This is a genomic window from Brevundimonas albigilva (assembly GCF_023503965.1).
GTDB lineage: Bacteria > Pseudomonadota > Alphaproteobacteria > Caulobacterales > Caulobacteraceae > Brevundimonas > Brevundimonas albigilva.
Genome location: NZ_CP097298.1, coordinates 1 through 112183, shown reverse-complemented (window position 1 = coordinate 112183; position 112183 = coordinate 1). Strand labels below are relative to the sequence as shown.

General features: G+C 69.3%; 104 protein-coding genes, 3 tRNA genes and 14 pseudogenes (1 of these 121 cut by a window edge). 63 read left to right on the top strand and 58 right to left on the bottom strand.

Annotation, left to right across the window (positions count from 1 at the left end; genetic code table 11):
* The 20 genes and pseudogenes from dnaE to MU852_RS00480 form a co-directional block, all read left to right on the top strand.
* Positions 1–396 (top strand): annotated as a pseudogene (dnaE, locus tag MU852_RS00570) (DNA polymerase III subunit alpha); it begins 3069 nt to the left of the window's first position.
* A gap of 110 nt (positions 397–506) precedes the next feature.
* Positions 507–1109, top strand: a complete 603-nt coding sequence (locus MU852_RS00565; RefSeq protein ID WP_249750626.1) for a DUF4142 domain-containing protein — start codon at positions 507–509, stop codon at positions 1107–1109.
* A gap of 215 nt (positions 1110–1324) precedes the next feature.
* Positions 1325–2212, top strand: a complete 888-nt coding sequence (rpsB, locus tag MU852_RS00560) for a 30S ribosomal protein S2 (protein ID WP_249750625.1) — start codon at positions 1325–1327, stop codon at positions 2210–2212.
* A gap of 143 nt (positions 2213–2355) precedes the next feature.
* A complete protein-coding gene (gene tsf / locus MU852_RS00555; RefSeq protein ID WP_249750624.1) occupies positions 2356–3297 on the top strand; it encodes a translation elongation factor Ts in 942 nt (313 codons plus the stop codon).
* 129 nt (positions 3298–3426) lie between these two features.
* Positions 3427–4161: a UMP kinase gene (gene pyrH / locus MU852_RS00550; RefSeq protein ID WP_249750623.1), complete on the top strand. Its 735-nt coding sequence runs from the start codon at positions 3427–3429 to the stop codon at positions 4159–4161.
* Between the two features lie 38 nt (positions 4162–4199).
* The gene (gene frr / locus MU852_RS00545) at positions 4200–4757 is read left to right on the top strand and encodes a ribosome recycling factor (RefSeq protein WP_249750622.1); all 558 of its coding nucleotides are present in this window, start codon (positions 4200–4202) and stop codon (positions 4755–4757) included.
* Positions 4758–4790: 33 nt separating this feature from the next.
* Positions 4791–5552 (top strand): polyprenyl diphosphate synthase, encoded by a 762-nt coding sequence (gene uppS / locus MU852_RS00540; protein WP_249750621.1) that lies wholly within the window; start codon positions 4791–4793, stop codon positions 5550–5552.
* Complete coding sequence (locus tag MU852_RS00535; RefSeq protein WP_283843712.1) at positions 5552–6226, top strand: phosphatidate cytidylyltransferase; 675 nt, start codon at positions 5552–5554, stop codon at positions 6224–6226. Before uppS ends, MU852_RS00535 begins: the two co-directional genes overlap by 1 nt.
* Complete coding sequence (locus MU852_RS17135) at positions 6196–6369, top strand: phosphatidate cytidylyltransferase (protein ID WP_283843711.1); 174 nt, start codon at positions 6196–6198, stop codon at positions 6367–6369. Before MU852_RS00535 ends, MU852_RS17135 begins: the two co-directional genes overlap by 31 nt.
* Positions 6366–7562 carry a 1-deoxy-D-xylulose-5-phosphate reductoisomerase gene (gene dxr, locus MU852_RS00530; protein ID WP_249750620.1) on the top strand — a complete coding sequence of 399 codons (1197 nt, stop codon included), beginning with the start codon at positions 6366–6368 and terminating at the stop codon, positions 7560–7562. Before MU852_RS17135 ends, dxr begins: the two co-directional genes overlap by 4 nt.
* A pseudogene (locus MU852_RS00525) lies at positions 7504–8109 on the top strand (M50 family metallopeptidase); the annotation flags it as partial. The gene dxr and the pseudogene MU852_RS00525, both read left to right, overlap by 59 nt.
* A gap of 37 nt (positions 8110–8146) precedes the next feature.
* The gene (locus MU852_RS00520; protein WP_249750619.1) at positions 8147–8803 is read left to right on the top strand and encodes a site-2 protease family protein; all 657 of its coding nucleotides are present in this window, start codon (positions 8147–8149) and stop codon (positions 8801–8803) included.
* Between the two features lie 29 nt (positions 8804–8832).
* Positions 8833–11247 carry an outer membrane protein assembly factor BamA gene (gene bamA / locus MU852_RS00515; protein WP_249750618.1) on the top strand — a complete coding sequence of 805 codons (2415 nt, stop codon included), beginning with the start codon at positions 8833–8835 and terminating at the stop codon, positions 11245–11247.
* A 33-nt stretch (positions 11248–11280) separates the two neighbouring features.
* Positions 11281–11886 carry an OmpH/Skp family outer membrane protein gene (locus MU852_RS00510; protein ID WP_249750617.1) on the top strand — a complete coding sequence of 202 codons (606 nt, stop codon included), beginning with the start codon at positions 11281–11283 and terminating at the stop codon, positions 11884–11886.
* 5 nt (positions 11887–11891) lie between these two features.
* Positions 11892–12905, top strand: a complete 1014-nt coding sequence (gene lpxD / locus MU852_RS00505; RefSeq protein ID WP_249750616.1) for a UDP-3-O-(3-hydroxymyristoyl)glucosamine N-acyltransferase — start codon at positions 11892–11894, stop codon at positions 12903–12905.
* Positions 12902–13366, top strand: coding sequence for a 3-hydroxyacyl-ACP dehydratase FabZ (fabZ, locus tag MU852_RS00500; protein WP_249750615.1), 465 nt, complete (start codon positions 12902–12904; stop codon positions 13364–13366). The genes lpxD and fabZ overlap by 4 nt, the downstream gene beginning before the upstream one ends.
* The gene (lpxA, locus tag MU852_RS00495) at positions 13366–14154 is read left to right on the top strand and encodes an acyl-ACP--UDP-N-acetylglucosamine O-acyltransferase (RefSeq protein ID WP_249750614.1); all 789 of its coding nucleotides are present in this window, start codon (positions 13366–13368) and stop codon (positions 14152–14154) included. The genes fabZ and lpxA overlap by 1 nt, the downstream gene beginning before the upstream one ends.
* Positions 14151–14987, top strand: coding sequence for a UDP-2,3-diacylglucosamine diphosphatase (gene lpxI, locus MU852_RS00490; RefSeq protein ID WP_249750613.1), 837 nt, complete (start codon positions 14151–14153; stop codon positions 14985–14987). Before lpxA ends, lpxI begins: the two co-directional genes overlap by 4 nt.
* Positions 14984–16152: pseudogene (gene lpxB, locus MU852_RS00485) on the top strand (lipid-A-disaccharide synthase). Before lpxI ends, lpxB begins: the two are co-directional and overlap by 4 nt.
* A 76-nt stretch (positions 16153–16228) precedes the next feature.
* Complete coding sequence (locus MU852_RS00480) at positions 16229–17218, top strand: FUSC family protein (protein WP_249750612.1); 990 nt, start codon at positions 16229–16231, stop codon at positions 17216–17218.
* Positions 17219–17282: 64 nt separating this feature from the next.
* On the opposite strand, the gene gltA is transcribed toward MU852_RS00480, so the two are convergent.
* Both gltA and gltX read right to left on the bottom strand, forming a co-directional pair.
* On the bottom strand, positions 17283–18575 hold the full coding sequence (gltA, locus tag MU852_RS00475) for a citrate synthase (protein ID WP_249750611.1): 1293 nt from the start codon (positions 18573–18575) through the stop codon (positions 17283–17285).
* 66 nt (positions 18576–18641) lie between these two features.
* Positions 18642–20055 (bottom strand): annotated as a pseudogene (gene gltX / locus MU852_RS00470) (glutamate--tRNA ligase).
* Positions 20056–20121: 66 nt separating this feature from the next.
* Here gltX and MU852_RS00465 point away from each other — a divergent pair.
* Positions 20122–22230, top strand: coding sequence for a ComEC/Rec2 family competence protein (locus MU852_RS00465; RefSeq protein ID WP_249750610.1), 2109 nt, complete (start codon positions 20122–20124; stop codon positions 22228–22230).
* On the opposite strand, the gene lexA is transcribed toward MU852_RS00465, so the two are convergent.
* The 4 genes and pseudogenes from lexA to MU852_RS00445 all read right to left on the bottom strand — a co-directional run bounded on the left by lexA (position 22211) and on the right by MU852_RS00445 (position 25438).
* Positions 22211–22906: a transcriptional repressor LexA gene (lexA, locus tag MU852_RS00460; protein ID WP_249750609.1), complete on the bottom strand. Its 696-nt coding sequence runs from the start codon at positions 22904–22906 to the stop codon at positions 22211–22213. The two genes, MU852_RS00465 and lexA, sit on opposite strands and share 20 nt — an antisense overlap.
* Before the next feature lie 112 nt (positions 22907–23018).
* Entirely contained in the window at positions 23019–23813 is a 795-nt protein-coding gene (trpC, locus tag MU852_RS00455; protein WP_249750608.1) for an indole-3-glycerol phosphate synthase TrpC, read from the bottom strand.
* Positions 23810–24846: pseudogene (trpD, locus tag MU852_RS00450) on the bottom strand (anthranilate phosphoribosyltransferase). The gene trpC and the pseudogene trpD overlap by 4 nt, the downstream one beginning before the upstream one ends.
* 1 nt (position 24847) lies before the next feature.
* Complete coding sequence (locus MU852_RS00445; protein ID WP_249750607.1) at positions 24848–25438, bottom strand: anthranilate synthase component II; 591 nt, start codon at positions 25436–25438, stop codon at positions 24848–24850.
* Between the two features lie 107 nt (positions 25439–25545).
* Here MU852_RS00445 and MU852_RS00440 point away from each other — a divergent pair, with 107 nt between their 5' ends.
* Positions 25546–25737: a peptidoglycan-binding protein gene (locus MU852_RS00440; protein WP_249750606.1), complete on the top strand. Its 192-nt coding sequence runs from the start codon at positions 25546–25548 to the stop codon at positions 25735–25737.
* On the opposite strand, the gene trpE is transcribed toward MU852_RS00440, so the two are convergent.
* Together trpE and MU852_RS00430 are read right to left on the bottom strand one after the other, a co-directional pair.
* Positions 25734–27257, bottom strand: a complete 1524-nt coding sequence (trpE, locus tag MU852_RS00435; protein WP_249750605.1) for an anthranilate synthase component I — start codon at positions 27255–27257, stop codon at positions 25734–25736. The genes MU852_RS00440 and trpE overlap by 4 nt on opposite strands.
* Complete coding sequence (locus MU852_RS00430) at positions 27254–29161, bottom strand: peptidylprolyl isomerase (protein WP_249750604.1); 1908 nt, start codon at positions 29159–29161, stop codon at positions 27254–27256. The genes trpE and MU852_RS00430 overlap by 4 nt, the downstream gene beginning before the upstream one ends.
* A 139-nt stretch (positions 29162–29300) precedes the next feature.
* Here MU852_RS00430 and tpiA point away from each other — a divergent pair, with 139 nt between their 5' ends.
* From tpiA to MU852_RS17130, 4 genes are all read left to right on the top strand, one after another.
* A complete protein-coding gene (gene tpiA, locus MU852_RS00425; protein WP_249750603.1) occupies positions 29301–30050 on the top strand; it encodes a triose-phosphate isomerase in 750 nt (249 codons plus the stop codon).
* A 64-nt stretch (positions 30051–30114) separates the two neighbouring features.
* The gene (gene secG / locus MU852_RS00420; RefSeq protein ID WP_249750602.1) at positions 30115–30534 is read left to right on the top strand and encodes a preprotein translocase subunit SecG; all 420 of its coding nucleotides are present in this window, start codon (positions 30115–30117) and stop codon (positions 30532–30534) included.
* Positions 30535–30655: 121 nt separating this feature from the next.
* Positions 30656–32308, top strand: a complete 1653-nt coding sequence (gene pyrG / locus MU852_RS00415) for a CTP synthase (RefSeq protein ID WP_249750601.1) — start codon at positions 30656–30658, stop codon at positions 32306–32308.
* Positions 32309–32409: 101 nt separating this feature from the next.
* Positions 32410–32538: a hypothetical protein gene (locus MU852_RS17130; protein ID WP_283843709.1), complete on the top strand. Its 129-nt coding sequence runs from the start codon at positions 32410–32412 to the stop codon at positions 32536–32538.
* Positions 32539–32568: 30 nt separating this feature from the next.
* On the opposite strand, the gene MU852_RS00410 is transcribed toward MU852_RS17130, so the two are convergent.
* The 4 genes from MU852_RS00410 to MU852_RS00395 all read right to left on the bottom strand — a co-directional run bounded on the left by MU852_RS00410 (position 32569) and on the right by MU852_RS00395 (position 37108).
* On the bottom strand, positions 32569–33921 hold the full coding sequence (locus MU852_RS00410; RefSeq protein WP_249750600.1) for a hypothetical protein: 1353 nt from the start codon (positions 33919–33921) through the stop codon (positions 32569–32571).
* Between the two features lie 87 nt (positions 33922–34008).
* Entirely contained in the window at positions 34009–34287 is a 279-nt protein-coding gene (locus tag MU852_RS00405) for a hypothetical protein (protein ID WP_249750599.1), read from the bottom strand.
* Positions 34288–34328: 41 nt separating this feature from the next.
* Positions 34329–34892 (bottom strand): GNAT family N-acetyltransferase, encoded by a 564-nt coding sequence (locus MU852_RS00400; protein WP_249750598.1) that lies wholly within the window; start codon positions 34890–34892, stop codon positions 34329–34331.
* Positions 34889–37108, bottom strand: coding sequence for a S9 family peptidase (locus MU852_RS00395; RefSeq protein ID WP_249750597.1), 2220 nt, complete (start codon positions 37106–37108; stop codon positions 34889–34891). The genes MU852_RS00400 and MU852_RS00395 overlap by 4 nt, the downstream gene beginning before the upstream one ends.
* A 72-nt stretch (positions 37109–37180) precedes the next feature.
* Between MU852_RS00395 and MU852_RS00390 the strand changes: the two genes are divergently transcribed.
* A complete protein-coding gene (locus MU852_RS00390; protein ID WP_249750596.1) occupies positions 37181–37987 on the top strand; it encodes a S1 family peptidase in 807 nt (268 codons plus the stop codon).
* Here MU852_RS00390 and MU852_RS00385 read toward each other — a convergent pair whose 3' ends face one another.
* The gene (locus tag MU852_RS00385; RefSeq protein WP_249750595.1) at positions 37988–39772 is read right to left on the bottom strand and encodes an acyl-CoA dehydrogenase; all 1785 of its coding nucleotides are present in this window, start codon (positions 39770–39772) and stop codon (positions 37988–37990) included. It abuts the gene before it with no gap.
* 117 nt (positions 39773–39889) lie between these two features.
* Here MU852_RS00385 and MU852_RS00380 point away from each other — a divergent pair, with 117 nt between their 5' ends.
* Positions 39890–40441, top strand: a complete 552-nt coding sequence (locus MU852_RS00380) for a cytochrome b (protein ID WP_249750594.1) — start codon at positions 39890–39892, stop codon at positions 40439–40441.
* On the top strand, positions 40438–41355 hold the full coding sequence (locus tag MU852_RS00375) for an L-threonylcarbamoyladenylate synthase (protein WP_249750593.1): 918 nt from the start codon (positions 40438–40440) through the stop codon (positions 41353–41355). Before MU852_RS00380 ends, MU852_RS00375 begins: the two co-directional genes overlap by 4 nt.
* Here MU852_RS00375 and MU852_RS00370 read toward each other — a convergent pair.
* From MU852_RS00370 to phaC, 8 genes are all read right to left on the bottom strand, one after another.
* Positions 41352–42419, bottom strand: a complete 1068-nt coding sequence (locus MU852_RS00370) for a patatin-like phospholipase family protein (protein WP_249750592.1) — start codon at positions 42417–42419, stop codon at positions 41352–41354. The two genes, MU852_RS00375 and MU852_RS00370, sit on opposite strands and share 4 nt — an antisense overlap.
* Positions 42420–42451: 32 nt before the next feature.
* Positions 42452–43309, bottom strand: coding sequence for a 3-hydroxybutyrate dehydrogenase (locus MU852_RS00365; protein ID WP_249750591.1), 858 nt, complete (start codon positions 43307–43309; stop codon positions 42452–42454).
* 53 nt (positions 43310–43362) lie between these two features.
* The gene (gene yaaA, locus MU852_RS00360) at positions 43363–44133 is read right to left on the bottom strand and encodes a peroxide stress protein YaaA (protein WP_249750590.1); all 771 of its coding nucleotides are present in this window, start codon (positions 44131–44133) and stop codon (positions 43363–43365) included.
* A 92-nt stretch (positions 44134–44225) separates the two neighbouring features.
* Positions 44226–45638: an FAD-binding oxidoreductase gene (locus MU852_RS00355; protein ID WP_430641170.1), complete on the bottom strand. Its 1413-nt coding sequence runs from the start codon at positions 45636–45638 to the stop codon at positions 44226–44228.
* Positions 45639–45687: 49 nt separating this feature from the next.
* Positions 45688–47781, bottom strand: coding sequence for a DNA topoisomerase IV subunit B (locus MU852_RS00350; protein WP_249750589.1), 2094 nt, complete (start codon positions 47779–47781; stop codon positions 45688–45690).
* On the bottom strand, positions 47747–49111 hold the full coding sequence (locus MU852_RS00345; RefSeq protein ID WP_249750588.1) for an O-antigen ligase family protein: 1365 nt from the start codon (positions 49109–49111) through the stop codon (positions 47747–47749). The genes MU852_RS00350 and MU852_RS00345 overlap by 35 nt, the downstream gene beginning before the upstream one ends.
* 42 nt (positions 49112–49153) lie before the next feature.
* The gene (locus tag MU852_RS00340; protein WP_249750587.1) at positions 49154–49534 is read right to left on the bottom strand and encodes a hypothetical protein; all 381 of its coding nucleotides are present in this window, start codon (positions 49532–49534) and stop codon (positions 49154–49156) included.
* Positions 49531–51474 (bottom strand): class I poly(R)-hydroxyalkanoic acid synthase, encoded by a 1944-nt coding sequence (phaC, locus tag MU852_RS00335; RefSeq protein WP_249750586.1) that lies wholly within the window; start codon positions 51472–51474, stop codon positions 49531–49533. Before phaC ends, MU852_RS00340 begins: the two co-directional genes overlap by 4 nt.
* An 83-nt stretch (positions 51475–51557) precedes the next feature.
* On the opposite strand from phaC, the gene MU852_RS00330 reads away from it, so the two are divergent.
* The 9 genes from MU852_RS00330 to MU852_RS00290 all read left to right on the top strand — a co-directional run bounded on the left by MU852_RS00330 (position 51558) and on the right by MU852_RS00290 (position 57652).
* Positions 51558–52019, top strand: a complete 462-nt coding sequence (locus MU852_RS00330) for a hypothetical protein (protein WP_249750585.1) — start codon at positions 51558–51560, stop codon at positions 52017–52019.
* Between the two features lie 40 nt (positions 52020–52059).
* The gene (gene recJ / locus MU852_RS00325) at positions 52060–53877 is read left to right on the top strand and encodes a single-stranded-DNA-specific exonuclease RecJ (RefSeq protein ID WP_249750584.1); all 1818 of its coding nucleotides are present in this window, start codon (positions 52060–52062) and stop codon (positions 53875–53877) included.
* Between the two features lie 90 nt (positions 53878–53967).
* A tRNA-Glu gene (locus tag MU852_RS00320) sits at positions 53968–54042 on the top strand.
* Between the two features lie 242 nt (positions 54043–54284).
* Positions 54285–54824 carry a cold-shock protein gene (locus MU852_RS00315; RefSeq protein ID WP_249750583.1) on the top strand — a complete coding sequence of 180 codons (540 nt, stop codon included), beginning with the start codon at positions 54285–54287 and terminating at the stop codon, positions 54822–54824.
* Between the two features lie 23 nt (positions 54825–54847).
* Positions 54848–55345, top strand: coding sequence for a DUF192 domain-containing protein (locus tag MU852_RS00310; protein WP_249750582.1), 498 nt, complete (start codon positions 54848–54850; stop codon positions 55343–55345).
* A gap of 45 nt (positions 55346–55390) precedes the next feature.
* A tRNA-Pro gene (locus MU852_RS00305) sits at positions 55391–55467 on the top strand.
* Positions 55468–55546: 79 nt separating this feature from the next.
* Positions 55547–55852 carry an ETC complex I subunit gene (locus MU852_RS00300; protein ID WP_249750581.1) on the top strand — a complete coding sequence of 102 codons (306 nt, stop codon included), beginning with the start codon at positions 55547–55549 and terminating at the stop codon, positions 55850–55852.
* A 16-nt stretch (positions 55853–55868) separates the two neighbouring features.
* A tRNA-Arg gene (locus MU852_RS00295) sits at positions 55869–55945 on the top strand.
* Between the two features lie 87 nt (positions 55946–56032).
* Positions 56033–57652, top strand: a complete 1620-nt coding sequence (locus tag MU852_RS00290) for an acyl-CoA dehydrogenase family protein (RefSeq protein ID WP_249750580.1) — start codon at positions 56033–56035, stop codon at positions 57650–57652.
* Here MU852_RS00290 and metC read toward each other — a convergent pair whose 3' ends face one another.
* Positions 57653–58816 carry a cystathionine beta-lyase gene (gene metC, locus MU852_RS00285; protein WP_249750579.1) on the bottom strand — a complete coding sequence of 388 codons (1164 nt, stop codon included), beginning with the start codon at positions 58814–58816 and terminating at the stop codon, positions 57653–57655.
* A gap of 79 nt (positions 58817–58895) precedes the next feature.
* Here metC and MU852_RS00280 point away from each other — a divergent pair, with 79 nt between their 5' ends.
* Genes MU852_RS00280 through MU852_RS00275 form a run of 3 tightly spaced genes read left to right on the top strand, consistent with a single transcriptional unit; the run spans position 58896 to position 61352 of the window.
* Positions 58896–59987, top strand: coding sequence for an amino acid ABC transporter substrate-binding protein (locus MU852_RS00280; protein WP_249750578.1), 1092 nt, complete (start codon positions 58896–58898; stop codon positions 59985–59987).
* Positions 59988–60021: 34 nt separating this feature from the next.
* The gene (locus MU852_RS17125; RefSeq protein ID WP_283843707.1) at positions 60022–60537 is read left to right on the top strand and encodes a dicarboxylate/amino acid:cation symporter; all 516 of its coding nucleotides are present in this window, start codon (positions 60022–60024) and stop codon (positions 60535–60537) included.
* Complete coding sequence (locus MU852_RS00275; RefSeq protein WP_283843877.1) at positions 60432–61352, top strand: dicarboxylate/amino acid:cation symporter; 921 nt, start codon at positions 60432–60434, stop codon at positions 61350–61352. The genes MU852_RS17125 and MU852_RS00275 overlap by 106 nt, the downstream gene beginning before the upstream one ends.
* Before the next feature lie 7 nt (positions 61353–61359).
* Here MU852_RS00275 and sseA read toward each other — a convergent pair whose 3' ends face one another.
* From sseA to MU852_RS00260, 3 genes are read right to left on the bottom strand one after another with little or no spacing between them, the layout of a single operon-like run.
* A complete protein-coding gene (gene sseA, locus MU852_RS00270; RefSeq protein ID WP_347342408.1) occupies positions 61360–62172 on the bottom strand; it encodes a 3-mercaptopyruvate sulfurtransferase in 813 nt (270 codons plus the stop codon).
* 18 nt (positions 62173–62190) lie between these two features.
* Positions 62191–63411 (bottom strand): SAM-dependent methyltransferase, encoded by a 1221-nt coding sequence (locus MU852_RS00265; RefSeq protein WP_249750577.1) that lies wholly within the window; start codon positions 63409–63411, stop codon positions 62191–62193.
* A 33-nt stretch (positions 63412–63444) separates the two neighbouring features.
* Positions 63445–64896, bottom strand: a complete 1452-nt coding sequence (locus MU852_RS00260) for a cryptochrome/photolyase family protein (RefSeq protein ID WP_249750576.1) — start codon at positions 64894–64896, stop codon at positions 63445–63447.
* A gap of 58 nt (positions 64897–64954) precedes the next feature.
* On the opposite strand from MU852_RS00260, the gene kdsA reads away from it, so the two are divergent.
* The 7 genes and pseudogenes from kdsA (at position 64955) to MU852_RS00225 (ending at position 72507) form a co-directional block, all read left to right on the top strand.
* Positions 64955–65881, top strand: coding sequence for a 3-deoxy-8-phosphooctulonate synthase (gene kdsA, locus MU852_RS00255; protein WP_430641169.1), 927 nt, complete (start codon positions 64955–64957; stop codon positions 65879–65881).
* A 19-nt stretch (positions 65882–65900) separates the two neighbouring features.
* Positions 65901–67354, top strand: a pseudogene (rfaE2, locus tag MU852_RS00250) (D-glycero-beta-D-manno-heptose 1-phosphate adenylyltransferase).
* Positions 67351–68350, top strand: a pseudogene (gene rfaD / locus MU852_RS00245) (ADP-glyceromanno-heptose 6-epimerase). Before rfaE2 ends, rfaD begins: the two co-directional pseudogenes overlap by 4 nt.
* Entirely contained in the window at positions 68350–69456 is a 1107-nt protein-coding gene (locus MU852_RS00240; RefSeq protein ID WP_249750575.1) for a DUF3089 domain-containing protein, read from the top strand. Before rfaD ends, MU852_RS00240 begins: the two are co-directional and overlap by 1 nt.
* 74 nt (positions 69457–69530) lie before the next feature.
* Positions 69531–70532, top strand: a complete 1002-nt coding sequence (locus tag MU852_RS00235) for an SPFH domain-containing protein (RefSeq protein WP_249750574.1) — start codon at positions 69531–69533, stop codon at positions 70530–70532.
* 12 nt (positions 70533–70544) lie between these two features.
* Entirely contained in the window at positions 70545–71003 is a 459-nt protein-coding gene (locus tag MU852_RS00230) for an NfeD family protein (RefSeq protein ID WP_249750573.1), read from the top strand.
* A gap of 94 nt (positions 71004–71097) precedes the next feature.
* Positions 71098–72507 carry an MFS transporter gene (locus tag MU852_RS00225; RefSeq protein WP_249750572.1) on the top strand — a complete coding sequence of 470 codons (1410 nt, stop codon included), beginning with the start codon at positions 71098–71100 and terminating at the stop codon, positions 72505–72507.
* Here the strand turns inward: MU852_RS00225 and rnhA are convergent.
* Entirely contained in the window at positions 72504–72956 is a 453-nt protein-coding gene (gene rnhA / locus MU852_RS00220) for a ribonuclease HI (protein ID WP_249750571.1), read from the bottom strand. The two genes, MU852_RS00225 and rnhA, sit on opposite strands and share 4 nt — an antisense overlap.
* A 110-nt stretch (positions 72957–73066) precedes the next feature.
* Between rnhA and MU852_RS00215 the strand changes: the two genes are divergently transcribed.
* Genes MU852_RS00215 through MU852_RS00200 form a run of 4 tightly spaced genes read left to right on the top strand, consistent with a single transcriptional unit; the run spans position 73067 to position 75868 of the window.
* Positions 73067–73285: a twin-arginine translocase TatA/TatE family subunit gene (locus tag MU852_RS00215; protein WP_249750570.1), complete on the top strand. Its 219-nt coding sequence runs from the start codon at positions 73067–73069 to the stop codon at positions 73283–73285.
* 23 nt (positions 73286–73308) lie between these two features.
* On the top strand, positions 73309–73884 hold the full coding sequence (gene tatB / locus MU852_RS00210; protein WP_249750569.1) for a Sec-independent protein translocase protein TatB: 576 nt from the start codon (positions 73309–73311) through the stop codon (positions 73882–73884).
* 44 nt (positions 73885–73928) lie between these two features.
* On the top strand, positions 73929–74762 hold the full coding sequence (gene tatC, locus MU852_RS00205) for a twin-arginine translocase subunit TatC (RefSeq protein WP_249751992.1): 834 nt from the start codon (positions 73929–73931) through the stop codon (positions 74760–74762).
* Positions 74763–74815: 53 nt separating this feature from the next.
* Complete coding sequence (locus tag MU852_RS00200; RefSeq protein ID WP_249750568.1) at positions 74816–75868, top strand: serine hydrolase domain-containing protein; 1053 nt, start codon at positions 74816–74818, stop codon at positions 75866–75868.
* A gap of 57 nt (positions 75869–75925) precedes the next feature.
* On the opposite strand, the gene glnA is transcribed toward MU852_RS00200, so the two are convergent.
* Both glnA and MU852_RS00190 read right to left on the bottom strand, forming a co-directional pair.
* A complete protein-coding gene (gene glnA / locus MU852_RS00195; protein WP_249750567.1) occupies positions 75926–77332 on the bottom strand; it encodes a type I glutamate--ammonia ligase in 1407 nt (468 codons plus the stop codon).
* An 82-nt stretch (positions 77333–77414) separates the two neighbouring features.
* Positions 77415–77753 (bottom strand): P-II family nitrogen regulator, encoded by a 339-nt coding sequence (locus MU852_RS00190; RefSeq protein WP_054765773.1) that lies wholly within the window; start codon positions 77751–77753, stop codon positions 77415–77417.
* Positions 77754–77777: 24 nt separating this feature from the next.
* Between MU852_RS00190 and MU852_RS17120 the strand changes: the two are divergent.
* Positions 77778–78110 (top strand): annotated as a pseudogene (locus MU852_RS17120) (NAD(P)H-hydrate dehydratase); the annotation flags it as partial.
* A gap of 79 nt (positions 78111–78189) precedes the next feature.
* A complete protein-coding gene (locus tag MU852_RS17115) occupies positions 78190–78696 on the top strand; it encodes an NAD(P)H-hydrate dehydratase (RefSeq protein ID WP_283843705.1) in 507 nt (168 codons plus the stop codon).
* 88 nt (positions 78697–78784) lie between these two features.
* Here MU852_RS17115 and msrB read toward each other — a convergent pair whose 3' ends face one another.
* From msrB to rplM, 4 genes are all read right to left on the bottom strand, one after another.
* On the bottom strand, positions 78785–79111 hold the full coding sequence (msrB, locus tag MU852_RS00180) for a peptide-methionine (R)-S-oxide reductase MsrB (protein WP_249750566.1): 327 nt from the start codon (positions 79109–79111) through the stop codon (positions 78785–78787).
* Positions 79112–79328: 217 nt separating this feature from the next.
* Positions 79329–80264 carry an N-acetyl-gamma-glutamyl-phosphate reductase gene (gene argC / locus MU852_RS00175; protein ID WP_249750565.1) on the bottom strand — a complete coding sequence of 312 codons (936 nt, stop codon included), beginning with the start codon at positions 80262–80264 and terminating at the stop codon, positions 79329–79331.
* Between the two features lie 128 nt (positions 80265–80392).
* Positions 80393–80887 (bottom strand): 30S ribosomal protein S9, encoded by a 495-nt coding sequence (rpsI, locus tag MU852_RS00170; protein ID WP_249750564.1) that lies wholly within the window; start codon positions 80885–80887, stop codon positions 80393–80395.
* Positions 80888–80889: 2 nt separating this feature from the next.
* Entirely contained in the window at positions 80890–81363 is a 474-nt protein-coding gene (gene rplM / locus MU852_RS00165) for a 50S ribosomal protein L13 (protein ID WP_249751991.1), read from the bottom strand.
* A 312-nt stretch (positions 81364–81675) separates the two neighbouring features.
* Here rplM and MU852_RS00160 point away from each other — a divergent pair, with 312 nt between their 5' ends.
* The gene (locus MU852_RS00160; protein ID WP_430641230.1) at positions 81676–83013 is read left to right on the top strand and encodes an alkaline phosphatase PhoX; all 1338 of its coding nucleotides are present in this window, start codon (positions 81676–81678) and stop codon (positions 83011–83013) included.
* Here MU852_RS00160 and MU852_RS00155 read toward each other — a convergent pair.
* Positions 82982–84081: pseudogene (locus MU852_RS00155) on the bottom strand (COX15/CtaA family protein). The gene MU852_RS00160 and the pseudogene MU852_RS00155 sit on opposite strands and share 32 nt — an antisense overlap.
* 130 nt (positions 84082–84211) lie before the next feature.
* Between MU852_RS00155 and MU852_RS00150 the strand changes: the two are divergent.
* The 3 genes from MU852_RS00150 (at position 84212) to MU852_RS00140 (ending at position 87924) form a co-directional block, all read left to right on the top strand.
* A complete protein-coding gene (locus MU852_RS00150; protein ID WP_249750563.1) occupies positions 84212–84463 on the top strand; it encodes a transglycosylase in 252 nt (83 codons plus the stop codon).
* Complete coding sequence (locus tag MU852_RS00145; RefSeq protein WP_249750562.1) at positions 84463–84660, top strand: DUF2842 domain-containing protein; 198 nt, start codon at positions 84463–84465, stop codon at positions 84658–84660. Before MU852_RS00150 ends, MU852_RS00145 begins: the two co-directional genes overlap by 1 nt.
* A gap of 261 nt (positions 84661–84921) precedes the next feature.
* A complete protein-coding gene (locus MU852_RS00140) occupies positions 84922–87924 on the top strand; it encodes a tyrosine-type recombinase/integrase (RefSeq protein ID WP_249750561.1) in 3003 nt (1000 codons plus the stop codon).
* Positions 87925–87971: 47 nt separating this feature from the next.
* Here the strand turns inward: MU852_RS00140 and MU852_RS00135 are convergent, their stop codons facing one another.
* The 3 genes from MU852_RS00135 to MU852_RS00125 are packed head-to-tail and all read right to left on the bottom strand — an operon-like array spanning position 87972 to position 90632.
* A complete protein-coding gene (locus MU852_RS00135) occupies positions 87972–88490 on the bottom strand; it encodes a hypothetical protein (RefSeq protein ID WP_249750560.1) in 519 nt (172 codons plus the stop codon).
* Positions 88468–90432, bottom strand: a complete 1965-nt coding sequence (locus MU852_RS00130; protein WP_249750559.1) for an ATP-binding protein — start codon at positions 90430–90432, stop codon at positions 88468–88470. The genes MU852_RS00135 and MU852_RS00130 overlap by 23 nt, the downstream gene beginning before the upstream one ends.
* Positions 90429–90632, bottom strand: a complete 204-nt coding sequence (locus MU852_RS00125) for a hypothetical protein (protein WP_156146849.1) — start codon at positions 90630–90632, stop codon at positions 90429–90431. Before MU852_RS00125 ends, MU852_RS00130 begins: the two co-directional genes overlap by 4 nt.
* 250 nt (positions 90633–90882) lie before the next feature.
* Between MU852_RS00125 and MU852_RS00120 the strand changes: the two genes are divergently transcribed.
* Complete coding sequence (locus tag MU852_RS00120; protein ID WP_249750558.1) at positions 90883–91569, top strand: Fic family protein; 687 nt, start codon at positions 90883–90885, stop codon at positions 91567–91569.
* A gap of 407 nt (positions 91570–91976) precedes the next feature.
* On the opposite strand, the gene MU852_RS00115 is transcribed toward MU852_RS00120, so the two are convergent.
* The 13 genes and pseudogenes from MU852_RS00115 to MU852_RS00060 all read right to left on the bottom strand — a co-directional run bounded on the left by MU852_RS00115 (position 91977) and on the right by MU852_RS00060 (position 104032).
* Positions 91977–93101 (bottom strand): acyltransferase family protein, encoded by a 1125-nt coding sequence (locus MU852_RS00115; protein WP_191558646.1) that lies wholly within the window; start codon positions 93099–93101, stop codon positions 91977–91979.
* On the bottom strand, positions 93098–93376 hold the full coding sequence (locus MU852_RS00110; RefSeq protein ID WP_249750557.1) for a hypothetical protein: 279 nt from the start codon (positions 93374–93376) through the stop codon (positions 93098–93100). Before MU852_RS00110 ends, MU852_RS00115 begins: the two co-directional genes overlap by 4 nt.
* Before the next feature lie 151 nt (positions 93377–93527).
* Entirely contained in the window at positions 93528–93953 is a 426-nt protein-coding gene (gene copM, locus MU852_RS00105) for a CopM family metallochaperone (protein ID WP_191558644.1), read from the bottom strand.
* 31 nt (positions 93954–93984) lie between these two features.
* Positions 93985–94665, bottom strand: a complete 681-nt coding sequence (locus tag MU852_RS18040; protein ID WP_430641167.1) for an HAD-IC family P-type ATPase — start codon at positions 94663–94665, stop codon at positions 93985–93987.
* A gap of 152 nt (positions 94666–94817) precedes the next feature.
* A pseudogene (locus MU852_RS18035) lies at positions 94818–95525 on the bottom strand (HAD-IC family P-type ATPase); the annotation flags it as partial.
* On the bottom strand, positions 95453–96499 hold the full coding sequence (locus MU852_RS18030) for a hypothetical protein (RefSeq protein ID WP_249750556.1): 1047 nt from the start codon (positions 96497–96499) through the stop codon (positions 95453–95455). The gene MU852_RS18030 and the pseudogene MU852_RS18035, both read right to left, overlap by 73 nt.
* A gap of 78 nt (positions 96500–96577) precedes the next feature.
* The gene (locus MU852_RS17110; protein WP_263596078.1) at positions 96578–96709 is read right to left on the bottom strand and encodes a hypothetical protein; all 132 of its coding nucleotides are present in this window, start codon (positions 96707–96709) and stop codon (positions 96578–96580) included.
* Between the two features lie 11 nt (positions 96710–96720).
* On the bottom strand, positions 96721–97332 hold the full coding sequence (locus tag MU852_RS00085) for a methyltransferase (protein WP_191558642.1): 612 nt from the start codon (positions 97330–97332) through the stop codon (positions 96721–96723).
* Entirely contained in the window at positions 97329–97934 is a 606-nt protein-coding gene (locus MU852_RS00080; RefSeq protein ID WP_191558641.1) for a cation efflux transmembrane domain-containing protein, read from the bottom strand. Before MU852_RS00080 ends, MU852_RS00085 begins: the two co-directional genes overlap by 4 nt.
* Complete coding sequence (locus MU852_RS00075) at positions 97931–101152, bottom strand: efflux RND transporter permease subunit (protein ID WP_191558640.1); 3222 nt, start codon at positions 101150–101152, stop codon at positions 97931–97933. The genes MU852_RS00080 and MU852_RS00075 overlap by 4 nt, the downstream gene beginning before the upstream one ends.
* Before the next feature lie 12 nt (positions 101153–101164).
* Positions 101165–102377, bottom strand: a pseudogene (locus MU852_RS00070) (efflux RND transporter periplasmic adaptor subunit).
* Positions 102377–103630, bottom strand: a complete 1254-nt coding sequence (locus MU852_RS00065; RefSeq protein WP_191558638.1) for a TolC family protein — start codon at positions 103628–103630, stop codon at positions 102377–102379. Before MU852_RS00065 ends, MU852_RS00070 begins: the two are co-directional and overlap by 1 nt.
* A 57-nt stretch (positions 103631–103687) precedes the next feature.
* A complete protein-coding gene (locus MU852_RS00060) occupies positions 103688–104032 on the bottom strand; it encodes a hypothetical protein (RefSeq protein ID WP_191558637.1) in 345 nt (114 codons plus the stop codon).
* 151 nt (positions 104033–104183) lie between these two features.
* Between MU852_RS00060 and MU852_RS17105 the strand changes: the two genes are divergently transcribed.
* Together MU852_RS17105 and MU852_RS00055 are read left to right on the top strand one after the other, a co-directional pair.
* Complete coding sequence (locus tag MU852_RS17105) at positions 104184–104306, top strand: hypothetical protein (protein ID WP_283843703.1); 123 nt, start codon at positions 104184–104186, stop codon at positions 104304–104306.
* 39 nt (positions 104307–104345) lie between these two features.
* Positions 104346–104660, top strand: coding sequence for a DUF411 domain-containing protein (locus MU852_RS00055; protein ID WP_249750554.1), 315 nt, complete (start codon positions 104346–104348; stop codon positions 104658–104660).
* Positions 104661–104703: 43 nt separating this feature from the next.
* Here MU852_RS00055 and MU852_RS00050 read toward each other — a convergent pair whose 3' ends face one another.
* Positions 104704–105498, bottom strand: coding sequence for a MerR family transcriptional regulator (locus MU852_RS00050; protein ID WP_249750553.1), 795 nt, complete (start codon positions 105496–105498; stop codon positions 104704–104706).
* Here MU852_RS00050 and MU852_RS00045 point away from each other — a divergent pair.
* On the top strand, positions 105473–106048 hold the full coding sequence (locus tag MU852_RS00045) for a cation efflux transmembrane domain-containing protein (RefSeq protein ID WP_191558654.1): 576 nt from the start codon (positions 105473–105475) through the stop codon (positions 106046–106048). The genes MU852_RS00050 and MU852_RS00045 overlap by 26 nt on opposite strands.
* Positions 106049–106122: 74 nt before the next feature.
* Here MU852_RS00045 and MU852_RS00040 read toward each other — a convergent pair whose 3' ends face one another.
* Both MU852_RS00040 and MU852_RS18025 read right to left on the bottom strand, forming a co-directional pair.
* A complete protein-coding gene (locus MU852_RS00040; RefSeq protein ID WP_249750552.1) occupies positions 106123–107634 on the bottom strand; it encodes a hypothetical protein in 1512 nt (503 codons plus the stop codon).
* 123 nt (positions 107635–107757) lie between these two features.
* A pseudogene (locus tag MU852_RS18025) lies at positions 107758–107943 on the bottom strand (hypothetical protein); the annotation flags it as partial.
* Here MU852_RS18025 and MU852_RS00035 point away from each other — a divergent pair.
* Positions 107863–108150, top strand: coding sequence for a hypothetical protein (locus MU852_RS00035; protein ID WP_249750551.1), 288 nt, complete (start codon positions 107863–107865; stop codon positions 108148–108150). The pseudogene MU852_RS18025 and the gene MU852_RS00035 sit on opposite strands and share 81 nt — an antisense overlap.
* Here the strand turns inward: MU852_RS00035 and darG are convergent.
* The 6 genes and pseudogenes from darG to MU852_RS00005 all read right to left on the bottom strand — a co-directional run.
* On the bottom strand, positions 108096–109151 hold the full coding sequence (gene darG, locus MU852_RS00030) for a type II toxin-antitoxin system antitoxin DNA ADP-ribosyl glycohydrolase DarG (protein ID WP_249750550.1): 1056 nt from the start codon (positions 109149–109151) through the stop codon (positions 108096–108098). The genes MU852_RS00035 and darG overlap by 55 nt on opposite strands.
* An 8-nt stretch (positions 109152–109159) precedes the next feature.
* Positions 109160–109903 (bottom strand): type II toxin-antitoxin system toxin DNA ADP-ribosyl transferase DarT, encoded by a 744-nt coding sequence (gene darT, locus MU852_RS00025; RefSeq protein ID WP_224762213.1) that lies wholly within the window; start codon positions 109901–109903, stop codon positions 109160–109162.
* A gap of 340 nt (positions 109904–110243) precedes the next feature.
* Positions 110244–110387 (bottom strand): annotated as a pseudogene (locus tag MU852_RS00020) (helix-turn-helix transcriptional regulator); the annotation flags it as partial.
* A gap of 448 nt (positions 110388–110835) precedes the next feature.
* Positions 110836–111423, bottom strand: a complete 588-nt coding sequence (locus tag MU852_RS00015; RefSeq protein ID WP_249750549.1) for a lytic transglycosylase domain-containing protein — start codon at positions 111421–111423, stop codon at positions 110836–110838.
* A gap of 10 nt (positions 111424–111433) precedes the next feature.
* On the bottom strand, positions 111434–111943 hold the full coding sequence (locus MU852_RS00010; protein WP_191558630.1) for a S26 family signal peptidase: 510 nt from the start codon (positions 111941–111943) through the stop codon (positions 111434–111436).
* Positions 111940–112183: pseudogene (locus MU852_RS00005) on the bottom strand (TraB/TrbI/VirB10 family type IV secretion system protein); the annotation flags it as partial. The gene MU852_RS00010 and the pseudogene MU852_RS00005, both read right to left, overlap by 4 nt.

Genomic DNA, 112183 nt, shown 5'->3' with positions numbered 1-112183 from the left:
AATGCCTCTTCCCGCCCGAGCAGCTGCGCCGCTGCCGCGAGGTGCTGGAGCCGGGCGCCTCGGTGATGGTGCGGGTCCGCGCCAAGGCGTCCGACGGCGAGGTGCGCTTCTTCGGCGACGACGCCTCGCAGATGGACAATCTGCTGGACGACGCCAACATGGCCCTTGCGCGTCCATGTTTCGGCCCGCACCGCGGACGCGGAGGCGCTGAAGGCGCGGCTGGAACGGGCGCGGTCCGGCGCCATCGGCAAGGGCGGCGAAATCTGGCTGATGATCGCCGGTCTGGACCAGGGGCGGGAGGCCGAGATCCGGCTTCCGGGCCGCTATCGCCTGGACGGGGCGCTGCGCGGCGCGCTGAAGTCCGCGCCTGGCGTGGTCATGCTGGAGGACGCCTGACGGCCCGCCCGTGACCCTGAGGCGCGACGGCGTAACGGCTAAGCTTCTGAAATATCGGAACCTCACGTGCGCGTGAGCGGTTTTAGGGTCTCACCAGGGAGACTGTTCCAATGATGAAGATCACCGCCATCGCCAGCATCGCCTCCGCCGCCGCGCTCCTCGCCGCCTGCGGCCAGGGCGGCGACAGCGCGCAACAGAACGCCGAAGAGACGGTCAACGCCACCCAGGACATGACCTCGGGCGTCGTCGGCCAGACCTCGGCCGCCACCATGGGCACCAACACCGTCGAAGGATTCGTCACCAACCTGGCGGTCGGCAACATGTATGAGCTGCAGGCCGCCGAGATCGCCCAGGCGAAATCGACCAACGCCGACGTCAAGGCGCTGGCCGCCATGATCCGGACCGACCACACCCGCGCCGGCGAGAAGCTGTCGGCGACCGCCCCGACCGCCGCGCCGAACGTCGCGGTGCCGACTACGCTTGACCAACGTCGCCAGGGCCTGATCGACAATCTGAACGCGGCTTCGGCCGGCGATTTCGACAAGGTCTATCTGGAGCAGCAGGTCGCCGCCCACAACGAGACCCTGACGCTGCTAAACGGCTTCTCCGACAACGCCGACGCGCCGACCCTGGCCGCCCTGGCGCGCGAACTGGTCCCGACCGTCACCCAGCATCGTGACCGGGCCCAGCAACTGCTCGACGCCATGGGCTGACCGGCGCGACGAGAGACGGCAGGAGAGGGCGGTCCCGCGGGGCCGCCCTTTTCGCGCCACTTGCCTTTTGGTCCGATCCCGCCTACATGGCCCGCGCATTTCGCAACGCGGGCGAGGCGCGTTTCGGGGAGACATCCCGATCCGCTCCATTCCGAGGGGCCGGCTGGTCCTTTTATCGCCCGCGCCACGTTGATCGGAAAAAGGACTGAACGATCATGGCTCTGCCTGAATTCTCGATGCGCACCCTGCTGGAAGCGGGCGCCCACTTCGGCCACCAGACCCACCGCTGGAACCCGAAGATGGACCGCTACATCTTCGGCTCGCGCTCGAACATCCACATCATCGACCTGTCGCAGACGATGCCGCTGATGCACCAGGCGCTGGTCGCCGTGCGCGACGTCGCCGCCAAGGGCGGTCGCGTCCTGTTCGTCGGCACCAAGCGCCAGGCCGCCGAGCCGGTCGCCGAAGCCGCCAAGCGCTGCGCCCAATACTACATGAACAACCGCTGGCTGGGCGGCACCCTGACCAACTGGCGCACCGTTTCGGGCTCCATCGCCCGCCTGCGCGAGCTGGAAGGCATCGTGGAAACGGGCGGCGAGGGCCGCAACAAGAAGGAGCTGCTGACCCTGCAGCGCGAGAAGGACAAGCTGGAGCTCTCGCTGGGCGGCATCAAGGACATGGGTTCGATCCCGGACATCATGTTCGTGATCGACACCAACAAGGAAGCGATCGCGATCCAGGAAGCGCGCAAGCTGAACATCCCGATCATCGCCATCCTGGACACCAACTCGGACCCCGACGGCATCACCTATCCGGTGCCGGGCAACGACGACGCCGCGCGCGCCATCCAGACCTACTGCGACCTGATCGCGGACGCGGTTCTGGACGGCCTGGCCGCCGGCGCCTCGGCCTCGGGCGTCGACCTGGGCGCTTCGGAAGCTCCGGTCGAGCCGATGCTGCGCGAAGCCTCGGCCCCCAAGGCTGAAGCCGAAGCGGCTCCGGCCGGTGCGGAAGGCGCGGCCGAGGAGCTGCTGGCTTCGGACGACGCGTCGGCCAACACCGAGGCGCTGGACGCCGTCGAGACCGAGAAGGCCACGGGCTGATCGCCCGACGGTCTTTCTGGCGCGCTACGCTTGCCGCGCGGCGGCTCGCGACTTGAGCGCCACCGAGGCCGTGCGTTGAACTGACACACGGCCGGGCTAAGTCAGTCCGGCCGTTCCCGCATACGATCCCATAGGAGAAGAACATGGCCGAGATCACTGCCGCCCTCGTGAAGGAGCTTCGCGAGCGTTCGGGCGTCGGCATGATGGACTGCAAGAAGGCGCTGCAGGAGAACGACGGCGACATCAACGCCGCGATCGACTGGCTGCGCGCCAAGGGCCTGTCCAAGGCCGCCAAGAAGGCCGACCGCGTCGCCGCCGAGGGCCTGGTCGCCGTCGCCTCGAAGGAAGACGGCAAGGGTGAAGTCGCCGCCGCCATCGAGTTCAACGCGGAAACCGACTTCGTCGCCCGCAACGAGCTGTTCCAGAACGCCGCCAAGCGCTTCGCCGAGCTGGGCCTGGAGCACCACACCGTAGAGGCGCTGCACGGCGCCGAACTGGAAGCCGGCAAGACCGTCCAGGACGAAGTGACCAACATGATCGCCACCATCGGCGAGAACATGCAGCTGCGCCGCGCCGCCCGCCTGTCGGTCGAGGAAGGCGTCGTCGCCACCTACGTCCACAACGCAGTGTCGCCGGGCGTCGGCCGCATCGGCGTGCTGGTCGCCCTGCACGGCGAGGGCGACAAGACGGCCCTGCGCGAGCTGGGCCGCAAGATCGCCATGCACGTCGCGGCCACCTCGCCGCTGTCGCTGAACACCGACGATCTGGACCCCGCCGCGATCGAGAAGGAACGTCAGGTCCTGACCGAGAAGGCCAAGGAAGAAGGCCGTCCGGAGAACATGATCGCCAAGATCGTGGAAGGCCAGATCAACAAGTTCCAGAAGGACGTGGTGCTGTCCAAGCAGCCGTTCGTCATGGATCCGGACGTGACCGTCGAACAGCTGGTCGCCAACTCGGCCAAGGAACTGGGCTCCTCGAACCTGCACCTGGCCGGCTTCGTCCGCCTGGCGCTGGGCGAAGGCGTCGAGAAGGTCGAAGGCCCGGACTTCGCTTCGGAAGTCGCCTCGATGATGGGCGGCCAGTAAGCCGCCATCGCCCTCATTCGTGAGGGTTTTGTTCAAGAAGGGCGCGTTCGGCTTTGATGGCCGGCGCGCCCTTCGTCTATAAGGGGCCGCCCGATTCAGCGGCGCCGCAGTACACGGACCTTTTCCCGCATGCCCGACGCCCCTTCCGAGTTTCGTTACAAACGCGTCCTGCTCAAGGTCTCGGGCGAGGTGCTGATGGGCGACCAGCCCTATGGCGTCGACATGAAGACCGTCGACACGATCGCCCAGGCGGTGGCCGAGGTGGTGCGCGAAGGCGTGGAGATCTGCCTGGTCATCGGCGGCGGCAACATCTTCCGCGGCCTGTCCAAGGCGGCCGCCGGCATGGAACGGGCCCAGGCGGACTACATGGGCATGCTGGCCACCGTGATGAACGCCCTGGCCATGCAGTCGGCGCTGGAGAAGATCGGCGTCTCGACCCGCGTGCAGAGCGCCATTCCGATGGCCGCGATCGCCGAGCCCTATATCCGTCGCCGCGCGCTGCGGCATCTGGAGAAGGGCCGCGTGGTGATCTTCGCCGCCGGGGTGGGCGCGCCCTTCTTCACGACCGATTCCGGGGCGGCTCTCCGCGCGGCGGAGATGGGCTGCGACGCCCTGCTCAAGGGCACCAGCGTCGACGGCGTCTATACCGCCGATCCCAAGAAGGACCCGTCCGCGACCCGCTACGACACCCTGACCTATCAGGACGTGTTGGCGAAGGATCTGCGCGTGATGGACGCCTCCGCCATCGCCATGATGCGCGACACGGGCATTCCGATCGTGGTCTTCTCGATCCGGGAGGACAAGTCGCTGCGGCGGACGCTGACCGGCGAGGGCACCTTCACGGTCATCAACGCCGCCGCCTGAGCGTCCGACACGAACCAGGAACGACGAGAGAGAACGACATGGCCAAGCCAGACCTGAAAAGCTATCGCGACCGCATGGACAAGTCCGTGGCGGCCCTGAAGGAAGAGTTCAGCGGACTGCGCACCGGCCGCGCCAACGCCGGCCTGCTGGAGCCCGTCCGCGTGGAGGCCTATGGCTCGACCTCGCCGCTGAACGCCGTGGCGGCCATCAGCGTGCCCGAGCCGCGCATGATCACCGTCAACGTCTGGGACAAGGGCATGGTGGTGTCGGTCGAGAAGGCCATCCGTCAGGCCGACCTGGGCCTGAACCCCATCGTCGACGGCCAGACCCTGCGCATCCCCGTGCCGCCCCTGACCGAGGAACGCCGAAAGGACCTGGTCAAGCTGGCCGGCAAGTATGCGGAACAGCAGAAGATCGCCGTGCGCAACGTGCGCCGCGACGCCAACGACGACCTGAAGAAGGCCGAGAAGGCGGGCGAGATCAGCCAGGACGATCAGAAGCGCATGGAAACCGAGGTCCAGAAGGACACCGACGCGGCCATCAAGCGCATCGACGAGGCCTTGAAGACCAAGGAACAAGAGATCATGCAGGTCTGAGGCGGCCGTGGACCTGAAGGGATCGACAATCGCATGACGGCCGCGCCTTCAGGTCCGGAAAGCCTCACGGGCGCGGACGGCCCGCGCCATGTCGCCATCATCATGGACGGCAACGGCCGCTGGGCCAAGCGCCGCGGCCTGCCGCGCGCCGTGGGCCATCGCGAAGGCGTCCAGGCGCTGAAACGCACCATCGAGGCCGCTCCCGGTCTGGGGATCGGCTGCCTGACGGTGTTCGGCTTCTCGACCGAGAACTGGAGCCGGCCCGAGGACGAGGTGTCCGACCTGATGGGCCTGGTGCGGACCTATGTGGCTAGCGACCTGAAGCGGCTGGAGAAGGCCGGCGTGCGGCTGCGCGTGCTGGGGCGCCGCGACGGCCTGCCGGCCGACATCGCCGAGATCATCGTCCGCGCCGAGGCGCAGACGGCGCACAACGACCGCTTCCTGCTGCAGGTCGCCTTCAACTACGGCGGGCGGGCCGATCTGGTCGACGCCGCGCGCCGCCACGCCGAACGACTGCTGGCCGGCGAGACGGTCGAGCCCTTCAGCGAAAAGGTCATCGAGGCGGGGCTGGCAACGGCCGGATCGCCGCCGCTGGACCTGATCGTGCGGACTTCTGGCGAACAGAGGCTGTCCAACTTCCTGCTGTGGGAAGCCGCCTACGCCGAATTGGTGTTCCAGGACATCCTGTGGCCCGACTACGGCCCCAAGGCTCTGGCCGAGGCCGTGGACGCCTATCGACGGCGGGACCGTCGCTTCGGCGGGCGCGAGGTCCCGGCCGAACGCGTGACGGCCTGATGGCGGTCCGGGGACGCGATATCGGCCTGCGCGCCGCCTCGGCCGTGGTTCTGGCGCCGGCCGCCGTGGCCGCGACCTGGGCCGGAGGCGTGTGGTTCCTGGCCCTGATGGTGGCCGCTTGCGTGGTCCTGGCCTTCGAATGGGCGGCGATGAGCGCGCCGCACGCCCGGCGTCTGATGGGCGGCGCGGTCACCTTCGGCCTGGTCGCCTCGGTCGTCAGCGCGCATTTCGGGGCGATGGCGGTGGCCTTCATCATGCTGGTCTTCGGCGCCGCCGCCGCCGGCGTCTATGCGCGAAGCCGGGGGCAGCAGGCGCTCGACGCCGCCTATGGGGTGCTCTACCTCGGCTGGCCGGCGGTGCTGCTGATCTGGCTGCGCGACGTGGACAGCACCGTGGGCCTGCACTGGACCGTGCTGGTGTTCGCCGTGGCCTGGTCGGCCGACATCCTGGCCTATCTGGTCGGATCGACCGTGGGCGGCCCCAAGCTGTGGCCGCGTTTTTCGCCCAACAAGACCTGGTCCGGCTTCGTCGGCGGCATCGTGGCCGGCGCCGTCGCGGGCGCGGTCATGGCGGCCTGGGTCGACATGGGCCGCCTGACCGTCTTCTGGGCGCGATCCTGGGCCTGGCCGCCGCCCTGGCCACGATGGGGGGCGATCTGTGGGAGTCGGCGCTGAAGCGTCGGTTCGGGGTCAAGGACGCCGGCAACACCATCCCCGGGCACGGGGGGCTGCTGGACCGGGTCGACGGCCTGATGTTCGCCGTCGTCGTGGTGGCGGTGGGCCGGTTGGCGGTGCTGATGCTGGAGCGCGGCGGATGATCCGGCGGCGCGTGACGGTGCTGGGCTCGACCGGCTCGGTCGGCTCCTCGACGCTGGACCTGATGGCGCGCGCCGAGGAGACGGGCGCCGGCGCCTTCGAGGTCGAGGCCCTGACCGGCGGGGCCAATATCGCGCGGCTGGCCGAGCAGGCCCGGCGCTGGCGGCCCAAGATCGCCGTGACGGCGGACGAGACGCGGCTGGACGCCCTGAAGGACGCCTTGAGGGGAACGGGCGTGGCCGCCGCGGCCGGGGAGGGGGCCGTGATCGAGGCGGCCCTGCGTCCGGCCGACTGGATCATGGCCTCCATCGTCGGCGCGGCGGGCCTGAAGTCGGCCTGGGCGGCGGCGGGGACCGGCGCCGTCCTGGCCCTGGCGAACAAGGAGAGCCTGGTCTGCTGCGGTCCGGCGCTGATCCAGCGGGTGCGCGCCGCCGGCGGTCGCCTGATTCCGGTCGATTCGGAGCATTCGGCGATCTTCCAGGTGTTCCCGGCCGAGGCGCCCGACCGCGTGTCCAGGCTGGTCCTCACCGCGTCGGGCGGTCCGTTCCGTGAAACCCCCGCCGCGAGGATGTCGGCCATCACGCCGGAACAGGCCGTGGCCCATCCGAACTGGAGCATGGGCGCCAAGATTTCCGTCGACAGCGCCACCATGGCCAACAAGGGCCTGGAGATGATCGAGGCGGCCTACCTGTTCGACATGCCGCAGGACCGCATCGACGTCGTGGTGCATCCCGAATCCATCATCCACAGCCTTGTGGAATATGTGGACGGATCGACCCTGGCGCAGATGGGGCCGCCGGACATGCGCACCCCGATCGCCTGCGCGCTGGCCTGGCCCGGCCGGATCGCCTGGCCGGCCCCGCGGCTGGACCTGGCCGCCCTGGGGCGGCTGACGTTCCAGGCGCCCGATCTAGACCGGTTTCCGGCGCTTGCTCTGGCGCGCGAGGCGTTGCGCACGGGCGGTGCGGCGCCGGCGGTATTCAACGCCGCCAACGAAATCGCCGCCCTGGCGTTTCTTGACCGGAAGCTGGGCTTTCTCAATATTGCCGCAGTCGTCGCTGAAACCCTTGAGCGAGCGACGAAGTCGGGGATGACCTTCGGTTCCGGCGACGCCTGCGCGGCGGCCCTTGCGGTCGATGCGCAAGCCCGCGGACTGGCCCGGTCCATCATCACCGACCTCGCCAAGGCGGCGTGAAGGCTTCCGGGGAGACCATTTGTCTATGCTAGGCGTCCTTGGACAGGTCCTGACGTACATCGTGCCGTTTCTGCTGGTGCTGACGTTCATCGTCACCATCCACGAACTGGGCCATTTCCTGGTGGCGCGGGCGTTCGGGGTGAAGGTGGATCGCTTCGCCATCGGCTTCGGCCGCCCCCTGTTCAGCCGCACCGACCGTCACGGCATCGAATGGCGACTGGGTTGGATCCCGGCGGGCGGCTATGTGAAGTTTTCCGGCGACCTGGACGCCTCCAGCGTTCCGGATCAGGCGGGTCTGGCCGAACTGCGCCAGCGGGTCGTGGCCCAGCATGGACCGGCGGCCGTGCGCGACTACTACCATTTCAAGCCGGTGTGGCAGCGCGCGCTGATCGTGGCGGCCGGGCCGCTGGCCAACTTCGCCCTGGCCATCACGATCTTCGCCATCCTGTTCATGACGCTGGGCACGCAGATGACGCCCGCGCGGGTGGGCCAGGTGCAGCCCGGATCGCCGGCGGCCGCGGCGGGATTTCAACCGGGCGACCTGATCACCGCCGTCGACGGCCGCCGCATCGAGGACTCCGGAAGTGACGCGCGCCGTCATGCTGAGCAGCGGCGACCCGCTGCGGTTCACCGTGGAGCGCAACGGCGCGCCGGTCGAACTGGTCGCCACGCCCCAGCGTCGGATGGAGAACGACCCGATCGCCGGACGCATCCAGATCGGCCGGATCGGCGTGCTTCTGGAAGCGCGGCGCCAAGACATCCGCCATGTGCGATACGACCCGATCTCGGCCATCGGCGCGGGCGCGCAACAGACCGCCGACGTCATCGGATCGACCGTCACCTACCTCGGGCGTTTGCTGACCGGCCGCGAATCCGGCGACCAGCTGAGCGGTCCCATCGGCATCGCCAAGGCCAGCGGCTCGCTGACCAACATGGCGGTTCAGGCCAATCCCGATCCCCGGGCGACGGCGTTGAACCTGGGGCTGACGCTGATCAATCTGGCCGCCATACTTTCGATCGGAATCGGCTTTCTAAACCTGTTGCCCATTCCTGTGCTGGACGGGGGCCACCTCGTCTTCTACGCCTATGAAGCGGTAGCGAGACGCCCGGTCGCGGCCCGGTTCCAGGAGGCGGGCTATCGGGTCGGGCTTGCTTTGCTGGCGGGATTCATGCTGTTCGCGACGTGGAACGACCTGCAGAAGCTCAACCTCTTCCAATTCCTCGGCGGGCTCGTCAGTTGAGCCGACGCCAGCCCCCGATGGTTTCCCGAATGATCGACATGAAGACCCGCGCCGCCGCTCGACTGAGCGCCCGTTCCAGCCTGATGGCGCTGTTCGTCGCCGCGGGCCTGGGCGCACCCGCGATGGCCCAGACGGCGCCGGCGACCGCTCCGGCCCAGCCGGCCGCCGAACAGCCGCCGCGCGTCGAGATCGCCGCGCCGGAATCGCTGGTGGTCAACCGCATCGTGGTGCAGGGCGCCCAGCGGATCGACCAGACCACGGTCCTGTCCTATCTGCCGATCCGGCCGGGCGACACGGTGGACGCCGCGACGCTGGACGTGGCGGTGCGGACCCTGTCGCGCACCGGCCTGTTCGCCAACGTTCAACTGGGCGTCCAGAACGGCGACTTGATCGTGCAGATCGTCGAGAACCCGATCATCAATCAGGTGGTGTTCGAGGGCAACAGCGCCGTGTCGCAGGACAAGCTGACCGAGGAGGTGACGCTGAAGCCGCGCGGCATCTACACGCGCGCCAAGGTTCAGGAAGACGTCGGCGCCATCGTCGAACTGTATCGCCTGCAGGGCCGCATCTCGGCCACGGTCACGCCCAAGCTGGTCCAGCTGGAGCAGAACCGCGTCGACGTGATCTTCGAGATCAACGAAGGCCGCCAGACCGGCATCAGCGCGATCAACATCCTGGGCAACGAGGCCTATTCGGATCGCGACATCCGCGGCGTGATGGTGACCGAGAAGTCCACGTGGTGGAAGTTCTTCTCCAACAACGACAACTACGATCCTAATCGTCTCGAATACGATCAGGAGCAGTTGCGCAAGTTCTACACCAACCGCGGCTATTACGACTTCCGCATCGTGTCGTCGGTGGCCGAGCTGCAGCCTGACGACCAGGCCTTCCAGATCTCCCTGACGATGGACGAGGGCGACCGCTACAACTTCGGCGAGGTGAACGTTGTCACCGAGAACGACCGCCTGAACGCCGACTTCCTCAAGGCGCTGGTGCCGATCCGCAGCGGCGACCTGTACGAAAGCGACAAGATCGAGAGCGCCGTCGACGCCCTGACGTTCGCCGCGGGTTCGGCGGGCTACGCCTTCGTCGAGATCAATCCGACCTATCGGGCCAATCCCGACACGGACACGGTGGACGTCACCTTCAACGTGTCCGAAGGCCAGCGCGTCTATGTCGACCGCATCAATGTGGTGGGCAACACCCGCACGATCGACCCGGTCATCCGGCGCGAACTGATGCTGACCGAAGGCGACGCCTTCAACCGCGCGCTGATGGAGCGGTCGCGCAACAACCTGCGCGCCCTGGGCTTCTTCAAGGACGTCACCGTCCAGGAAGAGCGCGGCAGCGCGCCCGACCGATCGGTCATCAACGTCAACGTTCAGGAACAGCCGACCGGCGAACTGTCCGTCGGCGCCGGCTTCAGCTCGGTCGACTCCTTCACCGTGAACCTGGGCATCTCGGAACGGAACTTCCGCGGACGCGGCCAGAACGTCGTGGCGCGCCTGGAATGGGGATCGCTGCGCCAGCAGGTCGACTTCCGCTTCACCGAGCCCAAGTTCCTGGGCCGCGACCTGCGCGCCGGGTTCGACCTGTTCCACTCGCGCTACGATCTCAGCGAATATTCGTCCTACGACTACCGCTCGACCGGCGGCGGCCTGCGTCTCAGCTATCCGCTGAACGGCTATACCCTGTTCAGCACCCGCTACTTCCTCAAGAGCGACGAGATCATCGTGCCCAGCGGCTATTGCACCAGCGGCGGCTTCGGCTCCTCGGCGCTGTGCGACCAGGTGGGCAGCTATCTGAACTCGTCGGTGGGCTACACCCTGCAGGTGAACCGGACCAACGATCCGGTGCGCCCGACACGCGGCTGGGCCGGATCCCTGCGCCAGGATTTCGCCGGCCTGGGCGGCGACGTGAACTACATCCGCACCGAGGCGGACGCCAGCTACTACTACGGCATCACGCCGAACTGGATCGTCAGCCTCCAGGGCTCGACCGGCTATGTCAGCGGCTGGAACGGCGACCCGATCCGCATCAACGATCGCTTCTTCAAGGGCGGCAACAGCTTCCGCGGCTTCGAGACCGCCGGCATGGGTCCGCGCGACCTGGACACGACCGACGCCCTGGGCGGCAACTTCTACGCCATCGGCACGGTCGAGCTGACCCTGCCGAACTATCTGCCCGAGCAATACGGCATCAAGACCTCTCTGTTCGCCGACTTCGGCACGCTGGGCGTTCTGGACGATCGCTACAAGCTGACCTCGACCGGGACGGTGGACCCCACGATCGCCGACGAGCTGTCCCTGCGGGCGTCCGCGGGTCTCAGCATCCACTGGCGTTCGCCGATGGGGCCGATCCGCTTCGACATCTCCAAGGTTCTCGCCAAGGAAGACTACGACAAGACGGAATCCTTCCGCTTCTCGACCTCCACCCAGTTCTAATCGCGGCGCCTGTCAGACCGCACGAGGAAGACCATGAAGACCATCGCCATCGCCGCTGCCGCGGCTGCTTCCCTCATCGCCACGGCCGCTTCGGCCCAGCAGGCGACCACGCCCCAGAACCCGGGACCGCAGATCCCCGGCGTCTGCGTCTATCACAACGCCCGCCTGTTCGCGCAGTCGTCGGTCGGCCAGGCCGTGGAAACGCGGATGCAGCAGCTGGCCCAGGAAGTGCAGACCGAACTGCAGCCTTACGCCACCGCGCTTCAGACCGAGGCCCAGCAGCTCCAGACCTCGGGCTCCACCCTGCAGCCCGATGAACTGAACCGCCGCCGCCAGGCCCTGCAACAGCGCGCCCAGGAGGCCCAGCAGCTGGAAGCCACCCGCGAGAACGAACTGCGCTACACCCTGGCCATGCAGCGCCAGGCGATCACCGAGGCGGTCTCGCCGATCCTGGTGCAGGTCTATCAAGAGCGCGGCTGCGGCCTGATGCTGGACCGCGAAAGCGTCTTCATGATGAACCCGGCCCATGACGTGACGGACCTGGTCATCCAGCGCCTGAACACCGCCCTGCCGACGCTGAGCTTCAACCGCATGGCCGTTCCGGCCCAGCAGCAGCAACAGCCGGCCGCGGCCAACTAAGGCCGATGCCCGATCCCCGCTTCTTCGAGACCCTGTCGCCGCTGAGCGTCGCCGACCTGGCGGCGAGGGTGGGCGGAACGGTCGAAAGGGGCGGGGAGCGGATGGTGCGTTCCGTCGCGCCCTTGTCCTCCGCGGGCGAGGGCGCGATCGCGTTTCTCGGCGACCGCAAGTTCGCCAAGGCCTTGGCCGAGACCCGCGCCGACTGCGTGATCACGCCGGCCGAGGCGGTCGCCGCCGCGCCGTCGGGATCGGCGGTCATTTCGCACCGCACGCCCCAGGCCGCCTGGGCCCAGGCGTCCGCGATGCTTCATCGAACCATCGCGCTGGATCGCGCAGCGTCGGCGTCGGAGGCCGCGGAAGACGACACCTTGGTGATCGAGCCGGGCGTCATCCTGGGCCAGGGCGTCCGCATCGGTCGCGGATCGCGCATCGGGGCCAATACGGTCATCGGTCCGGGCGTGCAGATCGGCCGCGACTGCGTCATCGGCTCGAACGTCAGCGTGGGCTTCGCCCTGATCGGAGACCGGGTGAAGCTGTACGCCGGCGCCCGCATCGGCGAGGCGGGCTTCGGCGCCACCGGGACCGCCACTGGCGTGATGGACATTCCCCAGCTCGGTCGCGTGATCCTGCAGGACGGCGTGACCGTCGGCGCCAACAGCTGCATCGACCGGGGCGCCTACGACGACACGGTGATCGGCGAGAACACCAAGATCGACAACCTGGTGATGGTCGGCCACAACTGCGTCATCGGACGCAACTGCCTGCTGGTCGCAAACACCGGCATTTCGGGCTCTGTCACGGTGGGCGACAATGTCATCTTCGGCGGCAAGGCGGGCATCGGCGACCACATCACCATCGGCGAAGGCGCGCGCGTCGCGGCTGGCGCCGGCGTTCTGGCCGACATTCCGGCGGGCGAGACCTGGTCGGGCTATCCCGCGCGCCCGATCCGTCAGTTCTTGCGCGAGACGGTCTGGCTCGCCAAACAGGCCGCTTCCAGGAAGGGGCCGAGGGAATCATGAGCGAGACCGTCAATATCGACTACGCCGAGGTGATGCGGCGGCTGCCGCACCGCTACCCGTTCCTGCTGGTCGACAAGGCCGAGGCCTTCGTGCCGGCGACGTCGATCGTCGGCATCAAGAACGTCAGCCATAACGAGCCCTTCTTTCCCGGCCATTTCCCGATCGATCCCGTCATGCCGGGCGTCCTGATCGTGGAAGCCATGGCCCAGACCGGGGCGCTGCTGATGTCCAAGACGCTGGATGTCGCCGTGGCGGACAAGGTCATCATGTTCATGTCGATCGACGGCGTGCGGTTCCGCAAGCCCGCGCGGCCGGGCGACCAGCTGCGCATGGAGGTCAAGGTCATCAAGGCGCGCGGCGACGCCTACAAGTTCCGCGGCGAGACCTTCATCGACGGCAAGCTGGCGGCCGAGGCCGAGTTCATGGCCATGGTCGTGACGGTGGCGGAGCCCGCCGCCTGATGACCATCCACCCGACCGCCCTGATCGACGCCTCCGCGACCCTGGCCGACGGGGTCGAGGTCGGGCCGTGGTGCACGGTCGGGCCGAACGTGACGCTGCGCGAGGGCGTCCGACTGGTCAGCCACGTGGTGATCCAGCAGGATACGACGGTCGGGGCCGGAACGGTCATCCATCCGTTCGCCGCCGTCGGCGGCGACCCGCAGCACAACGGATACAAGGGCGAGCCGGTCCGCCTCGAGATCGGCCAGAACAACCTGATCCGCGAGCACTGCACCTTCAATCGCGGCACGCCGCAAGGGACGGGCGTGACGCGCGTCGGCTCCCACAACCTGTTCATGACCGGCGCTCACGTCGGGCACGACTGCGTGGTCGGCGACAATGTCGTCATGGCCAACAACGCCACCCTGGGCGGTCACGCCCAGGTCGGGGACAAGGTCTTCCTGGGCGGGCTGTGCGCAGTGCACCAGAACGGCCGCGTGGGGCAGGGCGCCATCATCGGCGGCCTGGCGGCGGTGACGCGCGACGTCATCCCCTATGGTTCGGCGTGGGGCAACCATGCGCGGCTGCGCGGCCTGAACCTGATCGGTCTGAAGCGCAAGGGCTATGGCAAGGACCAGATCCGCCGTCTGCTGGCCGCCTATCGCGAACTGTTCGAGGGCGAGGGCGAGTTCGCCGGACGCATCGACGGCGTGGCCGAGCGCTATGCCGACCTGCCCGAGATCGTCGAGATCGTCACCTTCATCCGCGAGGGCGGGCGGCGACCGCTGTGCCTGCCGAACGCCGAATGACCCGGCCGAAGCTGGGCCTGATCGCCGGCGGCGGCGACCTGCCCCAGGCCGTGGCCCAGCGCTGCGATGCGGAAGGGCGCGACCTGTATGTCGTGCGGTTGGAAGGGTTCGCCGATCCGCACCTGACGCGTTGGCCGGGCGACGACTTCGGCATGGCCCAGATCGGCGCGATCCTGAAGGCGCTGAAAAGAAGCGGCTGCGCCGCGGTCTGTCTGGCGGGGATCGTGAACCGCCCCGATTTCAAGACCTTGAAGCCGGACCTTAAGGGCGCGTCCCTGCTTCCCGGCATCGTGGCGGCGGCGGCCAAGGGCGACGACGCCCTGCTGAGGAAGATCCTCTCGGTGTTCGAGGCGGAAGGTTTCGCCGTCGAGGGCGCCGACGACATCCTGGGGGGCGAGACCCTGCCTGCGGGCGCGCTGGGCGCCGTGACGCCGACGGCCGAACAGATGTCGGACCTGAAGAAGGCGCTTCATATCGCGGAAAAATCAGGAGAATTTGATATCGGCCAAGGCGCAGTCGTTTGCGACGGCCTGGTCCTGGCGGTCGAGGCGCAGGAAGGCACCGATGCGATGCTGGACCGCGTGGCGGCTCTGCCGGCCGACCTGCGCGGCAGGCCCGGCCAGGCCAGGGGCGCGCTGGGAAAGGCGCCCAAGCCGATCCAGGACCTGCGCGTCGACATGCCCGTCATCGGCCCGCGCACCCTCGAGAACGCCGCCCGCGCGGGGCTGGCCGGCGTCGGCGGCGTTTCGGGGCGCCTGATCCTGATCGACCGTCCCGCCGTCATTGAGACCGCCGACCGCCTGGGCCTGTTCGTCTGGGGCGAGACGCGATGAGCCGGCCGCTGAAGATCATGCTGGTCGCAGCCGAGGCGTCGGGCGACGCCCTGGGCGCCGGCCTGGCCAAGGCGCTGAAGGCGCGGCTGGGGGACGACGTGACCTTCGTCGGCGTCGGCGGTCCGCGCATGGCGGCGGAAGGCGTCGACAGCCCCTTCGACATCGCCGAACTGTCCATCCTGGGCTGGGTCGAGGGCCTGCGCGCCTATGGCAAGGTCAAGCGCCGGGTCGAGCAGACGGCCGCCCTGGCGGCGCGCGAAAAGCCCGACGCCGTGGTGCTGATCGACAGCTGGGGTTTCACCGTGCGGGTCGCCAAGGCGATCCGCGCCGCCCAGCCGCATATTCCTCTGATCAAATATGTCGGGCCGCAGGTCTGGGCGTCCCGCCCGGGCCGCGCCCGGACCCTGGCCGGCGCCGTGGACCACCTGCTGGCGCTCTACGCCTTCGACGCGCCCTGGTTCGAGCGGGAAGGCCTGGCGACGACCGTGGTGGGCTCATCGGCCCTTCACGTCGACATGGGCGGGGCGGACGGCGCGGCGTTCAGGGCCCGGCACGGCGTTGCGGCGAATGCGCCCCTGCTTCTGGTGCTGCCGGGGAGCCGTCCCAGCGAGGTGCGGCGCATGACGCCGGTCTACGAGGCGACGGTGCGGACGCTGAAGGCGGGCTTGCCCGATCTCGAGGTCGCCGTAGTGGCGGCGGGGACGGTGGCCGACGACGTCTCGGGTCGGGTGTCGGCCTGGCCGATGCGCGTGCATCTGGTCCGCGAGGACGAGAAATACGATGCGATGAAGGCCGCCACGGCCGCCTTGGCCACCAGCGGCACCGTCTCCACCGAACTGGCCCTGGCCGGCGCGCCCATGGTCATCGCCTATCGGATCGACGGCCTGAGCTACGCCTTGATGAAGCGGCTGGTGACGGCCAGGCACATCACCCTGTTCAATATCGCCGCGGACCAGCGGATCGCCCCAGAGTTCATTCAAGGCGACGCCGACCCCCGACGCTGGCCCAGGCCGTGGGGCGGCTGCTTCGCGACCCCCAGGCCGCCGCCGAACAGGCCCGCCGCCAGACCGAGGCGCTGAACCTGATGGGCCGGGGCCGCGCCGATCCGTCGCAACTGGCTGCCGACGCCGTGCTGCGCGTGGTGGCGGACAAGGCGCGCGCCTGAGCCGTTCGGTGGCCTTTCGGCGCGACAGGCTGCATCTTGCACGGATGACGATCGACGACGACAGGAGGACGGCGCCATGCGGGGGCTGAGTCCGCGCAGGGCGGCGGAGGCGCGGGCGGCCCTGCAGATGGCGGCCGGCGCGGGCGCGGCGCTTTATCTGGCGACGGCGCTGGGTCTGCCGCACCCCTACTGGAGCGTGATCTCGGCCATCGTGGTGATCCAGGCCAGCGTCGGCGGCGGCGTGCTGACGGTGGCGCGGGACCGGGCGATCGGAACCGCAACCGGCGCCGTGCTCGGCGCGGCCGTGGCCTTTATCCGGCCGGAAGGCATGGCGGGCCTGGCGGGAGCGATCGCGCTGGCCACGGCGATCCTGGCGTTCTTCGGCGCGGGCCGGCCCTGGCTGAAGGTCGCGCCGGTCACGGCCGCGATCGTCATCGCCGGCGGGGCGGGGCCGGACGGTCCGGCCTCCCTGGCCCTGGACCGGATGCTGGAGATCCTGGTCGGCAGCGGCGTCGGGGTGGTCTCCATCCTGCTGCTGTTTCCTCGCCACGCGCGCCAGACGTTTCGACTGCAGGCGCGCGACGCGGCGGCCGAGGCGGCGGCCCTGCTGGGACTGGTGCTGGATAGCGACCCCGCGAACGCCGCCGAGATCGCGCGGCGGCACACCGATCTGAAGCGGCGGCTGGATACGCTGGGGCAGGCGGCCAAGAACGTGATCGACCTTCCCGGCCCGCAGCGCGAGACGGCGGATCGCGCCGCCCTGGTGCGGGCGTTCTGGCGGGTTCGCAGCGACATCGTCATCCTGGGGCGCGGGTTCCAGACGGAGGACGCGGGGCCGCGGCTGGGGCCGTGGAAGACCGCCGCCGAAAGGGCCGTGGCGCGTCTGGAGGCGTTGTCGCGCGGCCATCCTGGCGACGCGCTGGGCCAGCCTGACGTCGCCCTGGCGCTGGGGCCGGCCGAGGACGCCGGCGACATCGCGCGCGGAGCGGCGGCCATCGGCCTGGCCCACATGTTCCGCGACCTGGATGACCTGAGCGAGCGGTTCGTCGATCTGCATCTGGCCTGAGGCCAAACAAAAAGGACGCCGGGGCGAACCCGGCGTCCTTTCAATCCATAGACCGGCGAGAGGATCAGCCGCGCTGGTCGATCGGCAGGTAATCGCGCTCGGTCGGGCCGGTGTACAGCTGACGCGGGCGACCGATCTTCTGCGACGGATCGGCCATCATTTCCTGCCACTGGGCGATCCAGCCCACGGTGCGGGCCAGGGCGAAGAGGACGGTGAACATGGTGGTCGGGAAGCCCATCGCCGACAGGGTGATGCCGGAATAGAAGTCGACGTTCGGGAACAGCTTGCGCGAGGTGAAATACTCGTCCTGCAGCGCGACCTTTTCCAGCTCCTTGGCGACCTGGAACAGCGGATCGTTCTCGCGGCCCGTCGCGGCCAGGACCTCATAGGCCGACTGCTGCATGACCTTCGCCCGCGGGTCGTAGTTCTTGTACACGCGGTGGCCGAAGCCCATCAGCTTGAACTTGCGGTCCTTCACGCCCTGGATGAACTCCGGGATCTTGTCCGGCGTGCCGATCTCCTTGAGCATGGTCAGCGCCTCTTCGTTGGCGCCGCCGTGCGAGGGGCCCCACAGGCAGGCGATGCCGGCGGCGATGCAGGCGAACGGATTGGCGCCCGACGAACCGGCCAGGCGGACGGTCGAGGTCGAGGCGTTCTGCTCGTGGTCGGCGTGCAGGATGAAGATTCGGTCCATGGCGCGCACCAGGGCCGGATCGACGTGATAGTCCTCGGCCGGCACGGCGAAGCACATCCGCAGGAAGTTCTCGGCGTAGGACAGGTCGTTGCGCGGCGACGCGAACGGCTGGCCGATGTGGTACTTGTAGGCGCGGGCCGCGATGGTCGGCATTTTGGCGATCAGGCGGATGGCCGAGATGTCGCGCTGGACCGGATCGTGGATGTCCAGGCTGTCGTGATAGAAGGCCGACAGGGCGCCGACGGTGCCCACCATGATGGCCATCGGGTGGGCGTCGCGGCGGAAGCCCTCGAAGAAGCGGTCGAACTGGCTGTGCAGCATCGTGTGCACGGTGATGCTGTTTTCGAACTTCTCGTACTGCGCCGCGGTCGGCAGCTCGCCGTGCAGCAGCAGGTGGCAGACCTCGACGAAGTTCGATTTCGACGCCAGTTGGTCGATCGGGTAGCCGCGGTGAAGCAGGACGCCCGCGTCGCCGTCGATGTAGGTCAGACCCGACTCGCACGAGGCGGTCGAGGTGAAGCCGGGATCGAAGGTGAAGGCGCCCGTGCCGCCGTAGAGCTTCCTGATATCGATCACGTCCGGACCGGTCGAACCCGACAGGATCGGCAGATCGACGCTCTTGCCCTCGAATTCGAGGGTGGCGGTTTTGGCTTGGTCAGTCATCAATGCCCCTTTGCAATATGACGTCCGGGCGCGGGGAGGCGTCGGGCGCTCTTTGGTTTGTGGGTGTCACTTAGTCTGTTGCAACGCATCATCCAAGCGCCCGAGACTTTCGTCGCGCCCAAGGGCGGCCAAAGTTCTGGCGATGTCGGGCGAAGTTGACCCGGCGGTAAGCGCGGCGCGCATCGGCGGGCCGATCTTGCCGAAGCCGACGCCCTCGTCCTCGGCGAAGGCCTTGAGTTCGGCCTCCAGGGCGAACACGTCCCAGGACTGGAACAGGGCGAGCCGGTGGCGCAATCGTCCCAGGCGGTCCAGCGTCTCGCCGCTAAGCAGCGCCTGACCCTTTTCGTCGGGCGCCAGAGGCCGCGACTTCAGGACGAACGCCGTCTGGTCGGCCAGGTCCAGGACCGTCTTGGCGCGATCCTTGACGAAGGGCAGGGCGCGCTGAAGGCGGCCTTCGTCGTCCTCGCGCAGGGCGTGGCCGCGCGCCAGGTGCACGTCCAGCGCCAGCTTGGCCAGACGTTCGTCCTCGGCCAGCCGCAGCCAGTGGGCGTTGACGTGCGCCAGCTTGTCGAAGTCCAGCCGGGCGGGCCTTGCCGACGCCCTTGAAATCGAACCAGGCGATGGCCTGTTCGTCGCTGAACAGTTCGTCGTCGCCGTGCGACCAGCCCAGGCGGGCCAGGTAGTTGCGCATCGCCTCGGGCAGATAGCCCATCTCGGCGTACTCATGGACCGCCTGGGCCCCGTGCCGCTTGCTCAGCTTGGCGCCGTCCGGGCCGTGGATCAGGGGGATGTGGGCGAAGGTCGGCCGCGTCCAGCCCAGGGCGTCGTAGATCAGGCTCTGGCGGGCGGCGTTGTTCAGGTGGTCGTCGCCGCGAATGACGTGCGTGACGCCCATGTCGTGATCGTCCACGACGACGGCCAGGTTGTAGGTCGGCGCGCCGTCGGAGCGCAGCAGGACAAGGTCGTCCAGATCCTCGGTCGACCAGCTGACGTCGCCCTGGACCTGGTCGGCCACGGTGACGGTCGTCGCCAGCGGGCGCCGGAAACGCACGACGTGGGGCAGGGCCAGATCATCGACCGTCGGCTCCCGGTCGCGCCAGGGCGACTCGAAGGCGCGCTTTTCGGCCTTGGCGGCGTCGCGCAGACGCCCGGTCTCCTCGGCCGAGGTGAAGTCGCGGTAGGCGTGGCCCGACTCCAGCAGCTGATCGACCACCTCGCGATGCCGATCGGCGCGGGCGAACTGGAAGACGGGTTCCTCGTCGCCGAACAGTTCCAGCCAACTCAGACCGTCGAAGATCGCCTTCACGGCGGCCTCGGTCGAGCGTTCCCGGTCGGTGTCCTCGACGCGGATCAGGAAACGTCCGCCGTGTGCGCGCGCATACAGCCAGTTGAAAAGCGCCGTGCGAGCGCCTCCTATGTGGAGGTAGCCGGTCGGCGAGGGGGCGAAGCGCGTGACGACGGTGGAGGAGGGGGAGGTCATGGGGGAGGGGTCCGTAAGCGAGGCCCTTATAAACCCCGTCGCGGCAAAGCCTACCCCCTGGCCCGATTGCGGGCGTGGCTGAAGCAAGAGGTCGACGCCCAGACGCTGCGCTGGCGGTTGTGGACGCCGGTCGCCTTCGGCGGCGGGTGCGCCGCCTACTTCGCGCTTCGGGTCGAGCCTCCGCTGTGGCCGCTGCTGGTCGCCGGCGGCGCCGCGTTCGCGCTGCGGCTGACCGCGCGACGAGCCGGCCTGTCGCGCCGCTGGACGCTGCCCATCCTGTTGGCCGCCTATTTCGCCCTTGGGCTGTGCGCCGCCAAGGCGCGCACGCTCGTCGTCGCGGCCCCTGTCGCGCCGGCGATGACGGAACCGACAACCATCGAAGGCTGGGTCGTCGATGTCGACAGCCCCGGCGAGAACGGTCATCGGGTCGTCATCGCCCCCGTCCGCATACGCGGCCTGGCGCCCGAGGCGACGCCGGTGCGGTTGCGTGCGACCGTCAAGGGCGAACCGCCGCCGCCCGGTGCGCCGATCCGTCTGTTCGCCGTCCTGAACCCGCCGCCCGCGCCGGCCAGCCCGGGCGCCTACGATTTCGCGCGCAACGCCTTCTTCCAGGGCATGGGCGGCGTCGCCTTCGCGCTGTTGCCCACCCGCCCGGCCCAGCTTGAGGAACCGCCCTGGCGGCTTCGACTGGCGATGCGGATCAACGCCGCCCGCTACGCCCTGGCCCAACGGATCGTGGAGCGGCTGGGCCAGCGCACCGGCGGGGTCGCGGCGGCCATGGTCACCAGTCACGAAACCTGGATCAGCCGCGCCGACCTGGACGTGATGCGCGATTCCGGCCTGGCGCACATTCTGTCGGTCTCGGGCCTCCACATGGCCATCGTGGGCGGCTTCGTCTTCTTCGCCGTGCGGCTGGGCGTGGCGGCTTGGCCCTGGCTGGCCCTGCGGGCGCCGGGCAAGAAGATCGCCGCCGCGGCGGGCCTGGCCGCGGTGGGCGCCTATCTGGTCGTGTCCGGCGCGCCCGCCCCGGCCGAACGGGCCGCCATCACCGCCTCCATCGCATTCCTGGCCATTCTGCTGGATCGGCAGGCCGTGACCATGCACGGTCTGGCGGTCGCCGCCTTCGTGGTCCTGCTCATCCAGCCCGAGGCGGTGATGACGCCGGGCTTCCAGATGTCCTTCGCCGCCACCGCCGCCCTGATCGCCCTGGTGGAGGCCTGGCCGAAGCGCACGCGAGAGATTTCCGCGCCCCTGCCCATCGTCGCGATGCAGCGGTTCGCGACCTGGATCACGGCGGCGGTGGCGGCCAGCCTGGTCGCGGGCATGGCGACCGGCCCCTTCGCCATGCAGCACTTCAATCGGACCGCCATGTACGGGCTGATCGCCAATCTGGGCACGTCGCCGGTCGCGGACTTCGTGCTGATGCCGGCGCTGGCGCTGGGGGCCGCGCTGGAGCCCCTGGGCCTGGGCGGGCCCTTCCTCGCCGTGGCGGGCTGGGGCGTCGATACGATGCTGGCGATCGGGGAATGGACCGCCGGCCTGCCTGGGGCGGTCAAATCCGTCTCCAGCGCGCCGGACTTCGTCCTGCCCATCGCGTTCGTCGGCGTCCTGTTCATGTGCCTGTGGACCGGACGACTGCGGTGGGCCGGCCTGCCCATGGCGGCGGCCGTCCTGATCTGGCCTCGACCGCCAGCGCCAGACCTGTGGATCGGAGAAGGCGGGACCAACGCCGCCTACCGGGTCGACCGACAGGCCGTCATCGTGCGGCCGGGCGTTCGGACCTATGCGGTCGACCTGTGGTCGCGTCGCCGCGGACTGAGCCCGATCGAGCGACCGTCGGACTGGATCTGCGCGCGGTTCTCCTGCGCCCCGCCGACGGCGGACGCCGCCCCGGTCGCTCTGTGGTGGGGACGTCGAACGCCGGATGCGACGCAACTGGAGAAGCTGTGTCGTTCGGCCCCCGTGATCGCCCTGCGCGCTGAGGCTCCGGGTCTGCCGCCGGCCTGCCGCGATCGATTGGTGCTGGATGGCGTCGATCTGGCGAAGGGCGGGGCCGTCGAACTGTGGCGAGACCGCTCGGCGCCAGGCTGGCGGGCGGTGTGGACGGCCGATGTGCGGGACGACCGACCGTGGACGCGCACGGTCGGCGATCCCGTCAGTGGTAGCGACGGATAAGGCCGACCAGCTTGCCTTGAACCTCGACCTGGTCGGGCCCGAAGATGCGCGTCTCGTAGTTCCGGTTCGCCGGCTCCAGCGCGATGGAGGCGCCCTTGCGGCGAAGACGCTTCAGGGTCGCCTCCTCGCCCTCGACCAGGGCCACGACGATCTCGCCGTTGTGGGCGGTGTCGCCCTTTCTGATGACCACCAGGTCGCCGTTCAGGATGCCGGCCTCGATCATGGAATCGCCCTCGATCTCGAGCACATAGTGATCGCCCCGGCCCAGCATGGATTCCGGCACCGGCAGGCGGTCTCGCTCGTGCTGGATCGCAGCGATGGGCGTGCCGGCGGCGATCTTGCCCAGCAGCGGCAGTTCGCGAACGTCGTTGGCCGGTTCGGGCGCCGGGGCGCGAAAACCGCCGCCCTCGATCACGTCCGGCTTGAACCCGGCCCGCCCGCGCGGGGCGCCGGCGGTGGCCTGCTCCGGCAGCTTCATCACTTCCAGCGCGCGGGCGCGATGCGCCAGGCGGCGGATGAAGCCTCGCTCCTCCAGGGCGGTGATCAGACGGTGGATGCCCGACTTGGAGGCCAGATCCAGCGCTTCCTTCATCTCGTCGAACGAGGGAGACACGCCCGTCTCCTGGATCCGTTCATGAATGAACATCAGCAGTTCGTGCTGCTTGCGCGTGAGCATCGCCTGGCCCTCATACGCTCTTTCCGTCGAATCGGAACGAGCCGTGAACATGTGGCGATGTTCTGTAAGTGTTCCTTCCTAATGTCAACTTAACGGCGTTCGCCGCCGGACATCAGGCGGCCAGCAGGCTGCGGGTGGCGGCCTCCACATCGGCCTGCCGCATCAGGCTTTCGCCCACCAGAACGGCCTGGGCGTGGGCGGCCGAGACGCGCTGAACGTCTTCGGGTGTGAAGATGCCGCTTTCGGCCACCAGCAGGGCCTTGACCGGGCTGAGCATCGAGAGCCGCTCGGTCGTTTCGAGATCAACCTCGAAGGTGCGAAGGGAACGGTTGTTGACGCCCACTAGATCGCCGCCCAGAGCGCAGGCGCGCGCCATTTCGATCTCGTCGTGGGTTTCGATCAGGGCGTCCATGCCGAACCGCTCGGCCTCCGCCAGCAGCTCGGCGGCCAGGGCGTCGTCCACCATCGCCAGGATGATCAGGATGCAGTCCGCCCCCAGCGCGCGGCTTTCGGCCACCTGCCAGGGGTCGACCAGGAAGTCCTTGCGAAGACAGGGCAGGGAGACGGCGGCGCGCGCCTGGGCCAGGAAGGCGTCGTCGCCCTGGAAGCTGGGGCCGTCGGTCAGAACCGACAGACAGGCCGCGCCCCCGGCCTCATAGGCGCGGGCCAAGGCCGGCGGATCGAAGTCGGCGCGGATCAGGCCCTTGGACGGGCTGGCCTTCTTGATCTCGGCGATCAGGGCGGGACGACCGGTTTCCTCGACCTTGCGATCCAGGGCGTCGCGAAAGCCGCGCGGAGCCGAGGCGGCCAAGGCCAGCGCCTCGATCGCATCTTGGGAACGGGCGGCCTTGCGCGCGGCGACGTCCTCGCGCTTGTAGGCGGCGATGCGTTCCAGAACGTCGGTCATTGGTCCTCGTCCGTTTCCGGGGGCGTGGAGGTGATGCGGGCCAGGCGCTCCAGCGCCTGCGCGGCCCGGCCGTCGTCGATGGCCGCCGCCGCGAGCCCCGCCCCTTCGGCCAGGTCGGCGGCCCGATCGGATACCACAAGCGCGGCGGCCGCGTTCAGCAGCACAATGTCGCGGTAGGCGCCGGCCCGCCCCTCGAGCAAGGCGCGCAAGGCGGCGGCGTTCGCCTCGCCGTCCCCGCCGCGAATGGCGTCCAGCGGCGCGCGGGGCAGGCCGGCCGCCTCGGGCGTCACCTGGAAGCGGCGAACCGCGCCGTCCTTCCATTCCGCCACCTCCGTGGGACCGGATGTGGCCAGTTCGTCCAGGCCCTGGCCGTGGACGGTCCAGGCCCGGATCGCCCCGAGGCGACCCAGCACCTCGGCCAGCGGCTCCAGCAGGCGCGGATCATAGACGCCCATGACCTGGCGCTTCGCCGACGCGGGGTTCGAAAGCGGTCCCAACAGATTGAACACCGTGCGAAATCCGATTTCCGCCCTGACCGGTCCGACGTGGCGCATGGCCCCGTGGTAGGCCGGGGCGAACAGGAAGCAGATGCCGGCCTCGTCCAGCGCCCGCCGCTGCTGTGCGGGCGACGCCGTCAGGTTCACGCCCAGGATCGACAAGACGTCGGATGATCCTGATTTCGAAGAGATCGCGCGGTTACCATGCTTGGCGACCTTCAGCCCCGCGCCAGCGAGCACAAGCGCCGCGGCGGTCGAGATGTTGTAGGTGTGCTGGCCGTCCCCGCCTGTGCCGCAGGTGTCGATCACCTCATACGGATGGTCCAGCGTCAGGGCGGCGTCGCGCAGGCGCCGGCGAAGGCGGCGATCTCGTCGACGGTCTCGCCCCGGATGCGCAGGGCGGTGACGGCGGCGGCGACCTGGGCGGGCGTCGGTTCGCCGCGCAGGCAGGCGGCGAAGAAGTCGTGCGCCTGTTCGGACGTCAGCGGCTGGCCCTCGACCAGGCGGGCCAGGATCGGCTTGAACCCGTCGGCCACGTCAGGCGGCCGCGAGGCGCTTGACGCCAGCGATGTCCAGGAAGTTCGCCAGCATGGCGTGGCCGTGCTCGGTGGCGATGGATTCGGGATGGAACTGCACCCCGTGAATCGGCCGGCTGCGGTGCTGCAGACCCATGATCTCGCCGTCCTCGGTCCAGGCGGTGACCTCCAGGCAGTCCGGCAGGGTTTCGCGCCGCACGGCGAGCGAATGATAGCGCGTGGCCGTAAACGGCGACGGCAGGCCGGCGAACAGGCTGCGCCCGTCGTGAAGGATGGGCGAGGTCTTGCCGTGCATCAGGGTCTTGGCGCGCACCACGTCGCCGCCGAAGGCCTGGCCGATCGATTGGTGGCCCAGGCAAACGCCCAGGATCGGCATGTCGATCGGCGCGCGCTCGATCAGGGGCAGGCAGATTCCGGCCTGGTCCGGCGCGCACGGTCCGGGCGACAGCAGCACGGCCTGGGGGTTCAGAGCCCAGGCCTCGTCGACGCTCAGGTCGTCGTTGCGCACGACATGGGTCGGCGCGCCCAACTCCGCGAGGTAGTGGACGAGGTTGTAGGTGAAGCTGTCGTAGTTATCGACGACGAGGATCATGTCCCGGCTTCTAGGCCCGCGCGCCGCCCGCGCCAAGCCGGCGCGGCGGTAAAGCGCACGTTAACCGTCACGGTCGCCCAATGACACGACAGGAAAGGGCCGACGGCATGATCGATCTGTCCGCACACATCGCCGCGGCCAAGGCGCTGCTGGCCTCTCCCAAGGTCGATCCGCCCAGCGGCCTGGCGGCGCTTGGCGCGGCGACCCTGGCCGCCGCGGCCGCCATCGCGATGGCCGGGGTCGTGGTCCTGGGACCGGGCGTGGTCATCGACGACCCCTCGATCGTTCTGTCTCGCTAGACGGCGTCGATCCGAAAGCGCCAGGCGTCCTCGGCGGCCCGCATGGGCGCGCGCGCCTTGTGGCGGGTCTCGGCGTATTCGGCGGCCGGATCGCTGTCGGCGACGACGCCCGCGCCCGCCTGGACGAAGATGCGCTGGTCGGCGAACAGGGCGGTGCGCAGAGTGATGCAGATGTCCGCCTCGCCGATGGCGGAAATGTAGCCGACGCCGCCGCCATAGCCGACGCCGCGCTTCTCGCCTTCCAGCTCGTCGATGATCTCCATCGCGCGGACCTTGGGCGCTCCCGACAGGGTTCCGGCGGGCAGGGCGGCCAGCAGGGTGTCGACCGCATCCAGCTTCGGATCCGCCTTGCCGCGCACGTTGGAGACGATGTGCATCACCTGGCTGTAGCGCTCGACGACGAAGCTTTCCGTCACCTCGACGGTGCCGGGCGCGGCCACGCGGCCGACGTCGTTGCGGCCCAGGTCCAGCAGCATCAGGTGTTCGGCGCGTTCCTTGGGATCCGCCAGAAGCTCGGCCTCCAGCGCCTTGTCGAGCTCGGGCGTCGCGCCCCGCGCGCGCGTTCCGGCCAGCGGGCGGATCGTCACCTCGCCGTCCTTCAGACGGACCAGGATTTCAGGGCTGGAACCGGCCAACTGGAAGCCGTCGAAGTTCAGGTAGAACAGATAGGGCGAGGGGTTCTGCCGCCGCAGCGACCGGTAGAAGGCGAAGGGATCGTCGCCCCACGGCGCCGAGAAGCGGTGACTGAGCACCACCTGGAAGATGTCGCCCGCCCCGATGTAGTCCTTTGCGCGCGCGACCATCGCGCCGAACGCGGCCTCGTCCACCGCGGAGGCGAAGAGGGGCGGCGGCGTCTCCTGCACCGGCGCGCGCGGGGGCAAGGGTTGACGCAGGGCCGCCTCGAAGGCGTCAAGGCGGCCCTGGGCCTGCTCCAGCGCCCGGGCCGGATCGGCGCCGGCATCTGGATAGGCGGCCGCCACCAGCACGATCTCGTGCTTCACGGAATCGAAGATCGCCACCAGCGAGGGGCGGGTCAGGACGGCGTCGGGCAGGTCCAGAGGATCGGGATTGGCGGCGCCCAGCGGCTCCAGCAACCGGACCACGTCGTAACCGAACACGCCGAACAGGCCGGCCGCCATCGGCGGCAGATCCTGAGGAAGGTCGAAGCGCGAAGCGGTGATCAGAGCCCGCAGCGAGTCCAGAGCGGGCGCCGGCTCGGCCTCGAACTTGGCCGAGGCGATGGCGTCCGCGCCCCGGGCGATCTCCGCGCGATCGCCGCGGCATCGCCAGACGACGTCGGGGTCTAGGGTCAGGATCGAATAGCGCCCCTTGACGGCCCCGCCTTCGACCGACTCCAGGAGGCAGGCGTAAGGTCGGTCGCGGCCCAGCTTCAGGAAGGCCGAAACCGGCGTCTCCAGGTCGTCGATGACCCGTCGGACCAGCACCTGGGGCCGGCTGGCCGTCAGGCCGGCCAGGAATTCCAGAGCCTCGACGTCGCCCCCGGTCGACCGCGTCGTCATTGCGCCGGAGCGGGCGTCGCGGGCTGATCCGGCAGGCCGAGCGCCTGACGCGCCAGCACGGGATCGTTCTTGGCCTTGGACCGGGCGGCCCCGGCGGTGAAGGCGCTTTCGGTCAGGCCCTGCGCCAGGTCCTGCGCGATGCGCGAGCGGGCGGCCTCGGCGGCGGGGCCGGCGACGGACGGCTCGGCGGCATGGACCTGATCCACGCGACCGACCACATAGCCGGTGTCGGAGGGCTGGGCGAAGACCTGGCCCTTGGCCTGGCCGAACAGCCCCTGCAGCGCGCCCTGGCCGACGGCTTCCTGGGTGGCGCGGTCGCGGCCGACCCGCTGGCGAGACACCAGGGCGGCGCCGGCCGAGCGCGCGACGGCGGCGATGTCCTGACCGCCGCGCACCTGGCCGGCCAGTTCCTCGGCCTTGGCCGAGACGCGGCGCAGGACCTCGCGGCGGGTCCACTCCTGGGTCAGGGGCGCGCGCACCTCGTCCAGCTTGGGCAGGGCGGCCGGGCGGATGTCGTTCACGCGCACGGCGAAATACTGGCCCTGACCGGCGTCTATGACGTCGCTCTCTCCGCCCTTGGTCAGGCCCCAGGCGGTCGAGAAGACCTGTTCGGGGGCGTTCAGGGGCTGCCCGTTGGGCAGACGGCCGTCCTGGGTGACGGGCGGCAGGTCGACGATGCGGGCGCCGGCCTCACGCGCGGCGTCGGCCAGGGTCTTGCCGTCCTGACGCGCCTTTTCGAACTTCTGGACGCTCTCATAGGTCGCGCCCTTGGCGTCTTCCTCGCGCAACTCCTGAACGATCTGCTCGCGCGCGCTGTCCAGCGTGGCCGGTTGCGGCGCCTGGATGTCGGTCACCTTGGCCACCGCGAAGCCCACGCCGGCCTGGATCGGATCGGACACCTGGTCCTTCTGCAGGCCGAAGACGGCGGCGGCGACGGCGGGGTCGCCCACGGCGGTGCGGGGCGAGCCGGCGAATTCGGCCGGACGCACATTGTTGGCGCGGCCCGCATCGGCCGGCGACTGGCCGGCGCGCAGGGCGGCGGCGATCCTCTGCGCCGTCTCGCGATTCGGCGCGGTCAGGGTCACGAAGGTGCGGGTCTCGGGACGGCCCAGGCTGTCCTTCTTGAACTCGAAGCGTTCGCGAATGCGGTCTTCGGAGATCGCCGCGGTGCGGGTGGCGGCGTCCGGGCTGAACAGCACGACCGAAACCATCCGGAACTCGGGGCTGCGCAGCCGCGCCGCGTTCTCCTGGATGAAGGCGTTCAACTGGGCGTCGGTGGGGGCCGCCGGGCGCTCGATCATCGAGTCCGTGACCTGGAACCAGCGGCCGTCGCGCGTCTCGAAGGCCTGGCCCGCGAGAACGGCGCCATAGATGCGCGGGGCGCGGACGCCCGCCTGCAGGGCCGCGCCGAAATGTTCGGTCGCATACTGGTCGCGCAGGTCCTGCTCCAGCATGGCGGGGGTCAGGTTCTGCTGCGCCAGCGCGCTCTCATAGGCCTGCTGGTCGAACTGGCCCGTGACCTGGTTGAAGAAGGCCGGGATCTGGCGGATCTGCTTGACGATCAGTTCCTTGCCGGGACGGATGCCCGCCTCCCAGGCCCAGTTCAGGAAACCCAGCTGCTGGGTCTGGCTTTCCAGGAAGCGCCCGGGGATGTTCTCGGCCACCAGGTCCTCGTTGGTCACGGGACGGCCGGCCTGCTCCTGGATATTCGCGCGCACCCGGTCGAACGCGGCCCGGAACTCCGCTTCGTTCATCGAGCGGGAGCCCGCGTCGATCACATGCTTCGGCCCCAGGTTCGAGAACACGTCCATGCGCGCGCCCACGATCACGAAACTGATGGCGATCAGGACGAGCAGGGCCGCGGCCCACTTGGAACGGGAGAAGGCGCGGAAGGCGGTGATCATTCGAGAATCCCGGGACTGGCCGAGGTTGGCGTCACTGCGGCGTATAGGCGGGCGAGGGGCCTGCCCGCAAGGACGGCATGATGGCGGCAATGCGGCGCGCCCCCTTGGCTTGTCGTTCCGGGGCGCCTAGACAGGCGGCATGAAACAATCCGTGAAGTTGGTGGTCGGCAATTGGAAGATGCACGGCCTGTCAGGCGCGCTGGATCAGGCGTCCAGCCTCTCGCGGGCGCTGGTCATCGACGCCGGCGCGATCCGCGTGGGCCTCTGTCCGCCCGCGACGCTGATCGACCGCATGCGCGGCGTGCTGAAGGGCGGCCCCGTGGAACTGGGTGGGCAGGATTGCCATGCCCAGCCGCAGGGCGCGTTCACGGGGTCCGTGTCCGCGGAAATGCTGGCCGACGCCGGCGCGCGCCTGGTGATCCTGGGCCATTCCGAGCGCCGCACCGCCTTTGGCGAAACGGACCGCGATGTCGCGGAGAAGGTCGAGGCCGCCGTGGCCGCCGGACTGGAGCCCATCGTCTGCGTCGGCGAAAGCCTGGCTCAGCGCGAGCGGGGCGACGCCGTCGCGATCGTGACGGCCCAGGTCGCCGCCTCCCTGCCGGACAGTCTGACTGAACAGCCCTTCGCCGTGGCCTATGAGCCGATCTGGGCCATCGGCACGGGCCTGACGCCGACCCTGGAGCAGATCGCCGAAATGCACGCGGCGATCCGATCGGCCGTCGTCGAACGCCTGGGACAGGGCGCGGGCCGCGCGCCGATCCTGTACGGCGGCTCCGTCAAGCCGGACAACGCGCGGGCGATCCTGTCCACGCCGGAGGTGGGCGGCGCCCTGGTCGGCGGGGCCTCCCTTCAAGCCGAGGATTTCCTGGCCGTCATTCGCGCCGCGTGAGGTTTGCCCCCGACAGTCTTCGGTGATAGAGGCCGCCGCTTGATCGGCGCGCGCTCGCGCCCACATGAACGAAGCCATGCTCCAGACCATCCTGCTCGCCGCCATCATCCTGGTCGCCATCGCCCTGACCGGCGTGGTGCTGTTGCAGCGCTCCGAAGGCGGCGCGCTGGGCATGGGCGGGGGGCCGTCGGGCTTCATGACCGCGCGGGGCGCGGGCAATCTTCTGACCATGACCACCTGGTGGCTGGCGGCGGCGCTGTTCGCCCTGACCATCGTGCTGACGGTCGTGGGCAACATGGACCGGGCCTCGCAGTCGGTGATCGACGCCGATGCGGTCGGCGCCCTGGCCACCACGCCCCAGACCCAATCCCAACAGCCCGCCCAGCAACAGCCGGCGACGCCGGCCCAGCCCGCCGCGCCTTCGCTGGACGACCTCGAGGCCAGCCTGCCGTCCGCGGCGCCGGCCCAACCGCCCGCCCAGTAACGGCGGCGACCCGACCGACTTCCCGAAAGCGCGCCGCAGGGCGCGCTTTCTTCTTTGATCAACAGTTCGATTCGCGACGGCCGATGCCGCCCGCGCGAATCATGGAGTAAGGTGTCCGCCCATGGCTCGCTATGTGTTCATCACCGGCGGCGTGGTTTCCTCGCTTGGAAAAGGCCTCGCCTCCGCCGCTCTCGGAGCGCTTCTTCAGGCGCGCGGATACAAGGTCCGCCTGCGCAAGCTGGACCCCTATCTGAACGTCGATCCGGGCACGATGAGCCCGTATCAGCACGGCGAGGTCTTCGTCACCGACGACGGGGCCGAGACCGACCTGGACCTGGGTCACTACGAGCGGTTCACGGGGGTGTCGGCCGCCAAGTCCGACAACATCACCACGGGCCGCATCTATTCGACCATCCTGGAGAAGGAACGGCGCGGCGATTACCTGGGCGCGACGGTCCAGGTCATTCCGCACGTCACCGACCAGATCAAGTCCTTCTGCCTGACGCCGGCCCTGACCGACGACGGCGAGGACGTCGATTTCGTCCTGGTGGAGATCGGGGGCACGGTCGGCGACATCGAGGGCCTGCCGTTCTTCGAGGCGATCCGCCAGTTGGGCCAGGATCTGCCGCGCGGCCAGTCCTGTTTCGTCCACCTGACCCTGCTGCCCTTCATCAAGACCGCCGGCGAGATGAAGACCAAGCCGACGCAGCACTCGGTCAAGGAGCTGCGCTCGATCGGCATCCAGCCCGACATCCTGCTGTGCCGCTGCGAACAGCCGATCCCGGCCGACGAGAAGCGCAAGATCGGCCTGTTCTGCAACGTGCGCGAAAGCGGCGTCATCCAGGCGATGGACTCCGCCGACATCTACGCTGTCCCGCTGGACTATCATCGCGAGGGGCTGGACCGCGAGGTCCTGGCGCACTTCGGCATCACCGACGCGCCGGAACCCGACCTGTCCGGCTGGCAGGAGATCGCCCGCCGTCGCCTGCATCCCGACGGCGAGGTCACCGTCGCGGTCGTGGGCAAGTACACGGTGCTGAAGGACGCCTACAAGTCGCTGATCGAGGCGCTGCATCACGGCGGCGTGGCCAACAACGTGAAGGTCAATATCGACTGGGTCGAGGCCGACACCTTCGAAGGCGATCCCGAAGCCTGCGAGGAGCGGCTTCAGGGCGCCCATGCGGTCCTGGTGCCGGGCGGCTTCGGCGAGCGCGGGTCGGAAGGCAAGATCGAGGCGGCGCGCTTCGCCCGTGAGCGGAACATTCCCTATTTCGGCATCTGTTTCGGCATGCAGATGGCGGTGATCGAGGCGGCGCGGAATCTGGCGGGCTATCCGAAGGCGTCATCGACCGAGTTCGGTCCGACCGACGAGCCTGTCGTCGGCCTGATGACGGAATGGACGCAGGGAAATCAACGCGTGTTGCGCCAGCAGGGCGGCGACCTGGGCGGAACCATGCGCCTGGGGGCCTATGAGTCGACGCTCAAGCCCGGCTCCAAGATCGCCGAGATCTACGGCTCGACCGACATCAGCGAGCGGCATCGCCACCGCTACGAGGTCAACATCAACTACCGCGAGGCCATCGAGGAGAAGGCGGGACTGATGTTCGCGGGCCTGTCGCCCGACGGCGTCCTTCCCGAAACGGTCGAGCGCACCGACCATCCGTGGTTCATCGGCGTGCAGTACCATCCGGAACTCAAGAGCCGCCCGTTCAAGCCGCACCCCCTGTTCGCCAGCTATATCGCCGCCGCGCTCGTGCAGAGCCGCCTGGTCTAGGGCGCAAAACCGCGTTCACGGAGCCGCGATTCCACCCGGCCCGCATCTTGCTGTATCCTTGGCCGTGGGATCGGAATGATCCATCGGCTGTGGGATCGTCGATGATCGGCGAATTGCTCTATCAGTTGCACCGCCATTTCCGGGTGGTGATGGCCATCGGCGCGGTGGCCAGCCTCGCGGCCTTCGGGGTGCTGGGATACGCCACCCTGTCGTGGCTGACGGCGGCATAGGGGCCCGCCGTCGGACGGGCCCCGTTCGGCCTATTCGATCTTCAGCCGCACAAACACCATCGCGCCGTCGGGATCGCCGCCGTAGAGCGGCTCCAGCGGCCCGGGAACCTGATTGACGGCGTACAGCCCGCCCAGGCCCAGGCGGACGCGCGGCGCGACGCGCCAGTCGCGAACCAGCCCCAGCGACGCCTTCGACACCGTATAGAGCGGGCCGTGGCCCCCGTGGAGGCCAGGAACCAACTCGTCGGTCTCGATACGCTCGGCCCGGCCGAAGACGGTCCAGCGGTCGTTCGGGTGAACCGCCGTTTCCACCAGCCATCCGTCCTTGGACTCGCCGTGGTCGTTGGTCTTGCGTCCCCACGCCAGGGTGGAGGACCACCAGCCGTCGGCGGCCAGCCGACGCGTGTGCAGGACGCTGGCCGACCATTTCGTCTCGTCCTCGTCGGGCTCCAGTTGTTCGGGCGCCGAGACGTCGGCGTAGGACAGCTGCGCGGCCCAGTCGGCCGCCGGGTTCCAGGACGCGCGCACCGACCAGCTGTCCAGCCGGGGACTGTCGACGCCCCATCGTTCCTCGTCCGGCTCCCGCCCCTTGAAGGCCGATGTCTCGATCTTGAACCGGTCGTGCGCCCAGCCCAGCGTGGTCACGCCGAAGACGATATGGGTGGAATCCAGCCAGTGGTGGGTGATCGGCGCCTCGGGGCTGTCCATCGCGCTCATGCGGTGCATGAAGGCCGGCGGCCCGAAGGCCGGCTCGCCGGGCAGGCCGACGTAGGCGTAGATGCTGTCCTTGTCCGACAGCCGCCGGGAATAGCTGGCCGACAGCTCCATGAAGAAGTCGTGCGGATGCTGGCGATCCACCAGCGGGCTGACGCCGTCCGCGGTTTCGCCGGCCGCCAGCAGCAGGGGATAGCCGTTCTTGCCCATGAGCGGGTCGGGGCTGAGCATGGCCCGCAGGTTCAGCGTGGATCGGTCGTCGAGGTCGCGTCGCGCCGAGGTCATCAGCATCCCGGAAACGAAGGTCTTGTCCCCGCCGCGCGGGCCGGACTGGGTGTCGTACACGAGGTTCAGCACGGCGTGGCTCATCACGGTCCAGTCGCCGGCGGCGGCATGGACGCCGCCGTGCTCGCCCAGGTCGGGCTGCCAGCTGGTGCCCGAGGCGTCGCGCGTGATGGGCCAGGGACCGTAAGGGCTGGTCATCGGCATGTCGTGACCGACGTGGGTCGCCGATGGCTTCGTGTCGTGGTCCTGATGATCCGCGTGCTGAGCGTCGCTGGGGACCGGCGTAGGATGGTGGTGCGAAGGGTCCTGCGCCGCGACTGCATTGGCGAGCGCGAGCAGGGATGCGCCGGCGGACAGGCCGGCGAGGGTGCGGATAGCCGTCATGGCTTCCTCCGTATGATCGTGAAAGGAGCGCGTCCGACGGACGCGGGCTTCAGACGATCGGGAGGCGGGGCGGTCCGTGGTCCGGCGTCAGAAGACGGCCGGGGGCAGGGCGGCGGCGACGGGCTGACGGCGCGGCGTCAGGCCGGGCGAAGGCGCGTCGGCGGGTTCGAGGTCCAGCGGCGCGACGCAGGCGACGCAGCAGATCATCGCCTTCATCGCCATCGGCGCCTTGTCCGGCGCTCGTTCGCGATGTTCCTGCTGATGGCAGGGTGCGACCTCGCTCGGCGCCGCGATCGCGCCGAAGGCGCCAAGCGACAGCACCGCCAGGGCGCCGCAGACGGCCAGCAGGATCTGGATCGCTTTCACGCCCGAAGCATAGGCCGCGCGCCTCGGCGCCGCAATGACGCTTAGGACGCGGATTTGTCGATCAGGGGCAGGCCGGGCGCGTCCGGCGCGGTCCGCTCGCCCCGGCCCAACGCGCGCTGCATGAAGACGACGTCGCGCCAGTCGTCATGCTTCCAGCCCGCCGCGCGGAACAGTCCCGCTTCGGCGAAGCCGCGCGAGCGGTGCAGGGCGATGGAGCCCAGGTTCTCGGAATCGCCGATGACGGCGACCATCTGCCTCAGCCCCATCCGTTCGCAGCTGTCGATCAGCGCATCGAGCAGCCGTCCGGCCACGCCGCGCCCCCGCGCCTCGGGCGCCACATAGATCGAATCCTCGACCATGTAGCGATAGGCCTGCCGCGCCCTGAACGGTCCGGCGTAGGCATAGCCGACCACCACGCCGTCCAGTTCCGCGACCAGGGGCGGCAGGCCGAACGCGGCCACGGCGGCCAGGCGCCGCGCCATCTCGGCCTCGTCGGGCGGCTCCAGTTCGAACGTGCCCCGGCCGTTGGCCACGCTCTCGGCGTAGATGGCGGTGACGGCGGGCAGATCGCCCGCCGTCAGTTCACGCACGACAGGGTCGCTCAAGCCTGCTCCCAGCCCTTGTCGACGGCCCAGACGGCGAAGGCGTAGTCGTGGGCGACCTCCTTCAGATAGTCGAACCGCCCGGCCGCGCCGCCATGGCCGGCCTCCATGTTGATCTTAAGCAGCACCGGCTTGCCCGAGGTGGTCGCCGGACGCAGCTTGGCGACCCACTTCTCGGGCTCCCAGTAGGTGACGCGCGGATCGGACAGGCCGCCGGTGGCCAGCACCGCCGGATAGGCCTGCGGCTTCACCTGGTCATAGGGGCTGTAGCTCATCATGTAGTCGTAGGCCTCGGCGTCCTCGATCGGATTGCCCCATTCGGGCCATTCGGGCGGGGTGAGCGGCAGGGAGGTGTCGCTCATGGTGTTGATCACGTCGACGAAGGGCACCTGGCCGATCACGCCGGCCCACAGGTCGGGGCGCATGTTGTTTACCGCGCCCATCAGCATGCCGCCGGCCGACCCGCCCTGGGCGACGATGGCGCCGGCCGTCGCATACTTCCGCCCGATCAGGTGTTCAGCGGCGGCGATGAAGTCGGTGAAGGTGTTCTTCTTGGTCATCCGCCGCGCCGCCAGGAACCAGCCCCAGCCCTTGTCGGAGCCGCCCCGGATGTGGGCGATGGCGTAGATCCAGCCCCGGTCCACCAGCGACAGGCGGTTGGTCGAAAAGCTGGCCGGCATCGGAATGCCGTAGGAGCCGTAGCCATAGAGCAGCAGCGGCGCGGATCCGTCGACCGGCGTGGACTTTCGGCGCAGCACCGTCACGGGGACCAGTTCGCCGTCCGCGGCCGGGGCGTTCAGCCGCTCGACCACATAGTCGGCCGGGTCATGACCACTGGGCACCTCCTGCGTCTTGCGCAGGGTCCGCTCGCGGCTGGCCATGTCGTAGTCGAAGGTCTGGGTCGGCGTGGACGGCGAGTTGTAGGCGTAGCGGGTGATCGTGGTGTCGAACTCCGACGCCCCGGCCAGCGACAGGGCGAAGGCGGGCTCGTCCACGGCGATTTCGTGCTCGGCGCCGGCGCGGTCGCGGATGATGATGCGAGTGTTGGCGTCGGCCCGCTCCTGACGGGCCAGATGGCCCTTTGTCAGGTCCAGCCCCTCGATGAAGCGGCCCGGCGTATGGGGCACCAGATCCTTCCAGTTCGCCTTGCCCGGCGCCTCGGTCGGCGCCTCGACGATCTTGAAGTCGATGGCGTCGTCGGCGTTGGTGCGGATCACCCAGCGGTCGTCCCAGTGGTCGACGTCGTAGCGGGTGGCGACGACGCGGGGCTCCAGGATCACGGGCTCGGCTGTCGGCGTCGCCGCAGGGATGTAGCGCGCCTCGCTGGTTTCCTGGTTCTGGATGCCGATGACGATGAACTTGTCGTCGGCCGTGCGGCCCACGCCGATGAACATGCCGTCGTCGGCTTCCTCATAGACCAGTGTGGTCTCGCCGCCGCGCGCCGGGCGGCGGAAGATCTTGTCCGGGCGGCCGTTGTCGTCGCGGTTGGTCCAGAAGATCCACTGGCTGTCGGGCGAGAAGGCGAAGTCGCCCGTCGCGCTCTCGATCACGGCGGGCAGCACCTCGCCCGTCGCCAGGTCCTTGACGTAGATCTTGTGGACCTCGGACCCCTGCGCGTCCTCGGCGTAGGCGAACAGGGCGTGGTCGGGGCTGTGAGACGCGGCCGAGACTTCCGAATAGGCCTTGCCCTCGGCCAGCTCGTTGGCGTCGAGCAGAAGCTGGGGCGTGGGCGCCGCCACGAAATTCTTGGTCACCGGTCGGCCATCCGCCATCCACGCGCCCTGGCGTTCGACGCGCATGTAGCGGGGATGCTGGTCGCCGGTCCGGTACTCGACGTAATAGAGCCAGGGGCCGTCGCCCGACGGCACGGAGGAGTCGTCCTCCTTGATGCGGCCCCGCATCTCGGCGAACATCGTCTCCTGCAGCGGCAGGGTGGAGGCCATCATGGCCTCGCGATAGGCGTTCTCGGCGGTCAGATGCTCCTTGACCTCGGCCTTGATCAGGGTGGGGTCGCGTAGGACCGCCTGCCAATTGTCGTCCTTCATCCACTGGTAGTCGTCGGTGCGGGTGCGGCCCAGCTGCTCGATGACGACGGGGATTTTCTTGGCGACGGGCGGCTGAGGCATCGAGGCTCCGGACGATTGGCTGAGGGCGGCGCGGGGAAGGCCCGCGACCGCGGCTGCGGCGGCGGTCGAGGCGATCAGTTGACGGCGGTTCATGAGGCTCCCCCTGATTTGGTCGCGGACCTTGTGCGCGGGCGGCCCTCGGCGTCAAATGAAGAAACGCCCATCATGTTCGAGCCGCTGTTCCACGATCCGAGCCCTGACCCGACCGCCCTTGCCGGTTGGGACCTGTCGGTCGCCCTGATCAACGCCACCGTGCAGATCGACCAGCCGTCCGGCGAGGGGGTCAGGACGGTCGGCACCGGTTTCCTGCTGGACGCGCCCCGGACGGACGGGTCGCCCCGGACGGTGCTGGTCACCGCCGGCCACGTGCTGGACCGGATGCCCGCGAGCGAGGTGCGGATCGGCTGGCGCGTGCAGGCGCTGGAGGGCGACTGGCGGTTCGCGCCCCAGCCGCTCCAGGTCAGGGGCCCCGAAGACACGCCCCTGTGGACCACCCATCCGACCCAGGACATCGCCGTGATGGAGGTCGTGGCGCCGCGCATGTTCGCGCGCGCCGCCATACCGCTTGCCTGGCTGGCCGATGAGGACACGTTCGAGGAGGCCCGGGTCGGCGCCGGCGACGAACTGCTGTCGCTGGGCTATCCGCGCGGCCTGTCCGCCAATCGCGCCGGCTTTCCGATCCTGCGGGCCGGGCGGATCGCGTCGTGGCCGCTGACGCCGATCGCGGCGTTTCCCACCTTCCTTCTGGACTTCGCGGTCTTTCCGGGAAACTCGGGCGGGCCGGTGTTCTGGACGCCGACCGCGCGCCGCGCCGCCGGGGTCGACGCGCCCGATCACCCGTATGTCGCAGGCATCCTGGTCCAGGAGGTCGTGGTGGGCCAGGAACGGCTGGGGCTGGGCGTGGTGGCTCACGCCGCCTACATCCGCGAGGCCGTGGCCCTGCTGGACGCGCCGCCCCGCCCGGAGCCCTGATCAGCCGGCCAGGGCGTCCACCGACATCCGTTGCAGCACCTCGCCGCCCTGACCGACGGCGGCCAGCCGGCTGGAGACGTGCCCCAGAACATTGGCCGCGTAGATCTCATACAGGTCCAGCTTGCCCTGCAGCCAGGCGGGATCGCCGTCGCCGGCGTCCAGCCGCGCCTTGGCCGCCAGGGCGCCCTTGGCGACCATCCAGCCGCCGATGACGTCGCCCATCAGCTTCAGATAGGCGTCGGCGGCGGCCAGGACGTCGGCGACGGCGTCGGGGTCGGCCTTGCGGTCCAGCAGCCACAGGGTGGCGTCCTCCACCGCCTCGATGGCGGCGGCGAACCGCTCGACCGGCTTGCCGGCGTACAGGCGCGGCAACTGGGCCAGGGTGTCCTTCATCTCCGCGATGACGGCGCGCGCCGCCTCGCCGCCGTCCATCGACAGCTTGCGGCCGACCAAGTCCATCGCCTGGATGCCGTTGGTGCCCTCGTAGATCGGCGCGATGCGGGCGTCGCGATAGTGCTGGGCCGCGCCCGTCTCCTCGATGAAGCCCATGCCGCCGTGGACCTGAACGCCCAGGGAGGCGACCTCGCAGCCGACGTCGGTGGACCAGGCCTTGGCGATCGGCGTCAGCAGGTCCTCGCGCGCCTTCCAGCGCTTGCGGTCCTCGGCGTCGGCCGCGACGCGGGCCATGTCGGCGGCGACGGCGGTGGACAGGCAGATGCCGCGCGCGGCCGTGATCTTGGCCTTCATTACGGCCAGCATCCGGCGCACGTCGGGATGATCGAAGATCGGCGCGCCGGCTTCCCCGGTCCAGACCGAGCGCCCCTGGCGGCGGTCCAGCGCATAGGCCAGGGCCTGCTGATAGGCGCGCTCGGCGATGCCGACGCCTTCCACGCCGACGGCCAGGCGGGCGGCGTTCATCATGACGAACATGTGCGCCAGGCCCTGGTTCGGCTGGCCGACCAGTTCGGCGCGCGCGCCTTCGTAGGCCATGACGCAGGTGGGCGAGGCGTGGATGCCCAGCTTGTGCTCGACGCCCACCGGACGGAAGCTGTTGCGGTCGCCCAGCGCGCCGTCGTCGGCGACCTCGAACTTGGGCGCCAGGAACAGGCTGATGCCCTTGGGGCCGGCCGGGGCGTCGGGCAGGCGCGCCAGCACCAGATGCAGGATGTTGTCGACCGCGTCGTGGTCGCCCCAGGTGATGAAGATCTTCTGGCCGTTCAGCGCATAGGTCCCGTCGCCGTTCGGGGTGGCGGTGGCGGTCAGAGCGCCCAGGTCCGAGCCCGCGCCCGGCTCGGTCAGCACCATGGCGCCGGTCCATTCCCCGCTGACCAGCTTGCCGAGGTACTTCGCCTTCTGCGCCTCGGTCCCGACCTGCTCCAGCGCCTCGATGGCGGCCTGGGACAGCATGGGGCACAGGCCGAAGGCCATGTTGGCGGCGTGGACGGTCTCGAAGGCGGCCAGTTCCAGCGCCTTGGGCAGGCCCTGTCCGCCCGCATGGGCCGGCGCGGCCAGTCCGGTCCAGCCGCCGGCGGCGAACTGGCGATAGGCGTCGGCGAAGCCGGGGGCGGCGGTGACGGCGCCGTTGGCGTAGGTCGCGCCCTTCTGGTCGCCGATGCGGTTCAGCGGCGCCAGAACCTCCTCGGAAAACTGGCCCGCCGCCTCCAGAACCGCGCCCGCCACCTCGGCGTCGTAGTCGGGATAGGCGCCGGTCGCCTCCAGTTGCGGCATGTCGGCGACCGCTTGCAGGGTGAAGGCCAGGTCACGGACGGGGGCGCGATAGGTCATGGATTCCTCTGGATCTGTCCCGCACTAGGTGCCTCTCGTCGCCGGTTGTCGCAAGGCGCTTGGCGGGTCTGGTGCAGTCGGGGCACACTGGCGCCCTGCCGCCACGGAAGGGAAGTCATGGCCGAACCCCGGAACCGCTATTCCACCGTCTCGCTGATCCTGCACTGGGGGATCGCGGCCGCGGTGCTGGCTCAGATCCTGCTGGTGACGGCGCACGAGGCGACCGAGGGGCCGATCTCGCGGGAACTGATGAATCTGCACAAGTCGGTGGGCCTGACGATCCTGGTCCTGACGCTGGCGCGAATCGGCTGGCGGCTGGCCAATCCCGCCATCCCCCTGCCGTCCGCCGTGCCGCGTTGGCAGAAGGCGTTCGCCCGGGTCACCCATGTGTTGTTCTACGCCGCGCTGATCGTCATGCCTCTAACCGGCTGGCTGGCCTCATCCGCCGCCGGGCGCGACATCGTCTGGTTCGGCCTGTTCGACTGGCCGCTGCTGCCGGTGTCGGGCGGTCGGCAGGCGGCGCGCGGGTTCATGGAGGTTCACGGGCTGGTGGTGAAGGGCCTCTATGTGCTGATCGCCCTGCATGTCCTTGGCGCCCTGAAGCATCAGTTCGTCGATCGCGACAATGTGCTGCACCGGATGATCCCGCTGATCCCGCGACGGCCATGAGCGAGACGCCGGAACAGGCCGCCGAGGCCCTGAAGCGGGGCGCGCTGATCCTGCTGCCGACCGAAACCGTCTATGGGCTGGGGGCCGACGCTTCCGACCCCCGGGCCGTGGCGGCGATCTTCGAGGCCAAGGGAAGGCCGCGCTTCAACCCGCTGATCGCCCATGTCGCGGACGCCGCCGCCGCCGAGGCCGTCGGCGTGTTCGACGCGCGGGCGCGTCGGCTGGCCGACGCCTTCTGGCCCGGCCCGTTGACCCTGGTGACGCCGGTCAGGGACGCGCGCCGGGTCTGCGACCTGGCGCGGGCGGGCCTGGACAGCGTCGCCCTGCGCGTACCGGGCCACGCCAAGGCGCGCGCCGTCCTGTCGGCCTTCGGCGGTCCGGTCGTGGCCCCCTCGGCCAACCGTTCGGGACGGCCCAGCCCGACCACATTCCAGGACGCGGTGGAGGAGACCGGTTTCGCCGCCGCGGCGGCCGTGGACGGCGGACCCTGCGCGGTCGGGCTGGAAAGCACGGTCGTCTCGGTTCTGGACGGCCGCGTCGCCCTGCTGCGGCCCGGCGCCGTCACCCGCGCCGAGGTGGAGGCCCTGGCCGGGCCGCTGGACGACAGCGGGGAGGGGCATCGCTCGCCCGGCCGGCTGACCTTGCATTACGCCCCCGACGCCCCGGTGCGGATCGAGGTCGGGGGCGCCCGCGACGGCGAAATCCTGCTGGGGTTCGGGCCGGGCGTGGGCGACCCGCGCTGGAGCCTGAGCCCGACCGGCGACCTGCGCGAGGCGGCGGCCAATCTGTTTCGCCTGTTGCGGGACGCCGATCGCACCCGCCCGGCGGGCATCGCCGTGGCCCCCATTCCCCGCGACGGCCTGGGCGAGGCGATCAACGACCGGCTGCGGCGCGCCGCCGGCCACATCGGTTAGCCGAACCGCGCCTGCAGATCGACGCTGGCCCGAGCGCCGACGACGGGAAGACAGCTGTTCAGCCAGTCGTCGGCGGCGGCGCGGCCCCGCGCCTTCAGCTCGTTCAGGAAGGTCCATTCGGTGTTGAACTTGGACCGCAGCGACAGGTCGCTGAGCCAGCCGTCGGCCTCGATGGCGTGAAGGCGGACGTTGCGATACGGGCCGGCCTTCAGATGGCCCTGGGCCATCAGCTCCTCGGCCATGGCGATGGCGCGCAGTTCGGCGACCAGCGGCGCGTTGAAGACGATCTCGTTCAGCCGGTCGACGATGTCGCCCGCGCCCTTTGGCGTCTCGTCGCGCACCATCGGATTCAGCGTCACCAGCAGCACGTCGTCGGGCGTGTCGGCCCCGGTCAGGGGCCACAGCGGCGGGTTGGTCAAATAGCCGCCGTCCCAATAGGGCTCCCCGTCGATCTCGACCGCCTGGAACAGGTGGGGCAGGCAGGCGGAAGCCATCAGCACCTCGGTGGACATTTCCTCGGAGGCGAACAGCCGCGCCTTGGCCTGGCGGACGGCGGTGGCGGCGACGAATAGGCGCACCGGCGAGGCGCGCACGACCTCGAAATCGACCGCGGCCTTCAGCACCCGTTTCAGGGGATTGTGGTTCAGCGGATTGAATTCATAGGGGCTCATCGACAGGGCCAGCGTCTCGCCGGCCCGCCAGAAGGGCGTGTCCTTGATCCAGTCGGGCGGCTGGGCCGCGTTCCAGATGGCGCTGTCGCCGAAGACGTTGCGGCCGCCCGACTGGTTCACCTCGCGCCACAGCCGGTCCAGCGCGGCGCGGCCCGCGTCGGCTCCGCTGGCCAGGCCTGTGATCAGGGCGGCGCCGTTCATGGCTCCGGCCGAGACGCCCGACACGGCCCGGATGTCGAGGCGATCATCCTCCAAAAGCCGGTCGAGCACGCCCCACTGGAAGGCGCCGTGCGCCCCGCCGCCCTGGAGCGCCAGGCTGATCGGCTGTCGGCCCGACGGCAGGGCGGGGGCGGCGGCGGCGGGATCGGCGGCCCTGCGCTTGAAGATCGCCATACCGCCTCCTTCTGCGCCGCCCTGGCCGAGGGCTATTGCGCGGTCCAGCCGCCGTCGATGGAGAAACTGGCGCCGTTGGCCGAGGCGCCCAGGTCGCTGACCAGATAGAGGAACAGGCCGGTCAGTTCGTCGGTCGTGACGAAGCGCTTGGTCGGCTGGGCGGCCAGGATCACGTCGGTCAGGACCTGCTCCTTGGATATGCCGCGCGTGCGCGCCTGGTCGGCGATCTGTTTTTCCACGATCGGCGTCTCGACGAAGCCTGGGCAGATGGCGTTGCAGGTGATGTTGTCGCGCGCCAGCTCCAGCGCGGTGGTCTTGGTCAGGCCGATCACGCCGTGCTTGGCCGCGACATAGGCGGACTTGAACGGGCTGGCGACCAGGCCGTGGGCCGAGGCGATGTTGACGATCCGGCCGCGCCCCTGGGCCTTCATGATCGGGATGGCCGCCTTCGTCGCATAGAAGGCCGACGACAGGTTTATGGCGATGATCTGCTCCCACTTGTCGGCGGGAAACTTTTCGACGGCCTCGACGTGCTGGACGCCGGCGTTGTTGACCAGGATGTCCAGCCGGCCGAGCTCGTGCCGGGCGAAGGCGACCATGTCGGCGATCTCCTCGCCGCGCATCATGTTGGCCGGATGATAGCGCACGCGGCCCTTGGATCCCGCCTCCAGCGCCGCGCGGGTGCGTTCGATCTCGGCCGGGTCGCCCAGGCCGTTCAGCACCACGTCGCCGCCGCGCGCCGCGACCGCCCGCGCCAGGGCCAGGCCGATGCCGGAGGTCGAGCCGGTGACGACCGCGACCTGTCCCCGCAGATCGCCGATGTCGCGGAAGTCCGGGGCCTGCCCATGCGCGACGTTTCCGCCCTTTGACGCCTTAGGCCATTTGAACATGAATCCGCCCTCTGGTTCTTTGCGGCGAGACTAGCGGCAGGACGGCCGGGCGATCAAGAATTTCCCGACCTGATGAATATCCATTCGACGTCGGACGAGGCGGCCTTGTCGAATCGATAGCCGTCCCGGTCGAAAGCCTTCAGGTCCTCGGCGCGTTCCAGCCGCTCGTCGATGGCGAAGCGGGTCATGGCGCCGCGCGCCTTCTTGGCGAAGAAGGAGATGATGCGGCTTTCGCCGTCCTTCTCCTCGCGGAACTGCGGCGTGACGACCGGAAGCTTCAGCGCCTTGGCGTCGATCGCGCCGAAATATTCCTGGCTGGCCAGGTTCACCAGGGTCGGATCGGCCTGGCCCTGGGCGTCGGCGTTCAGTTGTTGCGACAGCCGGTCGCCCCAGAAGTCATACAGACTGGAGCCGCGCCGGGTCTTCAGCCGCGTGCCCATCTCCAGCCGATAGGGCTGGATGCGATCCAGCGGACGCAGCAGGCCATAAAAGCCCGACAGGATGCGGACGTGCGCCTGGGCGAACGCCAGGGCGTCGGGCGCCAGTTCGCGCGCCTTCAATCCCTCATAGACGTCGCCGGCGAAGGCGAAGGCGGCCTGGACGCCGTCGGTCGATTCCGGATCGAAGGCCTTGAAACGCTCTGCGTTCAGCTTGGCCAGGTCGTCGGAAATGCCCATCAGGCGGCGCAGGTCCGCGCGCGTCTGGCGTCGCGCGGTCTTGGACAGGCTGGCGGTGTCCTCGCGAAAACGGCGCTCCGACGCGGGCAGGGCCGGGTCGGCCTGGGTGAAGTCGAGCCGCTTGGCGGGGGACAGAACGATAAGCAAGAGCCAGCCTCCTGGAACCAAGGCGCCGACATAGGCCGCTTCGTTGACGATTTGAACCGGGCATGGGGCCGCGCCTTCGGCGCACGCCGCGTTCAGAACAGCACGGCCGGGTTCATGATCCGCCGGGGATCGAGGGCGCGGCGAAGGGCGGCCATGGTCTCGATCTCGACCGGCGACTTGTAGCGCTTGACCTCCTCGGACTTCAGCCGGCCCAGGCCGTGTTCGGCCGAGATCGAACCGTCGTAACGGGCCACCACGTCGTGGACGACCTGGGAGCCTTCCTTCCAGCGGCCGATAAAGGCGGGGATGTCCTGACCGACGCCCGGCAGGATGTCGTAGTGCAGATTGCCGTCGCCGACGTGGCCGAAGACCGAGATGCGGGCGCCGGGATGGAAGCGTTCGACGGCGGCCGAGGCCTCGTCGATGAAGTCGGCGATGCGGCTGATCGGCACCGAGACGTCGTGCTTCCAGCCGCCGCCCTCGGGCTTCAGGGCGGCCGAATGCTCCTCGCGCAGCCGCCAGAATTCGGCGCGTTGGGCGTCGTTCTGGGCGATGGCGGCGTCCGTGATCAGGCCTTCCTCGAAGGCGACCTCCAGCAGGGCCTGCATCTGGGCCTCGGCGCCGCCGGGCGTGCCCGAGGCGATCTCGATCAGGACGTACCAGTCGGGGGTCGAGTCCAGCGGTTCGCGGGTGTCGGGGATGTTCTTGAGCACCAGCGCCATGCCCAGGCGCTTCATCAGCTCGAAGGCCTCGACCCCGCCGCCGGTCTCGGCCTTGGCGCGGGCCAGCAGTTCGACCGAGGCGGCGGCCGTCTCCAGCCCGACGACCGCGACCGCGCGCGACCGCATGATCGGAAACAGCTTCAGCGTGGCGGCCGTGACGACGCCCAACGTGCCCTCGGCGCCGATCAGCAGCTGCTTCAGGTCATAGCCGGTGTTGTCCTTCCTGAGCCGCTTCAGGCCATTGAAGACCTGGCCGTTCGGCAAGACCGCCTCGATCCCCAGCACCAGGTCCCGCATCATACCGTAGCGCAGCACCTGGGTGCCGCCGGCGTTGGTGGAGATGACGCCGCCGATGGTGGCCGAGCCCTCGGCGGCCAGGCTGAGCGGAAAATAGCGGCCCGCCGCCGTCGCCGCCTGCTGCGCCTCCAGCAGGGTCAGGCCGGCCTCGACCGTCATGGCGTCGTCCAGCGGCGTGACGTCGCGGACGGCGCGCATCTTCCTCATCGACAGCAGCACTTCGCCGAACGGAATCTGTCCCCCGACCAGGCCGGTGCCGCCGCCCTGGGGCGTGATCGCCACGCCTTCGCGGGCGCAGATCGTCACGGCCCTGGCGACCTCCTCGGTCGACCGCGGCGTCAGCAGCAGCGGGGTGTTCCCGGTCCAGCGGTTGCGCCACTCGGTCAGGGCGGGCGCGATGACCTCCGGGTCCTGGGTCCAGCCGCCCGGACCCAGCGCGGCCTTCAGTTCGTCGAGAACGGCGGGGGAGGAGGCGGTCACGGTCATGCCCCCTTGTGTCAGGCGTCGCCGCGCGTTGGAAGGCCCCCGCGCGGTCTCAGACGTCCAGATCTTCCTTCGCGAACTGCGCATTCTCCTGGATGAACTGGAAGCGCGCCTCGGCCCGCTTGCCCATCAGGCGTTCGACCAGGTCCTCGATGCTGGCTTCGGCGTCCGGCACGGTGATCTTGGCCAGGGTGCGCTTCCTGGGGTCCATGGTGGTCTCCTTCAGCTGGGAGGCCATCATCTCGCCCAGGCCCTTGAAGCGGCCGATCTCGGTCTTCTTGCCCTTGAAGACGGTCGCCAGCAGCTCGTCGCGGTGGACGTCGTCGCGGGCGTATTCGCTCAAGGGACCGGCCGAAATCCGGTACAGCGGCGGCAGGGCCATGAAGACCCGGCCCTGGCGAATGGTCTCGGGCATGACGCGATAGAAGAAGGTGATCAGAAGCGCCGCGATGTGCGCCCCGTCCACGTCGGCGTCGGTCATGATGACGATCCGCTCGTAGCGCAGGTCGTCGATGTTGAAGCGGGCGCCGGGCTGGACGCCCAGGGCCAGGGTCAAGTCCGACAGTTCGGCGTTGGCGCGCAGCTTGTCGGCGGTGGCCGAGGCGACGTTCAGGATCTTGCCGCGCAGGGGCAGGATGGCCTGGGTCGTGCGGTCGCGCGCCTGCTTGGCCGAGCCGCCGGCCGAATCGCCCTCGACGATGAACAGCTCGGTGCCCTCGGCCGCCTGGCGGGAACAGTCCGACAGCTTGCCGGGCAGACGCAGCTTGCGGGTGGCGGCGGCGCGCTGGACCTCCTTGTCCTTGCGCCGGCGCAGGCGTTCCTCGGCCCTGTCGATGACGAAGCCGAGCAGGGTGTTGGCCTGTTTCGGGCTTTCGGTCAGCCAGTGGTCCAGCGGATCGCGGAGCAGCTGCTCGACCAGGCGCGCGCCCTCGGGCGAGGACAGGCGGTCCTTGGTCTGGCCCTGGAATTCGGGATTGCGGATGAAGACGCTGATCAGAGCGCCGGCGTTGGCGATGACGTCCTCGGCCGTGATGACGCCCGCGCGCTTCTCGTTGACCAGCTCGCCGTAAGCCTTCAGCCCCTTGACCAGGGCGGCGCGGAAGCCGGCCTCGTGCGTGCCGCCGTCGGGTGTGGAGACGGTGTTGCAATAGGACTGGATGAAGCCGTCCGCCTCACCGAAGCCGGCGGGCGACCACGTCACGGCCCATTCGAAGGCGCCCGCCTCGCCCTGGCGCTCGGCGCGGCCGGCGAAGACGGGGGTGACGGTCTCCATCTCGCCGATGCGATCGGACAGGGCGTCGGCCAGGCCGCCGGGGAAGTGCAGCGTCGCCTGGGCCGGGGTCGCGTCGGTGATCCGCTCGGGCGCGCAGGTCCATTTGATTTCGACGCCGCGGAACAGATAGGCCTTGGAGCGCGCCATGCGGAACAGGCGCGCTGGCTTGAAGGCCGCGCCGACGCCGAAGATCTGGTCGTCCGGCTTGAAGCGGATCAGGGTGCCGCGCTTCTTCGACGGCTGGACCTGCTGGATCGGGGCCAGGACGTGGCCGCGGCTGAAGGACTGCTTCCATTCGAAGCCGTCGCGCCAGACGGTGACGTCCAGATGCTCGCTCAGGGCGTTGACGACCGAGACGCCGACGCCGTGCAGACCGCCCGAGGTCTCGTAGGCCTTGCCCGAGAACTTGCCGCCCGAGTGGAGCACGGTCATGACCACTTCCAGCGCCGACTTGCCTGGATGCTTGGGGTGCGGATCGACCGGGATGCCGCGGCCGTCGTCGCGGACGGACAGATAGCCCTCGGCGTCCAGGTCGACGGTGATCAGCTTGGCGTGGCGGGCCACCGCCTCGTCCATCGCATTGTCCAGCACTTCGGCGAACAGATGGTGCAGGGCGCGTTCGTCGGTGCCGCCGATATACATGCCCGGCCGCTTGCGGACCGGTTCAAGCCCCTCCAGCACCTCGATGGACGAAGCGGAGTAGGCGCCGGGCGCGCCCGCGGTGGGGGCGGGATGCGGCGCGGGCGTCGGGGCCGGGGGCGCCTCTGGCGGCGTGACGGCGGCGGGCGCGACAGCAACAGGATGGGGCGGCTCGGGCCTTGCGGGCTCGGGCTGGGGATCAAAGGCGAACAGGTCGTCGGCGGGCTGGGCCATTCACATAGTCTGGAGCGATTCGGGGCCGGTTCTGGTAGGCCCGCACGGCGCGCGGGGCAAGCGGCGCCCGGACCGGGGCCGGCTCGAAGGTCACCGCCCGCGACAGGATGGCCAGCATCAACACCCAGGGCAGGTTGGCGTGGGTCATCAGCACGCTCTCGGACAGGCTCAGGGCGGTGAAGACGGCCAGATAGGCCAGGCTCCAATAGCCTTCGCGCGCGCCCATCCCGCCCAGGCGTGCGATGATCAACACGGCCGAGAGCGCCATCACGCCGCCGACCGCGAAGGCGCCGGGCCAGCCCAGTTGGACCAGCAGGTCGATCCAGCCGTTGTGGGCCGAAGGCACCGGCCACTGGGTCTCCAGGCGGATTTCCAGCGCCGGAATGGAATCCTCGCCCCAGAAGGCGCTGAAGCCGTAGCCCGTCCAGGGCCGTTCGGCGACCTTGCGCATCAGGGCCTCCCAGATCAGGGTGCGCCCGGTCAGGGACGGATCCTTGCCCAGAAGCGCCAGGATCACTGCTGAATCGGAGTTCCATATCCAGGCGCCCAAGGCCGAGACGACCACGCCCAGCCAGACGGCCGCGATGGTGATCGCGGCGCCGCCCTGGCGCAGGACCCACCAGCCCCCGACCAGGCCGACGCCCAGCATCCAGCACAGCAGGGACGTCTTGGACTGGGTTGCCAGCACCAGCAGGGTGCAGAGCGCGAAGGCCAGCACCGGGGCCCAGGGCCGCCGCGCGACGCCGGCGATCTGGTCCGCCGCCAGGGTCGCGGCGGCCGAGATGGCGCCGACGACCATCACCAGGCCCATCTGGTTCTTCTCGTACCACAGGCCCCGCCACAGGCCGGCGTTGTCGTACTGGTGAACCCCGATGCGGGGGAAGGCGAAGACCATGATCAGGCTGCCCACGGCCATGACCAGGCAAGTCCACATCAGCATTCGCGGCAGGGCCACGCCCCGGAAGACGCAGCCGACATAGACGGCGAAGGCGCTGTTGATGGCCATGGCGATGACCCGGCGTTGCGTCACCGCCGGGTCGATCGACCAGTATTTCGAGACATAGGCCAGGGCGATCAGGCCGAACAGCATCAACCAGGCCGGCCAGGCGCGGATCACCTTGTCGAAGCGGAAGGCGACCAGGCCGGCGGTGACCGCATAGACCGGAATCCAGATCAGCCGCAGAATCGGCGTCTCGCCCTGGTCGGGGGCTAGCACCGGGGCGATCAGGGCGCCGGTCAGCATGAAGACGACGAAGCCGGCCGCCAGCCGTTCCCACAGCGGCGGTTCCCCCTGGACGATCCCTGCGGACTGAAAACGATCGGCGGCCACGACGGAAAGGTTCCACCCTCGGCTTAAGGAAGCGTTCGCGCCTCAACCCCGACGGCGCGCGCGCAGGGCGGAATCGACCGACACGCCGAACCAGACGGCGGCGATGATGACCAGAAGGCCGTAGTCGTGGCCGGGGAAGAAGACCGGCGCGGCCGCGGCGAAGATCACCGCCAGGGGAAACAGGCCCGCCAGGACGGCGCTGGTCGGCGCCTCGGTGCGGATCATCGGATGAAGCTCGGTCTGGCCCATGCGCCGCGCCATCCAGGAATTCAGCCCCGCAACGATGGCCGAGCAGACGACGGCCGAGACGACATATTTGATCGTGTTTCCCGACTCGCCGAAGGCGCTGGCTGTCAGCACCAGCAGGATCAGGGCCACGCCCGTCGAGACGGCCAGCAGGATGTTGGGTTCGAGACGGTTCAAGACTTCACTTTCACATAGGCGCCGGGCGCCGGTTCGATCGGCTTCAGCGGGCCCTTGGACGGATCGCGGGCGGGGATGTCGGGGCCGGACAGCGGGCGCAGCCATGCGGCCCAGTGCTCCCACCAACTGCCGGGATGCTCGACCGCGCCGGCCTGCCATTCGGCCAGCGTCGCGGGCAGGGCGTCGTTGGTCCAGTGTTTGTACTTTCGCGCCGACGGCGGATTGATGACGCCGGCGATATGGCCCGAGCCCGCCAGGGTGAAGACGACATCGCCGCCGAACAGCCGCGCCGAGCGATAGACGGAGTTCATCGGCGCGATGTGATCCTCGCGGCTGGCCTGGAAATAGAGGGGAATGGTCACGCGCGACAGATCGACGGTTTCGCCGCCGATCTGGAAACGGCCCTCGGCCAGGGCGTTCTCGCCGTACATCCGGCGCAGATAGGCCATGTGCAGCGCCTTGGGCATCCGCGTCTGGTCGGCGTTCCAGAACAGCAGGTCGAAGGCGGGCGGATCCTTGCCCATCAGATAGTTGCTGACGAAGAAGGACCAGATCAGGTCGTTGGCGCGCAGGGCGTTGAAGGTGTCGGCCATGGCGGCGCCGGGCAGGACGCCGCCGGCGGCGTCCATCTGGCGTTCGATCTCGGCCAGCCAGTGTTCGTCGGTGAACAGCAGCAGGTCCCCGGCCTCGGCGAAGTCGTGCTGGGCGGCGAAGAAGGTGGCGGCGGCGACGCGCGTGTCGCCTCGCGCGGCCATGTGCGCCAGGGCCGCGCCCAGCAAGGTGCCGCCGATGCAGTAGCCGACCGCGTTCAGGCGATCCGTCCCGGTCTGTTCCAGCGTCTTTTCGACCGCGCGATAGACGCCCTTCTCCAGATAGTCATCGAAGCCGTACTCGGCCTTGTCCCGGTCCGGATTGACCCAGGAACAGACGAAGACCGTGAACCCCTGCGCCGACAGCCAGCGGATCAGCGAGTTCGCCGGCTGAAGGTCCATGATGTAGAATTTGTTGATCCAGGGCGGAAAGATCAGCAGCGGAATCTGGTGCTGCGTCTCGCTGGCCGGGGCGTACTGGATCAGCTCGAACAGCTCGTCGCGCCAGACCACCTGGCCGGGGGCGGTGGCGACGTTCTCGCCGACGACGAACTTGCCATAGTCGGCCTGGCTGATGCGCAGCGAGCCGGCGCCGCGCTCCATGTCGGCGGCGAAGTTCTGCATTCCCTTGACCAGGGATTCGCCGCTGGTCTCCGCCAGGGCTTTCAGCGCCACGGGGTTGGAGGCCAGGAAGTTGGACGGCGAGAAGGCGTCGGTCAGCAGGCGGGTGAAGAACTGGGCGCGCCGCTTGACGGCGGGATCGACGTCCTCGACCCCCGCGATCAGGCCGTTCATCCAGTCGGACGTCAGCAGATAGGACCGCCGCATCAGGTCAAACATCGGATTTTCTGACCAGGCCGGGTCCTTGAACCGCTTGTCCGCCGGCGCGGGATCGGGCGCTTCGCCCGCCGCCTGGCGCGCGCTGGAAGCCCACAGATCCATGTAGCGGCCGAACAGGTCGGCCTGGGCCTGAAACAGCTTTTCCGGACGCGACGCCAGGCTGGTCATCACCGAGGTCAGGGCGGGCGCGACGTTGAAGGGATCCGGCGACAGGGCGGCCGACCCCGGCTCCTGGGTTCTGGCGGCCTGGGCCAGGGCCGCCTCGGCAAGGGCGCCCTGAGCCGTCATGGCCGCCTTGGCCAGGTTCGCCGACAACGTTTCGATCAGTTGCGCCTGATCGGGGGCTGGGGCGCGTGGCGTCGGCGCGTCTTGCGGCGGCGCGGCGGTCGGCGCGGACGCGGACGCCTTCTTCGCGCGCACCGGCCGGGGCGGCTTGGGCGACGTCGGCCGGCCAGGCTTGCGCGCCGCGGGCTTGGCGGGGTCGGCGGGCGGCTCAGGGGGCTTGGCCATGGTGATCCTCGACGACGGCGAATGGCGAACGGGCGGTCCCGCCCTTCCGCGCCGGCCGATGATGGCATAAGACCGACACCGAAATGAACGCGCCCTACGCCAAAAAGACGAGACCTTTCGCCGCCGCCCTGCTGGCGCTCGCCGTCGGCGGCGTTCTGGGCGGCTGCGCCGACCGGTTCGCGGCCCGGACCGAGACGGCCTCGCCGCTGGCGCCCCGGATCCAGGCGCTGGTCGACGCCAACCGCCGCTATCCGCGGTGGGAGGACTTCCCGCCCGCGCCCACGGGCCTGCCCGAGCCGACCCAGGTGGCGGCCAATGTCCGGGGGCTGGAATCCCAGGGCGGCGCCCTGGCCGAGGAGACGGCCCGGATCGACTGGACGCTGGGCGACGCCGAAACGCTAGCGGCCGAAACGCGCGCCCAGGTCGGCGACGTGCCGGTCTCGCCCGACTCGGCGCGCACCGCCGCCGAGATCGAGGCCCTGGCCCAGGATTTGCGCGAGCGCGCCAAGGCGCCGCCGCCGATCGACCGCCGCCCGACGCGATGAATCGGTCGCCGGGGACGCAGAATCCCCGAATATTGCGCTGATGGCGGACGATGGCGGCATCAAGGGCGTGAGCGCATTCCTGGGCGTGTCCCGCTCTCTGTCCGGACGGGCCTGGCGCCTGCGGCCGGCCGAGGCGGCGACGAAGCGCGCGCACATGCAGGCCCACGGCCTGGACGAGCCCCTGGCGCGGGCCCTGGCCTCTCGCGGGGTTGGACCGGAACAGGCGGGGGACTTCCTGCGGCCCACGCTGCGCGCGCTGTTTCCCGATCCGTCCAGCTTCATGGACATGGACGCCGCCGCGACGGCCATCGTCGACGCGCTTCAGGCGGGCAAGGCCGTCCATGTCTTCGCCGACTACGACGTGGACGGGGCGGCCAGCGCGGCCCTGCTGGTGCGGTGGTTCCGCGCGATGGGCGCGGACCTGCCCATCTATGTGCCAGATCGGCTGACCGAGGGGTATGGTCCCAGCGCGCGGGCTTTCGACACGCTGAAGGCGGCCGGCGCCGACCTGGTCGTCACGGTGGACTGCGGGGCGGCGGCGAACGAGTCCCTGGCCCATGCCGCCGCCATCGGCCTGAACGTCGTGGTGATCGATCACCACCTGATGCGCAGCGAGCCGCCGCGCGCCCTGGCCGTGGTCAATCCGAACCGGCCCGGCTGCGCCTCCGGCCAGGGCAATCTGGCGGCCGCCGGCGTGGTGCTGGTCTTGCTGGCCGCGCTGAACCGCGAGGCGCGGGGACGCGGCCTGTTCGCCGAGCGTCCCGAGCCGGACATCCGCCAATGGCTGGACCTGGCCGCCCTGGGCGCCGTCTGCGACGTGACGGGCCTGACAGGCTTTAACCGGGCGCTGACGGGCCTGGGGCTGGGGGTGATGAGCGCATGGCGCAATCCCGGGCTGAAGGCGCTGCTGGCCGCCGCGGGGGCCGAGCCGGGCCCGGCCAAGACCATGCACTGCGGCTTCATCCTGGGCCCGCGCATCAACGCCGGCGGCCGCATCGGCCGCTCCGACCTTGGCGCGCGACTGCTGTCGACCGACGATCCGGGCGAGGCGGCGACCTTGGCGGCCGAACTGGACGCGCTGAACCTGTCGCGCCGAGAGGTCGAGCGGGCGGTGATCGAGGCCGCCATCCGCCGCGCCGAGGCGACCGGCGCCCACGCCGACGAGTCCGCCGTCGTGGTCGTGGCCGGCGAGGACTGGCATCCCGGCGTGGTGGGCGTCGTCGCCGGGCGTCTGCGCGAACGCTGGCGCAAGCCGGTCGTCGTCATCGGGCTGGATCCGGTGAACGGCGTCGGCAAGGGTTCGGGCCGGTCCCAGCCGGGAATGAACCTCGGCCGGGCGGTCCAGGCGGCCTGGGAGGCGGGCGTGCTGCTGGCGGGCGGGGGGCACGCCATGGCGGCCGGCCTGACGGTGGAGGCGGGCCGCATCGGCGAGCTGGCGGACTTCCTGAACCAGCGACTGGCGGGCGAACGGCTGGTCGCGGCGGCCGAGGACTGGCTGGACGTCGACGCCCTGGTCGATCCGGCGGGCGCGACCCGCGCGCTGTTCGAGGCGTTCGAGCAACTGGCCCCGTTCGGTCCCGCCAATCCCGAGCCCGTCTTCGCCCTGAGCGGCGTGCAGGCGCGCGAGCCGGTCCAGATGAACGGCGGCCATGTCCGCTGCCGGCTGGTCGGGCCCGACGGAGCCTCGATCCGGGCGATCGCCTGGCGTTGCGCCGACCTGCCCGCCGGCCAGGCCCTGCTGTCGGGACAGGGCGGGCTGAACGTCGTCGGACGGCTGAAGGCCGACGACTGGAACGGCCGCCGCGGCGTGCAGTTCGAGATCGAGGACGTGGCCGATCCCCGCATGGTCCAGGCCTGACGCCGACCGTTCCGGGCGCTGGAAAAATACGGAAATCGAGGCTTGCACCCCGCCAAGGGCGCGGCTATATCGCCGGCTCTCCCGCGCAGCGGTCCCTTCGTCTATCGGTTAGGACGTCAGGTTTTCAACCTGAAAAGAGGGGTTCGATTCCCCTAGGGACTGCCACGCGGGATGACGCCTCGGCCGGGCTCCACAGCCGCCGAAACTGTTCCGAACCTGTCAGAATTCCGACCGCGCGGGCGAAGACGACCGCGTCAATGGTTGCTTGGCGGCGACAGGGCGGCGAAATTCGCCCCAAGATTGAGCCTTCCGCACGATTCACCTGAATTTGCGCTCCCCGGCGTTCATGGAACGGTGTTAAGCTTAACCTGTTCGCATTGAGGGATGCGCGAACGGGGGTAGGGAAGTTGTCTGATTTCGATGCCACGGAAGCGGCGCAGACCGTTCGGATCGTGGGGCGCGTGAAGTGGTTTGATCCGACCAAGGGCTATGGCTTCATCGTGCCGGACGACCCGGCGCTGACCGAACTGCGCGACGTCCTGCTGCACGTCAGCAGCCTGCGCGACAGCGGCCGGGACATGGCCGAGGAAGGCGCCCCCATCACCTGCGACTGCGTCAAGCGGGCCAAGGGCTGGCAGGCCGTCGAGATCCATGACCTGGGGCGCGGCGTCGCCGTCGCGTCGCCTCGCAAACCCGCCACCGCCGCGCCTGCGCCCGTCTTCGACGGCGACGCCGAAGACATGGAGCCCGCGATCGTCAAGTGGTTCAACCGCACCAAGGGCTATGGCTTCGTGGTGCGCGAGGGCGACACGGCCGACATCTTCGTCCATATCGAGACCCTGCGGCGGTGCGGGTTCGACGACTTGATTCCCGGTTCGCCGGTTCATGTGCGGTTCGCCAGCGGGCCCAAGGGCCTGGTGGTGGCGGAAATCAGACCGGGAGAGTGATCCGCTCTCCCGAAGGAGGGCGAATGCCGGGCTGGACACGACGCGTGACGACGGCGGGGTTGCTGGCGCTGACCCTGGGGATGTCGGGCCTGACGGCCTGCGCGGGTTCGGCGGCGCCGCAGGGACCGAACGGCGAGCCGATGCAGCGGCTCAGCATCGTCACCGCCACCGGCGAACATGACTTCTGGGTCGAGATCGCCGACGAGGAGCCGGAGCGCCAGCGAGGCCTGATGTTCCGACCGCCGCTGGAGCCCGATCGGGGAATGCTGTTCACCTGGCCCGGCGAGGCGGCGCGCGAACAAAGCTTCTGGATGCGCAACACCCCGAGTTCGCTGGACATCCTGTATATCGACCCCTCTGGCCGGATCGTGTCGATCGCACCGCATACGACGCCCGAGTCCGAGGCGCCCATCCCCTCCAACGGCGTTGCGAACGGGGTGCTGGAACTTCGCGCGGGACGCGCGGACGAGATCGGCGCCAAGCCGGGCGACCAGGTGCGCCATCCCTACTTCAAACCCTGATTGCGAACCGGCGCGCGAAGTGGCAAGACGGCGCTCCATTCGGTCCGGGGTGTAGCGCAGCCTGGTAGCGCATCTGGTTTGGGACCAGAGGGTCGGAGGTTCGAATCCTCTCGCCCCGACCAATGGACGCCGCTGGATTCCCCGTCTGGCGCGCGGTATGGCGGCGGCTCAGGCCGTCGCATCGACCACGAGGACACCGCCATGCTCGCCCGCATCTATCGCCCCGCCAAGACCGCCATGCAGTCCGGCAAGGCCAAGAGCCGCGACTGGCGCCTGGAGTTCGAGCCCGCCTCGGCGCGAACCCTCGACCCCCTGATGGGCTGGACCAGTTCGACCGACATGAACGGCCAGGTCCGCCTGACCTTCGACACGCAGGAGGAGGCCGTGGCCTACGCCGAGCGGCATGGCATTCCCTTCCGACTGCACGAGCCGCAGGATCCGCCGGTCATCATCAAGGCCTACGCCGACAACTTCGCCACCAGCCGCAAGCAGCCCTGGACGCACTGACGGCGGGCGGCGACCAGCGCCCTTAGCTCAACCGGATAGAGCATCCGCCTTCTAAGCGGACGGTTGCAGGTTCGAGTCCTGCAGGGCGCGCCAGTCCGCCGGGCGTCGCGCGGATCGGCCGGCATGGTTTGTCGCGCGCGGGTTTGCGCCTAGTCTGGCGACCCCTTTCGTGGAGCCGCCATGTCCGCCTTCCGCCCGATCGCGCATCTGGATACGCACGACGTCACCAACCAGCCGCCGCCGCTGGAGGACGTGAACCTGTTCATCGGCGACCGGGCGCTGACCGAAGCCGTCGACAAGGCGGGCGGCGGGATGCATCGGGATCGGCTGACGGCGCTGGGCGCGCGATGCGGGTCGGCCGAGGTGATCGGCTGGGGCGTGGAGGCGAACCGACAGGCGCCCATGCTGGACACGTTCGACCGTTATGGCCAGCGGATCGACGAGGTGCGCTTCCACCCAGCCTATCATCAGTTGATGGCCCTGGGACTGGAGAGCGGTTTCGCCTCGGTCGCGTGGAACGGAACGCCTGCGGGCCACGTGGCGCACGCGGCGACCCTTTTCCTGACGGCCCAGGCCGATTCGGGCACGACCTGTCCGATGACCATGACCTATGCGGCGGCGCCGGCTCTGCAGGCGGAGCCCGATGTCGCGGCCGAATGGACGCCGCGCATCCTGGCGGGGCGCTATGACCCGGCGACGCGGCCGGCGGCGGACAAGGCCGGGGTCACCATCGGCATGGCGATGACCGAAAAACAGGGCGGATCGGACGTGCGCGCCAACAGCACGCGCGCCGCGCCGACGGGCGAGGCGGGCTGGTACAGCCTGACGGGGCACAAGTGGTTCTGTTCGGCCCCGATGTGCGACGCCTTCCTGACCCTGGCCTATGCGCCCGGCGGATTGACCTGTTTCCTGCTGCCGCGCTGGACGCCGGACGGGCGGCGCAACGCGGGCTTTCGCGTCATGCGGCTGAAGGACAAGATGGGCGATCGGTCCAATGCGTCGTCGGAGGTGGAATACCACGGCGCCCTGGCGCAACGGCTGGGGCCGGAAGGGCGCGGCGTCGCCACCATCATCCGCATGGTCCAGCACACGCGGCTGGACTGCGTGCTGGGCTCGGCCCAGCAGATGCGCGGGGCGCTGGCGCAGGGCGTGTGGCATGCGGCGCACCGATCGGCCTTCCAGAAGCGGCTGATCGACCAGCCGATGATGGCCGCTGTCCTGGCCGACCTGGCGGTGGAGAGCGAGGCGGCGACGGCGCTGGGCCTGCGCCTGGCCCAGGCCTTCGACCAGGACGACCCCCTGGCGCGGCTGCTGACGCCCATCGCCAAATACTGGGTCTGCAAGCGGGCGCCGGGCTTGGTCTATGAGGCGATGGAGAGCCTGGGCGGCGCCGGCTATGTCGAGACCGGGCCGATGCCGCGCCTGTTCCGGCAATCGCCGCTGAACGCCATATGGGAAGGGTCCGGCAACGTCATCGCCTTGGACGTGCTGCGGGCGATGGGACGCGAGCCCGAGGCGGTCGAGGCCCTGCGGGGGTTCCTGGAGGGCCGGCGTGGCCGCGACGCCGATTACGACGCCTGGCTGGACGGGCTGACCTTCCAGGCGACGCACGAGGCCGAGGCGCGGTGGGTGGTCGAACGGCTGGCCCTGGCCAGCCAGGCGGCGGTGCTGCTGGACTGGGACAGTCCGGTGGCGGAGGCCTTCTGCCGCCTCAGGCTGCGGCCGCGCGGAGCGGCGTACGGCGCGTTCGACGCGCGGGTGGACGCCGCCGCGATCCTGGACCGGGCCATGCCGGCCTGATCAGCCGGCGAAGGCGGCCAGGCCCCGCTCAAGGTCGGCGATCAGGTCGTCCGGGTCTTCCAGCCCGACGTGCAGCCGGATCAGTTCGCCCTCCAGCGCGGGGGGATGGTCGCGATAGGCCATCTGATGCGTCTCGTGCGTGGCCAGGCTCTCGAATCCGCCCCAGGAGTAGCCCAGGCCGAACAGGGTCAGGGCGTCCAGCATCCGCCGTCCCGCCGCTTCGTTCCCGCCCTTCATCACCACGCCCATCAGCGAGGCGGCGCCGGCGAAGTCGCGCGCCCACAGGTCGTGGCCGACCGAGCCGGGAAGGGGCGGATAGAGGACGCGCGATACCTCCGGCCGCGCCTGGAGCCACCGGGCGATCTTCAGGCCCGAACGCCCCTGTTCGGCGTAACGGAGCGGCAGGGTGCGAAGGCCGCGCAGCGCCAGCCAGGCGTCGTCGGGCGAAACGTGCCAGCCCATGTCCTCGATCGCATTGGCGATGGCGGACAGACAGCGCGGGTCGTTGGCCGCGATCCCGCCCATCAGCAGGTCCGAATGGCCTCCAACGTATTTGGTCAGGGCCTGGACGCTGACGTCCACGCCGTGCGCCAGGGGCTTGAACGCCAAACCCGCCGCCCAGGTGTTGTCCAGCACCGTCATCACGCCGCGCGCCCGGCAACCGGCGGCCACCGCGGCCACGTCGACCATTTGGAAGGTCAGAGAGGCGGGCGATTCCAGAAGAACCAGCCGGGTGCGATCGCCCGCGGCGGCCAGGATCGTCTCGGCGTCCGCGTCCGCGGGCAGGAACCGGGTCGTGACCCCGCGCGCCGCCTGATAGCGGCTGAGAAAACGACGGCTGGGACCATAGACGGCGTCGGTGGTCACCACCTCGTCGCCCGGACGGGTCAGGGCCAGCACGGGAACGGTCACGGCGGCCAGCCCCGAGGGCACGATGAAGGCCCCTTCGGCGCCCTCCAGCCCCGCCAGGGCGGCGCGCAACTCGCGGGCGGCCGTCATGCCGTCCAACCCATAGACCGGCCCGTCGGCGTCGTCGCGCATGGCCTCGGCGCGGTCGCTGAGCATGGTCGAGGCGCGCTCCAGCGGCGGGTTGACCGGGCGGCGGCCAAATCCCCGTCGGGTGGCGGAAGCGATCAGGCGCGTGCGGTCCGACGGCGACGACATGGTCCCTCCAACGGGTTGCGGATCACGCCCTAAAGGCCTCTAAACAGGAGCGGGCGCAAGCGGCGGAGGACAGGACGCGATGAGGGTCTGGGCGATCGGAGCGATGGCGCTGCTGACGGCCCTGGCCGGCTGCGACCGAAAGCCGGCCGAAACCCCAGCCGAAACCCCCGCGCCCGCGCCCGCCGCCGCATCGACCTCCGACCTGCCGGACAGCCCGACCCTGGCGGCCGTGAAGCGTCGCGGGCGGCTGAACTGCGGCGTGCACCAGGGGCTGGTGGGCTTCGCCTACACCGACAATCGCGGCCAGTGGCGCGGATTCGACGTGGACTTCTGCCGGGCCATGGCGGCGGCGATCTTCGGCGACGCCGACGCCGTGCGCTTCGTCCCGCTGACGGCGAACGAGCGATTCGCGGCCTTGTCCGAAGGACGGATCGACGTTCTGTGGCGCAACTCGTCTTGGACCATGAGCCGCGACGCGGGCGAGGGCTTCGTCTTCGCCGGGATCAACTATTACGACGGCCAGGGATTCCTGGTGCGGCGCTCGCTGAACCTGGCCAGCGCGACCGAACTGAACGGGGCGCGGGTGTGCGTTCAGAAGGGATCGAACGCCCAGGCCAACGCCGACGACTTCTTCCGATCGCGCGGGGTGGCGTATCGTCCGGTCGTGCTGGACACCGAGGAGGCGGCGCGCGACGTCTACGGCCGCGAGGACTGCGACGCCTTCAGCGCCGACATCTCGGCCCTGGCGGCGGCGCGGACGGTGCTGTCCAATCCGCAGGAGCACGTGATCCTGTCCGACGTCGTGTCCAAGGAGCCGCTGGGTCCCGCGGTCAAACCCGGCGACGACCGCTGGGCCGCCGTGGTGCGATGGACGCTGAACGCCGTCATCCTGGCTGAAGAACTGGGCGTAACGCGCGAGAACGCCGAGACTTTGGCCAAGGACGCCCGCGATCCGCGCGTGCGTCGCCTGCTGGGCGCCGAGGGCGACTACGGCGCGATGATGGGCCTGTCCAGGACCTGGGCCCTGGACGCCATCCAGGCCACCGGAAACTATGGCGAGATCTTCGACCGGAACCTGGGGTCGCAATCGCCCCTCGACCTGGCGCGCGGATTGAACGCACAATGGAACGCGCGGCCCAACGGGTTGATCTACGGCCTGCCGATCCGATAAGGCCCGCCTCTTCGAACACGGTCCCGGGGGACAGATGACGCAGACGAAACGCGGCGGGCTTCCGCTTCACTGGCTGATGCTGATCGGCTTTGTCGTGGGCCTGGGCGCGGGTCTGTTCGTGAACCTGACGCTGGGAAGCGACGTGGCCTGGGTCGAATGGCTGACGGCCAACGTCACCGGCCCCATCGGTCAGATCTTCCTTCGCCTGCTGTTCATGATGGTGATCCCGCTGCTGTTCTCGGCGCTGGTGATCGGGGTGGCGGAGATGGGCGACCTGGCGTCGCTGGGCCGCGCGGGTCTGAAGACCCTGCTGCTGACCATACTGATCTCGGGCATCGCCGTGGTGATCGGCCTGGGCATGGTCAATCTGCTGCAGCCCGGGCGCGGGGTCGATCCCGCCCTGGCGCAGTCGCTGCTGGAGCAGGGCGCGCGGGCGCCGCCAATATCGTCGAGAACGCCCCCACCAGCATTTCGCTGGGCGACTTCTTCCTGGATCTGGTGCCGTCCAACGTCTTCACCGCGGCGGCCGAGAACGCGATCCTGCCGGTGATGGTGTTCGCCCTATTCTTCGGCATCGGCCTGGTCATGGCCAAGAGCCCGGCGACGGACCGCCTGCAGGAGGTGATCCAGGGGCTGTTCGAAGTCACGATGAAGCTGATCAACCTGTTCATCAAGCTGGCGCCCCTGGCCATCGCCTGCCTGATGTTCAACCTGGCGGCCCTGTTCGGGGTCGAACTGCTGATCCGGCTGGCGGCCTATGTCGGCGTCGCCGTCGGCGCCATGGCGATCCACATGTTCGTGGTCTATCCGCTGGTCGTGTGGCTGCTGGGCGGAATGTCGCCGGTGGCCTTCTTCCGCGGCGTGCGCGAGCCGATGATCGTGGCCTTCTCGACCGCGTCGTCGAACGCCTCGCTGACCTTCTCGCTGCGCGCGGCCGAGGAGCAGCTTCACCTGCCGCGTAAGATCGCCCGCTTCGTCCTGACGGTGGGGGCGACGGCCAACCAGAACGGCACGGCTCTGTTCGAGGGGGTGACGGTGCTGTTCCTGGCGCAGTTCTTCGGCATCGACCTGACGCTGACGCAGCAGGTGGTGGTGATGCTGGTGTGCATCCTGGGCGGCGTCGGCACGGCGGGCGTTCCGGCCGGCTCTTTGCCCGTCGTGGCCATGATCCTGGTGATGGTCGGCGTGCCGGCCGAGGGCATCGGCCTGATCCTGGGCGTCGACCGCTTCCTGGACATGTGCCGCACGACGCTGAACGTCACCGGCGACCTGGCGCTGGCCACCATCGTCTCTCGCGGGGAAAGCGACGATTCCCTGCAGGACGGGCCCGACCCGGCGCCGCTCGCGCCGGCCAAGTCGGCTTGACGGGCCTTCAGCCGGTCTGGACGGGCGTGTCCGCGCGCCCGCCCCATTCCGCCCAGGAGCCGTCGTAGAGGTCCGCCTCGCGCCCCAGTTCGGCCAGGCCCAGGTTCAGCACGGCGGCGGTGACGCCTGACCCGCAAGTCGTCGTGACTGGCCGATCGACGTCCACGCCCGCGTCGGCGAAGGCCCGGGCCAGGTCGGCTCCGCGCCTCATCGCGCCGTCGTCCTTCAGCAGGCGATTGTAGGGCAGGTTGATCGCGCCGGGCATATGGCCGGGCCGGACGCCCGGGCGCGGCTCGGCCGCTTCGCCGCGAAAGCGCGGCGCGCCCCGGGCGTCGACCACCTGTTCCCCTTGGGCCAGCCGGTCTCGCACCGTCTCCAGGTCCGCAACGCCGGCCGGCGTCGCCACGGACCGGAAGCGGGCCGGCGTCGGCGCGACCGGACCGCTTTCGACCGGAAGTCCCCGACGGCGCCAGGCGGGCAGGCCGCCGTCCAACACCCGCACGGACACGGCGCCCATGACCCGCAACATCCACCAGACGCGGGCGGCCGAAAACAGACCGGCGGTGTCATAGACGACGACGGCGTCCGTCTCGGCCACGCCCAGGGCGCCGACGCTGCGGGCGAAGTCATCCGGCGTCGGCAGCATATGGGGCAGGGGGCTGGATGGCTCCGACGCCGCCTCCAGATCGAAGAAGACCGCGCCCGGCAGGTGCGCCCGCTCGAAGTCGGCGCGGGCGTCGCGCCCGTCCAGATGCCAGCTGGCGTCCAGGATTCGCAGGTCGGGTCGACCCAGCTGCGCGACTAGGTCGTCGACGGAGATCAGGGGCTCATGCGCGCCTCACGCCCGGCTCAGCGCCAGTTGCACGACGTCCGTCCGTTGCGAACGGAACCCCGCCTCGCAATAGGCCAGGTAGAAGCGCCACAGCCGCCGGAACCGCTCGTCGAAACGGTCCAGGCGACGGATCTCGGCCCAGGCCCCCTGGAACCGCTCGTCCCAGCGCTTCAGGGTCTCGGCGTAGTCCAGGCCGAACCGTTCGACGGCCTCCCAGGCCAGTCCCGCCGCCGCCACGACGGGACGCAGGCGCTCTTCCGACGGCAGCATGCCGCCCGGAAAGACGTATTTCTGGATGAAGTCGGTGCGCGCGTTGTACTCGTCGAACAGGGCGTCCTGGATGGTGATGATCTGCAGGCCGGCGCGACCGCCCGGGCTCAGCACCTCATGGATCTTCCCGAAGTAGGCGGGCCAGTACTCCTTGCCCACCGCCTCGAACATCTCGATGGAGGCGACGCGGTCGAAGCGACCCTGCACGTCGCGATAGTCGATCAGTTCGATCGTCGCCTTGTCCGAAAGGCCGGCGTTGAACAGGCGCTGGCGGGCGAAGTCGTGCTGCTCGCGCGATATGGTCACCCCCGTCACGACGGCCCCGACCTCGCGCGCCGCGAACTCGGCGAAGCCGCCCCAGCCGCAGCCGATCTCCAGCACCGACATGCCGGGCCGCAGATCCATCAACCGCGCCAGGGACGCGTATTTTTGGCGCTGGGCGGCCTCCAGCGTCTCGCCGTCGCGCGTGAACCGGGCCGACGAATAGGTCATCGATCCGTCCAGCCAGGCCGCATAGAAGGCGTTGCCCAGGTCGTAATGGGCGTGGATGTTCTTCCTTGAGCCCGCCCGGCTGTTGCGATTGCGGCGATGCGCCAGCCAGTTCATCGCGTTCATCAGCCAGTTGCCGTCGAACAGGCGGCGGATGTGGTCATAGTTGTCGACCAGGGTTTCCAGCAGGGCCGCCAGCTGAGGCGTGTCCCACTCGCCGGCCATGTAGCCTTCCGCAAAGCCGATGTCGCCGGCGGCCAGCACCCGCCGCGCGAAGGCGTAGTCCTTCACCTCCAGCACGCCCTGCGGGCCGGGCTTGTCGCCCTGCAGCACTTGGACTTCCCCATTGGGCAGCCGCACCGTCAGGCGGCCCACGGTCCAGTTGGCGGCGAGCAGGCGAAGCAGCATGGCGAACACGCGCGGCGTTCGGCGGGCGACGGCTTCGATCTCTGCGGTGGCGACGCTCATCGGCGGATATCTTTCATCGGGCGGGGGCGGGGGTCAATCGCGGTCGCTGGCGTCGTCGCCGCGACCGCTGACGGCCTTCAGCGCGCCCAGGGCGCGGGCGCGGGCTTCGTCATGGTCGACGATCGGGCGGGGATAGTCGTGGCCCAGGCGCACGCCGGCGTCGCGCAGGATGTCCTGCGGCGCGGTCCAGGGCGCGCGCAGCCATTTGTCGGGCAGGCGCGCCAGCTCCGGGACCCAGCGGCGCACATAGCCGCCGCGGGCGTCGAACTTCTGGCTCTGGGCGACCGGATTGAAGATGCGGAACCAGGGCGAGGCGTCGGCGCCCGACCCCGCGATCCACTGCCAATTCTGGACGTTGTTGCCCAGGTCGGCGTCGACCAGCGTGTCCCAGAACCAGGCCTCGCCCTCGCGCCAGTCGATCAGCAGATGCTTGACCAGAAAGGAGGCGACCACCATCCGCACCCGATTGTGCATCCATCCGGTCGTCCAGAGCTGGCGCATGCCCGCATCCACCAGCGGATAGCCGGTTCGGCCGCGTTTCCACGCCTCGAGCGCGGCCGGCGCGTGACGCCAGGGCATGGCGTCGTACTCGGGCCGAAAGGCGCGCTCGGTCATGTAGGGGAAGTGGCGCAGCAGGTGGGCCGAGAATTCGCGCCAGCCCAGCTCGGCGATGAACTTTTCGGCCTCGGCCGCGGGAACGTGGCCGTCGAGGGCGGCGTCCCTCGCCTGGGTCACGGCCCGCCAGGGGCTGATTTCCCCCCAGTGCAGATGGGGAGAGAGGCGACTGGTCCCCGGCCGGTCGGGATGATCGCGACCTTCGGCGTATGATTTCAGTCCCTTGGACAGGAAATCCGTCAACATGTCTAAGGCGCCGGCCTCGCCGGGCGACCAGTCGAAGCCTTCGGACCAGTCCGGCTTCGTCGGATGCAGTCCCCAGTCGTCCAGGGCTTCGCTGGCCGCCTTCGGCGTTTCGATGCGGCGCGGCCCCAGGATGTGGCCCGGCGGCTCGGCCTGGGCCAGCAGCGCCTTCAGGAACGGCGTGAACACCTTGTAGGGCTGGCCTGCGCCGTTCAGCACCCCGCCGGGACGGCAAAGCAAGGCGCCGTTGAAGCCGTGACAGTCCACGCCGTCCGCCTTCAGCGCATGGGCGATGTCGGCGTCCTTGTCGAAGGCGTCGGGCTCGAACAGCCGGTTCATGAACACGGCGTCGGCGCCGGTCTCGCGGATCAGCTGCTGCAGTTCGCCCAGCGAATCGCCGCGACGGAACACCAGATGGCCGCCCCGGTCGCGCAGGGCGCCGTCCAGCGCGCGCAGCGACTTGTCCAGCCACCAGCGCGAGGCCGCGCCGGTCGGCCGTCCGTGGCCCTCGTCCAGAATGAACACCGGCAGGATCGGCCGGCCCGTCTCGGCCGCATGGTTCAGCGCGGGATTGTCCTGCAGCCGAAGGTCGCGGCGGAACCAGAGGATGACGGGCTTTGTGGCCACGCGGGCGAACTCCGTGATAACTTGCGTTCAACCTGAATGAGCGCCACCTGTTGGCCTCATGGACGCGGCAGGAACCGCGCCCCGAACACAACGCAAGAGAACCGCCGTGAGCCGACCCAACGCCGTCATTACGTTGTCCGAAGGTCTTCGGACGCCTGTCGTCATCGGCGGCGGCGCCCGGATCGCCTTCATCGCCGGTCCCTGCCAGATGGAAAGCCGCCAGCACGCGCTGGAGACGGCCCATGCGCTGAAGGAGATCGGCGCGCGGCTGAACGTCGGGATCATCTACAAGACCAGCTTCGACAAGGCGAACCGGACCAGCGCCAGCGCCGCGCGCGGCATCGGCCTGAAGGACGCCATGCCGATCTTCGCCGAAATCCGCGAGACCGTCGGCCTGCCGACCCTGACCGACGTCCATTCCGAGGCCCAGTGCGGGCCGGTCGGAGAAGTGGTCGACGTGCTGCAGATCCCCGCCTTCCTCAGCCGCCAGACCGACCTGCTGCTGGCCGCCGCCGCGACCGGCAAGGCCATCAACATCAAGAAGGGCCAGTTCTTAGCGCCCTGGGACATGAAGAACGTCATCGCCAAGGTGGTCGGCGCGGGCAATCCGAACGTGATGGCCTGCGAACGGGGCGCCAGCTTCGGCTACAACACCCTGGTCAGCGACATGCGCGCCCTGCCGGTGCTGCGCGAGATCGGCTGCCCGGTCGTGTTCGACGCCACCCACAGCGTCCAGCAGCCAGGCGGGCAGGGCACGTCCTCGGGCGGCCAGCGCGAGTTCGTGCCGGTGCTCGCGCGCGCCGCCGTCTCGGTCGGCGTCGACGCGGTGTTCATGGAAACCCACCCCGACCCGGACCACGCCCCGTCGGACGGCCCCAACATGGTGCCGCTGGACCAGTTCGAGGCGCTGGCGGCCCAGTTGATCGCCTTCGACGACCTGGCCATCAAGACCGGCGCCAAGGGGCCGGTGGCGCTGGCGGCCTGAATCCTCTAGGCCGGGCGGCATGTCCGATACGCTTGATCTGGGCGCCCTGCAGACGCTGCTGGAGCGCGTGCGCGACCTGAAGGCGGCCTGCGTCGGCGACCTGATGCTGGACCGCTACGTCTATGGCGAGGTCAGCCGCATCTCGCCCGAGGCGCCCATCCCGGTGCTGCGGACCCGTCGCACCACGGCCATGCCCGGCGGGGTCGGCAATGTGGCGCGCAACGTGGCTGCCCTGGGCGGCCTGGCGCGCCTGGGCGCGGTCGCCGGCGACGATGCGGCCGGACAGGAGTTGCGCGACCTCATCGCGGCCGAGGATCGCGTGGCCGACTTCGTGGCGCGCCCGGCGGGCGCGAGCACCATCGTCAAGACCCGTTTCGTCGCCGCCGGCCAGCAGCTGTTGAGGCTGGACGAAGAGGAAGCAGGCGTCGAAATCGAGGATTCCGACGCCTTTGCAGAGGCTTCGGTCATTCTTCTGTCGGATTACGCCAAGGGCGTGGTCAGCGACGGCCTGATCGCCGCCGCCCTGAAGACCGCGCGCCAGACGGGCGCGCCGGTGATCGTGGACCCCAAGGGCCGCGACTTCGCCCGCTATGGCGGCGTGGACGTCATCAAGCCCAACGCCTCGGAACTGACAGGCGCCACCGGCCTGCCGGTCGAGACCGACGCCGAGGTCGAGGCGGCGCTGGCGGCCCTGTTGGACCAGACGACCGCCAAGGCCGTGGTCGTGACGCGCGCGGCCAAGGGCATGAGCCTGATGCGGCGGGGCGGACCCGTGCGGCATTTCCCGGGCCGCGCGCGGAGGTGTTCGACGTGTCCGGCGCGGGCGACACCGTCCTGGCCTCGCTGGGTCTGGCGCTGGGCGCGGGCGCGGCGCTGGAAACGGCGGTTCAGTTCGCGATCCTGGCCTCTGGCGTGGTGGTCGGAAAGGCCGGCACCGCCGTGGTCACCCCGGCGGAATTGATCGAGGCGGAACTGAGCCAGCACGCCGTCGCGGCCCAGGCCAAGGTCACGCCGCTGGACGAACTGGCCGCCGAGGTCGAGGCCTGGCGCCGGCAGGGGCTGAAGGTCGGCTTCACCAACGGCTGTTTCGACATCCTGCACCGGGGCCACGTCGCCTATCTGGCCCAGGCGCGCGGATGGTGCGACCGGCTGGTCGTGGCGCTGAACACCGACGCCTCGGTCAGGCGGCTGAAGGGCGAGGGGCGCCCCGTCAACGACCTGGACAGCCGCGCCGTCGTCATCGGCGGCCTGGCCAGCGTCGACCGCGTCACCAGCTTCGACGATCCGACCCCCATCGCCCTGATCGAACGGCTGCGGCCCGACGTGCTGATCAAGGGCTCGGACTACACCCGCGAGGGGGTGGTGGGCGGCGACCTGGTCGAAAGCTGGGGCGGCGTGGTCCGCCTGGCGGATTTCAAGGACGGGTTTTCCACCACCCGCACCATCGAGAAGATGACCGGGAGCGCCCAATGACGCCAAGAATGATCGTGGTGACGGGCGGCGCCGGCTTCATCGGCTCCAACATCGTGGCGCGGCTGACGGCCGAGACCGCCTATGACGTGGTCGTGTGCGACCGGCTGGAGACCGCCGATCTGGCCAAATGGCGCAATCTGGCCAAGCACGCCGTGGCCGACCTGTGGGCGCCGGAAGCGCTGTTCGAACAGCTGGAACGGCACGCCGCGCGCGTCGAGGCCGTGGTGCACATGGGCGCCATATCGTCCACCACCGAGCCGGACGCAGACCTGATCCTGAAGACCAACTTCACCCTGTCGCGCGACCTGTGGGACTGGTGCAATGCGGGGCGTGCGGATGATCTACGCCTCCTCGGCGGCGACCTACGGCGACGGCGAAGCGGGCTTCAACGACGATGACGATGCGGAGTCCCTGTCTCAACTTCGCCCGTTAAACGCCTATGGTTATTCGAAACTTTTGTTCGACCAATACGCCGTCCGCCAGGCGGACCGGGACCGGGCGCCGCCGCAGTGGGCGGGGCTGAAGTTCTTCAACGTCTATGGCCCCAACGAAGGCCACAAGGGCGGGATGAAGTCGGTAGTGGCGCAGATCTGGCCCAAGGTGGCGGCGGGCGAGACCGTCAGCCTGTTCCGGTCTCACAATCCAGCCTATCCGGACGGCGGCCAGTTGCGGGATTTCGTCTATGTCGACGACGTGGTCGACATCGTGGACTGGCTGCTGCGATCGCCAGAGGTGTCGGGCGTGTTCAACGCCGGCTCGGGCCAGGCGCGATCGTTCGCCGACCTGGCGCGGGCGACCTTCGCGGCGGCGGGCAGGGAACCGGCCATCGACTACGTCGACATGCCCGAGGTCATTCGCGACCGGTACCAGTATTTCACCCAGGCCCGCATGGACCGGGTGCGCGCGGCGGGCTTCGGCGGTCAGTCGACGCCCCTGGAAGAGGGGGTCCGGCGCTATGTCCAGGACTTCCTGTCCAAGCCGGACCCTTATCGCTGATGAAGGCGCGGCTGACGTTTCGGCAATGGATCGGCCTGGCGGGCGTCGCGATCATCCTGACCCTGACGGCGGCCGTGGCGGTGTGGCGCGGCGACATATTGAGGGCCGGACTGGACCCGCAGGTGCCGTTCCAGACCTATGAGCCGCCGCCCGCGCCGGAATATTCCCAGCCGTCCGCCTGGGCCCTGCTGGATGCGCGGGCCGAGGGCGCCGGACCGGCGGCGGTCTTCTTCGTCCATTCCACCACCTTCGACGGCGGCCACGACTGGAACGCGCCAATCGGCGACCGCGGGGCCGACGCCTATTTGCGGCGGGTGGTCCTGCCCAACTACGCCGCGCCATTCGCTCGCGCCGGATCGGTCAGCGCGCCGCGCTATCGCCAGGCCAGCCTCTACACCCGCCTGACCCTGCGCGACGACGCGCGCGAGGCCCGCGCCTTCGCCTACGCCGACGTGGCGGCGGCCTTCGACGCCTGGCTGAAACGCCATCCCGAGGGCCCCATCGTCCTGGCCGGGGTGGAGCAGGGCGCGGACCTTCTGGACCGGCTGGTGCGCGAGAAGGTCGCGCCGGATCCCGCGCTTCGCGCGCGGCTTGTCGCGGCCTATCTGATGGACGCCATCGTGGCCGCCGACGGCCTGTCCCCCTCCACGCCGGCCTGCGCCACACGGCGCCAGACCCGTTGCGTGGTCGCCTGGTCCGAAGTCGGCGAGAACGACGACGGCGCCGCGCATCGGCGCCTTCGCCGCGCGCTGGTCTGGGACGAGAGGGGGCGTCTGGTCGAGTTGAACGGCCGCGCCGCGCTTTGCGTGAACCCGATCACCGGCTCGACGGGCCAGGAGCCGGCGCCCGCCCGGATGCATCGCGGCGCAACCAACGCCACAGGCCTGGAATGGGGCGCGCGCCCGGCGCTGATCGCCCGCGAGGTCTCGGCCCAATGCCGCGAAGGCCTGCTGCGTCACAGCCGCCCGGACCTGGAATCCTTCCGCGAGCAGGGCAGTTGGGCCGACCGCAGGAAGGCGCGCCCCTACAATCTGTTCTACGGCGATCTCGAGGCCGACGTCGCGGCGCGTCTCGACGCCTACGCCCAACATCGGGGCGGCGCATAATCGGCGAACGGCGTCCGGTTTCTATGGCGCCGCTCGCGTGCAGCGGGTAGATCGACCTCCATGAGGAGGATCGGATGGACGTGACCACAATCTTCGCCGGCGTCGTGCTGCTGCTGGCGATCGCCCTTCTGTTCAGCGTGATCAAGATCGTGCCCCAGGGCCGCGAGTTCACGATCGAGCGCTTCGGCAAATACACCAAGACCCTGACGCCGGGCATCGGCTTCCTGACGCCCTTCATCGAGCGCGTCGGCCGGCGCATGAACATGATGGAGCAGGTGCTGGACGTGCCGACCCAGGAGGTCATCACCAAGGACAACGCCATGGTGAAGGTCGACGGCATCGTCTTCATCCAGGTGATGGACGCCGCCAAGGCGGCCTATCGCGTCGACGATCTGCCCTACGCCATCGCGCAGCTGTGCATGACCAACCTGCGCACCGTGGTCGGCTCCATGGAGCTGGATGAGGTGCTGAGCCAGCGCGACAGCATCAACACGCGTCTGCTGCACGTCATCGACGCCGCGACCGAGCCGTGGGGCGTCAAGGTCAACCGCATCGAGATCAAGGACCTGACGCCGCCGACCGACATCACCAACGCCATGGCCCGCCAGATGAAGGCCGAGCGCGAGCGGCGCGCGGTGATCACCGAGGCCGACGGCGAGAAGCAGGCCGCCATCGCCCGCGCCGAGGGCGCCAAGCAGTCGGCCATTCTGGAGGCCGAGGGCCGCAAGGAAGCCGCCTTCCGCGACGCCGAGGCCCGCGAGCGCGAGGCCGAGGCCGAGGCGCGCGCCACCGCCATGGTGTCCGAGGCCATCGCCCGCGGCGACGTCAACGCCATCAACTATTTCGTGGCGCAGAAGTACGTCGAGGCCTTCGCCGAATTGGCCCGCAGTCCGCAGCAGCGCACCGTCATCGTGCCGGCCGAGATGGGCGCCCTGGTCGGCACCATCGCCGGCCTGGGCGAGATGGTGGGTCTGGCCAAGGATCAGCAGCGCGAACCGGCCCGCGCGCTTTCGCCGTCCGGCGCGCCGCGCCCGCCGCGCCGTCCCGCCGGCGGCGCCGTGCCGCCGACCGCCTGAGGGGGCTGACCGATGGATGCGCTCGTCGATCTCTATGTCGCCCAGCCGTTCTGGATCTGGCTGGCCATAGGGGTGCTGCTGCTGGCCGTCGAGGCCATGCTGTCGACCGAATGGCTGCTGTGGCCGGCCGTCTCGGCGGGAATCGTGGCGGTGCTGACCGCCGTCGGCTTCCGACCCGGCCTGGCGGCCGAGGTAGCGATCTTCGCCCTGCTGACGGTGATCGCCACCGTGCTGTCTCGACGCCTGGTCAGCAAGGCCAATCCCGCCGGGCCCGACGTCAACGACCGCGACAGCCGCCTGGTCGGCCAGCGCGCGCGGGTGGTGGAAGCCTTCGTCGGCGGCCGCGGCCGGGTCTTCGTCTCGGGCGCCGAATGGTCCGCCGAGATCGAGGGCGAGGCGCCGCCCGCCGGCCAGGACGTGGTCGTCGACCAGGTCAGCGGCTCGCTGCTGAAGGTCAGGGCCCAAACCTGACTCGAGGCGGCCTGTCGCCATCCGTCCTGGCCCGCGCCGTCCTGACGCGCGCGAGCCGGACGCAACCGGCGCCGTTCGGCCGCGTTGGGCGGACATGACCGCCCCGCCGCCCGCCGCCCGTTCGCCCGCCCAGGACGGCCTGCCGGTCCCGCGCCGGTATTGGGCCATCGTGTCCATCGGCCTGGGCATCACCCTGGCGGTGCTGGACGGCGCCATCGCCAATGTGGCCCTGCCATCCATCGCCCACGACCTGCAAGCGTCGGAGGCGGCGTCGATCTGGGTGGTCAACGCCTATCAGATCGCCATCGTGGTCTCTCTTCTGCCGCTGGCTTCGCTGGGCGAGATCGTCGGCTATCGCCGGGTTTCGCAGGCGGGACTGGCGGTCTTCACCGTGGCGTCCATCGGCTGCGTCATGGCCGATTCCATCGCCAGCCTGAGCCTGGCGCGGGTGATCCAGGGCTTCGGCGCGGCCGGCATCATGAGCGTGAACGGCGCCCTGGTGCGCTTCACCTATCCGCAGCGGATGCTGGGCCGGGCGGTGGGGATCAACGCGGTGATCGTGTCGCTGGCGGCGGCGGCCGGCCCGACCATCGCCGGGGCCATCCTGTCGGTGGGACACTGGCGCTGGCTGTTCGCCTTGAACATTCCGATCGGCCTGCTGGCGGTATCGATGGCGGGGTTCACCCTGCCGCACAATCCGCTGCAGAAGCGGCGACTGAACTGGACCGGCGCGGCGCTGAACGCGGCGGCCTTCGGTCTGGTCATCACCGGCATGCAGGCCCTGGCGCACGGAGAGGCGTCGGCGCTGGGGTTCGGTCTGGTGGGCGCGGGCCTGGCCGCGGGCGTCCTTCTGGTCCGGCGCGAGCGGACCCGGGCTGCGCCTCTGATCCCGCTGGACCTCTTGGCCCGGCCGATGTTCGCCCTGTCGGTGGCGACCTCGGTCATCTCCTTCACCGCCCAGATGATGGCCTTCGTCGCCCTGCCGTTCTTCCTCCAGGGATCGCTGGGCCTCAGCGCGGTCGAGACCGGCCTGCTGATGACGCCCTGGCCGCTGGCCACCATGGTCGCGGCGCCGCTGGCCGGCTGGTTGTCGGATCGCTATTCGGCCGGCGTGCTGGGCGCGATCGGCCTGAGCCTGTTCGCCTGCGGCCTGATGGCGCTGAGCTTCCTTGAGGCCGATTCTTCCAGCTTCGACGTGATCTGGCGCATGGCGGTGTGCGGGGCCGGCTTCGGCTTCTTCCAGTCGCCGAACAACCGCGCCATGCTGTCCGAGGCGCCGCGCGAGCGGGCCGGGGCCGCCGGCGGCAGCCTGGGCACGGCCCGGGTGCTGGGCCAGTCGATGGGCGCGGTCGTGGTGGCCTTCCTGCTGGCGGCGGCGCCGCAGACGGGCGTGCGCCACGGCTTCCAGATCGCCGCCGTCGCGGCCCTGTTCGGCGCGGTCATGAGCGGATCGCGCATCCGCCGCCAAGCCGCCGAGCCGGACAAGGAGGTGGAGGCGGTCTAGCGGCCCCTCAGCTCCGCAACGCCGCGATTCGCCAGCTGGTCCGCCCGCTCGTTCAGTTCATGGCCGGCGTGGCCCTTGACCCACCGCCACTTGACGTCGTGGCGCGCCCGGGCGGCGTCCAGCCGCTGCCACAGGTCGGCGTTCTTGACCGGCTTCTTGTCGGCGGTGATCCAGCCGCGCGCCTTCCAGCCGCGCATCCATTCGGTGATGCCCTGCATGACGTATTTGCTGTCGGTGTGCAGTTCGACCTTGCAGGGCCGCTTCAGCGCTTCCAGCGCCATGATGGCGGCCATCAACTCCATGCGGTTGTTGGTGGTGTTCGCCTCGCCGCCCCACAACTCCTTCTCGTGGCCCCCGCCGGCTTGAAGGACCGCGCCCCAGCCCCCAGGGCCGGGATTGCCCTTGCAGGCGCCGTCGGTGTGGATGATGACGTGATCGGAGGGACTCATGGTCGCGCAGACCTACAGCGTCCCTTGGCGCGGGGCCATCACTGGGCCTATATGCAGGTCGAAGAATAGTGGACGGGACCGATGATCGGTCCCCGCGAGGAGAATACGCCATGGGCTCCATGAGCATCTGGCACTGGGCCATCGTCATCGTCGTCATCGCCCTGCTGTTCGGCGGCCGCGGCAAGCTGTCCAGCATCATGGGCGACGCCGCCAAGGGCATCCGCGCCTTCAAGGACGGCCTGTCGGACGACGGCAAGAAGGACGGCCCGCACGACGGCGTCAGCTCGCTGCCGCGCACCGACGCCGAAAAGGAAGAGATCAAGCGCTGATCGTCGTCTGCAAGGGCTGACGCATGGGCGGGCTTGGCCCCGGTATCGGGGGATTCGAAATTGTCGTGATCGGTCTGGTGGCCCTGCTTGTCGTGGGGCCAAAGGACCTGCCTGTGCTGATGCGTCGCGTCGGCCAGATGGTCGCCAAGGCGCGCGCCATGGCCAACGAGTTCCGCTCCAGCTTCGACGAGATGGCGCGCCAGTCCGAACTGGACGACCTGCGCAAGGAGGTCGAGGCGCTGCGGACGGGGCAGGGGATGTATCCGCTGGGCCCGGAGGCGCAGAACGCCTTCAAGGACATCAACAGTGAACTGACCAAGCCGCTGGAGGCGCCGCCGACGTCCAGCGTCCCGGAGATGACGCCGGCCGCCGATGAATGGCCGGATGCGACGGCGCCCGACCCCGCAGCCGAGCAGGCTGAACCGGCGCCCCCGGCCGTCGTCAAGCCGAAGCCCAGACGCGCCGCGGCCAAGCCGGCCGCCGCGAAGACGCCCGCCGCCAAGCCCAAGGCGGCGCCGAAATCGGCGAAGGTCCCTTCGGCTGCGGCCAAGGCCGCTCCCGCCAGGAAGACCCCGCGCAAGAAGGCCGCCGAGCTGTGACCGACCGCGACGAGGCCGAGATCGAAGCGTCGCGCGCGCCGCTGATGGACCACCTGATCGAGCTCAGGAACCGGCTGCTGGTGTGCGTGATCGCCTTCGCCGCCGGCTTCATCCTGTGTTTCGCCTTTTCGGAACCGATCTATCTGTTCCTGGTCAAGCCGTTCGCGGCGGCCCAGGCCTTCTACGCCTCGGTCGGGCCGCACGGCCATGTGTCGCCCGTCGATCTGATCCTGGGCACGGCGGGGCTGAAGGCGCTGCCCCACGTCGACGGCCAGACGGTGAACCTGATCTACACGGCGCCGCTGGAAATCCTGTTCACCAAGATGAAGCTGGCCGGGTTCGGCGCGGTCTTCGTGGCGTTCCCGATCCTGGCCTGGCAGCTGTATCGATTCGTCGCGCCGGGTCTGTATCGCAACGAACGCGGCGCCTTCGCCCCGTTTCTGATCGCCGCGCCGCTGCTGTTCCTGCTGGGGGCGGCGCTGGTCTATTTCGTCATGCTGCCGTTCGTGATGTGGTTCTCGCTGAGCCAGCAGATCGTCGGCGACGGCATCCAGGCCAATCTGCTGCCCAAGGTGTCGGATTATCTCAGCCTGGTCACGGCGCTGCTGCTGGCGTTCGGCCTGTGCTTCCAGCTGCCGGTCGTGATGACACTGCTGGGCCTGGCGGGGCTGATCAACTCCAAGCTGATGTCGGCCGGCCGGCGTTACGCCATTGTCGCCGTGGTGGTCGTGGCTGCAGTGGTCACGCCGCCCGATCCGATCAGCCAGCTGATGCTGGCGGTGCCCCTGGTCATCCTCTACGAAATCTCGATCTGGTGCGTGCGCATCATCGAGATGCGCCGCGACAAGGCCGACGCGCTGGAGGCCGAGGCGGCCTGACGCGCTTCGTCGCAGGCGGCAACGAACCGGGCGCGGCGCCCGTTGAACCGCCGATGCATCGACGTACGCTTCTCGCCGCCGGCCTGACCCTTCCCTTCATGCACGGCTGCAGCCAGGCGGCCGACGTCTTGCCGTCGCCCGCGCCCACACAGGGCCTGAACGCCGCCCTGATGGACCGCGTCGCCGTCCGTGCGGAGGCGCTGCCCAGGCTGCACGCGATGATCGTCGCCCGCGACGGCCAACGGCTGTTCGAACGGGTCTGGCGCGGCCCGTCGCTGGAGACCCCGGTCAACGTCAAGTCCGCCTCCAAGTCGGTGATCGCCGCCCTGGGGGGCGTCGCGATCGGCCAGGGCGTGTTCCAAGGCGTCGAGCAGCCGATCTCCGCCTTCCTGGCCGACCGCTTTCCCGCCACGCCGGACCCGCGCCTGGCGGAGGTCACCATAGGCGACCTGCTGTCGATGCAGGCGGGCCTGGGCTCCACCTCCGGGGCCGACTACGGCGCCTGGGTCTCCAGCCGCGACTGGGTCCGATACGCCCTGGCGCAGCCGTTCGAGGCGGAGCCGGGCGGGCGCATGGTCTATTCCACCGGCACGTCCCACCTGACCTCGGCCTGCCTGACGCGCGCCTCGGGCCGCTCGACGCTGGCGTTGGCGCGCGACTGGCTGGGCGAGCCCTTGGGCGTCGACATACCGTCCTGGCCGACGGACCCGCAGGGGATCTATTTCGGCGGCAACGACATGCGCCTGTCGCCGATGGCGCTGCTGACCTTCGGCGAACTGTACCGCAACGACGGACTGCATCAGGGCCGCCGCATCCTGCCGGAGGGCTGGGTCGAGGCGTCGTGGCGGGGCAGGGGGACGTCGCGCTGGAGCGGCGATCCCTATGGCTATGGCTGGTGGATTCGCCGGTCCGGTCGCCACGAGGTCTTCTTCGCCTGGGGCTATGGCGGACAGATGGTCTTCGTCGTGCCGGACCTGCGGCTGACGGTCGTGATGACGTCCGATCCCGCGCCGGTCCAGAGCCGCGACGGCCACGTCGACGCCCTGCACGCCCTGCTGGACCAGGGCGTCATCCCCGCGGCGGAGCAGGGCGCCGCCGTCGCCTGACACGACAAAGGCGCCGGACGGTCCCGCCCGGCGCCTTCGCGTTCAGCCCGCTGTCGATCAGCAGCTGTAGTACATGTCGAACTCGACGGGGTGGGGATGCAGCTGCAGGCGCATCACCTCCTCCATCTTCAGCTCGATGTAGGCGTCGATGAAGTCGTCATCCATCACGCCGCCCTTCTTGAGGAAGGCGCGGTCCTTGTCGAGGTTCTCCAGCGCCTCGCGCAGCGAGCCGCAGACCTCGGGGATGGAGCCGCGCTCTTCCGGCGGCAGGTCGTACAGGTTCTTGTCGGCCGGTGCGCCCGGATCGATGCGGTTCTCGATGCCGTCCAGGCCCGCCATCAGCAGCGCCACGAAGGTCAGGTAGGGGTTGCCCATCGGATCGGGGAAGCGGGCTTCCAGACGCTTGGCCTTAGGCGACGAGACGTGCGGGATGCGGATCGAGGCCGAACGGTTGCGGGCCGAATAGGCCAACTTCACCGGCGCCTCATATCCCGGCACCAGGCGCTTGTAGCTGTTGGTCGTCGAGTTGGAGAAGGCGTTGATGGCCTTGGCGTGCTTGATGATGCCGCCGATGTACCACAGGCATTCCTGCGACAGGCCGGCGTACTTGTCGCCGGCGAACATGGGCTTGCCGTCCTTCCAGATCGACTGGTGCACGTGCATGCCCGAGCCGTTGTCGGCGAACATCGGCTTGGCCATGAAGGTCGCCGACTTGCCGTAGGCGGCGGCGACGTTGTGGATCACGTACTTGTAGAGCTGCAGGCGGTCGGCCATCGTCAGCAGGTCCGAGAACTTCAGGCCCAGTTCGTGCTGCGCCGGGGCGACCTCGTGGTGGTGCTTCTCGGGCTGCAGGCCCAGGTCGCGCATCACGCCCAGCATCTCGCCACGCAGGTCCTGGCCGCTGTCGACCGGATTGACGGGGAAGTAACCGCCCTTGGGCCCCGGGCGGTGACCCATGTTGCCCTCGGTGTATTCGGCGCCGGTGTTGGCCGGCAGCTCCGTCGAATCGTAGGCGTAGCCGGTGTCGTGCGGCTGGGTCGACCAGCGCACGTCGTCGAAGATGAAGAACTCGGCTTCCGGGCCGAAATAGACCGCGTCGCCCACGCCCGAGGACTGGACATAGGCCAGGGCCTTCTTCGCCATCGAGCGGCTGTCGCGGTTATAGGGCTCGCCCGTGTCCGGGTTCAGCACGTCGCAGAACAGGAACATCGTCGTCTGCTGGTAGAACGGGTCGATGTAGGCGGTCGTCAGGTCCGGCTTCAGCAGCATGTCGGACTCGTTGATGGCCTTCCAGCCGGCGATCGACGACCCGTCGAACATGGTGCCTTCGTTCAGGAACTCTTCGTCGACCAGGTCGACGTCGAAGGTGACGTGCTGCAGCTTGCCGCGCGTATCGGTGAAGCGGACGTCGACATACTGGACGTCCTTTTCCTTGATCTCCTTGAGGATCTTGCTGGCGCTCATTCTCGGAAGTCCTGTTCTTCTGGTCGTTGGGGAGGACCGGATCGCGACCCGACGGGCCGGAGCCGGGGAGGGGTACGCGAACTCAGACCGCCTGGGCGCCGGTTTCGCCGGTGCGAATGCGGATCACGTCGGCCACGTCGGAGACGAAGATCTTGCCGTCGCCGATCTTGCCCGTGCGGGCCGAGGTCTGAATGGCTTCGACCACGGCGGGCGCCAGGTCGTCGGCGACAACCACCTCGATCTTGATCTTGGGCAGGAAGTCGATGACGTATTCGGCGCCGCGATAAAGCTCGGAGTGACCCTTCTGGCGGCCATATCCCTTGGCCTCCAGCACCGTCATGCCTTGAACGCCCACGTCCTGGAGCGCCTCTTTGACGTCATCCAGCTTGAAGGGCTTGATGATGGCTTCGATCTTCTTCATGGCGACCCCTGAGCGGCGCGCGAAATGCGACCCCGCTCGGGCGGGAATGGGACACGGCAAGGCGGGCGAACGCAAGCGCTTTTTCTCGGAAATTTCACGTATAATCGGCAGGCGAAGATGCAAACCAACGACCCCGCGATCTGGCGCAAAAATCTTCCCTGGCCGGACAGGAACACGCACAAGCATACGCGCGGGCGGCTGGGCGTGGTGTCGGGGCGCGCCCACCAGACGGGCGCGGCGCGGCTGGCGGCGCGCGCGGGCCTGCGGATGGGGGCGGGCCTGGTGCGCCTCTTCTGTCCGCCCGAGGCCGCCTCGGTCATCGCCCCGGCGGTCGAGGCGATCATGCTGACGCCGTTCTCCAACGCCGACGCCCTGGCGCGCGAGACCGAGGCGATGGACGCCCTGGTGATCGGTCCGGCGGGCCGGCCTGGACGAGATGACGGTCGCCAACATCAGCGCGGTGTCCCAGGGCGGCGCGGCGCTGGTGATCGACGCCGACGGCCTCAGCGTGTTCAAGGGCCGCAGCGGCGATTTGTTCGCCGTGCTGGACCGGGACGACGTCCTGACGCCGCACGAGGGCGAGTTCGAACGCCTGTTTCCGGGCCTCATGGACCAGGGTCGGGAAAAGGCCGCGCTGGAAGCGTCGCGGCGCGCCCAGGCGGTGGTCGTGCTCAAGGGATTTGAAACCGTCATCGCCGCGCCCGACGGCCGCTGCGCCGTCAATCCGAACGGGTCGCCGTGGCTGGCGACCGCCGGCTCCGGCGACGTGCTGTCCGGCATGATCGGCGGCCTGCTGGCCCAGCGCATGGACAGCTTCGACGCAGCCTGCGCCGCCACCTGGATCCACGCCCAGGCCGCCAGCGCGTTCGGGCCCGGCATGATCTCCGAAGACCTCCCAGAAATGCTTCCTAGGGTTCTGATGTCGTTGTGGAAACCCGATTGACGGCGGGCCTTCGCGCTGACGTCGCCGCCCCGATCCTCGTGATTTTATTTCGCATAATATATCTTAGGCGATAGTTGCTTGGGCCATTCTAGGCCGCTACAAACTTCAGCGCCGCGCCGTTGTTGCAGTAGCGCAGCCCCGTCGGTCGCGGGCCGTCGTTGAAGACGTGGCCCTGGTGCCCCAGGCAGCGGGCGCAGTGGTATTCGGTGCGCGGAACGCCGATGGCCAGGTCGCGCTTGCGGCCGATGTTGGCGGCGATGACCGTATAGAAGCTGGGCCAGCCGGTGCGAGAGTCGAACTTCCAGCCCGAGCGGAACAGCGGCAGGTCGCAGCCCTTGCAGACGAAGGTCCCGCGACGGTGCTCGTCATTGAGCGGGCTGCTGTAGGGCCGCTCGGTCGCCTCGTGGCGCAGCACGCGCCAGGCGTCGTCGCCCAGCCGGCGGCGCCAGTCGGCGTCGGTGACGCGGCGGTACGGCGTTGGCGTACTGGGCCTCGCCCGCGTCGGCCGCCTGGGGCGAACAGGCCGAAAGGGCGAGCGCCGCGGCGCCGGTCAGCAGGCCGCGGCGATGAAGGGGGCGATCGGTTCCATGCCCTCCTTACGACGGCGACGCCCGATCGGTTTCAGGCGGCGATCAGATCAGCCCCTGCCCCTCGTCCAGCCCCAGCATGATGTTGAGGTTCTGGACCGCCGCGCCCGAGGCGCCCTTGCCCAGATTGTCCAGCAGGGCGACCAGGCGCGCCTGCTCGCCTGCCCGGTCGCCGAACACGTGCAGGCGCAGGCGGTTGGTGCCGTTCAGCCCTTCGGGCTCCAGGCCGGTCATGGCCTCGGTGTCCTCCAGGTCCGCGACCTCGACGAACCGCTGGCCGTCGTAGGCCTCGACCAGGGCGCCGTGCAGCCGCTCGATGGAGGGCGTCTCCGGCAAGGCGCCGAGGTGCAGCGGAACCTCGACCAGCATCCCCTGGCGATAGTTCCCGACGGCGGGCGTGAACAGGACCGGGCGAGACAGGCCGGCGTGCCGGGTCATTTCCGGCACGTGCTTGTGCTTCAGCGACAGGCCGTAGGCGCGGTAGGCGGTCAATGCGCCCTCCCCTTCGAACTCGGCGATCATGGCCTTGCCGCCGCCGGAATAGCCGCTGACGGCGTTGACGCTGACGGGCCAGTCGGCGGGGACCAGGCCGGCCCTGACCAGAGGGCGAACCAGGCCGATGAAGCCGGTCGGATAGCAGCCGGGATTGGAGACGAAACGCGCGTCGGCGATCATCTCGCGCTGGCCGGGGTCCATCTCGGGGAAACCGTAGGCCCAGCCGGGCGCCACCCGATAGGCGGTCGAGGCGTCGATCACCTTGACCGCGGGGTTCTCGATCATGGCCACGGCCTCGCGCGCCGCGTCGTCGGGCAGGCACAGGATCACGGCGTCGGCGCCGTTCAGGGCCTCGCGCCGCGCTGCGGGATCGCGCCGCCGGTCGCCCAGCAGGATCAGCTCTAGGTCCGGGCGCGCCTCCAGCCGCTCGCGGATCTCCAGCCCCGTGGTGCCGGCCTCGCCGTCGATGAAGAGGGTGTGAGTCATGTGACGCTCTCCTGGACCGCGGGTCTTGAACCCGCCGCTTGCGGACCTGAAGGTCCGCGCTCCTCCAAAGAAAAAGGCGCTCCAGGTTTCCCCGAAGCGCCCCTTCGTAACCGACTGGCGGTCGCCAGTTAGCGCTTCGAGAACTGGAAGCTGCGGCGGGCCTTGGCGCGGCCGTACTTCTTGCGCTCGACGACGCGGCTGTCGCGGGTCAGGAAGCCGTGCGGCTTCAGGACCTTGCGCAGTTCCGGCTCATAGTGCGTCAGGGCGTGCGACAGGCCGTGGCGGATGGCGCCGGCCTGGCCCGACAGGCCCGAACCCTCGACGGTGCAGACGACGTCGTACTGGGTGGCGCGCTCGGAGACGGTCAGCGGCTGGGCCACCATCATCTGCAGCACCGGACGGGCGAAATAGGCGCCGACGTCCTTGCCGTTGACGGTGATCTTGCCCGACCCCGGCTTCACCCAAACGCGGGCGATGGCGTTCTTGCGCTTGCCGGTCGAATAGGCGCGGCCCTGGGCGTCCAGCTTCTGGACGTGGACGGGGGCTTCCGATTCAGCCGAGGCGGTCAGGCCTTTCAGGGCGTCGAAGCCGGTGGCGGCCTCGGTGTTGGTCACGTCGGTCATGCTCAGACGCTCCGGGTGTTCTTGGGGGACGCCGACTTGAAGTCGATCGTTTCCGGTTGCTGGGCTTCGTGGTCGTGCTGGCTGCCTGCGAACAGACGCAGGTGCGTCATCTGCTTGCGGGCCAGCGGGCTTTCCTTGGGCAGCATCCGCTCGACGGCCTTTTCCAGCACGCGCTCGGGGAAACGGCCTCCCAGCACCTTGGCCGGGGTGGTTTCCTTGACGCCGCCCGGGTGGCCGGTGTGGCGATAATAGACCTTGTCGGTGTTCTTCTTGCCGGTGAACACCACCTTGTCGACGTTGGTGACGACGACGTAGTCGCCGCAATCGACGTGCGGGGTGTAGTCGCCGCGGTGCTTGCCGCGCAGACGGTTGGCGATGAAGGTCGCGAGGCGGCCCACCACGACGCCTTCGGCGTCGATGTGGATCCACTTCTTCTCGACCTCGGCCGGCTTCAGCGAAGCCGTGGTGCTCTTCAGCATGAGGTTGTTCCTGGAGACGAAAATCGGGTCCGGCTCCCGAAGGAACCGAAGGAAGGCGGGCTGATACAGGAGGCGGCGGGGCGCGTCAATGTCGCCTTGAGCGCCGAAATCCGGTCAAGCGGCTGATTTAACGTAGCTTTCTGTAAACGGTATTAAAATACCTCAGCCGCGCGGGCCCCTCGCCGTTACGAAATAACACCCGTCGTCATCAAACCATGACCTTTATGCGCCATCGGAGGGCCTCCCCTGCCCGCCGGAGCCGACCATGCGCCTTCATCGCCGCCGCGCCCTGACTTCCGCCGCCGCCCCCTGGCCTTCGCCGGACTGGCGCGCCATGCGGTCGCCGCCGAGCCGGAGACCTACGTCAACGAGGTCGCCGGCTACGGCCCCCTGCTGCGCGATCCGAACCGCCTGCTCGACCTGCCCGAGGGCTTTTCCTACCAGGTCGTGGCCCAGAGCGGCGACCGGATGGACGACGGCCTGTTCGCGCCGGGCCAGCCGGACGGCATGGCCTGCTTCCCCCTGGACGGATCGCGCGTGGCCCTGGTGCTCAACCACGAACTGAAGGGCTCCAGCGCCCTGCACCGCAACCTGGGGCCGGGCGGCCTGCACCAGGAGGAGATCGGCCGGCTGGACGCGGCGCGGGCCTTTGACACCTACAAGGACGGCCGCCCCCTGCCCGGCGGCTGCTCCACCATCGTCTATGACCTGGAGACGCGGCGAAAGGTCAGCCAGCGCCTGACCCTGGCGGGGACCTCGACAAACTGTTGCGGAGGCCCCACGCCGTGGGGCAGTTGGCTGTCGTGCGAGGAGACGCTGGAGACGCCCGGCGACGCCGACGTGACCAAGGCGCACGGCTGGGTGTTCGAGGTTCCCGCCGACGCGACCGGGCCGGTCGATCCCGTTCCGCTGAAGGCGATGGGCCGGTTCGATCACGAGGCGGTCTGCATCGATCCGCGCACCGGCGTCGTCTATCTGACCGAGGACGACAACGCCGGCCTGTTCTATCGCTTCATCCCCGACACGCCCGGCCAGCTGGCGCGGGGCGGAAAGCTCCAGGCGATGGCGTGGAAGGGCGCGCCCTCGGCCGACACCCGCAATCAGGACGACCGCGCCTGGGCCGTCGGCGACTGGCGCGAGGTCGCGTGGATCGACCTGGAGGACGTGGAGTCGCCGAACGGCGACCTGGCGGCCCGGGGCCATGCGGCGGGCGCGGCCCTGGTGGCGCGCGGCGAAGGCGTCTGGTGGGGCGACGATGAAATGTACTTCACCGCCACCTCCGGCGGGCCGATCCGGCGGGGGCAGATCCTGCGCCTGGTGCCCGGCATGGACGGCGCCGCCGACCGGCTTCAGCTGTTCGTGGAAAGCACGGACGAAAGGACCCTGAACATGGGCGACAACATCACCGTCGCGCCCTGGGGCCATCTGGTGGTGTGCGAGGACAACTATTCCGACACGGTCCGCAACCACCTGAAAGGCGTCACGCCGGACGGCCGGGTCTATACGATCGCGCGCAACGTCTTCACCGGCAACGCCGAGTTCGCCGGCGCCTGCTTCTCGCCGGACGGACAGGTGCTGTTCGTCAACATCATGTACCCGGGCATGACCCTGGCGATCAGAGGCCCATGGACCTCGGTCCGGACATGAACAGCCGGGGCTGAGCCCTCAGCACGACCCACAGATTGGCCGTGGCCAGCGCCAGCACGATCGCCGCGCCCGCCTGGTGCAGCACGCCCAGCCACAGGGGCACGGCGTGCATCAGGGTGACGATCCCCAGCACGGCCTGCAGCCAGACGGCCCCCGCCAGGGTGAAGGCCGCGAAGCCCATGCCCTCGGCCACCCGCCAGCGCCAGGCCTGAAAGGCGTAGAGGCTGGCGCCGATCAGCAGGCCATAGGCGACCAGCCGGTGATTGAACTGCGTCAGCGCCTGGTCATGCAGGAAGGCGCCCGCCCCCGCGCTCCAGTCCGCCGGCGGCAGCACGGCCCCGTTCATCAGCGGCCAGTCGGTATAGACCAGCCCCGCCTTGCCGCCCGCCACCAGCGCCCCCAGCAGGCATTGCAGGAAGACCGCGCCCAGCAGGACCGCCGCGCCCCGCGCCCAGCCGGCCGGCGGACGTCCGTGGTCCTCGCCGTTCCAGGCCTCCAGCCCGGTCCAGATCAGGGCCGAGAACAGGATAAAGGCCAGGCCCAGATGGACGGCCAGCCGCTCGGGCGCGACGCTGACCCGCTCCGACAGGCCGCTGGACACCATCCACCAGCCGATCAGCCCCTGCAGCCCGCCCAACGCCAGCAGCATCACGCAGCGCCAGACGGGCGATCCGGCAGGGCGTGGCGATGCAGCCTGGACAGCGGCGGCGCGGCGCGCAACGCCAGGAAGACGACCAGCGGCAGGAAGAAGACCAGGCCGATCAGCCGCCCCAGCAAACGGTGCGACCATTCCCAGAAGAAGATGAACTTGAACTCGTCCAGCGTCATGCCGGCGTTGACCTGGGCGTACTGCGGAATCTGGCGGTACTTGTCGAACGCATCCATCCAGTCCGCCTGGTTCAGCGGCGGTATGGCGCCCATGATGGGCTTCCATTCCGTGATCGACAGGCCCGAACCCGTCAGGCGCGTGATTCCGCCCACCACCACCATCAGAAAGACCAGGGCCGCAGTGGCGAACAGCCACACGGCCACGGCGCGATTGCGGTCTGGATTTCCGAAACGGCTCATTCGACGCTCGACGCTGACACGGATATGCTGCCGTTTCGACGGTGATCGAAAGCGACCGGTGCGGTATGCCCCCCTCGGCCGCCAAGATCGAGTCTGTTTAGGTTAAGGGCGGCGGGCCCGGGGAGATCGCGTGCAGTATCTGGACATCGTCGCCGCCGCCGCCGGCGGCCTGCTGCTGGCCTGGGTCGCCGACCTGCTGACGGGCCGTCGCGGGCTGGGCGGGACCGCCCTGGTCTCGGGGGTCGGCCTGCTGTGCGGCTGGTTCCTGGCCGTGCGCGTCCTCGCCGTCAGCACCATGGACAGCTGGACCTGGATTCCCTGGTCGCTGGCCGGATCGGTGATCTGCCTGGTCGCCTTCTTCCTGTTCCGGAGCAAGCGCTGATGCCCGCGCGTCTGCGTCGCTTCATCGCGGCCCTGGGCGTGCTGGCCTTCCTGGCCTTCTGGGTGTGGGGGCTGATCGCCCTGCGCGGGCTGCTGCCCGCCTCGGCCTGGATCGACTTCCTGTTCTTCGCGATCGGCGGCACGGCCTGGGGCCTGCCGCTCATTCCCCTGCTCAAATGGGCCGAGCGCGGCCGCTGAAACGACGATGGGGTCGCCCGCAAGGACGACCCCACCAAAGTCATTCTGTTTTTCAAGAATGGTCGGAGCGACAGGATTCGAACCTGCGACCCCTTGACCCCCAGCGGCCTCCAATGCCTTTTCAGGACTGTTCAGGACTGTGCTAACGCACTGTTTTTAGAAAGTTTTTGAATTCATCTCTCTTCATCGCTATGCTTCGAGTTGCTGCAATTTGCTCCCCATTTGCTCCCCAAAATCGGGGCGCTTCGGACGAGGATTCAGATGGGCGCGACACGACTGACAGACCGGAGCGTCGCGGCGCTCAGACCGACTGACGAGCATCGTCTCGAGCTCTGGGATGCAGACCTGAAGGGTCTCTACCTGCGGGTTTCGGGGCACTCGAAAGTCTGGGGCTTTCGGTATCGGCGTCTGGATGGAAGTCAGCCGAGAGTTCGGCTCGGTCGCTATGTTCCGCCGGATCAAGCACTGGGCGACGCCGCCGCGCTGACGGTCGCGGGGGCCCGCGCGAAGGCGAGGAAACTTCAAACCGAGATCGACGCCGGCCGTGATCCAGCGACCGAAATGCAGGTCATCAAGGCCGAGGCCAAGGCTCAGACGCTGAGGACGTTCGACGACATGGCAGAGGGCTACTTCAAGGCCACCGAGACCGGAGAGTATCGCCCGAGCAAAAAGCGCAAGCGCGCGCCCACCATCCTTTCCGAACGGAACCTCTACCGGAAGCATCTCCGCCAGATCGCGGGTTTGCGCATCGAAGCGGTGACCAAGGACGTTGTGCGCAAACGCCTTCGGGAGATCCTACAAGAGGGCAAGGGAGTCACGTCTAATCGCGCCCGGAGCCTGATCAGCCAGATTTTCGCGTGGGGAATCTCCGAGGATCGGGTTCTCAGGAACCCCGCCCAGCAGCTCGACGATCTCGCGGAGGAAACCCCGCGGACGCGCGTCCTCAACGATGTCGAGTTGCGGGCGCTCTGGCGGGCTCTCGAAGACACGACCGGCTACCGACGTCCGCTGCCGAAAGGCCGGGACGAGGCGCTAATGGTGGGGCGTCCGATCCGGATCGCGATCCAGCTGGCGGCCCTACTTCTGCAGCGACGCGCGGAGGTCGCGGAGATGCGAGTCGCCGAACTCGATTTCGCCGAGCGGACATGGACGATCCCCGCCGGCCGCACCAAGGCCGGACGCACCACCGTCGTTCCCTTGGGCGAATTCTCGATCATTCTGATCAAGGAAGCCCTGGCGCTTCGGCCAAAGCCGTCGGAGGGCGCGGAGCCGTCGCCGTTCGTCTTCGTGGGGCGCGGCGAGGCGCCGGGCGCCATTCATCCCTCCGCGATCAGCCACGCCATGCGCGACATCAGGGCCGCGATCGATATTCCGGACATCACGGTCCACGATCTGCGCCGCAGCGGGGCGACCAGGCTGGCGCGAGCCAGGACAAGCCCCTTCATTCTGTCCAAGCTTCTCAACCATGCGAACGAGGTAGGCGGCGGATCGTCCATCACCATGTCGGTCTATGTCCAGCACGACTATCTTGAGGAGAAGCGGGAGGCGATCGAATGCCTGGAGCGCTTGATCCTCGCGGCGGTTCGTCCCGGCACTGAACTCCAGCCGCCCCCTCCCCGGCCTTGCCGGCTCCACCCAGATTGCTATTCCACGAGCCCGCTTGACGGTCGAGAGGTCAGAAAGACGTTCCGCTCGCCATACGACCTGGCTGCGGGTGTGGCCAATGTACGATGCTTGCACTCCCCGCTAGCCCTCCACCCTCGCGCAGCGCATTCGAGCGCGCCAGGTGAAGCTCGCCATGGCCCACACCTGGGCAATGACTGGGCGCCAGCTTACGTCCCGCAAGGGGCATGGCTAAGGTCGGCGTTCCTTTTCCTTATCCGGTGCGATCCCGTGGATTCCAGTTTCGTAGACCTCGACATCCTGCTGACCAAGGTCCGCAACCCGCAATCCCGCACCTACTTCCTGGACGCCGTGCGGGCCTACAAGGCCGGGGCGCTGCGCGCCTCGCTCACGGCCGCCTGGGTCGCTATCGCCTATGATCTGATCGCCAAATATCGCGAGCTCAGCGCCATGGGCGATGCCGCGGCGACGGCCTTCCTACAGTCGTGGGACAATGCGACGGCCATCCGCGACATCCGGCAACTGCTTCAGCTGGAGGGCCGCATTCTCGAAGACGCCGCAGACAACACCCAGGCGATCAGCCAGATCGCGGGCCGGCAGCTCGAACGCCTGCGCGAGGATCGTCACCTCTGCGCCCATCCGGCCTTCTCCGCCGAAGCCCTCCTCTTCGAACCGACCCCCGAACTGGTTCGGATGCATCTCGTCAACGCCGTCGACCTGGTTCTCGGTCAGGAAGCCCTCCAGGGCCGCGCCATCTTCGAGGTCTTCGACGCCGACGTCCAATCATCCGGCTTCCCAACCGATCCCGCGCGGATTCTCGACTATGTCGAGCAGCGCTACCTCGCGCGAGTCCGGCCGCAGGCGATCCGCAACTTCGGAACCGTGCTTGCGAAGTCTCTGCTGAAGGGCGTTCCCGCCCATCTCGACGTCGTCCGCCCCAAGGTCGAAGCCGCGCTGGTCGCGGTTCGCGACCGGGCGGCTGCAGCCTGGCCTGACGTGGTGGCCAGCGTCGTGCGTCTGCTCGACGCGCTCGACCCGGCCGACCGCCCCCGCGCCATCGCCTTCGTCGCAGCCTTCCCCGACTTCTGGCACCTCGTGCAGGAGCCGACCCGGACCTCCCTGCAGGAGACGGTCAACAACGCCGACGGCGCCACTCTGACGGACTACCTCCTCCTAAAGGGCGTCGCCTTCGCGCCGTTCAGGGCGCCGATCCTCGCCCTGATCGCCGTCCTCGACCGGGAGGCTTTGGCTCGGGCGATCGCCGCCTCGCCCCTTCCGGAGCTTTGGCCCCAGGCGGTTGAGCTCTACGCCCAGTCCGGTAGCTTCCGCGGCTCCGAAGCGAATTTCGACGCTTACATCACGCCCTATACCGGGAGGCTCGACACGATGGCGCTCGACCAGTTGCTCGACGCTGTCGCCGCGACCGGCCAGAACTACGCGGCGTCCGGCACCAGCGCCCTGCTCCTGAGCGTAGTCCGGAACGCGGGCGCCGGACGCCTGCCATCCGCGGACGCCCGCAATCGCTTCTATCAGATGCTTCTGCGGGCGCATCGACGCGACGCCTTCGGCGAGGTCGTCGCCCTGTTCGAGGCCGACGGCTGGACGCCGCCTCCGCGGGAACGCGAGGACGAAGACGACTGACGTCTTGGCGACGCCGGGGACTGAGCAGGGACCAGCGCGAATGCGGCCTACGCGGCGACTTTCGGTTTCGACATGAAGGCGAACTTGACCTTGCCGCACATGCACTGGAGGTACTCACGTCGGCCACGTCCCGGACTTACCTCGATCAGGACGCCGCACTGGTCACAGTTGAAGAGCACGAACAGCGCCTGAAACGCGTCGATGACCGCGATCATCTCCGCCTTCTGCAAGTCAGCCCATGCATTGTAGTGGACGGCCGGATTGATCTGCCATTGTTCGACCTTGGCGTCGGTCACGGCCTGGGCGAAGGCCGTTTCACTCGCCTTCACCGCCGCCAACCGCTCCGTATCCGACCAGCTTTCCGCCGCCAGACGCGCGTCTTTGAGAAGGGACTTCATCTGTCCGATGGCCGGATCCAGCAGGTCGCCCAGGTCATGATGTCCATCGACGCTGAACTCGACCTTGGCGCGCAGCGCCTGGCAGGCTTCCGCGGATAGGTGCTCCAAAGATCGACGCAGAGCGCCAGCCGCGCCTGCGACATCGTCATTTCGCGCCTTCTCGCGCATTTCGTCCCACACGTCGCCCTTGCTCCAGGTCGTGGGACCTTCCTCCACCGTCCATTTGCGGAACTGGACCGTGTCCTTTGGGGCCACGAGGCCCGTCGTGCTCATGAACTTCAGCCAGGCGCGGTCGTGGGTGGTGAGAACGAACTGCGTGTCCGGGAACTCCGCCTTCAGCAGCTTCGACACCTCGCCGATGACCGGCGTCCACTGACATCAGCACGTCGTCAAGGACCGCGAAGGTGAAGCCCGTTCCCAGGAGATACCGCATCAGGGCGAGGTAGAGACACAGGCCCATGCTGTCCTGGTGTCCCTCGCTATGGTAGGCGCCCGGCGGAAAGAAGCCCCGTCCGTAGAAGTCCACCCCGAAGCCGAGCTTTCCCAGGGAGGGTTTCAGTTTGGCCTCGAAGTTCCCCTCGTCATCGGCGTTGATGCGGCGGTAGAGCTCGGCGAAATGGCCTTGAACGTCTTCGTAGACCTTCTCCAGCGCCGCGGTGGAGGTCGCGGAGTACAGGTCGAAGACCTTCTTCGCCCTGTCGGCGCGGGCGTTCGCCGTCCGGGCGGCCGCGCTGGCTGTCCGCAACGCCTCAAGGCGCAACTGACCCGTGATGAGGTAATCGCGCGCGGCGTCCTGGTCCGAAGGCTCCGGCAGTCCGCCGATGGCTCCCGAAAGCCGGGTCAACACATCGACCAAACCTGCGGAGGGCGTCAGCTCGTCAAGCCGGGCCAGCGTCTTGTCGAGCGGCAGAAGCGCCGCAAGCGCAGCGCCGGCATCGACCAGGGCCTTGCCATGGTCGGCGATCTGATCGAGTTCATGGGCTTCGAGAAGCGACTTGCCTGTGAGGTAGACCGGCCGGGTCAAAGCCGCTTCCGCTTCGAGCGCGTCTCGAACCCCCATCAGCTTGTCTTCGGCCGCCGCGCGCAGGACCTTGACTGCCTCCAGTTTCGCCCGCTTGGCCTGAATGATCGCGGTGAGCTCGTCCAGGGTCTTGGGCGTGTCGCAGACGGGACAGACTTCACCCTCATAGAGATCGAGAGCCGTCTTGAGAAAATCGTCGCGCACGACGTCCTTCAGCAGGGATTCGTCAGCGATTAGCCGCTCGACCGCCGTCCTCGCCGCCGCGACCTGGGCGCGGACGTCTTCCCCCGATCGCCGATCGACTGAGTCCCGCAGCGCGGCGAGATCAGCGGCGGCGACCGCCTTGTTGACCGCGGCGACCGGGCCGCCCGCTTGTGAGCTCAACCCATCGCGTAGCGACCCCTCGGGCCCCAGCGTCGAAAGACCCTCCAGTCCAAGCACCCTCCGGCGCCGGTTGGCGGCTTCGAGGATTTCCGGTGCGGTCGCGTCAGCGATATCCATCGCGCGTACAAACTCAGCCTTCGCCGCATCACGGGTCGCGGCCGCGGCCTTCGCAGCGGCCTGACTGGCGTTAGAGATGCGCTGCAGCCGCGTTCTCAGGACTTCGAGGTCGTCCAGTTTGAGGAGAGCCTGGACGTCCTTGGCGCGTTGACCCGGCTCGGTCAGGACAAAGCGAATGATCTCCCGGCGAGACAGGGCGATCTCCGGATGGGCCTCCAGCTGGCGGAACACCGCCTGCACCTCCGGGCTGTCAGGATGGGCCTGAAGCACGGCGGGCGCCTTCACCGATCGCCGAACCTGGACGGATCGCCTGAGCGACGGGATCCACACTGTTGCTTCGACGAACGCCTTCTCCGGTTCCGTCTTCCTATCGACGTGAGGGCCATGATCCTTGATGGACAGGTCGCCGCGGCCTTTCCCTGTCAGGCGCGAGATTGTGCCCGTCAGAACGAACTCCAAGGCGTCCACGACACCGCTCTTGCCGGTGCCGTTGGAGCCGCAGACGGCGAAGTTCCGCCGCTGAAGATTAAGCGACAGGCTACGGATGCCGCGGAACTCCGCGATCGTGAGGCTCTCGACCTGGATCATGCCGGATCGCCTCCGAAGAGCGCCTGACTGATCGCGGCCTCGCTGAGATCCTTCTTCGTGATGAGCGTATCGACCAACCGCTGTGCGGTGTCAGCCAGCCCCTCTTCGGATTCAACAGCGGTCGTGAACGCCGTCAATACACGGTCGAGCACGGACAGGTCCGTGGCCGGTTCGTTCGATTGAGCGTCTTGGTCTGTCATTGTCGCCTCCCCGGTCAGGAGCCTAGAGCAACTGCGCGGCACAACCAACACGATTGACCGAGACGACTTTCCCGCTTGCTGGCGGGTAAGCCAAGCCCGCCGGCCCAATCCGTGATAAAGCCGATCAGCGCCCTGTCGCGCTCGCCATCCTCGCGCCTGCCAGGCTATCGGACTCGCGACTATTTCATTTCGACGCTGGAGCGTCGGCGCCGCTCGAGCAGACGGCTAGAGCCGCAGGCGAGGACAGTCGATGACGCTCCAACATCCCGAATGGCATCCGCAGCGCCATCCCGACTTCGACGACCGAATGGCCGTCGAAAGCGCGACGCTTCTCCAAAAGCTGCGAACGGACCCCGTCTATCGGAGGGCCTGCCTGGACGATCCGCGCGGTCTTCATCGAGACCTCTACTCCGCCTTCGTCCCGCCAGCCCATCCGGAATACGCCGGCGGCTATCGCGGCGTCCCCGGCACATCCCTCGCGCTGCGTGTCATGGGCGGTCCGAGCGTCATCGTCGAGGGTCAGACGTTCACCTTCATGGACCCGCCGGACGTCCCTTCGGCCATGCAAAGCCTCGTCGGGACCGTGCGCTTGCGGATCGACACCCTCGTCGAGCCGTGGGACCAGTTGGTGACGCTCTCTTATCTCTTCAGCCAGTTCGGCTTCATCCACCCCTTCCTGGATGGAAACGGGCATGTGCAACGGTCGCTCTTCGCGGCCGCGGCGTTGGAGATGAACCTGCCGCTTTCCAACCGGTTCGCGATCCATCCACGACCGTACGACTTCCTGCTCGCCCACACGCTTGAAAACTACAGTCGCCGCCCCGCCCAGCGACCGCAGTGGTTGAGCGCCGTGGCGGAGTATCTGGTTCAGTGGCTTGAGGGACCATTCGACGCCCCGGGCATGGGCATGGCGCCTCTTGACCGGGAGGATGGCTAACGGCGGGGATGGGCGCGCCAGCCCCGCGCGGAGACCGGGCCACGCGCCACTCGCCGGGTCCGACGTTCGATCCTCTGGCCGTGCGATAGGCCGGGATATCCAGAAGATGGGCGTCGCCGTCGGTTCGAGCGCCCGCGACGATCACCACGCCGTCGCCGAACTCGATCACGCAGTTCGATCCCTGCGGCGGATCGTCAATCACCGAGACAACCGCGCCCGGGTAGGGATGACTCCTGGAGAAACGAAAGCGCATGCGCCGTCTACGCCCGCAGTGTCGTGCGGTTCCCGGAGCCTGAACGAGATATGGACGTGCGCTCGCGGCCTGAGCCCGAAGATTGACCGATCAGGCATCCGATAGGCGAACAGCCGAGCCGCACCCGGTTGCACAGGGTTCGGTGATGCGCCCTTCAAGCCACCGGGCGGTCAGAACTCACGCCCGGCTGCGCCGGTGGTCGCCGCGGCGGATTGAGCCAGGCTTGCACCGGGCCGTCGAAACCGTATCGGAACACCGCCGCCGCCGCAAAGGCGGAGGCCAGACCCAGCCCCCAGACGCCCCAGCGAACGGTCGCCGGCCAGGCCGCCTGGCCAAGGGCGTCGAACGCGCCAAACCAGACGATCCGGGTCACTTCGTTGGTCAGGAACATAGCGAAGGACATAAGACCAAGCTGCTCGATCAGCCGTGACGGACGCGCCACGGGCAGGGCTCCGGCGGCCCAGATCATGACGGTGAGCAGGAGAAGCGAAATCAGGGCGAGATCGGAAACGGCCTGGGCCGCGATCAGACCGGCAAAGGCCGCGAGCCCGATCCATGCCGCACGGACCGGCGGGACCCAGACGCGCGCGCCCAGAATCGCGGCCGCGACACCCAGCAGGAACAGGGGCAGCGCCCGGATGAATCCGTGACGGAGCGGAAGCCGGTAGAGGGGGTCTCCCAACCATGCCCGGCTCGCACCATCCGCCACCAGGAGCAGCATTACGACCCCTGCAACCACGAGCCACGGGCGCAGTGGCCAGAGCGCCCTGCAAATCCAGGGCAGGGCCAGATAGCAGCCCAGCAGGGCGGACAACGTCCAGGTGGGGGCGTTCCAGCCCTGCCCGCCCGGAACGCCGTAGGCCTGGACGAGGAAGACCTGCGCCGGAAGCTCGGGCCAGGCGAACCATTGCGGGTTGCTCGGACGGATCCCGACGGCGGCGGCGGTCGCCACCAGCAGCGCGAGCGCGGCGATGACGACGAGATGAGAGGGCGCGACGCGAAGAAGCCGTTGGCGCACATACAGGGAGAGCGAGAGGGTGCGATTGGCGAAGCCCTCCCCGTAGATGCGCGCGAGGACGTACCCCGAGTCGATGATGAAGAAGTTCGTCAACAGGTAGCCCCGGTCGAAGACGGGATGAACCTCGCCGAGCGCGACCGGGGCGGCCTCGCGGAAATGGTAAAGGACGATCAGGGCGGCCGCCACGAAACGCAGAATGTCGAGCCATCCCCCGCGCGTGATCCGGACGGGAACCCGCGCAGTGGCCTCTAGGGCCGTCATCGGCCGGGCCTGACGGAAGCGGCGGCGTCTGGGACGGCGTGCCTGTGGGGCGGCGCAAGATTGATCTGATCGCGTCCGACGTACAAGGCGGCGGTCCCGAGAACGCACACCAGCGCCAGGATCGCGGCCAACAGCCGGCCGGCCGGGTCCTTCGCCGCCATCCGGAAGGTCAAGGCGGTCAAAAGAAGCATCAGCCCGCCGAAGGCGCCGTACAGGGGAAACCGGTAAGTCGTCGCCATGGGCGCCGCCACGCATAAGACGACGAAGGCGGCCACCAGGCCGGCCCCGACCGCGATCAGGGTGTCTCGGACCGGCCGAAACGGCGCCGGCGGACGGGGTCGCCGGGACCTCCCGCGGGCGCGGTATTTGCCGGGACGCCAGCGGGGCGCCCGGCTGTGGATCGTGGACCGCTTTGAGCCCATCGGCCTAGTTCGACCGGCTCTCGCGGGTGGCCAGCCACACCCGCATGCGGACGATCTCCGCCTCCTGGGTCCGGATGACCTCTTCGGCAAGGCCGCGAACCTCCGGATCGGAGCCATGCTCAAGCGCGATCCTGGCCATGGCGACCGCGCCCTCGTGGTGCGCGATCATACCCCGCATGAAGTCGACGTCGGCGTCGCCGCTGTACTCGATCTCCATGGCCGAATGCATCCGGGCGTTGGCCTCCTTGTAGGACCGGGTCGCCGGGCTGTCGGCCGCCGCGTCGCTGTGGCCGGCGTGCTGATCGATCGGCCGGGCATCGACCGCCACGGTCGCGGACGGCCTTGCGGCCTGACGGGACAGCACTCCAAAGCCGAACACCGAGACGAGAAGGAAGAGCGCGATCACGCTGACCCATCCGATGCGTTTCATAGGGGTTCTCCTGTGCTTGAGGTTTGCGAGTTCACACGGCCTCTCGCGGGCCGCGCCAGGCGAGCAGACGCAGCGCGTTGAAGACGACCAGCAGCGTCGACCCCTCGTGGAGGGCCACCGCCGGACCGATGCCGAGCCCGAAGATCGTCGCCGGAACGAGGAAGGCCACCACGCCGAGGCTGACGAACAGATTCTGTCGGATGATGCGGCGGGTCTGCCGGCTGAGGCCGACGGTGAACGGCAGCTTTGACAGGTCGTCAGCCATCAGGGCGACGTCGGCCGTCTCCAGGGCGACGTCCGATCCGGCCGCCCCCATGGCGACGCCCACGGTCGCCGTCGCCATCGCCGGGGCGTCGTTGACCCCGTCTCCGACCATGGCGACCTTGGCCTCCGCCCGCAGTGTCTTGATGGCCTCGACCTTGTCCTCCGGCATCAGGTCGCCCCAGGCTTCGGTCAGGCCGACTTGCCCGGCGACCGCCTGGGCGGCCTTCTGATGGTCGCCCGAGATCATGATCATCCGGCGAATGCCGAGCGCGCGCAGCGCCGTCAGCGTCTCGCGCGCCTTCGCCCTGGGCGTGTCCAGAAGTCCGATGACGCCGAGGTCCTTGTTCCCCTGCCGCACCACCATGAGGGTGCGGCCCTCGTTGCGCAGGGCGGCGACCGCGATCTCCGTGTCGGGGCCGAGCGGCGCGATGCCGTCGGCGCCGAACATCTCCGGCTTGCCGATCCAGATCTCCTTCCCCCCAACCGGGCGGTGACCCCCTTCCCCGTCAGGCTGCGCAGATCCGTCGCGGTTCGCGCGGGCGCGGTCGCCAGGCGCTGGCTTCCATCCCGGACGATCGCCTCCGCGAGCGGATGGTCGCTGAGCCGTTCGACGGCGACGGCGATCTCCAGCAGCTCGTCTTCGGTCGTCTGGCCGAAGGGCACGACATCGGTGATCCGCGGCTTGCCTTCGGTGAGGGTTCCGGTCTTGTCGAAGGCGATGGCGTCCAGCGCGCCGAGGTTCTCCAGCGGCGCCCCACCCTTCACTAGGACCCCGGCCCGGGCCGCCCGGGCCACGCCGGACAGCACCGCGCTGGGCGTGGCGATGGCCAGGGCGCAGGGGCTCGCCGCCACCAGCACCGCCATCGCGCGGTAGAAGCTGTCGCGGAAGGGCTCGTCGACGACCACCCAGGCGAACAGGAGAACGAAGGCCAGACCGAGGACCAGGGGAACGAAGACCCGTTCGAAGCGGTCGGTAAAGCGCTGCGTCGGCGATTTCTGGGTCTCGGCCTCGCTGACCATCCGGACGACCTTGGCCAGGGTCGTGTCGTTGGAGCGCCGCGTCGTCTCGATCTCGATCGCGCCGCCGCCGTTGATCGTGCCAGCGAAGACCACCGACGACGCCGCGACCGATTCGGGTCTGGCCCGCGCTTCCTCGGCGTCCGCGACCGGCTGCTTGTCGACCGGGATGCTCTCTCCGGTGACCGGCGCCTGGTTGACGCTGGACGTGCCCTTGATCACGAAGCCGTCGGCCGGCAACCGCTCGTTCGGCCGGACGACGACCAGGTCGCCGATCTCCAGCTGCTCCACGGGCAGTTCGACGACCTGATCGCCGCGCCGCACATGGGCGGTGCGCGGCGCCAGGGCCGCCAGCGCCTCGATCGCCTTCTTGGCGCGGCCCATGGCGTAGTGCTCGAGCGCGTGCCCCAGGCTGAACAGGAACAGCAGCAGCGCCCCCTCCGCCAGGCGCCCAGCGCGGCCGCGCCCGCGGCCGCGACCAGCATCAGGGTGTCGATCTCGAACCGCTTGCGCCGCAGGTTTCCGATGGCTTCGCCGACCGTGAACCAGCCGCCCAGAGCGTAGGCGATCAGGAAGAGCGCGAACGGCAGCATTTCCGGGAGGGCCGGAACGAATTTCTCGATCAGCCAGCCGATCGTCAGGGCGACGCCGCTCCCCACGGCGAAGATCAGCTCCGTGTTCGGCCCCAGCACGCCGCCATGGCTATGGTCATGGCCGTCGCCCTCGGAATGGCCGTGGTCGTGTCCATCGCCCTCAGCGTGTCCGTGATCGTGGCCATCGCCCTCGGCGTGTCCGTGATCGTGGCCGTCGTCCGGACCATGACCCGACGCCGCGTTCCGGGCCGCTTGCGGCGCCGGCCCCACAGCCGCCGATGGGCCGGCGACGTCCGACGTCTCCGTCAACTTGAGACCAAGAGACGCCAGGCGCTCGACCAATCTCTCGCGGCTCGTGGCCTGACGGTCGAACTCCAGACGCAAGGCGCCCGCCGGATCCAGCGCGGCTTCGATGACGCCGGCTTCCTCGCCCAGCTCGGCCGCGAGCGTACGGGCGTGGCGCGCATGGCGGACGCCGTCCACCCGTCCCGTGAGGTGGCCGAACCGCTCGCTGACCTCGGCGCCGGCCTGCCGCGCCCGCCGTCTGACCTGGGCCAGCGACAGCAGGTCCGGATCGTAGTGGATGCAGAGCTCCGGGCCGTCCGCGCCTTCGACCAGATGCGCCTCGGACACGCCCGCCTCAGCCTGCATGAGGGCGATGAGGCGGCCCACGCAGCCATCCTGGGCGTCAGGCGCGTGGGGAAGGAGGACGGGAATGTTGAGCCGAAGGGTCTTGGGCATGGTCGGGCCTCAGGGGAAGTCGCGGGTAAGGTTGGTGCGCTCGGGGATGAGAAGACCGGCGCCTTGCATGGCGGCGCCCGCGACGAAGGCGGCGAGGGCCAGGATCGCACTGAGCAGGGTGACGAGACGTTTGCGGTTCACCTCGCACCTCCTCAGGGCAATGCGACGACGGCGTCGAGCCAGCCGATCGCCTGGAGGCGCTCCAGCCCCTCGAACACGGGCAGCGCCAGGAGGAAGACAAGGCCGTCGCGAACGGTCTTGAGGAAGAACGACGGGCGGACCGACAGCTCCGTCTCATCCCGCCAGAGGCGAGGATCGGGCAGGAAGCGCGGGGTCCGGTCGAAATACGTCCGGTAGGTCTCGCCGAAGGCGGTCCCCAGATAGCTCTCCTCGCGCTTCGCGACGATGAGGAAGACCCCCCAGCAGGCCAGGGCGAACGCGAGGCCGACGCTGAGGCTGCCGGTCTGGGCGCCGACCCCGAAGGCCCCGATGACGCTGAAGACGTAGAGCGGATTGCGGCACAGCGAATAGGGTCCGCTGGCGACGATCTCCTGCGTCTTGCGCCCGCCGATGTAGAGGGAGCACCAGGCGCGTCCGAGCACGCAGACCATGATCGCCACCAAGCCGAGGTGCTCGACCGGGTGTTCGAGCCCGGGCAGCGCTCGCACGAGAGCGGTCCAGGCCAGCAGGGCGAAAAGGCCCGCGGCGATGAAGAGCTTCCGCCACCGCTGCACCGAGGCGATGTCGATCAGGGGCGGGCTCATGCGTCCGCCTCCGCGCCGTCGCGTCGCGCGGCCCGGGCGTCGCCGAGGATGTCGAGCCCCCCCTTGGCCGCGATGGCCGCGACCAGGACGCCGACCACCAGGTCGGGCCAGGCCTGATCCAGCCACATCACCAGACCGCCGGCGACGAGGATGCCGCCGTTGGACGCGAAATCATTGAGGCTGAAGGTCTCGGCGGCCTTCATGTTGACGTCGCTGCTTTGCTGGCGACGGATGAGCATGAGGCAGATCAGATTGATGACCGCAGCGATGACGGCGAGGACCATCATGGTCGGGCCGACCGGTTCCGTCCCGGTCAGCGTCCGGCGCAGGGCGTCGAGCAGGACGAGGACCGCGAAGATCAGCAGCATCACGCCGGAGACCTGAGCCGCGCGGGTCTTCCAGATCAGGGCCCGGCCGACCGCGAGGAAGCTGATCAGATAGACGGCCGCGTCGGATCCGTTATCCACGGCGTTGGCCAGCAGGGCGCTGGAGTCGGCGGCGAGGCCGCCGACTCCCAAGCCCACGAACAGCAGAGCGTTCAGGGCCAGCACCGCCAGAAGCGTGCGGCGCTGGACCTGCTCCGTTCCGTGAGCCCCGCTCATTCCTCGATCCCTTCCGCCTGCCGATGCTTCACGGCCTTGGCCGCGAAGGTCGGCAGGACCAGCAGGGTCAGGGCCGTGGCCGTCAGCAGACCGCCGATCACGACGGTGGCGAGCGGCTTCTGCACCTCCGCCCCGGCGCCATGGGCGATCGCCATCGGGATGAAGCCGACGATGGCGACGAGGGCGGTCGTCAGCACGGCGCGCAGCCGGCTGAAAGCGCCCTCGATCGCGGCCAGCCTCGGGGCCGCGCCCGCCTGCAACCGTTCCCGGATGGCCTGCATCAGAACCAGCCCGTTGAGCGTCGCCACCCCCGACACGGCGATGAAGCCCACCGCCGCCGACACCGAGAACGGCATGCCCCTCAAGAGAAGCGCGAGGGCTCCTCCAACCAGGGCCAAAGGCACGCAGGCGAACACCAAGCCCGCCTCCGCGAACGAGCCCAGGGCCATGAACAGAAGCACGCCGATCAGGACGAAGACGATCGGAATGACGAGGCCCAGACGCTGTTCGGCGCGCTTCAGGTTCTCGAACTGCCCGCCCCAGTCGAGGCGAACGCCGGTCGGGAGCTGAACCCTATCCACGTTCTTCTGGGCGTCCGCGACGAAGCCGCCGAGATCGCGACCGCGCACATTGGCCTGAACGACCATGCGGCGGCTGCCGTTGTTGCGGCTGATCTGGTTCGGCCCCTCGGCGCTCTGGATACGGGCGACCGACGAAAGCGGCACGGTCACGCCGGTGGACGAGACGATCGGCAGGGCGGCCAGGGCCGCGGGATCGTTTCGCGTCGCGTCCGGAAGGCGGACCACCACGTCGAAGCGACGGTCGCCTTCGAAGATGCGGCCCGCCTCCGCGCCGCCGATCGCGGCGGAGACCGCTTCGGAGACGTCGGCGGCGGACAGGCCGTAGTTGGCCGCCGCGAACCGGTCGACGCTCACCGTCAGGGTCGGCAGGCCGGACGCCTGCTCGACGCGGACGTCGGCCGATCCGGGCGTCTGACGCAGGGCATTGGCGACCTGGTCGGCGACCCGCTGCATGGTGGCGAAGTCGTCGCCGTAGACCATGACGGCGAGATCGGTCCGCACGCCGGAGATGAGTTCGTTGAAGCGCAGTTCGATCGGCTGGCTGAACTCGAAGTTGTTGCCGATCTGCTGGGCGGCGACCTCCTCGATCCGGGCGATCAGCTCTTCCTTCTCGAGGCTGGAGTCTGGCCAGTCCTTGCGGTCCTTGAGCACGATGACGCTGTCCGAGATGTTCGGCGGCATCGGGTCCACCGCCGCCTCGGCCGTGCCGGTGCGCGAGAACATGGTCTCGACCTCCGGCTGGGCCTTGATGGCGCGCTCCAGCGCCATCTGCATGGCGAGGGACTGCTCCAGCGAGGCCGACGGCACCCGCAGGGCCTGCATGGCGATGTCGCCCTCGTCGAGGGTCGGGATGAACTCCCGGCCCAGGGTCATGAAGGAGACCGCCCCGATCGCCAGCGTGCCGACGGCCGCGATCAGCACGATCTTCGGCCGATCGACCGCCGAGCGGATGGCGGGCTCGATCCAGCGCCGGGCCTTGCGGAGAATGAAGGTCTCGTGCTCGTGCGCGTGGCCGTGTTCATCGACCTCCACCTTCTTGGGATCGCGCACCAGAAGCGCGGCCATGGCCGGCACGAAGGTGAAGGAGAAGATGAAGGCGCCCACCAAGGCCAGCATGACGGTCGCGCCCATCGGGATGAAGGTCTTGCCCTCGACGCCCTCGAGCATCAGCAGCGGGGTGAATACGAGCAGGATGATCAGCTGGCCGTAGGCGGCGGGCTTGACCATCTGGCGGGCCGCCGCGCCCGCAACCTCGAGCCGCTCGCGCCGCGTCAGCATACGGCCGAGTTCGGCCCGGCGCTGGCTCAGCATGAGCAGGGTGTTCTCGACCACGACGACCGCGCCGTCGACGAGGAGGCCGAAATCGAGCGCGCCAAGGCTCATCAGGTTGCCGCTGATTCCGAACCGGTTCATGCCGATGACCGCGAACAGGAAGCTGATCGGGATCATCAGGGCGGTGATCGACGCCGCGCGGATGTTGCCGAGCAGCAGGAACAGCACGACGATGACCAACAGCGCGCCTTCCGTCAGGTTGCGCGCCACGGTGGCGATGGTGGAGTTCACCAGCGCCGAACGGTCGAGCACCGTCACCGCCTCGATGCCCGGCGGCAGGGTCTTCTGGACCTCCTCCAGCCGATCCCCGGCCGCCTGGGCGACGGTGCGGCTGTTTCCGCCCGCGATCATCAGGGCCGTTCCGAGAACGGCCTCATGGCCGTCGCGGCTGGCGCCGCCGAGCCGCGGAGCCTGTCCGATTTCTACCGTGGCCACATCGGACACGCGCACCACCAGCCCGCCGCGGTTCACGACCGGCGCCTGGGCCAGATCCTCGATCGTCAGCGCCAGGGCGTCGGTGCGGACGGTCAGGGCTTCGCCGGCGCGTTGCACATAACCGGCGCCGGCCTGGGTGTTGGCCCGGTCGAGCGCCTGGATCAGGTCGCCCATGCCGAGGCCGTAGGCCGACAGGCGCGCCGCGTCGGGGCGGACCGCATACTCCTTCACATAGCCGCCGACGGTGTCGACGCCGGCCAGGCCGGGCGCCGTCCGCATCTGCGGGGCGATGATCCAGTCCTGCACGGTGCGTAGATAGGTCGCCCTCGCTTGGGGCGTGGTCAGGAGTTCGCCCTCGGGCGTGAGGTAGTTCCCCCCCGCCTGCCAGCCGGGTTGTCCCGGCCGGGCCATGTTCTGGCTGTTGAACGGCTTATAGTCGACCGTCCACATCAGCACCTCGCCGAGCCCCGTCGTGATCGGCGCCAGCGCCGGCTCCACGCCCTCGGGCATGGACTCGCGGGCCTGGGCCAATCGCTCCGCGACCTGCTGGCGGGCGAAATAAATATCGGTCTGGTCGGTGAAGATGACCGTAACCTGGCTGAACCCGTTCCGGCTGAGGGATCGGGTCGAGGTCAGGCCGGGGATCCCGGCCATCGCCGTCTCCAGCGGATAGGTGACCTGCCGCTCGATCTGCTCGGGCGCGAGAGCCGGAGCCACGGTCGTGATCTGGACCTGGCGGTTGGTGATGTCCGGAACCGCGTCGATCGGCAGTTTGGTGAGGTTGAACAGGCCGACGGCCGCGACCAGGGCCGTGGCGAGCACCACGAACCAGCGGAAGCGGACGGAGGCCTCGATGATGGCTTTGAACATCCGATCCCTCCCCTAGTGGCCGTGCTCGTTCGCCCTTGGCCATCTCGGCCTTGAGCAGGAAGGCGTTGGCGGAGGCGATGCGCTCATTGCCGTTGAGGCCGCGCAGGATCTCCGTGCGGCCCGCCGCCTGACGTCCGGCGAGCACCGGCGTGGCCTGGAAGCCCCCCTGGACCTGAACGAAGACCACGGTGTTCCCCTCGACGGTCTGAACCGCCTCCGTGGGGACCGTCAGACCGCCGGCGGACTGCCCGGTCACAACGGCGCCCGTGACGGCCGAGCCGGCCGGCGGCAGGGTGGCGCCGACAGGCCGGGCGCGGATGACGGTCGCCCCGCTTTCGCCCGGCCCCGCGTCCGCGGCCACGCCGGTCACGACAGCGTCGAACTCCCCGTTCGGGCCGGTGACGCGCATAGACGACCCGGCGCGGACATTGGCGGCGAGCGCCGGCGGCGCGTTGAAGACCATTTCGACGCGGGCCGGGTTGGACACCTCCGCGACCACGCCGCCCTGGGCGACGAAGCCGCCCGGTCCGACCTGCACATTGCTGACCACCCCCGAGATCGGGCTGGTGACGCTCAGGCGTCCGGACGCGTTCGGCGAGCCCGCGGCCGCGGACCGGGCCCTGGCGGCGCGGGTCGCCGCCTCGGCGCTGAGCAGTTCAGCCCGGGAAGCCTCGACTTCCTGTCGGGCGACCACCCCCTGTTCGGACAGGTTGCGATTCCGCTGATACGCCTGACGCGCGGCCTCCGCGGAAGCCGCCGCCGCATCGGCGTCGGCGCGGAAGGTGGCGGCTTCGCCGCTGACCACGCTGACAAGCGGTTGTCCGGCGCGGACGCTTTGGCCCGGCGCCACGAGGACGTGCTCGACCCGTCCGCCCACGGCCGCAGCGACGGCCGCGCGGGAATCGACCATGGCTTCGACCCGGCCGGCGAGACGGGTTTCGCCGCCGCCGCCGCCGCCGACGCTCACGACCGTGATGCCCGCCGCCTGGATTTGCGCGGCGGTCAGCTCGACCCGACCCTCGGGCGCCTCGCCCTCTTCCGCATGTCCGGCCTCGCCTTCCGCGTGGCCCGCCTCGCCCTCGGCGTGGCCGGCCTCGCCTTCCGCCGCCGGGGTCGCCGCCGGGTCGTTCCGTTGCGTCGCCAGCCAGAGGCCGCCTCCACCGAGAACGACCAGGGCGGCGACGCCGCCGATGAGCAGGGTCTTGTTGGATGTGCGCTTGCGCATCACTGGGCTCCTTGGAAGGGGGCGCGGCCGTCCAGGCGCGCGAGATCGATCTCGGCGCGGACGCGCGCGAGACGGGCGTCGACCGCGGCGGACCGCGCGTTGACGAGGGCGGTTCGGGTGACGCGCAGTTCGACCTGGGAGATGCGACCGGCCTCGAAGCCGATCCGCGACAGGCGGTAAGCTTCCTCGGCCGCGGTGACGCCGGCGTCGGCGGCCGACACGCGACTCACCGAGGCGGCCAGGCGGGCCACCGCGGCGGCCCGGTCGGCCTGGGCCTCCTGCCGCGCCGACATCAGGCGGGCGTCGGCCGCCCTGAACTCGGCCTGCGCCGCCTCGATGTTCCCCCGGTTCCGGTCGAACAGCGGCAGCGGCATGCTGATCCCGAACGTCAGGGCGGTGGCGTCCTCCGCCTCGAAGCGGCGAATGCCCACGCTGGCGTTGATGTCCGGGCGGGCCTGGACGCGTTGCACGTCGATCCGGCGCTCGGCGGCCGTTCGCTCGGCCTCGGCCACGCGCACGGTGGGCGCGTCGTCGATCGCGGAGCCCACCCCGGTCGGCTCCTGGTCCAGCAGGCTGGCGTCGATGCGCGTCACGGGCGACGGGATCATCGCCACGGCCGTGAGGCGAGCGTAGGCGGCGTCCCGTTCGGCGACGGCTTCGTCGAGGGCGGCGCGGGACGACGCGGCCTCGGCCTCGCCCTGGATGCCGCGCAGGAGCGGCTCGCGCCCCTCCTCCACCAGCGCCAGGGCGGCGCGGGCGTCGGCCAGGGTCAGGGTCAGGACCTCGTCCGCCAGGGCCGCGCGGCGCTGCGCCGCCTCGGCTTCGGAATAGACGAGGGCCAGGCGACCGGCGGCGTCGATCACCGCCAGATCGCGCTGCAGGCCCACGGCGCCGGCCTCGGCGCGCGCGGCGGCGATGCGGCTCGCGCGACGTCCCCACAGCTCGAGGTCCGTGCTCAGCGCGAGGGTCGTGTCGGCGTTGTCCATCCCCGAGAAGGGGCCGGAGCCGAACGCGTTCTCGACATCGAGCCCGAGCACGGGGTTGGGGCGTACACGGGCCTGACGCACGCGGGCTTCCGCGGCGTCGAGGTTCGCGCCGGCCTCAAGGGTGGCGGGCGTCTGGCCGAGCTGCGCGAGCAGCTGGGCGTAGGTCGGGGCGGGGTCAGCCCACGCGGGACTGACCAGAGTCGCTGCGATCGCAGCAACCGCGCAGCCGACCGCGAGACGCGGTCGCCGGCGAGATGTGGGAGACATGTTCCATTTCCAGATTTCTGATCACGAAGAGGCGCCCGCAAGGGCGCAGGCCTTCGGTCAGACTCTGGGCGGTCGCTTCAGGCCGTCGGGCGTGACCGAGGCCTGGACGTCATCGTGGCGGCCGCTTTGCAGCAGCAGTTCGCCGAACGTCGGCGCGATGGCGTCGACGCCGTGAGTGCGCGCCGTCGAGGTATGGTGGCAATGTCCGTGGGCGCAGATGCCATGGCTCCCGGACGGGTCGCCGTGGTCGCCGTCATCGGGATTGTGATCGACGAAGGCGTGGGCCGCAGGGGGCTCCGGCATGCAGGTCGCGGCGTCGACGGCGGGCGCGAAGAAGAAGGCGGCGAAGACGAGTGTCATCGCCGCGATCAGCTTCGCCCATGTCGTCATCGACGAGGTCATCGCGCGCTCGTTACTTCCGTTCTCCAGAGGAGGCAATCTGTTACATAGTCCACAGGTCTTCCCGAACGCCCTATGACCCCGATCAGCGGCGACATGTCGCGTGCACGCAGCCGGCGCGCTGCTAGGATCAGGTCCGTCCGCAGGAGCCGCCATGTCCTCTCTTCGTCTCACCCGCCGCGCCGCGCTTGTCACGGGTCTGGCGGCCGCCGCCCTCCCGCCCCTCGCCCTGGCGCAGACCCCCGGTCGGGTCGCGCGGCAGATCACCGTCTACTAGACGCCCTGGTGCGGCTGCTGCGGCGGCTGGGTCGCACACATGCGCGGCGCCGGCTGGACGGCGCGCGTGGTCGACCTCGAAGACCTCGCCCCGATCCGGGCCCGTCACGGGATTCCGGACCGCCTCGCGTCGTGCCACACCGGCGTGGTCGGCCGCTACGCGATCGAAGGCCATGTGCCGGCGTCGGATGTCGAACGGCTCCTGCGCGAGGCCCCCGCCGCGCGCGCCCTGACTGCGCCCGGCATGCCGGCCGGATCGCCCGGCATGGAGGCCGCCGGCCGAGAGCCCTATGTCACTCTCCTGATCCTCGCGGACGGCTCGACGCGCCCCTTCGGACGACACAACGGCGCGTAAGGCGGCTGCGGCCGCACGACCCCTCACTCAGACCTGGTGACGGTCAAACGGTGGTAACAAAGGCAGGGCGCACGCCATCCTCAGCGGACGGCGCTCTCAGGGCGTCGAGCACGCAGCAGGCTTCGACCGTCGTCCGCCCACACTGGTCGAGCACCGAGACAAGGATCAGTTCCAGGCGCCGAAGATCCGAGATCTTGGCCCGCACCGCGTCCAGATGAGCCGCCGCCACATGATCGACCGCCTGGCACGGACCGGCGGCAGGCCCGGTGGACAGCGTCAGCAGGCTGCGGATGTCGTCGTGCGAGAAGCCGAGATCACGGGCGCGTCGGATGAAGGACAGCCGGTCCAGATGCGCCCGCTCATAGACGCGGTGGCCGCCCTCCCCGCGTTCCGGCGCGTCCAATAGACCGATCTGCTCGTAGTAGCGGATGGTGACCACCTTGCAGCCCGTGCGCCGCCCAAGCTCGCCGATCGAAAATCTCTCTGTCACAGGCCTTGAACCTATAGGGACTATAGATCGTATATCGGCGGCCGACACGTTTCCGGCAAGGCTCGCTCCGATGAAAGACTGCTGCTCCCCTCCGACGTCCGACGAGGTCGGCCCGACCTGTTCGAGCCAGAGCGTCCTGGAGCCGGCGTCCGCTTCGGCGGCGGCGGGGTGCTGCGCCGGGCCGACCCCCTGCGCGTCCACGCCGTCCTTCGTCACGGCCGCGCCCATCGTCCCGGCCCAGACCCATTTCGCGGGCGATGACTGCTGTTCCGCCAAGGGCGACGAGATCGCCGCGCTGGGTGAGCACGCCGACGTCCGGCGCGTGCTGGTCATCGTGCTGGTGATCAATCTGCTGATGTTCTTCGCCGAGTTCGGGGCGGGACTGTTCGCGCGGTCCACCGCCCTGATGGCCGATTCCGTCGACATGCTCGGCGACGCCCTTGTCTACGGGCTAAGCCTCTACGCCCTGAAGCGCAGCCTGCGCTGGCGCGCCGGAGCGGCGCTCGTGAAGGCCGCAGTCATCGCCGCCTTCGGAATCTGGGTCTTTGTGGAAGTGGTCCGCAAGCTGATGGGCGACATCACCCCGACCGCCGAGACCATGGGCGTGTTCGGCGCGATCGCCCTGGTCGCGAACCTGGCCTGCCTCGCAATGCTCTACCGGTTCCGGAACCGCGACGTGAACCTGTCGAGCACCTTCGAGTGCTCGCGCAACGACGTCATCGCCAACACCGGCGTGTTGATCGCGGCGGGCGGAGTGGCCTGGTTCAACGCGGGCTGGCCCGACATCCTCGTCGGCGGCGTCATCGCCCTCCTGTTCTTCCGCTCGGCGATCAAGGTGCTCGGCGAAGCCTGGCCCCAGTTCCGCGCCGCGCGGCCGCAGGCCGTCGCGCTCGACTAGAGCGGATCGCGCGCGCAGCCGAGGCGGCGCAGTTGGAAACGACGAACCCGCTGGCTGAAAGCGCCAGTCGTAGGTCAGGACCCCGGCGAGGTCTCGGGGTCGTCGCCGGCCTCCCGGCCGAAGCTTGTCTGCAAGGCCCGAAGCCGGCTGGCGATCTCCTCGTCGGAAATCTCGACCTTCAGGTGGTCCTGGATGTACTGCAGCCGGGCGTCGCATTCGCGGAGGATTTCGCCCCAGCACCGCACCCACACCGTATAGTTGGGCTGTCGCACGGCGATGCCGATCTCGCGTCCTTCCTGTGTGATCGCCTGTCCGACGATGTCGTCGTATTCGCCCACGACCAGGAAGAAGTTCCACCGCGTGTCGGTGTGCCGGAAGTCGGGCGCGCCGGCGAGGGCCAAGGCGTAGTCGGAAATCTGGTTGAGCATCTTGCGATCGGCCTTGGCCGAGGGCCGCTTGAGCTCCACGATCAGATACTCCCGTCTTTCCTGATGGGGCCCGGGGATGCTGCGGCCGAGCAACTGGTCGACCCGGCCGGTGCGACCGTCCGGCTTGGTGACCCGCCCGCCGGCGCGCTTCCCGCCCAGGTCCTCCGAGACCCGTTGCATCACCTTGGTCAGGCCCGCTTCGGGAACCGCGAGGTGAAACTGCTCGCCGAAAATCCAGGTGTTGTCCCGCACCAGCAGGTCCAGGCCGCCGCGTTCGCGAATGACCTTCTTGCCGTCGGTGTCGAACACGGCCTGGCGCAGCGTCTGGAGGAAGGCGATCCGGTCGGCGATCAGGCTGGACGCCGCGATGATGTTGGACAGTTCGGTCTTCTTGAGCAGGGCCGAGAACTGGTTCTGCCGCTCCTTGGGGAGTCCCACCACGGCGTGCAGGATCTGGGTCAGCGAGTCCGGGTTGTGCCGCAGCGCCTCACGCAGCAGGGTCAGGGTCATGCGCTTCAGGCCGGTGTCGGCCTTGCGGAACTCCTTGGAGTAGTTGGACACGGCGTAGGTCGCCATGTCGAACACGTCCCGCTCCCGCTGCTGAAGCGTATCGGTCGGGTCCCCCTCGTAGGGATAGGCTCCCGCGGCCTTGAGCTCCTCGATCAGGCGTCCGGCCCGCTCGTGGCCGCGTCTGCGGAAGTGCGCCTGCGACTGATCGCGGACCGCCTCCACGACCCTGGCGAAATCGCCGTCGGTCAGCTCCAGTTCGAGCAGGTTGTCGGCGGCGAGTTCGACGAAGAAGCTGGAGGTCGCGTAGATCGAGAAGGCGAAGTCTGGCGCATTGATGCGCGCCGGCTGCGAGCCGAGCACAATGCCGTTGTCGCCGCAGAAGTGGATCTTGCGGCTGTCGATCGGCGTCGACCATTCGACGATGTCGAGCTTCACGTCGCGGATCGTCCGGTCCCTGCCGACGATGGGCGGCAGGACGAGAGAGACGGCGTCGGCGATCGCCGTCGACGGATCGATCCGGGCGCCGTCGTACCAGAGCTCCAGCTGCGGGTAGAGCTTCAGATACTGGGCGAAGATGGCGGTGAACTGCCGGCGCTGCTCGTCGGTGACGAGGGCGTCGAGGTTCTGTTTCAGCGGATGCAACGACACCGAAACGCCCGGGGCGCCGACCGCCGGCTCCGGGTCGCCGATCTCGGCGGTCTCGATGGATTCGGCGCGGATGTCGATCGACAGCTGTTTGAGACCGTCCTCGCTCGCGTATCGCGAGGTCCAGCGGGCGCGGTCGGCCAGGGAGAAGAACCGCAGCCGACCCCGTCCCTCCTTGCCGTGATAGGCGCGGCCGCTCGGCGCGGCGGAGCGTTTCCAGGATTCGCCGAGTTGTCCGAAATCCCGGTCCGCGCGGTCCGCGCTGATCCCCTCGCCGTCGTCGTTGACGATGATCTCGTCGACGCCGCCCAGCGCCGTACGCCGAAACTCGACATGGACGCGCGTGGCGCCCGCGTCGAATCCGTTCTAAACCAGTTCGGCGATCGCGCGCAGCGGCTCCGTCGTGCGAACGACGGTCTCGATGTGGTCCTGCTTGGCCTGAAGCTGAACGCGATGGGTCGCCATCAGGCCGCCAGCGGCCGCGACGCCAACCAGCCCTTGTCCTGCAGGACGTCATAGGCCAGCCGCACCTGCTCGGGCGAGAACTGGCGCTTGCGCTCGCCCCAGGCATAGGTCTCGGACACCGCCGCGTCCGCGCTTCCGGCGTCCAGCCGGGTCGCGACCCAGTGCACCGTCGCCAGAAGCTCCAGGCCGAACGGCGACTCGAAGCCCTCGACCAGATCGGTCACGCGCTCGAAGCGCGCCTGCGTCTCGGGGGCGTCCTTGAGCTTGGCCTGGGCGTCGACGACCGCGCCGGGCACCAGCTCGAGCCGTTTGGTCGGCGCGTCGCCGCCATCGGCGTAGCCGGACAGATAGTGGCCTTCGACCTCGCGCAGCACATGCCGGAGGTTCTCGGCGTAGGGCCCGAAAAAGGCCTTGGCGTAGCGCAGCTTCAGCGGTTCGCCGGCTTCCTGCATGAAGTACATCAGCTTGTGGACCTCGAGCAGGCTGACGAACGGGTCCAGCAGGCCGTTGAGATATCGGTCGACCAGCCCGACCAGCGCCGCGCGGCCCGGCGACATCGCCGGCGCCGCGCGCGACCTCGACATCGCGTCGGCCGCGGGCGCGCCGCCCGGCTCGTAGACGATGACCTCGACATCCGGGACAGCCTGCAGGGCTTGCTCGATGCGCGGCCGCACCTGACGCCAATCCAGTCCGCCCAGGCCGCTGCCGAGCGGCGGAATGGCGATCGACCGGATCTTCCGCTCGCGGATCACGCGAATCAGGTCGATCAGGCCGGCGTCGATGTCCTCCATCCGGCTCTTGCCGCGCCAGTGGCGTTTGGTCGGAAAATTGATGATGAAGCGCGGCGTATCCAGGCGATGGCGCTCATAGACGAACATCCGGCCCGGCTGGACCTCCTGCGCTTCGCACGCCCGCGCATAGGCCTCATAATTGTCCTGGAACGCGTTCTTGAATTGCAGCGCGACGCCCCGGCCCATGACGCCGACGCAGTTGACGGTGTTGACGAGCGCCTCGGCGCCCGACTTCAGGATGTCGCCGCTGGTGAATGTGATCATCGCTCCCCCTAGTAATACCACGTCGGCTGCAGGTCGACGCGCGGCGCGTGGGCGGCGCCGCGCAATCGGGCCTCCACCGCCAGCTTGACGGGCTGGTTCACCACCCCGATCCGTTCCACCAGATCCCACGGGACGCTGTCGTGCAGGAGAAACTCGGCCTGCTTGCCTTCCCGAACCTCGGCGGCGGACCAGGCATTGGACATCACCGCGTCCCAACGGATTTCGTCGAGCGCCTCGAGGCTGTCGCGAAACTCCGCATAGTAGGCGCCTGCATTCGACAAGGTGAACGCCCAGCGCCGCCCGTGAGCCTGCGCCCAGTCCACCACCGTGCGCAGGTCGGCCTCCAAGTGGACGATCGGTTCCTGGCCGCCGCGGTAGTTGACCTCGGGATGATTGCCCCGATGTAGCAGATAGAGCATCACCGATCTAGAACAAAAATAGAACGGGACATACTGGCCGACCGTATCGCCAGGATGGCAGCGCACCGGAAGGCCCAGGCGCCGCGCCTTGATCGAGGCCATGCCGATGGCGGTGACCGGGCCGCCGGCGGCGATCATCCGGGCGTCGCTGAACAGCCCGCCTTGGCCGATGATCGTCGGCAGGTTGTCCATGTGGGTGATGTGATAGATTTTCGGGCGTGCCGGCGCAGGCATGGCGTGCGTGGTTCCCCCCGAGAAATGCGGCAAGTCCTTTGTCTGCCTGATTCGGACGATTGTCGTGCAGAAGCCGCCATGGAGCAATGCGCGACCCATTGCAAAACGCCGGCAAGCCTGCCGACCCGCCTGGTCGGTCGCCGCCTCGACCGGACGGGCAGGCGGCGCCGGTCAAGCGCGTCTCAGAACCCGAAGTCGATCTGGGCCCCGGGGTCAGCCGGCCGACGCCGACGCTTCCTGGGCGTAAGCGCAGGGGCCGCGACCGGGAGGTTTGGCGCGGGCTCCGATCCGGAACCCGGACGCGGCATGGAGCGCGGCATCCCCGGCAACCGCGGCGCGCGGGCGCCTTGCGCGGCGGGGGCGGCGGGACCTCGCCTGACCGGCTCCGCTTCCACTGGGTCAGTTCGCTCTCCCACCAACCGACGCGGCCGGGCGACACGCGGACGCGGCGCGGGAACTCGCCATCCCGCTCCATGCGCCAGGCGGTCGACCGGCTGATGCTGGCGATCCGTTCCACCTGGTCCCAGGACAGGAGGCGGTCGTCCCTGCCGCCAACGTCCGGCGGCCCTTCATCCCCGGTCATGACAGCGCCCCGCAAGTCTCCGGTCCACCTCATCTTCCAATACGTCCCGCAGCAAGCGGGCGTCGTTCGCCGCGTCGATCGGGTCCCGTCGCCGCCATTCCGTTAGGACGGCTTTCAGGGCGAAGCTCGCCGCAGGGTCCGCGAGAATCTGCGCCGCTGTGACACCGGCCCTAGCCACGACGCCGCCCCCGAGCGGCCGGCGGGGCCCCGGTTCGAACGTCGGTGATCTGGCTGCGCGCCCAGTCGCGCAGCAGCCCGCGGGGATAAAACGGCTTGGAACGGATATGGCGGCATGGCGGTCCGTTCGATCCCGTCGACCAGAGCCGGGCGAGGCTCGCGGGCTTCAGCTGGATGCCGAGCTGCGACAGGAAGGCGGAGGCCTCAGTGCGCGTCAGAAGGTCGTCGGCGCCCCCGGCGGCTCCCGCGTCCTCCCCGAGACCGACCCCGATCATGGCTGCACACGCGGGCGGCAGTGCAGACTGTTGCGCGGGGCTTGCCCCGCCGTCAGGGCCAGGTAGCAGTCGATGACCGAAATCACATAGGCCTGGGTCTCGGCTATATCTGGAACCCGGCCAAGCCGCGCCACGCGACCCGGGCCGGCGTTGTAGGCGCTCAGCGCGAGGCGCAGGTCTCCGAAGCGCAGCAGCTGCCGGGCAAGATAGTCCGCGCCTCCGCGCAGGTTCTGGACCGGATCGAAGCGATCGCCCACCCCCAGTTCGCGGGCCGTATCGGGCATGAGCTGGGTCAGTCCGCCCGCCCCCGCCGGGGACAGAGCCCCTAGCTGGTAGGCGGACTCGGTCAGGACCAGGGCGTGCAGCAGTTTCTCGTCCAGTCCGTGCGCCGCCGCCGCTCGGGCGATCTCGGCCTGGAAAGGCTGGCTGAGCGCGGCCAGGCGGGGCGCATCCCCTCCCCTGCGTCGGCCGGCGCCGATCCGGCCTCCGCCGTCGCTCGGCCGAACAGGTCGCCGCCCGCCGCGCGCCAGTCGACGGTTTGGGCGGAAGCCGGCGCGCCCAAGGCGAGGAGCGCCGCCGCCCAAAGGATCATTCTCACCATCTCAGCACCTCCTGATAGACGCCGAGCACCTCGGAGCGCATCACGGGCCCGAAATACCGGCTGTCGAAACTCCCGGCCGTATCGCCGAGCAGAAAGAGTTCGTCCGACCCGAGCCGTCGGCACCCCGACCAGCGCGGCAGGACCGCGCCGCGCCGATCGTGGGTGCGGACCCACCGGACGCCGCCTGGCGTCCGCAACTGCGCGCCATCCACGCAGATGCGGTCGCCGCCCGCCGCCGCGACCCGTTTGATCAGCGCCACGTCCCCCGGCATGCCGAGATCCGCGAGATAGGCCCGCGCCGTGGTCGGCTGGGGAATGGCCACCACGACGCCACGCTCGATTTCGGCGCCGAACCGCCGGGCGTAGAGGCCCTCGGGCAGGCTCGGGCTTTCGTTGACGAGCGCCAACGCCGGGACGTGCTCGCCGATCAGCGCCAGGCAGCCGAGGGCGAACACGGCGACGCCCGTCACGCACCAGCGGTTTCCATTATCGAGCGGGCTCATGGCTGGTACGGCTCAAGGATCAGATCGCGGGTGATCATCACCCGCACGGGCGCGCCCGCCCGCAGCCGGATGGACGGGCGGACCTCCAGTTCCCGGTCGATCAGCCGGCCGCCGACGCGGGCGCCCTCGATGGCCGCCGCGTCGCCGGCGTCGCCGAGAAGGCCGCCGCCGCCCTCATCGTCGCGGGCGATCTGCCCGAGCGTGGTGATGGCCCCGGCGAACAGCGTCCCGACCAGCAGG

What these genes read in the sequence shown, in the direction of transcription:
- tatB (WP_249750569.1), top strand. Translation starts at nt 73,309, where the DNA reads ATGGGCGGGCTTGGCCCCGGTATCGGGGGATTCGAAATTGTCGTGATC.
- rpsI (WP_249750564.1), bottom strand. Translation starts at nt 80,887, where the DNA reads ATGACCGACGTGACCAACACCGAGGCCGCCACCGGCTTCGACGCCCTG.
- MU852_RS18040 (WP_430641167.1), bottom strand. Translation starts at nt 94,665, where the DNA reads ATGTTCGGCGCCGACGGCATCGCGCCGCTCGGCCCCGACACGGAGATC.
- frr (WP_249750622.1), top strand. Translation starts at nt 4,200, where the DNA reads ATGGCCAAGCCAGACCTGAAAAGCTATCGCGACCGCATGGACAAGTCC.
- MU852_RS00300 (WP_249750581.1), top strand. Translation starts at nt 55,547, where the DNA reads ATGCTCGCCCGCATCTATCGCCCCGCCAAGACCGCCATGCAGTCCGGC.
- pyrG (WP_249750601.1), top strand. Translation starts at nt 30,656, where the DNA reads ATGGCTCGCTATGTGTTCATCACCGGCGGCGTGGTTTCCTCGCTTGGA.
- rnhA (WP_249750571.1), bottom strand. Translation starts at nt 72,956, where the DNA reads ATGAGTCCCTCCGATCACGTCATCATCCACACCGACGGCGCCTGCAAG.
- MU852_RS00355 (WP_430641170.1), bottom strand. Translation starts at nt 45,638, where the DNA reads ATGACCGTGACCGCCTCCTCCCCCGCCGTTCTCGACGAACTGAAGGCC.
- MU852_RS00075 (WP_191558640.1), bottom strand. Translation starts at nt 101,152, where the DNA reads ATGTTCAAAGCCATCATCGAGGCCTCCGTCCGCTTCCGCTGGTTCGTG.
- trpE (WP_249750605.1), bottom strand. Translation starts at nt 27,257, where the DNA reads ATGACGACGCGGTCGACCGGGGGCGACGTCGAGGCTCTGGAATTCCTG.
- MU852_RS00395 (WP_249750597.1), bottom strand. Translation starts at nt 37,108, where the DNA reads ATGAACCGCCGTCAACTGATCGCCTCGACCGCCGCCGCAGCCGCGGTC.
- MU852_RS00215 (WP_249750570.1), top strand. Translation starts at nt 73,067, where the DNA reads ATGGGCTCCATGAGCATCTGGCACTGGGCCATCGTCATCGTCGTCATC.
- darG (WP_249750550.1), bottom strand. Translation starts at nt 109,151, where the DNA reads ATGATCACATTCACCAGCGGCGACATCCTGAAGTCGGGCGCCGAGGCG.
- MU852_RS00125 (WP_156146849.1), bottom strand. Translation starts at nt 90,632, where the DNA reads ATGACAGACCAAGACGCTCAATCGAACGAACCGGCCACGGACCTGTCC.
- MU852_RS00370 (WP_249750592.1), bottom strand. Translation starts at nt 42,419, where the DNA reads ATGGCGATCTTCAAGCGCAGGGCCGCCGATCCCGCCGCCGCCGCCCCC.
- MU852_RS00390 (WP_249750596.1), top strand. Translation starts at nt 37,181, where the DNA reads ATGTTCGAGCCGCTGTTCCACGATCCGAGCCCTGACCCGACCGCCCTT.
- pyrH (WP_249750623.1), top strand. Translation starts at nt 3,427, where the DNA reads ATGCCCGACGCCCCTTCCGAGTTTCGTTACAAACGCGTCCTGCTCAAG.
- MU852_RS17115 (WP_283843705.1), top strand. Translation starts at nt 78,190, where the DNA reads ATGACGGTCGCCAACATCAGCGCGGTGTCCCAGGGCGGCGCGGCGCTG.
- gltA (WP_249750611.1), bottom strand. Translation starts at nt 18,575, where the DNA reads ATGACTGACCAAGCCAAAACCGCCACCCTCGAATTCGAGGGCAAGAGC.
- MU852_RS00375 (WP_249750593.1), top strand. Translation starts at nt 40,438, where the DNA reads ATGAGCGAGACGCCGGAACAGGCCGCCGAGGCCCTGAAGCGGGGCGCG.
- MU852_RS00140 (WP_249750561.1), top strand. Translation starts at nt 84,922, where the DNA reads ATGGGCGCGACACGACTGACAGACCGGAGCGTCGCGGCGCTCAGACCG.
- MU852_RS00080 (WP_191558641.1), bottom strand. Translation starts at nt 97,934, where the DNA reads ATGAGCGGGGCTCACGGAACGGAGCAGGTCCAGCGCCGCACGCTTCTG.
- glnA (WP_249750567.1), bottom strand. Translation starts at nt 77,332, where the DNA reads ATGAGCGCCAGCAAGATCCTCAAGGAGATCAAGGAAAAGGACGTCCAG.
- MU852_RS00225 (WP_249750572.1), top strand. Translation starts at nt 71,098, where the DNA reads ATGACCGCCCCGCCGCCCGCCGCCCGTTCGCCCGCCCAGGACGGCCTG.
- tsf (WP_249750624.1), top strand. Translation starts at nt 2,356, where the DNA reads ATGGCCGAGATCACTGCCGCCCTCGTGAAGGAGCTTCGCGAGCGTTCG.
- rpsB (WP_249750625.1), top strand. Translation starts at nt 1,325, where the DNA reads ATGGCTCTGCCTGAATTCTCGATGCGCACCCTGCTGGAAGCGGGCGCC.
- MU852_RS00410 (WP_249750600.1), bottom strand. Translation starts at nt 33,921, where the DNA reads ATGACGGCTATCCGCACCCTCGCCGGCCTGTCCGCCGGCGCATCCCTG.
- copM (WP_191558644.1), bottom strand. Translation starts at nt 93,953, where the DNA reads ATGAAACGCATCGGATGGGTCAGCGTGATCGCGCTCTTCCTTCTCGTC.
- MU852_RS00445 (WP_249750607.1), bottom strand. Translation starts at nt 25,438, where the DNA reads ATGATCCTCGTCGTCGATAACTACGACAGCTTCACCTACAACCTCGTC.
- MU852_RS00060 (WP_191558637.1), bottom strand. Translation starts at nt 104,032, where the DNA reads ATGACCTCGTCGATGACGACATGGGCGAAGCTGATCGCGGCGATGACA.
- MU852_RS00330 (WP_249750585.1), top strand. Translation starts at nt 51,558, where the DNA reads ATGAACGCGCCCTACGCCAAAAAGACGAGACCTTTCGCCGCCGCCCTG.
- MU852_RS17125 (WP_283843707.1), top strand. Translation starts at nt 60,022, where the DNA reads ATGACGCAGACGAAACGCGGCGGGCTTCCGCTTCACTGGCTGATGCTG.
- MU852_RS00190 (WP_054765773.1), bottom strand. Translation starts at nt 77,753, where the DNA reads ATGAAGAAGATCGAAGCCATCATCAAGCCCTTCAAGCTGGATGACGTC.
- metC (WP_249750579.1), bottom strand. Translation starts at nt 58,816, where the DNA reads ATGTCGTCGCCGTCGGACCGCACGCGCCTGATCGCTTCCGCCACCCGA.
- MU852_RS00350 (WP_249750589.1), bottom strand. Translation starts at nt 47,781, where the DNA reads ATGGCCCAGCCCGCCGACGACCTGTTCGCCTTTGATCCCCAGCCCGAG.
- MU852_RS00440 (WP_249750606.1), top strand. Translation starts at nt 25,546, where the DNA reads ATGATCGATCTGTCCGCACACATCGCCGCGGCCAAGGCGCTGCTGGCC.
- MU852_RS00290 (WP_249750580.1), top strand. Translation starts at nt 56,033, where the DNA reads ATGTCCGCCTTCCGCCCGATCGCGCATCTGGATACGCACGACGTCACC.
- darT (WP_224762213.1), bottom strand. Translation starts at nt 109,903, where the DNA reads ATGGGTCGCGCATTGCTCCATGGCGGCTTCTGCACGACAATCGTCCGA.
- MU852_RS00145 (WP_249750562.1), top strand. Translation starts at nt 84,463, where the DNA reads ATGCCCGCGCGTCTGCGTCGCTTCATCGCGGCCCTGGGCGTGCTGGCC.
- argC (WP_249750565.1), bottom strand. Translation starts at nt 80,264, where the DNA reads ATGACTCACACCCTCTTCATCGACGGCGAGGCCGGCACCACGGGGCTG.
- MU852_RS00135 (WP_249750560.1), bottom strand. Translation starts at nt 88,490, where the DNA reads ATGCGCGAGAAGGCGCGAAATGACGATGTCGCAGGCGCGGCTGGCGCT.
- MU852_RS00535 (WP_283843712.1), top strand. Translation starts at nt 5,552, where the DNA reads ATGGCGGTCCGGGGACGCGATATCGGCCTGCGCGCCGCCTCGGCCGTG.
- lpxI (WP_249750613.1), top strand. Translation starts at nt 14,151, where the DNA reads ATGACCCGGCCGAAGCTGGGCCTGATCGCCGGCGGCGGCGACCTGCCC.
- MU852_RS00380 (WP_249750594.1), top strand. Translation starts at nt 39,890, where the DNA reads ATGGCCGAACCCCGGAACCGCTATTCCACCGTCTCGCTGATCCTGCAC.
- MU852_RS00385 (WP_249750595.1), bottom strand. Translation starts at nt 39,772, where the DNA reads ATGACCTATCGCGCCCCCGTCCGTGACCTGGCCTTCACCCTGCAAGCG.
- MU852_RS17135 (WP_283843711.1), top strand. Translation starts at nt 6,196, where the DNA reads ATGGGGGGCGATCTGTGGGAGTCGGCGCTGAAGCGTCGGTTCGGGGTC.
- MU852_RS00120 (WP_249750558.1), top strand. Translation starts at nt 90,883, where the DNA reads ATGACGCTCCAACATCCCGAATGGCATCCGCAGCGCCATCCCGACTTC.
- MU852_RS17105 (WP_283843703.1), top strand. Translation starts at nt 104,184, where the DNA reads ATGTCCTCTCTTCGTCTCACCCGCCGCGCCGCGCTTGTCACGGGTCTG.
- MU852_RS00240 (WP_249750575.1), top strand. Translation starts at nt 68,350, where the DNA reads ATGAAGGCGCGGCTGACGTTTCGGCAATGGATCGGCCTGGCGGGCGTC.
- MU852_RS00280 (WP_249750578.1), top strand. Translation starts at nt 58,896, where the DNA reads ATGAGGGTCTGGGCGATCGGAGCGATGGCGCTGCTGACGGCCCTGGCC.
- MU852_RS00430 (WP_249750604.1), bottom strand. Translation starts at nt 29,161, where the DNA reads ATGATCACCGCCTTCCGCGCCTTCTCCCGTTCCAAGTGGGCCGCGGCC.
- MU852_RS00235 (WP_249750574.1), top strand. Translation starts at nt 69,531, where the DNA reads ATGGACGTGACCACAATCTTCGCCGGCGTCGTGCTGCTGCTGGCGATC.
- MU852_RS00565 (WP_249750626.1), top strand. Translation starts at nt 507, where the DNA reads ATGATGAAGATCACCGCCATCGCCAGCATCGCCTCCGCCGCCGCGCTC.
- lpxD (WP_249750616.1), top strand. Translation starts at nt 11,892, where the DNA reads ATGCCCGATCCCCGCTTCTTCGAGACCCTGTCGCCGCTGAGCGTCGCC.
- MU852_RS00230 (WP_249750573.1), top strand. Translation starts at nt 70,545, where the DNA reads ATGGATGCGCTCGTCGATCTCTATGTCGCCCAGCCGTTCTGGATCTGG.
- uppS (WP_249750621.1), top strand. Translation starts at nt 4,791, where the DNA reads ATGACGGCCGCGCCTTCAGGTCCGGAAAGCCTCACGGGCGCGGACGGC.
- phaC (WP_249750586.1), bottom strand. Translation starts at nt 51,474, where the DNA reads ATGGCCAAGCCCCCTGAGCCGCCCGCCGACCCCGCCAAGCCCGCGGCG.
- MU852_RS00065 (WP_191558638.1), bottom strand. Translation starts at nt 103,630, where the DNA reads ATGTCTCCCACATCTCGCCGGCGACCGCGTCTCGCGGTCGGCTGCGCG.
- MU852_RS00130 (WP_249750559.1), bottom strand. Translation starts at nt 90,432, where the DNA reads ATGATCCAGGTCGAGAGCCTCACGATCGCGGAGTTCCGCGGCATCCGT.
- fabZ (WP_249750615.1), top strand. Translation starts at nt 12,902, where the DNA reads ATGAGCGAGACCGTCAATATCGACTACGCCGAGGTGATGCGGCGGCTG.
- secG (WP_249750602.1), top strand. Translation starts at nt 30,115, where the DNA reads ATGAACGAAGCCATGCTCCAGACCATCCTGCTCGCCGCCATCATCCTG.
- trpC (WP_249750608.1), bottom strand. Translation starts at nt 23,813, where the DNA reads ATGACCGACGTTCTGGAACGCATCGCCGCCTACAAGCGCGAGGACGTC.
- MU852_RS00265 (WP_249750577.1), bottom strand. Translation starts at nt 63,411, where the DNA reads ATGAGCGTCGCCACCGCAGAGATCGAAGCCGTCGCCCGCCGAACGCCG.
- MU852_RS00085 (WP_191558642.1), bottom strand. Translation starts at nt 97,332, where the DNA reads ATGAGCCCGCCCCTGATCGACATCGCCTCGGTGCAGCGGTGGCGGAAG.
- MU852_RS00055 (WP_249750554.1), top strand. Translation starts at nt 104,346, where the DNA reads ATGCGCGGCGCCGGCTGGACGGCGCGCGTGGTCGACCTCGAAGACCTC.
- MU852_RS00010 (WP_191558630.1), bottom strand. Translation starts at nt 111,943, where the DNA reads ATGAGCCCGCTCGATAATGGAAACCGCTGGTGCGTGACGGGCGTCGCC.
- bamA (WP_249750618.1), top strand. Translation starts at nt 8,833, where the DNA reads ATGATCGACATGAAGACCCGCGCCGCCGCTCGACTGAGCGCCCGTTCC.
- tpiA (WP_249750603.1), top strand. Translation starts at nt 29,301, where the DNA reads ATGAAACAATCCGTGAAGTTGGTGGTCGGCAATTGGAAGATGCACGGC.
- MU852_RS00115 (WP_191558646.1), bottom strand. Translation starts at nt 93,101, where the DNA reads ATGACGGCCCTAGAGGCCACTGCGCGGGTTCCCGTCCGGATCACGCGC.
- dxr (WP_249750620.1), top strand. Translation starts at nt 6,366, where the DNA reads ATGATCCGGCGGCGCGTGACGGTGCTGGGCTCGACCGGCTCGGTCGGC.
- MU852_RS17130 (WP_283843709.1), top strand. Translation starts at nt 32,410, where the DNA reads ATGATCGGCGAATTGCTCTATCAGTTGCACCGCCATTTCCGGGTGGTG.
- MU852_RS00310 (WP_249750582.1), top strand. Translation starts at nt 54,848, where the DNA reads ATGCCGGGCTGGACACGACGCGTGACGACGGCGGGGTTGCTGGCGCTG.
- MU852_RS00510 (WP_249750617.1), top strand. Translation starts at nt 11,281, where the DNA reads ATGAAGACCATCGCCATCGCCGCTGCCGCGGCTGCTTCCCTCATCGCC.
- lpxA (WP_249750614.1), top strand. Translation starts at nt 13,366, where the DNA reads ATGACCATCCACCCGACCGCCCTGATCGACGCCTCCGCGACCCTGGCC.
- MU852_RS00480 (WP_249750612.1), top strand. Translation starts at nt 16,229, where the DNA reads ATGCGGGGGCTGAGTCCGCGCAGGGCGGCGGAGGCGCGGGCGGCCCTG.
- lexA (WP_249750609.1), bottom strand. Translation starts at nt 22,906, where the DNA reads ATGCTCACGCGCAAGCAGCACGAACTGCTGATGTTCATTCATGAACGG.
- MU852_RS00200 (WP_249750568.1), top strand. Translation starts at nt 74,816, where the DNA reads ATGCATCGACGTACGCTTCTCGCCGCCGGCCTGACCCTTCCCTTCATG.
- MU852_RS00365 (WP_249750591.1), bottom strand. Translation starts at nt 43,309, where the DNA reads ATGTTCAAATGGCCTAAGGCGTCAAAGGGCGGAAACGTCGCGCATGGG.
- tatC (WP_249751992.1), top strand. Translation starts at nt 73,929, where the DNA reads ATGGACCACCTGATCGAGCTCAGGAACCGGCTGCTGGTGTGCGTGATC.
- kdsA (WP_430641169.1), top strand. Translation starts at nt 64,955, where the DNA reads ATGGACGCGGCAGGAACCGCGCCCCGAACACAACGCAAGAGAACCGCC.
- recJ (WP_249750584.1), top strand. Translation starts at nt 52,060, where the DNA reads ATGGCGGACGATGGCGGCATCAAGGGCGTGAGCGCATTCCTGGGCGTG.